At 45.9% G+C, this 115343-nt stretch carries 116 protein-coding genes and 1 pseudogene (2 of these 117 cut by a window edge); 46 read left to right on the top strand and 71 right to left on the bottom strand.

Annotated elements, in window-relative coordinates; translation table 11 throughout:
• Positions 1-822, bottom strand: the 5' portion of a protein-coding gene (locus tag ACFQZT_RS28020) for an aminotransferase-like domain-containing protein (protein ID WP_379305427.1). It extends 522 nt beyond the left edge of the window; 822 of the gene's 1344 nt are visible here — the first part of the coding sequence; it begins with the start codon at positions 820-822; the stop codon falls past the left edge of the window.
• Between the two features lie 162 nt (positions 823-984).
• Here ACFQZT_RS28020 and ACFQZT_RS28015 point away from each other — a divergent pair, with 162 nt between their 5' ends.
• On the top strand, positions 985-1932 hold the full coding sequence (locus ACFQZT_RS28015) for a DMT family transporter (RefSeq protein WP_379305425.1): 948 nt from the start codon (positions 985-987) through the stop codon (positions 1930-1932).
• Between the two features lie 88 nt (positions 1933-2020).
• On the opposite strand, the gene ACFQZT_RS28010 is transcribed toward ACFQZT_RS28015, so the two are convergent.
• A complete protein-coding gene (locus ACFQZT_RS28010; RefSeq protein WP_379305423.1) occupies positions 2021-2440 on the bottom strand; it encodes a hypothetical protein in 420 nt (139 codons plus the stop codon).
• 270 nt (positions 2441-2710) lie between these two features.
• Here ACFQZT_RS28010 and ACFQZT_RS28005 point away from each other — a divergent pair, with 270 nt between their 5' ends.
• The 10 genes and pseudogenes from ACFQZT_RS28005 (at position 2711) to ACFQZT_RS27960 (ending at position 16178) form a co-directional block, all read left to right on the top strand.
• Entirely contained in the window at positions 2711-3217 is a 507-nt protein-coding gene (locus tag ACFQZT_RS28005; protein ID WP_379305421.1) for a DUF4912 domain-containing protein, read from the top strand.
• A 9-nt stretch (positions 3218-3226) separates the two neighbouring features.
• The gene (locus tag ACFQZT_RS28000) at positions 3227-5875 is read left to right on the top strand and encodes a 1,4-alpha-glucan branching protein domain-containing protein (protein ID WP_379305419.1); all 2649 of its coding nucleotides are present in this window, start codon (positions 3227-3229) and stop codon (positions 5873-5875) included.
• Between the two features lie 391 nt (positions 5876-6266).
• Complete coding sequence (locus tag ACFQZT_RS27995; protein WP_379305417.1) at positions 6267-6485, top strand: hypothetical protein; 219 nt, start codon at positions 6267-6269, stop codon at positions 6483-6485.
• A gap of 12 nt (positions 6486-6497) precedes the next feature.
• A complete protein-coding gene (locus ACFQZT_RS27990; protein WP_379305415.1) occupies positions 6498-8900 on the top strand; it encodes a sugar phosphate nucleotidyltransferase in 2403 nt (800 codons plus the stop codon).
• 97 nt (positions 8901-8997) lie between these two features.
• On the top strand, positions 8998-9210 hold the full coding sequence (locus ACFQZT_RS27985; protein ID WP_379305495.1) for a hypothetical protein: 213 nt from the start codon (positions 8998-9000) through the stop codon (positions 9208-9210).
• A 119-nt stretch (positions 9211-9329) separates the two neighbouring features.
• Positions 9330-9857 carry a DUF4912 domain-containing protein gene (locus ACFQZT_RS27980; protein ID WP_379305413.1) on the top strand — a complete coding sequence of 176 codons (528 nt, stop codon included), beginning with the start codon at positions 9330-9332 and terminating at the stop codon, positions 9855-9857.
• A pseudogene (locus ACFQZT_RS27975) lies at positions 9854-10558 on the top strand (1,4-alpha-glucan branching protein domain-containing protein); the annotation flags it as partial. The gene ACFQZT_RS27980 and the pseudogene ACFQZT_RS27975, both read left to right, overlap by 4 nt.
• 201 nt (positions 10559-10759) lie before the next feature.
• A complete protein-coding gene (locus tag ACFQZT_RS27970; protein WP_379305493.1) occupies positions 10760-12868 on the top strand; it encodes a 1,4-alpha-glucan branching protein domain-containing protein in 2109 nt (702 codons plus the stop codon).
• 238 nt (positions 12869-13106) lie between these two features.
• Complete coding sequence (locus ACFQZT_RS27965) at positions 13107-15071, top strand: glycoside hydrolase family 15 protein (RefSeq protein WP_379305411.1); 1965 nt, start codon at positions 13107-13109, stop codon at positions 15069-15071.
• Between the two features lie 624 nt (positions 15072-15695).
• The gene (locus ACFQZT_RS27960) at positions 15696-16178 is read left to right on the top strand and encodes a DinB family protein (RefSeq protein WP_379305409.1); all 483 of its coding nucleotides are present in this window, start codon (positions 15696-15698) and stop codon (positions 16176-16178) included.
• Positions 16179-16223: 45 nt separating this feature from the next.
• Here ACFQZT_RS27960 and ACFQZT_RS27955 read toward each other — a convergent pair whose 3' ends face one another.
• Positions 16224-16610: a glycine cleavage system protein H gene (locus ACFQZT_RS27955; protein WP_379305407.1), complete on the bottom strand. Its 387-nt coding sequence runs from the start codon at positions 16608-16610 to the stop codon at positions 16224-16226.
• 84 nt (positions 16611-16694) lie between these two features.
• The gene (locus ACFQZT_RS27950) at positions 16695-17243 is read right to left on the bottom strand and encodes a peroxiredoxin (RefSeq protein ID WP_379305405.1); all 549 of its coding nucleotides are present in this window, start codon (positions 17241-17243) and stop codon (positions 16695-16697) included.
• A gap of 123 nt (positions 17244-17366) precedes the next feature.
• On the opposite strand from ACFQZT_RS27950, the gene ACFQZT_RS27945 reads away from it, so the two are divergent.
• Both ACFQZT_RS27945 and ACFQZT_RS27940 read left to right on the top strand, forming a co-directional pair.
• On the top strand, positions 17367-17966 hold the full coding sequence (locus ACFQZT_RS27945) for a Crp/Fnr family transcriptional regulator (protein ID WP_379305403.1): 600 nt from the start codon (positions 17367-17369) through the stop codon (positions 17964-17966).
• A gap of 67 nt (positions 17967-18033) precedes the next feature.
• Complete coding sequence (locus tag ACFQZT_RS27940; protein WP_379305401.1) at positions 18034-18774, top strand: SDR family oxidoreductase; 741 nt, start codon at positions 18034-18036, stop codon at positions 18772-18774.
• 68 nt (positions 18775-18842) lie between these two features.
• Here ACFQZT_RS27940 and leuB read toward each other — a convergent pair whose 3' ends face one another.
• The 12 genes from leuB to ilvB form a co-directional block, all read right to left on the bottom strand.
• On the bottom strand, positions 18843-19922 hold the full coding sequence (gene leuB / locus ACFQZT_RS27935; RefSeq protein ID WP_379305399.1) for a 3-isopropylmalate dehydrogenase: 1080 nt from the start codon (positions 19920-19922) through the stop codon (positions 18843-18845).
• Between the two features lie 181 nt (positions 19923-20103).
• Positions 20104-21219, bottom strand: a complete 1116-nt coding sequence (locus ACFQZT_RS27930; protein ID WP_379305397.1) for a Ger(x)C family spore germination protein — start codon at positions 21217-21219, stop codon at positions 20104-20106.
• Positions 21216-22316 carry a GerAB/ArcD/ProY family transporter gene (locus ACFQZT_RS27925; RefSeq protein ID WP_379305395.1) on the bottom strand — a complete coding sequence of 367 codons (1101 nt, stop codon included), beginning with the start codon at positions 22314-22316 and terminating at the stop codon, positions 21216-21218. The genes ACFQZT_RS27930 and ACFQZT_RS27925 overlap by 4 nt, the downstream gene beginning before the upstream one ends.
• 29 nt (positions 22317-22345) lie before the next feature.
• Positions 22346-23464 (bottom strand): Ger(x)C family spore germination protein, encoded by a 1119-nt coding sequence (locus tag ACFQZT_RS27920; RefSeq protein ID WP_379305393.1) that lies wholly within the window; start codon positions 23462-23464, stop codon positions 22346-22348.
• Positions 23461-24561 (bottom strand): GerAB/ArcD/ProY family transporter, encoded by a 1101-nt coding sequence (locus ACFQZT_RS27915; protein ID WP_379305391.1) that lies wholly within the window; start codon positions 24559-24561, stop codon positions 23461-23463. Before ACFQZT_RS27915 ends, ACFQZT_RS27920 begins: the two co-directional genes overlap by 4 nt.
• Positions 24558-26093, bottom strand: a complete 1536-nt coding sequence (locus ACFQZT_RS27910) for a spore germination protein (protein ID WP_379305491.1) — start codon at positions 26091-26093, stop codon at positions 24558-24560. Before ACFQZT_RS27910 ends, ACFQZT_RS27915 begins: the two co-directional genes overlap by 4 nt.
• A 175-nt stretch (positions 26094-26268) precedes the next feature.
• Positions 26269-26535 carry a hypothetical protein gene (locus ACFQZT_RS27905; protein ID WP_379305389.1) on the bottom strand — a complete coding sequence of 89 codons (267 nt, stop codon included), beginning with the start codon at positions 26533-26535 and terminating at the stop codon, positions 26269-26271.
• A gap of 123 nt (positions 26536-26658) precedes the next feature.
• Positions 26659-27855, bottom strand: coding sequence for an aminotransferase-like domain-containing protein (locus tag ACFQZT_RS27900; RefSeq protein ID WP_379305387.1), 1197 nt, complete (start codon positions 27853-27855; stop codon positions 26659-26661).
• A 220-nt stretch (positions 27856-28075) separates the two neighbouring features.
• The gene (locus tag ACFQZT_RS27895) at positions 28076-29623 is read right to left on the bottom strand and encodes a 2-isopropylmalate synthase (protein ID WP_379305489.1); all 1548 of its coding nucleotides are present in this window, start codon (positions 29621-29623) and stop codon (positions 28076-28078) included.
• Positions 29624-29937: 314 nt separating this feature from the next.
• On the bottom strand, positions 29938-30930 hold the full coding sequence (gene ilvC, locus ACFQZT_RS27890; RefSeq protein WP_379305385.1) for a ketol-acid reductoisomerase: 993 nt from the start codon (positions 30928-30930) through the stop codon (positions 29938-29940).
• A 158-nt stretch (positions 30931-31088) separates the two neighbouring features.
• Positions 31089-31577 carry an acetolactate synthase small subunit gene (gene ilvN / locus ACFQZT_RS27885; RefSeq protein ID WP_379305487.1) on the bottom strand — a complete coding sequence of 163 codons (489 nt, stop codon included), beginning with the start codon at positions 31575-31577 and terminating at the stop codon, positions 31089-31091.
• Positions 31577-33322 (bottom strand): biosynthetic-type acetolactate synthase large subunit, encoded by a 1746-nt coding sequence (gene ilvB / locus ACFQZT_RS27880; RefSeq protein ID WP_379305383.1) that lies wholly within the window; start codon positions 33320-33322, stop codon positions 31577-31579. Before ilvB ends, ilvN begins: the two co-directional genes overlap by 1 nt.
• Before the next feature lie 515 nt (positions 33323-33837).
• Between ilvB and ACFQZT_RS27875 the strand changes: the two genes are divergently transcribed.
• The 3 genes from ACFQZT_RS27875 to ACFQZT_RS27865 are packed head-to-tail and all read left to right on the top strand — an operon-like array spanning position 33838 to position 37758.
• Complete coding sequence (locus ACFQZT_RS27875; RefSeq protein WP_379305381.1) at positions 33838-35370, top strand: spore germination protein; 1533 nt, start codon at positions 33838-33840, stop codon at positions 35368-35370.
• Between the two features lie 20 nt (positions 35371-35390).
• Positions 35391-36620: a Ger(x)C family spore germination protein gene (locus ACFQZT_RS27870; protein WP_379305379.1), complete on the top strand. Its 1230-nt coding sequence runs from the start codon at positions 35391-35393 to the stop codon at positions 36618-36620.
• A 16-nt stretch (positions 36621-36636) separates the two neighbouring features.
• Positions 36637-37758: a GerAB/ArcD/ProY family transporter gene (locus tag ACFQZT_RS27865; RefSeq protein ID WP_379305377.1), complete on the top strand. Its 1122-nt coding sequence runs from the start codon at positions 36637-36639 to the stop codon at positions 37756-37758.
• A gap of 57 nt (positions 37759-37815) precedes the next feature.
• Here ACFQZT_RS27865 and rplT read toward each other — a convergent pair whose 3' ends face one another.
• The 5 genes from rplT to ACFQZT_RS27840 form a co-directional block, all read right to left on the bottom strand.
• Positions 37816-38175, bottom strand: a complete 360-nt coding sequence (gene rplT, locus ACFQZT_RS27860) for a 50S ribosomal protein L20 (RefSeq protein WP_270877498.1) — start codon at positions 38173-38175, stop codon at positions 37816-37818.
• Positions 38176-38220: 45 nt separating this feature from the next.
• Positions 38221-38421, bottom strand: coding sequence for a 50S ribosomal protein L35 (gene rpmI / locus ACFQZT_RS27855; protein WP_379305374.1), 201 nt, complete (start codon positions 38419-38421; stop codon positions 38221-38223).
• 32 nt (positions 38422-38453) lie between these two features.
• A complete protein-coding gene (infC, locus tag ACFQZT_RS27850; protein WP_379305372.1) occupies positions 38454-38954 on the bottom strand; it encodes a translation initiation factor IF-3 in 501 nt (166 codons plus the stop codon).
• 293 nt (positions 38955-39247) lie between these two features.
• The gene (locus tag ACFQZT_RS27845; protein ID WP_379305371.1) at positions 39248-40480 is read right to left on the bottom strand and encodes a glycosyltransferase family 2 protein; all 1233 of its coding nucleotides are present in this window, start codon (positions 40478-40480) and stop codon (positions 39248-39250) included.
• A gap of 339 nt (positions 40481-40819) precedes the next feature.
• The gene (locus ACFQZT_RS27840) at positions 40820-41995 is read right to left on the bottom strand and encodes a glycosyltransferase family 4 protein (RefSeq protein ID WP_379305369.1); all 1176 of its coding nucleotides are present in this window, start codon (positions 41993-41995) and stop codon (positions 40820-40822) included.
• A 200-nt stretch (positions 41996-42195) separates the two neighbouring features.
• Between ACFQZT_RS27840 and ACFQZT_RS27835 the strand changes: the two genes are divergently transcribed.
• The 3 genes from ACFQZT_RS27835 (at position 42196) to ACFQZT_RS27825 (ending at position 44509) form a co-directional block, all read left to right on the top strand.
• Positions 42196-42723, top strand: a complete 528-nt coding sequence (locus ACFQZT_RS27835) for a phosphatase PAP2 family protein (protein WP_379305367.1) — start codon at positions 42196-42198, stop codon at positions 42721-42723.
• A gap of 7 nt (positions 42724-42730) precedes the next feature.
• Entirely contained in the window at positions 42731-43858 is a 1128-nt protein-coding gene (locus tag ACFQZT_RS27830; protein ID WP_379305365.1) for an MGDG synthase family glycosyltransferase, read from the top strand.
• A 123-nt stretch (positions 43859-43981) separates the two neighbouring features.
• Positions 43982-44509: a hypothetical protein gene (locus ACFQZT_RS27825; RefSeq protein ID WP_379305363.1), complete on the top strand. Its 528-nt coding sequence runs from the start codon at positions 43982-43984 to the stop codon at positions 44507-44509.
• A 61-nt stretch (positions 44510-44570) separates the two neighbouring features.
• Here ACFQZT_RS27825 and trmB read toward each other — a convergent pair whose 3' ends face one another.
• Positions 44571-45311, bottom strand: a complete 741-nt coding sequence (gene trmB / locus ACFQZT_RS27820; protein WP_379305361.1) for a tRNA (guanosine(46)-N7)-methyltransferase TrmB — start codon at positions 45309-45311, stop codon at positions 44571-44573.
• 165 nt (positions 45312-45476) lie between these two features.
• Positions 45477-46112, bottom strand: a complete 636-nt coding sequence (locus tag ACFQZT_RS27815; RefSeq protein WP_379305359.1) for a WGxxGxxG-CTERM domain-containing protein — start codon at positions 46110-46112, stop codon at positions 45477-45479.
• A 150-nt stretch (positions 46113-46262) separates the two neighbouring features.
• Here ACFQZT_RS27815 and mnmL point away from each other — a divergent pair, with 150 nt between their 5' ends.
• The 4 genes from mnmL to ACFQZT_RS27795 all read left to right on the top strand — a co-directional run bounded on the left by mnmL (position 46263) and on the right by ACFQZT_RS27795 (position 49711).
• A complete protein-coding gene (mnmL, locus tag ACFQZT_RS27810) occupies positions 46263-47213 on the top strand; it encodes a tRNA modification radical SAM protein MnmL/YtqA (protein WP_379305357.1) in 951 nt (316 codons plus the stop codon).
• 210 nt (positions 47214-47423) lie between these two features.
• A complete protein-coding gene (locus ACFQZT_RS27805; protein ID WP_379305355.1) occupies positions 47424-48056 on the top strand; it encodes a c-type cytochrome in 633 nt (210 codons plus the stop codon).
• Positions 48057-48077: 21 nt separating this feature from the next.
• Complete coding sequence (gene mnmM / locus ACFQZT_RS27800; protein WP_379305353.1) at positions 48078-48656, top strand: tRNA 5-(aminomethyl)-2-thiouridylate-methyltransferase MnmM; 579 nt, start codon at positions 48078-48080, stop codon at positions 48654-48656.
• Between the two features lie 89 nt (positions 48657-48745).
• On the top strand, positions 48746-49711 hold the full coding sequence (locus ACFQZT_RS27795; RefSeq protein WP_379305351.1) for a type I phosphomannose isomerase catalytic subunit: 966 nt from the start codon (positions 48746-48748) through the stop codon (positions 49709-49711).
• A 435-nt stretch (positions 49712-50146) separates the two neighbouring features.
• Here the strand turns inward: ACFQZT_RS27795 and ACFQZT_RS27790 are convergent, their stop codons facing one another.
• The 3 genes from ACFQZT_RS27790 to ACFQZT_RS27780 form a co-directional block, all read right to left on the bottom strand.
• Positions 50147-51646, bottom strand: a complete 1500-nt coding sequence (locus ACFQZT_RS27790; RefSeq protein WP_379305349.1) for an IMP dehydrogenase — start codon at positions 51644-51646, stop codon at positions 50147-50149.
• Between the two features lie 231 nt (positions 51647-51877).
• Positions 51878-52252, bottom strand: coding sequence for a zinc ribbon domain-containing protein (locus ACFQZT_RS27785; protein WP_379305347.1), 375 nt, complete (start codon positions 52250-52252; stop codon positions 51878-51880).
• Positions 52253-52280: 28 nt separating this feature from the next.
• A complete protein-coding gene (locus tag ACFQZT_RS27780; RefSeq protein ID WP_379305346.1) occupies positions 52281-54368 on the bottom strand; it encodes a stalk domain-containing protein in 2088 nt (695 codons plus the stop codon).
• Between the two features lie 421 nt (positions 54369-54789).
• On the opposite strand from ACFQZT_RS27780, the gene ACFQZT_RS27775 reads away from it, so the two are divergent.
• From ACFQZT_RS27775 to ACFQZT_RS27765, 3 genes are all read left to right on the top strand, one after another.
• Positions 54790-55608, top strand: a complete 819-nt coding sequence (locus tag ACFQZT_RS27775) for an AraC family transcriptional regulator (RefSeq protein WP_379305344.1) — start codon at positions 54790-54792, stop codon at positions 55606-55608.
• Positions 55609-55723: 115 nt separating this feature from the next.
• Positions 55724-56959, top strand: a complete 1236-nt coding sequence (locus ACFQZT_RS27770) for a multidrug efflux MFS transporter (protein ID WP_379305342.1) — start codon at positions 55724-55726, stop codon at positions 56957-56959.
• Positions 56956-57546 (top strand): hydrolase, encoded by a 591-nt coding sequence (locus ACFQZT_RS27765; protein WP_379305341.1) that lies wholly within the window; start codon positions 56956-56958, stop codon positions 57544-57546. The genes ACFQZT_RS27770 and ACFQZT_RS27765 overlap by 4 nt, the downstream gene beginning before the upstream one ends.
• Before the next feature lie 230 nt (positions 57547-57776).
• Here ACFQZT_RS27765 and ACFQZT_RS27760 read toward each other — a convergent pair whose 3' ends face one another.
• Both ACFQZT_RS27760 and ACFQZT_RS27755 read right to left on the bottom strand, forming a co-directional pair.
• Entirely contained in the window at positions 57777-59543 is a 1767-nt protein-coding gene (locus ACFQZT_RS27760; protein WP_379305339.1) for a B12-binding domain-containing radical SAM protein, read from the bottom strand.
• Positions 59544-59634: 91 nt separating this feature from the next.
• On the bottom strand, positions 59635-59889 hold the full coding sequence (locus tag ACFQZT_RS27755; RefSeq protein WP_379305337.1) for a hypothetical protein: 255 nt from the start codon (positions 59887-59889) through the stop codon (positions 59635-59637).
• A gap of 658 nt (positions 59890-60547) precedes the next feature.
• Here ACFQZT_RS27755 and ACFQZT_RS27750 point away from each other — a divergent pair.
• Positions 60548-61486 (top strand): RluA family pseudouridine synthase, encoded by a 939-nt coding sequence (locus ACFQZT_RS27750; protein WP_379305485.1) that lies wholly within the window; start codon positions 60548-60550, stop codon positions 61484-61486.
• 532 nt (positions 61487-62018) lie between these two features.
• On the opposite strand, the gene ACFQZT_RS27745 is transcribed toward ACFQZT_RS27750, so the two are convergent.
• A complete protein-coding gene (locus ACFQZT_RS27745) occupies positions 62019-62414 on the bottom strand; it encodes a carboxymuconolactone decarboxylase family protein (protein WP_379305335.1) in 396 nt (131 codons plus the stop codon).
• Between the two features lie 235 nt (positions 62415-62649).
• Here ACFQZT_RS27745 and ACFQZT_RS27740 point away from each other — a divergent pair, with 235 nt between their 5' ends.
• Positions 62650-63057: a MerR family transcriptional regulator gene (locus ACFQZT_RS27740; RefSeq protein WP_379305333.1), complete on the top strand. Its 408-nt coding sequence runs from the start codon at positions 62650-62652 to the stop codon at positions 63055-63057.
• Positions 63058-63068: 11 nt separating this feature from the next.
• On the opposite strand, the gene ACFQZT_RS27735 is transcribed toward ACFQZT_RS27740, so the two are convergent.
• Both ACFQZT_RS27735 and ACFQZT_RS27730 read right to left on the bottom strand, forming a co-directional pair.
• A complete protein-coding gene (locus ACFQZT_RS27735; RefSeq protein ID WP_379305331.1) occupies positions 63069-63914 on the bottom strand; it encodes a 1,4-dihydroxy-6-naphtoate synthase in 846 nt (281 codons plus the stop codon).
• A 1-nt stretch (position 63915) separates the two neighbouring features.
• A complete protein-coding gene (locus tag ACFQZT_RS27730; RefSeq protein WP_379305329.1) occupies positions 63916-64557 on the bottom strand; it encodes a futalosine hydrolase in 642 nt (213 codons plus the stop codon).
• Between the two features lie 136 nt (positions 64558-64693).
• On the opposite strand from ACFQZT_RS27730, the gene ACFQZT_RS27725 reads away from it, so the two are divergent.
• The 11 genes from ACFQZT_RS27725 to ACFQZT_RS27675 all read left to right on the top strand — a co-directional run bounded on the left by ACFQZT_RS27725 (position 64694) and on the right by ACFQZT_RS27675 (position 71113).
• Entirely contained in the window at positions 64694-65296 is a 603-nt protein-coding gene (locus tag ACFQZT_RS27725; protein WP_379305327.1) for a DUF2087 domain-containing protein, read from the top strand.
• A 132-nt stretch (positions 65297-65428) separates the two neighbouring features.
• A complete protein-coding gene (locus ACFQZT_RS27720; RefSeq protein ID WP_379305325.1) occupies positions 65429-65734 on the top strand; it encodes an ArsR/SmtB family transcription factor in 306 nt (101 codons plus the stop codon).
• Between the two features lie 164 nt (positions 65735-65898).
• Complete coding sequence (locus ACFQZT_RS27715) at positions 65899-66000, top strand: YjcZ family sporulation protein (protein WP_379305323.1); 102 nt, start codon at positions 65899-65901, stop codon at positions 65998-66000.
• Positions 66001-66158: 158 nt separating this feature from the next.
• Positions 66159-67160: a glycosyltransferase family 2 protein gene (locus ACFQZT_RS27710; protein ID WP_379305321.1), complete on the top strand. Its 1002-nt coding sequence runs from the start codon at positions 66159-66161 to the stop codon at positions 67158-67160.
• A complete protein-coding gene (locus ACFQZT_RS27705) occupies positions 67148-67606 on the top strand; it encodes a GtrA family protein (RefSeq protein ID WP_379305319.1) in 459 nt (152 codons plus the stop codon). Before ACFQZT_RS27710 ends, ACFQZT_RS27705 begins: the two co-directional genes overlap by 13 nt.
• 2 nt (positions 67607-67608) lie before the next feature.
• Positions 67609-69036 (top strand): glycan biosynthesis hexose transferase WsfD, encoded by a 1428-nt coding sequence (wsfD, locus tag ACFQZT_RS27700; RefSeq protein WP_379305316.1) that lies wholly within the window; start codon positions 67609-67611, stop codon positions 69034-69036.
• Between the two features lie 30 nt (positions 69037-69066).
• Positions 69067-69360, top strand: coding sequence for an alpha/beta-type small acid-soluble spore protein (locus ACFQZT_RS27695; RefSeq protein WP_379305314.1), 294 nt, complete (start codon positions 69067-69069; stop codon positions 69358-69360).
• Between the two features lie 103 nt (positions 69361-69463).
• Entirely contained in the window at positions 69464-69907 is a 444-nt protein-coding gene (locus tag ACFQZT_RS27690; RefSeq protein ID WP_379305312.1) for an Hsp20/alpha crystallin family protein, read from the top strand.
• Between the two features lie 127 nt (positions 69908-70034).
• Positions 70035-70253 (top strand): hypothetical protein, encoded by a 219-nt coding sequence (locus tag ACFQZT_RS27685; protein ID WP_379305310.1) that lies wholly within the window; start codon positions 70035-70037, stop codon positions 70251-70253.
• A gap of 6 nt (positions 70254-70259) precedes the next feature.
• The gene (locus tag ACFQZT_RS27680) at positions 70260-70736 is read left to right on the top strand and encodes a hypothetical protein (protein ID WP_379305309.1); all 477 of its coding nucleotides are present in this window, start codon (positions 70260-70262) and stop codon (positions 70734-70736) included.
• A gap of 2 nt (positions 70737-70738) precedes the next feature.
• Positions 70739-71113: a hypothetical protein gene (locus tag ACFQZT_RS27675; RefSeq protein ID WP_379305307.1), complete on the top strand. Its 375-nt coding sequence runs from the start codon at positions 70739-70741 to the stop codon at positions 71111-71113.
• Here the strand turns inward: ACFQZT_RS27675 and ACFQZT_RS27670 are convergent.
• The 8 genes from ACFQZT_RS27670 to ACFQZT_RS27635 all read right to left on the bottom strand — a co-directional run bounded on the left by ACFQZT_RS27670 (position 71097) and on the right by ACFQZT_RS27635 (position 76126).
• The gene (locus ACFQZT_RS27670; RefSeq protein WP_379305305.1) at positions 71097-71378 is read right to left on the bottom strand and encodes a hypothetical protein; all 282 of its coding nucleotides are present in this window, start codon (positions 71376-71378) and stop codon (positions 71097-71099) included. The two genes, ACFQZT_RS27675 and ACFQZT_RS27670, sit on opposite strands and share 17 nt — an antisense overlap.
• A gap of 6 nt (positions 71379-71384) precedes the next feature.
• Positions 71385-71627: a spore germination protein gene (locus ACFQZT_RS27665; RefSeq protein ID WP_379305303.1), complete on the bottom strand. Its 243-nt coding sequence runs from the start codon at positions 71625-71627 to the stop codon at positions 71385-71387.
• Positions 71628-71747: 120 nt separating this feature from the next.
• A complete protein-coding gene (locus tag ACFQZT_RS27660; protein ID WP_379305301.1) occupies positions 71748-72227 on the bottom strand; it encodes a S24/S26 family peptidase in 480 nt (159 codons plus the stop codon).
• A gap of 163 nt (positions 72228-72390) precedes the next feature.
• A complete protein-coding gene (locus ACFQZT_RS27655; protein ID WP_379305299.1) occupies positions 72391-72717 on the bottom strand; it encodes a hypothetical protein in 327 nt (108 codons plus the stop codon).
• A 108-nt stretch (positions 72718-72825) separates the two neighbouring features.
• On the bottom strand, positions 72826-73050 hold the full coding sequence (locus ACFQZT_RS27650; protein WP_379305297.1) for a DUF1128 domain-containing protein: 225 nt from the start codon (positions 73048-73050) through the stop codon (positions 72826-72828).
• A 233-nt stretch (positions 73051-73283) separates the two neighbouring features.
• Complete coding sequence (locus tag ACFQZT_RS27645; RefSeq protein ID WP_379305295.1) at positions 73284-73925, bottom strand: TetR/AcrR family transcriptional regulator; 642 nt, start codon at positions 73923-73925, stop codon at positions 73284-73286.
• A 59-nt stretch (positions 73926-73984) separates the two neighbouring features.
• On the bottom strand, positions 73985-74623 hold the full coding sequence (locus tag ACFQZT_RS27640) for a YigZ family protein (RefSeq protein ID WP_379305293.1): 639 nt from the start codon (positions 74621-74623) through the stop codon (positions 73985-73987).
• A gap of 147 nt (positions 74624-74770) precedes the next feature.
• The gene (locus ACFQZT_RS27635; protein WP_379305291.1) at positions 74771-76126 is read right to left on the bottom strand and encodes a glucose-6-phosphate isomerase; all 1356 of its coding nucleotides are present in this window, start codon (positions 76124-76126) and stop codon (positions 74771-74773) included.
• Between the two features lie 126 nt (positions 76127-76252).
• On the opposite strand from ACFQZT_RS27635, the gene ACFQZT_RS27630 reads away from it, so the two are divergent.
• Together ACFQZT_RS27630 and ACFQZT_RS27625 are read left to right on the top strand one after the other, a co-directional pair.
• Positions 76253-77545, top strand: a complete 1293-nt coding sequence (locus tag ACFQZT_RS27630; protein ID WP_379305289.1) for an NAD(P)-binding domain-containing protein — start codon at positions 76253-76255, stop codon at positions 77543-77545.
• Positions 77546-77735: 190 nt separating this feature from the next.
• Complete coding sequence (locus tag ACFQZT_RS27625) at positions 77736-78401, top strand: DNA-binding response regulator (protein ID WP_379305287.1); 666 nt, start codon at positions 77736-77738, stop codon at positions 78399-78401.
• A 623-nt stretch (positions 78402-79024) separates the two neighbouring features.
• Here ACFQZT_RS27625 and ACFQZT_RS27620 read toward each other — a convergent pair.
• From ACFQZT_RS27620 to tkt, 3 genes are all read right to left on the bottom strand, one after another.
• A complete protein-coding gene (locus tag ACFQZT_RS27620; protein WP_379305285.1) occupies positions 79025-80116 on the bottom strand; it encodes an RCC1 domain-containing protein in 1092 nt (363 codons plus the stop codon).
• A 160-nt stretch (positions 80117-80276) separates the two neighbouring features.
• The gene (gene ppnP, locus ACFQZT_RS27615; protein WP_379305283.1) at positions 80277-80594 is read right to left on the bottom strand and encodes a pyrimidine/purine nucleoside phosphorylase; all 318 of its coding nucleotides are present in this window, start codon (positions 80592-80594) and stop codon (positions 80277-80279) included.
• Between the two features lie 98 nt (positions 80595-80692).
• Positions 80693-82714: a transketolase gene (gene tkt / locus ACFQZT_RS27610; RefSeq protein ID WP_379305281.1), complete on the bottom strand. Its 2022-nt coding sequence runs from the start codon at positions 82712-82714 to the stop codon at positions 80693-80695.
• Between the two features lie 249 nt (positions 82715-82963).
• Between tkt and ACFQZT_RS27605 the strand changes: the two genes are divergently transcribed.
• On the top strand, positions 82964-84271 hold the full coding sequence (locus tag ACFQZT_RS27605; protein WP_379305279.1) for a DUF1800 domain-containing protein: 1308 nt from the start codon (positions 82964-82966) through the stop codon (positions 84269-84271).
• A 17-nt stretch (positions 84272-84288) separates the two neighbouring features.
• Positions 84289-85539, top strand: a complete 1251-nt coding sequence (locus ACFQZT_RS27600) for a DUF1501 domain-containing protein (RefSeq protein WP_379305277.1) — start codon at positions 84289-84291, stop codon at positions 85537-85539.
• A gap of 80 nt (positions 85540-85619) precedes the next feature.
• Here the strand turns inward: ACFQZT_RS27600 and purU are convergent, their stop codons facing one another.
• Positions 85620-86489: a formyltetrahydrofolate deformylase gene (gene purU / locus ACFQZT_RS27595; protein ID WP_379305275.1), complete on the bottom strand. Its 870-nt coding sequence runs from the start codon at positions 86487-86489 to the stop codon at positions 85620-85622.
• A gap of 35 nt (positions 86490-86524) precedes the next feature.
• A complete protein-coding gene (locus tag ACFQZT_RS27590) occupies positions 86525-87652 on the bottom strand; it encodes a deoxyribonuclease IV (protein WP_379305273.1) in 1128 nt (375 codons plus the stop codon).
• Between the two features lie 123 nt (positions 87653-87775).
• Between ACFQZT_RS27590 and ACFQZT_RS27585 the strand changes: the two genes are divergently transcribed.
• Positions 87776-88204 carry a DUF2621 domain-containing protein gene (locus ACFQZT_RS27585; RefSeq protein WP_379305271.1) on the top strand — a complete coding sequence of 143 codons (429 nt, stop codon included), beginning with the start codon at positions 87776-87778 and terminating at the stop codon, positions 88202-88204.
• A 285-nt stretch (positions 88205-88489) separates the two neighbouring features.
• On the opposite strand, the gene ACFQZT_RS27580 is transcribed toward ACFQZT_RS27585, so the two are convergent.
• The 22 genes from ACFQZT_RS27580 to ACFQZT_RS27475 all read right to left on the bottom strand — a co-directional run bounded on the left by ACFQZT_RS27580 (position 88490) and on the right by ACFQZT_RS27475 (position 109103).
• Positions 88490-88711, bottom strand: coding sequence for a hypothetical protein (locus ACFQZT_RS27580; protein ID WP_379305269.1), 222 nt, complete (start codon positions 88709-88711; stop codon positions 88490-88492).
• An 89-nt stretch (positions 88712-88800) separates the two neighbouring features.
• Complete coding sequence (locus ACFQZT_RS27575) at positions 88801-89325, bottom strand: VanZ family protein (RefSeq protein ID WP_379305267.1); 525 nt, start codon at positions 89323-89325, stop codon at positions 88801-88803.
• Positions 89326-89431: 106 nt separating this feature from the next.
• Positions 89432-90799, bottom strand: coding sequence for a sugar phosphate nucleotidyltransferase (locus ACFQZT_RS27570; RefSeq protein ID WP_379305265.1), 1368 nt, complete (start codon positions 90797-90799; stop codon positions 89432-89434).
• 31 nt (positions 90800-90830) lie between these two features.
• A complete protein-coding gene (locus ACFQZT_RS27565) occupies positions 90831-92444 on the bottom strand; it encodes an FAD-dependent oxidoreductase (RefSeq protein WP_379305483.1) in 1614 nt (537 codons plus the stop codon).
• A 54-nt stretch (positions 92445-92498) separates the two neighbouring features.
• The gene (locus tag ACFQZT_RS27560) at positions 92499-94046 is read right to left on the bottom strand and encodes an oligosaccharide flippase family protein (RefSeq protein WP_379305263.1); all 1548 of its coding nucleotides are present in this window, start codon (positions 94044-94046) and stop codon (positions 92499-92501) included.
• Entirely contained in the window at positions 94036-95184 is a 1149-nt protein-coding gene (locus tag ACFQZT_RS27555; protein ID WP_379305261.1) for a polysaccharide pyruvyl transferase family protein, read from the bottom strand. The genes ACFQZT_RS27560 and ACFQZT_RS27555 overlap by 11 nt, the downstream gene beginning before the upstream one ends.
• Positions 95185-95279: 95 nt before the next feature.
• On the bottom strand, positions 95280-96230 hold the full coding sequence (locus ACFQZT_RS27550) for an NAD-dependent epimerase/dehydratase family protein (protein WP_379305259.1): 951 nt from the start codon (positions 96228-96230) through the stop codon (positions 95280-95282).
• Positions 96231-96366: 136 nt separating this feature from the next.
• A complete protein-coding gene (locus ACFQZT_RS27545; protein WP_379305257.1) occupies positions 96367-97383 on the bottom strand; it encodes a glycosyltransferase family 2 protein in 1017 nt (338 codons plus the stop codon).
• A 62-nt stretch (positions 97384-97445) separates the two neighbouring features.
• Positions 97446-98285, bottom strand: a complete 840-nt coding sequence (locus tag ACFQZT_RS27540) for a glycosyltransferase family 2 protein (RefSeq protein ID WP_379305255.1) — start codon at positions 98283-98285, stop codon at positions 97446-97448.
• Entirely contained in the window at positions 98251-99621 is a 1371-nt protein-coding gene (locus ACFQZT_RS27535) for an O-antigen ligase family protein (RefSeq protein ID WP_379305253.1), read from the bottom strand. Before ACFQZT_RS27535 ends, ACFQZT_RS27540 begins: the two co-directional genes overlap by 35 nt.
• 23 nt (positions 99622-99644) lie before the next feature.
• Positions 99645-100778 carry a glycosyltransferase family 4 protein gene (locus tag ACFQZT_RS27530; RefSeq protein WP_379305251.1) on the bottom strand — a complete coding sequence of 378 codons (1134 nt, stop codon included), beginning with the start codon at positions 100776-100778 and terminating at the stop codon, positions 99645-99647.
• A 12-nt stretch (positions 100779-100790) separates the two neighbouring features.
• On the bottom strand, positions 100791-101336 hold the full coding sequence (locus tag ACFQZT_RS27525) for a D-glycero-alpha-D-manno-heptose-1,7-bisphosphate 7-phosphatase (RefSeq protein ID WP_379305249.1): 546 nt from the start codon (positions 101334-101336) through the stop codon (positions 100791-100793).
• Between the two features lie 7 nt (positions 101337-101343).
• The gene (locus tag ACFQZT_RS27520) at positions 101344-102024 is read right to left on the bottom strand and encodes a nucleotidyltransferase family protein (protein ID WP_379305247.1); all 681 of its coding nucleotides are present in this window, start codon (positions 102022-102024) and stop codon (positions 101344-101346) included.
• Complete coding sequence (gene gmhA2 / locus ACFQZT_RS27515) at positions 102024-102644, bottom strand: D-sedoheptulose 7-phosphate isomerase (RefSeq protein WP_379305245.1); 621 nt, start codon at positions 102642-102644, stop codon at positions 102024-102026. Before gmhA2 ends, ACFQZT_RS27520 begins: the two co-directional genes overlap by 1 nt.
• Before the next feature lie 2 nt (positions 102645-102646).
• On the bottom strand, positions 102647-103723 hold the full coding sequence (locus ACFQZT_RS27510; protein ID WP_379305243.1) for a GHMP family kinase ATP-binding protein: 1077 nt from the start codon (positions 103721-103723) through the stop codon (positions 102647-102649).
• A 26-nt stretch (positions 103724-103749) separates the two neighbouring features.
• Positions 103750-104484, bottom strand: coding sequence for a WecB/TagA/CpsF family glycosyltransferase (locus tag ACFQZT_RS27505; RefSeq protein ID WP_379305241.1), 735 nt, complete (start codon positions 104482-104484; stop codon positions 103750-103752).
• A gap of 20 nt (positions 104485-104504) precedes the next feature.
• The gene (locus tag ACFQZT_RS27500; protein WP_379305481.1) at positions 104505-105170 is read right to left on the bottom strand and encodes a sugar transferase; all 666 of its coding nucleotides are present in this window, start codon (positions 105168-105170) and stop codon (positions 104505-104507) included.
• A 40-nt stretch (positions 105171-105210) separates the two neighbouring features.
• Positions 105211-106098, bottom strand: coding sequence for a UTP--glucose-1-phosphate uridylyltransferase GalU (galU, locus tag ACFQZT_RS27495; protein WP_379305239.1), 888 nt, complete (start codon positions 106096-106098; stop codon positions 105211-105213).
• Positions 106099-106343: 245 nt separating this feature from the next.
• Complete coding sequence (locus ACFQZT_RS27490; protein ID WP_379305237.1) at positions 106344-107027, bottom strand: CpsD/CapB family tyrosine-protein kinase; 684 nt, start codon at positions 107025-107027, stop codon at positions 106344-106346.
• Positions 107008-107763: a YveK family protein gene (locus ACFQZT_RS27485; RefSeq protein ID WP_379305235.1), complete on the bottom strand. Its 756-nt coding sequence runs from the start codon at positions 107761-107763 to the stop codon at positions 107008-107010. Before ACFQZT_RS27485 ends, ACFQZT_RS27490 begins: the two co-directional genes overlap by 20 nt.
• A 102-nt stretch (positions 107764-107865) precedes the next feature.
• Positions 107866-108675 (bottom strand): tyrosine-protein phosphatase, encoded by an 810-nt coding sequence (locus ACFQZT_RS27480; protein WP_379305233.1) that lies wholly within the window; start codon positions 108673-108675, stop codon positions 107866-107868.
• Positions 108669-109103, bottom strand: a complete 435-nt coding sequence (locus tag ACFQZT_RS27475) for a hypothetical protein (protein ID WP_379305231.1) — start codon at positions 109101-109103, stop codon at positions 108669-108671. The genes ACFQZT_RS27480 and ACFQZT_RS27475 overlap by 7 nt, the downstream gene beginning before the upstream one ends.
• A gap of 174 nt (positions 109104-109277) precedes the next feature.
• On the opposite strand from ACFQZT_RS27475, the gene ACFQZT_RS27470 reads away from it, so the two are divergent.
• Positions 109278-109649, top strand: a complete 372-nt coding sequence (locus ACFQZT_RS27470) for a helix-turn-helix domain-containing protein (RefSeq protein ID WP_379305229.1) — start codon at positions 109278-109280, stop codon at positions 109647-109649.
• Positions 109650-109894: 245 nt separating this feature from the next.
• Here ACFQZT_RS27470 and ACFQZT_RS27465 read toward each other — a convergent pair whose 3' ends face one another.
• Genes ACFQZT_RS27465 through ACFQZT_RS27455 form a run of 3 tightly spaced genes read right to left on the bottom strand, consistent with a single transcriptional unit; the run spans position 109895 to position 112676 of the window.
• Positions 109895-110428 (bottom strand): site-specific integrase, encoded by a 534-nt coding sequence (locus ACFQZT_RS27465; RefSeq protein ID WP_379305227.1) that lies wholly within the window; start codon positions 110426-110428, stop codon positions 109895-109897.
• Positions 110429-110449: 21 nt separating this feature from the next.
• Positions 110450-111445, bottom strand: a complete 996-nt coding sequence (locus ACFQZT_RS27460; RefSeq protein WP_379305225.1) for an LCP family protein — start codon at positions 111443-111445, stop codon at positions 110450-110452.
• Positions 111446-111488: 43 nt separating this feature from the next.
• A complete protein-coding gene (locus ACFQZT_RS27455) occupies positions 111489-112676 on the bottom strand; it encodes a nucleotidyltransferase domain-containing protein (RefSeq protein ID WP_379305223.1) in 1188 nt (395 codons plus the stop codon).
• Positions 112677-112838: 162 nt separating this feature from the next.
• Here ACFQZT_RS27455 and cysC point away from each other — a divergent pair, with 162 nt between their 5' ends.
• Positions 112839-113450, top strand: coding sequence for an adenylyl-sulfate kinase (gene cysC, locus ACFQZT_RS27450; protein WP_379305221.1), 612 nt, complete (start codon positions 112839-112841; stop codon positions 113448-113450).
• Between the two features lie 24 nt (positions 113451-113474).
• Here cysC and ACFQZT_RS27445 read toward each other — a convergent pair whose 3' ends face one another.
• Both ACFQZT_RS27445 and ACFQZT_RS27440 read right to left on the bottom strand, forming a co-directional pair.
• Positions 113475-115274: an ABC transporter ATP-binding protein gene (locus ACFQZT_RS27445; protein WP_379305219.1), complete on the bottom strand. Its 1800-nt coding sequence runs from the start codon at positions 115272-115274 to the stop codon at positions 113475-113477.
• A gap of 13 nt (positions 115275-115287) precedes the next feature.
• A protein-coding gene (locus ACFQZT_RS27440; protein ID WP_379305479.1) for a lasso peptide biosynthesis B2 protein crosses the window boundary here: on the bottom strand, positions 115288-115343 show its final stretch. 361 nt of this gene lie beyond the right edge of the window; 56 of the gene's 417 nt are visible here — the last part of the coding sequence; its start codon lies beyond the right edge, outside the window; the stop codon is at positions 115288-115290.

The raw sequence follows: 115343 nt of genomic DNA, 5'->3' as shown, positions 1-115343 counted from the left end.
GTCATAAGCGTAAATCGGATCGAAGCGCCGCTCTATGCCCAAGTCGGCCATGTAATCGTCTTCCACGACGTATACATGGTATTTGCCTGCCAGCCTGGCAATTGACTTTCTCTCCTCTGCGCTATACGAGGTGCCGAGCGGATTGTGATATCTGGACATCGTGTAAAAAAATTTGATGCCTCCGCTTTTAAATTTCTCCTCCAACTCACGCAAATCGATGCCAGTCGCACGACGAGCGATCGCGCATACCGGCACGCCTTCCGCCTCCAAGTAACGAATATAGAAATCGTAACTCGGCTGTTCGACCAAAACCGCGTCGTTCCCGTTTGGAAACGGCATTTTAGCCAAAATTTCCAGCGCCTGCTGAGCGCCTGAAGTGACAATGATCCGCTCCGCACTCGCGAACACCTGATCACCCGCCAAATGAGAAACGAGCGTTCGGCGCAGCGTTTCCAGCCCTTGCGGTTCGCCGTATGTAAACAGGTTGTATTTATAAGTATCGATCGCTTTATTTAAACAATGTTGAAAGTCCAAATACGGAAATACATTTAAATCCGGAGACGCCGAAGCAAAATCAATGGTATCGCCTTTCGTACCGGTACCCCAATTACCCGGCTTGTCGACCACATAAAAACCGCTTTGCGGAATCGAATAAATCGTATGGCGCTTTTCGAGTTCTGCGTATGCCCGTGTAATCGTACTGATACTGCATCCATACAGCTCAGCGGCATCACGCACGGATGGCAGCTTTTGGCCTGGACGGTACCCGCCCTCACTAATTTTTTGCTCCATATCGGATAGAATCGAAAAATATTTTTTCATACCGTTCCTCCCTCCCTCTCCTATCTCATCATTATACAGGAAGCTGACCAACTGTATCGATACAGTTCGGGTAAAATGGCATTGTTAGGAAGAGCGTTCTGTCATACCCTTAATGTAGTCGCAATTACGATCAAGATTAAGGCAATGAAAAGGGGAGGAACCATGAACCAAAATGGGCTAAAACTTGCATATTTATTGGCCGTGCTTAACGCGGTCATTATCGGATTTTCGTTTTTATTTACCAAAATGGCGCTGGTGAATGCCCAGCCGCTCGACACGCTCACCTTCCGTTTTGCCGCTTCGTTTGCGGTGATGTCCATCCCGGTTGCTTTCGGTTGGGTTAAGCTTAATTACCGCGGCAAGCCGCTCTTGAAAGCGCTGCTGCTTGCAACCATGTACCCGCTTGGGTTCTTTACGCTTCAAGCGTTCGGGCTGCAGCACGCCACCTCTGCCGAAGGCGGCATTTTATACGCATTCACCCCAGTCGTGACCATGGTACTCGCCTCCATCTTTTTGAAAGAAGCGACAACCGTCTTACAGAAGCTGTCGATCTTCCTATCGGTGTTCGGCGTTGTGTTCATCTTTTTGATGAAAGGAAGCCGCATCGATTTCTCGAACTTAACGGGGATATTCCTGTTGTTCTTGACGTGCGTGGCTTTTGCCGGATACAGCGTGCTGGCCCGTTCGCTTTCGAAGCATTTTAGACCGGCGGAAATCAGTTATTACATGCTCGGCATCGGCTTCGTCACTTTTCTTGTCGTATCGCTCACCGACCATGCGACCACAGGGACGCTTGACCGCTTTTTCGCGCCGCTTGCCAGCGGTACCTTTATCGTGTCAATCCTCTATCTGGGTGTGGTATCCTCGCTCGTTACAGCTCTTGCTATCAACTACATCTTATCCAAACTTGAAGCGTCGAAAATGAGCGTTTTCTCTAACTTATCCACCGTCGTCTCCATCGTCGCAGGGGCGATGTTTCTGGGCGAGGAAGTTACCGTCTATCATCTGATCGGCTCGGTGCTGATTATTGCAGGGGTCATCGGAACGAATCGCTTGGGGCGAAAGAACGCGGTCGCTCATACGAGGCGCACAGAACGTGTAAAAGTCTGAATGACAAAAAGACCTCCAATCCGCATATCCTGTGCGATTAGAGGTCTTTTCGTTTATTAAACAAGACTGGCCTATATGAACTATCCTCCTACATTTTGGAGGTTTTTTTGTTTTTGAGCTTATCTCGGCGCGAACTGAGCATTTTTAAACGCTTTTTCAGCTGCTCTTCCCATTCCGCATCGCCGATCGTTCGAGCTACGCTCATGAGATCCAGTGCCATGTCGATTTGACTGCGCACAATATCCATCGGCTCTTCGCCTTCATGGTTTACGCAATTCTCGTGCAGCAAATGATCTTTGCCATCTACGTACTCTACAAAGTCAACCTCTGAAGCTCCGTCCCCATGGGCATACTCCGCAAGTATCTCATATTCGTTCTCTACAAGATAGTGAACTTCAATACGGTGACATACCGGGCAAAAGAGGATAGGCACATTATGAATTTGCGTACGAATGTGCTTCAAAGTTCCCTTAGTTCCGATCATACTGGCTCCACAACAAAAACTCATGGATATCCCTCCTTAGCGTTTTGCGTTAGCAAAACTTGCTTCGTAAGCGTGTACTGAGTTTTGCATCAGCAAAACTTACATCGAAAGCATAAACCCTTTGTTTCCCGGATTACCCCAATATATTCGTCACAACGTGGGGTAATTCCTTTTTTCCCGGACGTGTAGATTTTAGCAGTTTGCGCATAATTTTCATGCCAAAGGCAAAACCTGAGACAGCGGGATAAACCTGAATGAAGTCATTCAAAGATGAGCAGTGTGAGGAGGAATCCAATGCAAATCTTACCTCTCGCGGGATTGGAGTTACCCGATCGATACCATAAGGACTTACTTCATCTTATGATCGTAGATGCTCATACGCTATATGTTTATTGGGAAATCAGCAATAGACGGAGATGGCTCGTCTCCCAGCATTTTGAATGCGATTATGGGGCAATGCCTAAGGTGCTGCGTGTGTATGATGTCACCTGTTTGTATTTTAACGGCAGCAACGCTCATTCATATCGGGATGTGACGACCACGCCGGAAGCGAGCAATTGGTTTCTTCGTGATCTGGGCGCCGATCGGACCTATGTGGTCGATATCGGCATTTATTCATGGGAACGCGAGTTCATTCCCCTGCTACGCTCCAACTGCGCGGCAACGCCCAAAAGTGCTGAGGCGATCTGGGGAGAGCCCTTACGAAGCGTTGTTCCCGAAGCGCTCGCCGATCCTATAGCTAACCGGATACAACCGCACTTTTTTGAAAATATACAAGTTTATTCCCCCTATATGAGGTGAAGCTGCCGCATGAAGAACCGGATCGAAAAAATGCCTGAACTCAAGGGCTATTTGGCGCTTGTGCTGCATGCGCACCTGCCCTACATTCGCCATCATGACCAAGACGATGATAGGGAAGAACGATGGTATTTCAAAGCGATGACAGAGACATATCTGCCGCTTATCGAGGTTATGGACCGGCTTGTGGGTGACCGGATTGATTTCCGCCTCACGTTGTCGATAACGCCGACGCTGTTGTCCCTTTTCTCAGACTCCTTCCTGCAAGAAAAGTATCGGACCTATCTGAGCAAGATGGCTGATCGAGCTGGCCAAGAACAAATAAGATTGCGAGAGCTGCAGACACTTTACGAAAGCTGTAAAGGGAATGTTATCGCAAAGTTCAAGCAATTCCAAGACGATGGCCTTATCGAAATCGTCACCTCTGCGGCAACGCACGGCATTTTGCCTTTAATGAAAACGGAAGAAGCTATTAAAGCGCAAATTGCTACGGCCGTCCGCGAATATGTACGGCATTTCGATCGTAAGCCGCGCGGTTTTTGGCTTCCGGAATGCGGCTTTACATCAGGGATCGACCGTGTACTCAAGCAATACGGCATCGATTACTTTTTCTCTGATTCAACCGCGGTTGCTTACGCTTCCCCTCAGCCCAATCGAGAATTGTACGCTCCGCTGATGACACCCTACGGCGTTAGCGCTTTTCCGTGTGATCCCGAATCAGCACGCCAGATATGGAAAACGCAGGAAACAGCTTCCGAACATGCCGGCAGCTTTATGCTCCATCGACAAAAGCAGGCGGAGCATTGGCACCGTTGGCTCGATCGCAGGCCAATCATCGTGACTCCAATCGATGCGGAGCTGTTCGGACAAGGCATGAACGTAAAACCCATTTGGATCGAGATGCTGTGCCGCAACTTATTTAACGATCCGCACATCATGAGAATGATCACGCCCGGCGAATACCTCAGGGTGTATCCGCTTGCCGATGTCGGCAAATTGAATGAATCCAGCTTGGGACGAAACCACTCAGCCGAAGAGTGGCTTCAGCACAAGAACGAATGGATCTATCGCCACCTGCATCAAGCCGAGGAACGGATGATTCGTCTGGCGACGGAGCATGAACATTTGGCCAGCCAGGGTGAGCTGCGGGCCGGATTGCTAAAGCGCTCGCTAAATCAAGCGGCCAGGGAGCTCATGCTGGCTCAGAGCAGCGATTGGGCGTTCATGAGGAATTCGGGCAAGGATGTGGATTCTGCCATTCGCCGGACGAAGGAACACTTGTCCTATTTCAACCGGCTGTGCGATCAGATTGATCGGAGACAGGTCGATGAGCATTCTTTAGACGTTCTTGAGCAAATGAACAACTGTCTCCCAGCGGTCGATTATAAGGACTACGTTAGGATTGCTCGCCTTTCTCCCATCCCCATTATTCCTAGCTTGAACGAATGGATGACGCTATTGGATGAAACCAAACACCGCCCCAATGTGTTCATGCTCACATGGGAATACCCGCCCAAGCAAGTGGGCGGCTTGTCGCGTGCCGTCCATGAGTTATCCGAAGCGCTTGCCGCCGAGGGAGAAATCGTTCATGTCATTACAACGTCTCATTACGGCGCACCTTATTTTGAAAAGCTCAACGGGGTTTATGTGCATCGGCTTCCTGTTGATGTATCCGGCGATACGCATTTTTATCATTGGACGTTCGAGATGAACCTTGCCATGATTGATCATCTCGTTCGTTGGAAAGAACATGGCGGCCGGATCGACTTGCTGCATGCGCACGATTGGATGGTGATGCATACCGCCAGAGAAATGAAATGGAGTTATGGGGTTCCGCTAGTGGCCACGATTCATGCTACCGAATGGGGCAGAAATCAAGGGGTACTATACTCCGATCTTCAGCACAAGATTCATCAGACGGAGTGGAAGCTTACTTACGAAGCCAATCGGGTTTATGTTTGCAGCGCTTATATGAAAGATGAAGTCGGGCGCATATTCGAACTGCCGCAAGAGAAAGTGGCCGTGTATCCGAACGGGATTCGAATCCCGGCTTCGCCTGTCGAATTGGTTGACCGTCCGGACTTTTTGAATGAGAAGGACAAGGTCATTTTCTACATTGGCCGACTAGTATATGAAAAAGGGATACAAGTGCTGATCGACGCAATGCCGATCATTCTCTCGCAGGTACTGGATGCCAGATTGGTTATCGCCGGGACGGGACCGATGGAAGACGAGCTTCGCGGCCGTGCCGCTCATTTAGGCGATCGGGTTTGGTTCACAGGTTTTGTAAACGATGCTTATCGCGAGCAGCTCTACCGAGCTGCTGATGTTTGCGTCATCCCAAGCTTATATGAACCCTTCGGTATCGTCGCTTTGGAAGCTATGGCCCACCGCAAGCCGCTCGTCCTATCCGATACGGGTGGTCTCGCGGAAATCATCCGCCATGGCATCGACGGCTACAAGGCGCTTCCGGGGCATGTCGAATCACTCTCCTGGCATATTACCGAGACGCTGCTTCAGCCGGATCAAGCCGCCAAGATGGCCGAAGCCGCTTATCAGAGACTGCAGCAGCAATACCAGTGGAGCCGCATCGCCAAGGACATCCAGCAAGAGTACCATAAGCTCACCTGTTACCAGCCGGCGTGGGTCGAGAGTAGATAATCATTGGATTACGAACACTGGATTTTGTACAGTGCTTTATAACGATTTTGGGGAAACATAGGTAAAACATTGGATTCTTTCCAATGTTTTACTGGATATGAGCATCGGCACGACTCACTGGAGCCATTTGATTGGATGATTTCCAATCCCAGCTTCCTATTAACTGCATCTAACTCATTGCATTGGACGAAATCCAATGCAGCAGGAGCTAACTATGTTCAAATCCAAAGAATATCTCTTTCGATTGTTCGAAAACTAGGCGATAGCAGCTGAAGCTCGTTGCTTTAGCGCGGAAAAACCGGCTTAAAGTCATTGACGGGCCGTGTCTTACCGGGTTAAGGCGGAAAAACCGTCGTATGACCGATCGTTCAGGCGATTTCGGCGGCAACTTGTGACTTTAACGCGGAAAAACCGTCTTAAAGTCGCTGATGAGCCTCAGCTTATTGGGTTAAGACGGAAAAACCGCCTTATGACCGACCATCCAGCCGATTTCGGCGGCAGCTTGCGACTTAAATACGGAAAAACCGCCTTAAAGCCGCTGACGGGCCGCTTGTTGCTAAGCTTTGAAGGCAATACTTGCAAAGTCAGTTTTTCTGGCGAAAAACTCTAAGGAGGCGTCACAATGAAGGCTGTGATTATGGCCGGAGGCAAAGGGACCAGACTTCGTCCCTTGACTTGTCATCTCCCCAAGCCCATGGTGCCCCTTATCGGCAAACCCTGCATGGCTTATACCATTGATTTGTTGAAGAAACATGGGATCTACGACATTGCCATTACCATGCAGTATAAGCCTGAAATGATACGCGATTATTTCGGAGATGGCCGGACGTTCGACGTTCATATGCACTATTTTCAAGAAACGACACCGCTTGGTACAGCCGGCAGTGTGAAAAATGCCCAGCCGTTTTTGGACGATACCTTTATCGTGATCAGCGGCGATGCGCTGACGGACGTTGATTTGCAGCAAGCATTGAACTTCCATAAGCAGAAGGGAGCAAAGGCTACCCTCGTGCTTACGCGAGTCAATCACCCTTTGGAATATGGTGTGGTCATGACCGATGATGAGGGGAGAATTGTAAAATTTCTGGAAAAGCCCAGTTGGGGTGAAGTGTTTAGCGATACCGTAAATACAGGTATTTACATCTTAGAACCCGAGCTCCTGGAACGCGTGCCGCACGGCCAGGCATTTGACTTTAGCCAGCAGCTCTTTCCGGCTTTGCTGGAGGACGGCGACGCACTTTTCGGCTATATCAGCTCCGGCTATTGGTCCGATATCGGAAATTTGCAGCAGTACCGGCAAACGCAGTTCGACATGCTTGACGGTAAGGTTCGTGTAGATCTGCCGGGGAAACAAATTCGACCTGGCGTTTATGTCGAAGAAGGAGTTGTTATCGGGCTCGGCGCTCGCTTGATTGGTCCCGCCTTCATAGGAGAGGGAAGCAAGCTGGAGGACGAGGTGGAAATTGGCGAGTACTGCATTATAGGCAGGAATAATCACCTTGCCAAAGGAAGTGCGCTGGCCCGGAGCATTATCTGGGACCATAACCACATTGCTGAGCACAACGAATTGTCCGGATCTACCTTAACCAGCCGGATCGTCAGTCATCAAGCCGCCTCATTAAGCGATGGCTCCGTCATTGGCAATCATGTCGTCATCGGAGCAGGAAGCCGGATTGGTCCGAATGTTAAAATTTGGCCTTATAAACAAATTCGCGAGCATTCGCAGCTCCATACTTCATTCATTTGGGGAGAGACATCCTCCACATCGCTATTCAAAGCCCAAGGGATTAGCGGAATGCCCAATCTGGACATTACACCTGAATTCGCCGCCAAATTCGCGACAGCTTATGGCGCGACTCTAGCCTGGGACAAGACGTTAACGATTAGCTGCGCCCCTCATGCATTCACACGCCTTTTAAAACGAACAATTACAGCTAGTTTACAGTCGGTTCGCACAAACGTCATAGACTTAGGAGATTCAATATTCCCTGCAACCAGCTTTGCCATTCGTCAGTTAGGGGCTGCCGGAGGGATTCATGTGGATTGGTCCGGAGTAAAAGGCGAGATGTGCAGCATAACCTGTCTGGACGCGGAAGGACTGCCTATCCCCAGATCCCAAGAACGCAGTGTCGAAAACAGCTATCGGCAGGAAGACTATGGACGAGCCTCCGCCCAGGATATCGGGGATTACAGACAAGAGCCCCATTGGATGCAAACTTATGTCGAAGCACTGGCCAAGGAAATTGCTTATGAACGAGAAGCGGTTAAACCTCTTCGCGTCGTGATTGAAGCAAGCCCTTGGCTGCAGACGTATCTCGTGCCGTTCTTTGAAATTCTGGGCATGGAAGCTATTCACGTAACGACGAGCAAGCTGCAGAATTCCTTGCCTGACTTTGTCGCTTTGTCCAAGGCGGATCTCGGAATCTCCTTGAAAGATGACGGACACTACTTGAAGCTTATTACTGAGCAAGGTGCAATGGTTGATAACGAGCTGCAATCGGTATTTCTCTATCTGTGCTATCTGCATAGCCGTCCAGGCGCTACCATTGGCGCACCGGTCAGCGCTCCGCATCTTCTGGAGAGCATGGCAGATGGGCTTGGCGCCACGATTGTGAGGACGAAGGAAGGGGCTCGTGCCATCCTGGAGGCAACGGCTGAAGCCCGCATGCATCCGCTTTTCGATTCCTTGTTTGCCGTCGGGCTGATTGTGCTGCATTTGGACAGAACCGGGCAGCCTTTGGGCAAGCTCCTCTCCCTGCTCCCGAACTTTCATCTTCACCGGGAAAAGATCGATTGCCCTTGGGATCATAAAGGACAAGTAATGCGAAGCATGATGGAACGCGGGAAAGACAGCCACGTTGAGTTGGTGGATGGCATTAAGTTTTATCATGATGAGGGGTGGGTGCTTCTGCTGCCGGATGCAGACGAGCCCGTTTTTCAGGTCGTCGCCCAGTCCACTGATCAGAGCGCCACGCAATCTCTGATAAAATCCTACCGTGAGCACATTCTAAATGTGCTGCAGTAGGCATATATTAGTACAGGAAAAATCCGCTCTATCCAGGTCAGTCCTGTAGATTGGATTTTTTCAAAGTCTCAAGATGAAGGAGAGAGCGGCGTTGAACATGATTCCCAGTGTTTCCAGGCAGATCGCTTATGTACAGTATGACGATCAATCCTCCAGTATGATCGTTCAATATCATACTGGTTTCCAAGCATCTTATAGCAATGTGAAGCAGGATGATTACCAGATGATCGTATCCGCCACGAATCGTTACGATTCGTTAATGCGGCTTACGGAAACCAGGTACATAGATGGGCAGCCGCCGTCCAAATGAATCTATCATCCAATCTCCCCTTTTCCACAAGGTGGAGATTTTTCGTTTCCATCGCGCATATGCTACAATGTTGCTCAAAGTGAGCAGCAACCATCAACGACTACCCTTCTAAAGAAAAGGTGAGACCGATTCCTACCCCAGCCCTACCAATTGATCACTCGGATCGGGATACGCTTCATTTGCTCGTTCAATCCCCCACTGTGCTGTTTATGTACTGGCAGCTATCGGCACGAAAAAGCGCAATGATTCAAGAGCATTTCGGTGCTCATTGGCAAACGCTTCAGCCATCTTTGCGCATCTACGATATCACTGGTCTGTCGTTTGACGGAAGTTCGGCGTGCGAGGTCTCAGAGCTTCCATTGCCGCAGGGAGAATCCTGTTTTCTTAGCGGATTTCGCCCCGGTACACGGTACATTGCGGATTTGGGGATTGTTAGCGGGCATGGGCAGTTCGTGCCGCTCTTACGCTCCAACACCATCGAGACGCCCCCAATATCTCACGCGACCTATTCGGAACCGCAGACAACGCCTTCAACTTACCCGGTCTCTTTTACGGTGATCAAGCCCTTACAATATGAACAATTCTCAGCCTATTCGGTATATCCACTGAAAACGGCAGATTCGGAACCAGGAGGCGATACGGATTGAGCGCGTCCGTTCACGGTTATGTTGCTTTGCTTTTGCACGCCCATATCCCCTACGTCAGACAGGAGGAGGATCGCGTTACTCTGGAAGAACGATGGTTCTTTGAAGCTGTCGTCGACAGCTATCTCCCCTTGATCGATATGTTCAATCGGCTTCTTGAGGATGGCGTTCAATACCGTCTGACGCTCTCCCTCTCCCCTCCTCTGCTCGCGATGATGGAAGATCCGGTGCTGCAGCGGAGGCTGCGGCAGCACCTGGCCTCTTTAAGCGAGCTGGCTCAGCGCGAAGTGTTTCGACTATGGGGCGACCCGGATAACGCCCCTACGGCTATTCTCTATGCCGACCGCTATCGCCGGTTGGCTGAACTCTACGATCGCCTCGGCGGCGATCTGATCGGGAAGTTCCGCTGCCTGCGGGATTCCGGCTGCGTGGAATTGATCACGTGCGCCGCGACGCATGCGTTCTTGCCGCTGGTCAAGAACGACGCCGCGCTGCGCGCGCAGCTTGAAGCCGCCGTAATCGAGTTCCGGCGGCATTTTGGGTCGGACCCGGCAGGCATCTGGCTGCCGGAGTGCGGCTATACGCCTGCGGTGGAACCCCACCTGCAGGCGCTCGGCCTTCGCTACTTCGTCGTCGACGCCCATGCGCACGCGCAGGCGGTGCCGACGACGAAGGCGAAGGCCCAGGCGGGCACGCCCCTGCGTACGCGGGGCGGCGCCTGCGCCTTCGCTCGGGACCCCGAAGCCGGCGCCCAGGTATGGAGCGCCGCATCGGGGTACCCGAGCGATGCCGACTATCGCGAATACTATCGCGATATCGGCTTCGACCTCGGCCATGAGGATCCGGCCGAGTGGGACTACATCAAGCCCTATGTACTGCCCGACGGGCAGCGGATACATACGGGCTTGAAGTACCACCGCGTCACCGGCCCTGCGGCGGGTGACGCCAAAGCGCCCTACCATCCGGCGCGCGCGGCGCACAAAGCTCAGCAGCATGCTGAGCATTTCATCGCCGCCCGGGTGGCGCAGCTGCGCCGCCTCGCTCGCGAGGGCGAGGCGCAAGATACGGCCGCGGGCATGGCGCCACGGCCGGCGGAACCGCCGGTCATCGTATGCCCCTACGATGCCGAGCTGTTCGGCCACTGGTGGTACGAAGGCCCCCAGTGGCTGGAAGCCGTGCTGCGCGGACTCGATGCCGCGCGCAGCTGTGCTTCGGACGTAGTCGTGTCGACGACTACGTTAGGCGCCTACGCCGCCGCCCATGCGCCGACCACGGAAGCGGAGCTTCCTGTGTCCAGCTGGGGCCGCGGCGGCTATGCCGAAGTCTGGCTGCAGCCGCGCAGCCAGTGGGTTCATCCGCAGCTGCACGCTGCGGAGGACCGGATGCTTCGGCTTGCTCGGAAGCATCCTGACGATTCCATCTTAGCTTCACTCATCCATAGAGCCTTGAATCAAGCCGCACGCGAGCTGATGCTCGCACAAAGCAGCGATTGGACGTTCATCCTCGATGCGGGCACGGTAACCGAATACGCAACCGGTCGAATCAACAAACATTTAGCGCAATTCCACCTATTATTGGACGAGATCGAGGGCATACGGAACATCTCAAAGGAGGAACTGTTCCCTGACTTGCTTAAACGCCTAGAGCGGCAGACCCCGTTCCTCCCTGAGCTGAGCTACCGGTTATACAATAATTTCGATGAAAGCGCACAGCATGCTGTGACACGCGCCGACCGATATTCATATCCTGTTTCAATGACTGCAATCGGGCATACCTCCGCGCAGACCACTAATGGCATTCCATTACGTATCCTGATGCTGGCCTGGGAATATCCCCCGCGGGTTATCGGCGGTCTCGCCAGGGCTGTTTGCGAGTTGTCCAAGCAACTTGCCGCAGCCGGACATATGGTTCATGTCATTACCTGTCATGCGCCGGATTGTCCTGTCTACGAGCTGTCTGAAGGCGTGCATGTGCATCGCGTAAAGGTACTTCAATCCATTCAGCCAGCTGCCTTTCTGGACTGGGTTTTCCAAATGAACATGGCCTTCTCGGATGAGATCCATCGCTTGATTCAGCAATTCGCAACCTTTGATGTCATCCATGCTCATGATTGGCTTGTCTATTACGCTGCGAAAGAGAGCAAACAGACGCTGGGTCTCCCGCTCGTTGCAACCATTCATGCCACTGAATTTGGCCGCAACCAAGGGAACCCGGAAACGGATATGGGGCAGAACATTCATCAACTCGAAGCCAAGCTGACGATCGAAGCCGATCATGTTATCGCTTGCAGTCAATTCATGATAGAAGAAGTCATTCAACTCTTTGCATTGCCGGCAGACAAAGTGAGTCGCATTCCGAATGGCGTACAGCCTTATCGCAAGCCGGAGCCTCCCTTACAGGCCGTTAACCCGCTTCTTTCAGCGGCAATCCAGGGTGCAGGCGCCGAAGATCGCATCATTGGCTTCCTCGGCCGTCTTGTCCAGGAAAAGGGCGTTCATCTGCTCATCTCCGCCATGCGGCTCGTACTCAAACGCTTCCCCCGTGCAAAGCTCGTCATAGCCGGAACAGGACCTGCGCAAGAATCCCTTCAAGCGTTGGCAGCAAATCTCGGAGACCGCGTCTGTTTTACCGGCTTTCTGGATGACAACGACAAGCTGTTACTGCTTGAAGCTGCGGAACTCTGTGTATTTCCTAGTCTTTACGAGCCTTTCGGTCTTGTTGCATTAGAAGCGATGGCTAACCGTACTCCTTTGATCGTTTCCGATGTCGGGGGCTTTGCCGAAATTGTCGAACATGGAATCGATGGCAGACGAGTGCCGGCTAATGATGTAAGCGCCCTCGCCTCGGAGATCGCCGCCTATTTGGCGCAACCTGATCTAGCCCTGCAACTGGCAGATACGGCAGCCGCCAAGGTTCATGTTGCTTATGACTGGCGTGAGATCAGCACAATCACAGCGGAAGTTTACTATCAATTAACTAATAGACTTGCTGCTAGTTCATGTATAATCCTCTAGCAGGGGGAAATACTGGGGTGATAGAGGCAACTCTATCAATCTGGGAGCACAGTCCGATTAAATTTTCAGAATTTTTTCAAAGAATCATTGATTCCTTTGTCATAATTCGGTAACCTAAGTGCAAGCCCTGTGCTGACCTTGTCTTTCATATGCCATACTAGAGACGCGATATCCACTATGGATGCCCAATGAACGGGTTCTGAATCGCGAACAAACAAACGAGTGGGGAAGTGATTTTTTGCCTAGACATCTGGTCATCGGAAACGGAAAATTTCTTATTAACCTCGATCAGCATTCCTACATGCGCGATTTGTATTATCCTTTCGTAGGCCAGCTCAACCATATCGGCGGCTATCAGTGCCGAGTCGGTATCTGGGTGGATGGTGCCTTCGCATGGCTCAACGACGCCGCATGGCATTTCAAACTAGCCTATGTCGAAGACTCTCTTGTCACCGAAGTGACAGCTACGCATCCAGGTCTTGGCATCACCCTCCTGATTAATGATGGCGTGCATCAGCGTGAGGACATTTACTTGAAACGCATTCAAGTTACGAATCACAACAACACCGTACGCGAAGTGCGCATGTTCTTTAATCAAGACCTGCTTATCAACGAGACTGAGGTTGGCGATACGGCCGCTTATTATCCGACAACGAATACGGTTTTTCATTATAAAAAAGACAGATACTTCATGTTCAACGGCAGTACGGGAACTGAAGGAATTTATCAATACTCTACTGGGGTCAAAAGGTTCTACAATGCCGAGGGGACCTGGCGGGATGCCGAGGACGGACATCTGATGGGCAATGCCATTGCCCAAGGTTCTGTCGACAGCACCATCTCCTTCCGTCTCTTCGTTCCTCCTGAAGCTAGCCAGACATTGTACTACTGGATGACGGCGGGGAAAACGCTCGAGGAAGTCAAAAAGCTGGATACGTACGTGAAAGACAGCCACCCCGGCAAGCTGCTTGATCGGGTCACGATCTACTGGCAGCGATGGGCGAATAAATCCGAACGGGACTATGGGGATCTGCCGATAGAGGTACAGCGGCTTTTCAAACAAAGCCTGCTGATCGTAAGGACACAAACGGACGTGAACGGCGCGATTATCGCCGCTAACGATTCGGATATTATGCAAAGCAACCGCGACCATTACAGCTACATGTGGCCCAGAGACGGCGCGCTAATCGCCTACTCCATGTCTATGGCCGGTTATCAGGGCATGATCATTCCCTTCTTTAATTTTTGTGCCAATGTGCTTTCACCCGAAGGGTACCTGCATCATAAATATAATCCGGACGGCACCGTCGGCTCCAGTTGGCATCCTTATATTCATTCCGGGCGCGTTCAGCTCCCGATTCAAGAGGACGAAACCGCGCTCGTGCTGTTCGCGCTCTGGCAAGATTTTCAAAAGAATGGGAGCCTGGAATTCGCACAGTCCCTTTACCGCAACTTGATACGCAGAGCGGCCAGGTTCATGTCCACTTACATCGATCAGGAGCTTAACTTGCCAAAGCCAAGCTACGATTTATGGGAAGAACGTTACGGCATCTACACCTTTACGGCTTCTGCCGTTTACGGCGGTCTCATTGCGGCTTCCAACTTTAGCAATTTATTCGGCGATGAGGAACGAGCCAATCGGTATAAGCATACAGCCGAAAAAATCAAATCCGGCATCCTTAGGCACCTATGGGACGAAAATGAAGGCCGCTTCGTCCGCGGGTTGTATATGGAAGACGGCGAATGGATTAAAGATTATACGCTGGAAAGCTCAGTTTACGGCATTTTTGAATTTGGTGTTTTACCGGCTGACGACGACCGTGTTGTGCGTACGATGAGAGCCAATAAAGCCGGGCTCATGATCAAAACCGATGTCGGAGGCTCCGCCCGCTATCATCACGACTATTACTTTCAGCGCTCTACCGATATTGAGAACGTTCCGGGTAACCCCTGGATCATCTGTACACTGTGGATTGCCGAGTGGGAAATTGAATACGCCAAAACGCTCGCCGACCTCGAATCCCCGCGCCAAACACTGGAATGGGTCGTCAAGCACGCGATGGAAAGCGGCGTACTGCCTGAGCAATTAGATCCTTTTACGGGAGATCCCGTATCCGTCGCTCCACTCACATGGTCGCATGCCACTTATGTGCTTACGGTCGTAAAGTATTTGAACAAATTCAAACAGCTTTCGAAGGTGTGATTTATTGAAGAGCCGCTCCTCTTATTAAAGGGGAGCGGCTCTGTTTTTAGCTAATAAGTCAAAGTATCTGACGACATAGAAAAACTGTCCGTGTCTTCCCTCTTCCCTGACGGTCCCTTTGCGTGTAAATCCATACGTTTGCGAATTAGGAGGAAATTGATTTGGCATCTGCCCTCTTCATATCTGTAACGATGGAAAACATCGTTGTGGGCTTCATTCCATTTTCTCTTACGTCTGTAACGATGAAAAACACCACTATTGCTTCGATCTGGCTCACCATACTGCCTTTTTCTACTCTGTAACAATGGAAAACATCACTATTCATTCGTTTCCATTTGCTTTTACATCTGCAACGCTGAATAACATCGTTAACGCATCAATCAACGTCCCAGTTTCAGAGACATATCAAGCTTAGCTTGCCCTTCGCGATTTTCGGCTCTGGGTACATCGCGAGCAGCTTCAGCCCAACGACGGTATTCCTCAGCGTAGCCATACTGTTTTCTTCCTTTTCGTCGTGTATCGATTTCTGCCTTTATGGCGATTGCCTTAACTGCTTTACTTGCAAGCATATGTTCAATATGATGACGGAAGATCTAACTTTCGAAGGAAGGAGCTTTTTATACCATGAAATCTCTACAGGAAGCTCGACATGCATTATGGAAAGGCATCGAAGACTTATCCGATGATCAGCTCCATACCAAAATTGGAGACCGTTGGTCCGTATTAGAAAATCTTGAGCACATTTACCTCATGGAACAAACAGTCGGAGGCCTGCTTCGCAAAGCGTTTCAAGCATCGGCAGGAGAGCCGGCAGCAGAGCAAAATCTAGAATCGATGATCGACCGAACGAACAAATACAATGCCCCTCCTTTCGGGCATCCCAAAGGTTTGTTTCAAAACCTGGATCAAGCCAAACAGTTCCTTGCGGAATCTTTGTCTGAAATGAACGATATCTTTACTTCTGTTGAGCATTCTAAATTAGCGACGTATTCCTTGCCTCACCCTGTCGTCGGGGTGTTGGGTCTTCATCAATGGGAAGCATTCATGGCCCTGCATTCGCTTAGGCACCTGGCGCAAATCGAGGATCTGAAACCCGCTCTCCGTTGAGAAAAAGAACGCAAGACCACATTAGCGGCCTTGCGTTCTTTTTTCCTAATCCTGCAGAAATTCCTCTGTATAAGCTTCAGCATTCCATAGCCGTTCCAGCTCAGTATCACTTTCCCATTGTACAGCGACAAGCCAGCCTTTATCATATGGCGATTCGTGCAGCAGCAGCGTTGCCCTCTCCAGCAGCAAATTTACAGCCGTTACTTTTCCGGATAACGGGGCGTGCAGATCGTGCTCATCGTCGTCAACGGTTTCTACAGAGCCGATATAATCGCCCTGCTTCACAAGCGCATTGCGTTCCGGCAGTTCGATAAAAAGAATCATCCCCAGTTCGGCAATCCCGTACTCCGTCAGGCCAATAATAGCCTGATTCCCTTCCAGCCGAATCCAGTAATGATCTCTTGTATACTTTAATTGTGCGGGTGCCAACACGACCTTTTTCCTCCAACTGAGAAAAAGCTCCTCTGCCCGCATTCGCATGCCAGCAAGAGGAGCTTTCGTCTTTGATATCAAATCTTATTTTACAACCAGGTTTTTGTCGCCTGGTTTCCAGTTCATTGGGCACAATCCGCCGGATTGAAGCGCTTGAAGCACGCGAAGTGTTTCTTCCACACTGCGGCCTACGTCGTTGTGGTTCACAACTTGGTATTTCAGTTCGCCTTCCGGATCGATGATGAACAGACCGCGAAGCGCGATGCCTTCTTCTTCGATCAGAACGCCGTAGTCACGAGCTACGGATTTTGTAATGTCTGCAGCAAGCGGGAATTCCAGTTTGCCAAGACCGTTATCGTTGATTGGTGTATTGATCCATGCTTTGTGCGTGTGGATACTGTCGATGGAAACACCAAGAATCTCCGTATCCAGCTCTTTAAACTGACCAGCAGCATAGCTCAATGCAGTGATTTCTGTCGGACATACGAATGTGAAATCCAATGGGTAGAAGAACAAAACTAACCATTTTCCTTTGTAATCGGACAAAGAAGCTTTGCCAAAACCTGAACCGTCGCCTAAAGCTGTCTCCATCGTGAAATCTGGAGCTTGTTTACCTACTAAACGCTCTGCCATTTGTATGACTCCTCCTCAAATCTATCTTCTTCGTATAAAATGGTATCATCCGCCTACCCGAAAGTCAATAATTAGAGCAGATATTAATTAATAATTATTATTATAAATGGAGGCTTGGTGAACATGACCAAATGGGACTCCCTCGGACATTTCTTGGACGGCCTTCTGCCTTTATCCGAGAATCAAAAAAACCGGTTTTATTCCTTATTCACACCAATCACGATGGACAAAAATGAGCATCTCTTACTTGCCGGCGAACGAACGGAACATTTATATTTTTGTTTGTCCGGCAGCTTTCGCATGTATTACAGCACGTATGATGGCAAGGAACGAATCAAGGCATTTTGTGGGGCTGATGACTTCATTACTTCATACAGCTCGCTTTTAACCGGAAGTCCTTCGTCCCTCTCGATCCAAGCGCTGCAGCCGGCCAAACTGATCCAAGCTTACTATCCAGACTTCTTAGCTCTAACACTTGAAGATCCTGTGTGGGAGCGACTGGCCAGGCTCATCACCGAAGGCATGTACTTGAAGAAGGAACGCAGGGAAATGCAGCTTCTTACACTTTCCGCAGAGGAGCGCTATGCTTGCTTTCAGCAAGAATTCGGTACATGGGAGGCGCGGATTCCACAATACTATATCGCGTCCTATCTGGGTATAACCCCTGTTGCATTAAGCCGTATTCGGTCTAAAAATGCAATAAGGCCATTTTCATTAACCTAGGTTAATGAGTTCAAAGCCGTAAAGCTGTACGCTATATTCAACCCCCTGTGAAAGGATCTGAATATAGATGAAAATGAAATTAACAGGTCATTGCGTGCTTGTTACGGGCGGCTCGACCGGAATCGGGTTTGCTATCGCCAAAAGACTCGCGGAACGCGGCAATAAAGTCATTATCGCTAGCAGCAGCAAAGATAAATTGACTCAAGCCGTCCAGGCTTGCCCGTCACTCATTGCCATTCCGTGCAATTTGGAGAAAAGTGAAGATATCCCCGCTTTTACTGAGAAATTGCTCTTCGAGCACCCTGATCTCAATATGATTATTAACAATGCGGGCATTCAGCTGAATTATGATTTATTGAAAGAGCCGGATATTCAAAATAAGATCAACCGGGAAATCCAAGTCAACCTCACCTCAACTATTCAACTGTGCAGCAGCCTTCTTCCACACTTCGTAAAGCAACCTCAAGCGGCTATCGTGAATGTCTCCTCAGGGCTTGGGCTTGTTCCCAAAAAGTCGGCTCCTGTCTACTGCGCGACAAAGGCGGCTGTTCACTTGTTCACTAAAAGTTTGCGCTATCAACTGGCTTCTACGCCGGTCAAAGTATTTGAAATCATTCCGCCGCTCGTCGATACGGAGATGACCAAGGGCCGCGGGAGCGGCAAAATTACACCGGATCAACTTGTGGATGAATTCGTCATGAGCTTCGAGCGCGACCAGTATGAAATGCTCATCGGCAAAACGAAGCTGCTGAGCCTCATCAACCGCATAGCCCCCTCCCTTGCCGATAAAATCATGCGCGAAGCCTGAGCTGAGAGGTGAAAAAAAGAGCTCGCCGACTGCATGCAATTGCTGCATCAACCGGCAAGCTCTATTCATTATTTGCGCATTGCGTTTACGATCAGTTCGCCCATCGCTATAGTTCCGATAGCTTTGCTCTTATCGACCGCGATATCGCCCGTGCGGTTGCCCGCATCCAGCACTTCTTTCACCGCGCGCTCGATGGAATCCGCCGCATCATGATAGCCGAATGTAAGGCGGAACATAAGCGCAACCGACAGAATCGTTGCGATCGGGTTCGCCACGCCTTGACCTGCGATGTCAGGCGCTGAGCCGTGCACCGGCTCGTACAAGCCGAAGCTGCCTTCACCCAGCGAAGCGGAGGACAGCATGCCGATGGAACCGGTCAGCATTGCGGCTTCGTCACTCAGGATGTCACCGAACATGTTCTCGGTGACGATGACGTCGAAGCTGGACGGACGGCGCAGCAGCTGCATCGCGCAGTTGTCTACGAGCACGTGCTCCAGCTCGACATCCGGGTAGTCCGCAGATACGCGGATTACAGTTTCACGCCAGAGGCGGGATGTTTCCAGAACGTTCGCTTTGTCAACGGAGGCCAGCTTCTTGCGGCGCGTTTGTGCGATTTCGAACGCTTGGCGAGCGATACGCTCAACTTCTGTCACGTTGTAGACGCAAGTATCAACCGCTTCTTGACCGTTAGCGCCTTCGCGGCGAAATTTTTCACCGAAGTAAATACCGCCGGTCAGCTCGCGAACAACGATCAAATCTGTACCTTCCAGAACTTCAGGCTTCAATGTGGAAGCCTCTTTCAAGCAGTCGAAAATAACAGCCGGACGAATGTTCGAGAACAGTCCCAGCGCTTTACGAATACCGAGGAGACCTGTCTCCGGACGCAGCTCCTTCGGATTGTTGTCCCACTTCGGTCCGCCTACTGCGCCAAGAAGAACAGCGTCAGACGATTGGCAAACTTTCAGTGTCTCTTCCGGCAGCGGAGTTCCTTTCTCATCAATGGCAATACCTCCGAATAAGGCATGCTCCGTTTCAAATTGATAACCGAACAATTCCTCGGTACGTTTCAATACTTTTTCCGCTTCTGCAACGACTTCTGGACCAATTCCGTCTCCAGCGATTACAGCAATTTTTTTCACATCTGCCATGTCTATATTCACTCCTAATGTTATTATGGGGCCCCCGCAAAGTAATCGGAATATACTTCAGAGCTTTGCGTCACTTTGTGGGGTATCGGATATAATGATTTACTGACCTTATTGTATCATATTAAAGACTCGTCACTAAGATATAAAAGCTATCACTTCTATAGGCCTCACCTATAAGTAGTTATTCCGATACCCCGATGCTTTTGATCGTAACCTTAGGAGAAACGGTGACGGTTGCTTCAGAAAACGCTTTTCCCCAGTTGTCCTCAACCTTCTTCCAATTTTTATAATCGTCCGCCCGGACATGGACGCCAAAACGAAAAGGGTCAACTTCTTTCTTTTGAGTCATCCGGATGAGAGTTTCACATTGTTTTTTCAAGAGTTTTTGTATAGCTAGTTCCATTTTTTCCTTATTCTTTTCCATGTCAACCGTGAACAGCCGCTCCGTCAAGTCTATTTGGATATTCATCCGGACATCCATGTGGAACCGATTGTCTTGAAATTTGATTACGGGTTTAACCTTTGCATGAATGATGTCAAAACTAACATACGACGTTTGATTATCCGTATCAAACGTTTCTTGGGGCAGATGAAACGTTAACTGAATCCGATTTTTCGTATCCTGCTGCAATAATAACAAAAGAGAACTTTCTTGATTGTTCAAAGAGGCCGCATAAGTGCCGTCTTTATGCAAAAGAGCGGTACCCGTAATGACGAGATCGTTCTTTTCAGCCTTCATTTCGCTTATATAAGGCGTCGTTCCTTTATCCATCATTTGTTGATGGAATTCTTGTAAAGTCGTTTGTACGGTTATCCTTGAATTATAGGTGCTATCTAACATTTGTTTGACAACGGCGCCGATACGACCTTTATCGTTCATGTTCGTATACATCATCTCTTTCACAGAACCATCCACCATAATCAAACCCGCATTAACCTCAATCTGAGCATTGCGAATGGCTGAATCCAGATAAGGAAACACATTTCTTTGCTGCAGCAGTTTTTTTCCTATAATAACATTTTGTATTTTTCCTACCGCCAGATTCCCATTTAACTTAATGTCGATTTTTTTTCTTGATTCACGCAGGGAGTCTGCCGTTGCTGATGTAATTTTATATTTAACCTTTGCTTCTTTGCTGAAAACGGGATTCGTCGTATAGACGACCAGATTATTTTCCTCATCAAGATCCACACCTATCAGGAGGGCGAACCGCTGCGTCTCAATATAAGCTTTTTTACCACACCCGGAAATAGACATCAATACTGCCAAGATTAGTATGCACGCCCATGTCTTCATTGTATCTGTCCCTTCCTGTGGTAATGAAAAAACCACCCGTAAATCCAAAGAAAAATGGGAAATAAATAAGCAAAATATATACCTATCTTCGCTACGTATGTATTCAGCTGGGTGATTTGGAAAGAAGAAGGAATAAAGAAGATCGATATTAGAATCCATAGAGATAAGATCATGATTAAAGGAGCTCGATGATCCTGCTTCCCTAATAGTTGACTAACTCCCAACACAGTCATGTAAAGGTAAGGAATGGTTGTCATAAATGGCATGAATAAATAAAAAGGAAGAAAAATAATTTCCAATCGCTCCATAAAAGGAAATTGGACGACCTTCATTAAATTCAAAGTGGGATAGGTATATTCCAGGATCTCTTCAGGAGCAAATTTGACAAAACTTACGACAGTAACCATTAAAAATATGATCATAGATAAAGAATTTCCAATGACAATTCCCTTGAACGCAGATTTCTTTTCTTTAAGAAACGGATATAAGATGAAACCCATTTCAAATCCAAGGAAAGTAAGGATTGTAGATTTTACCGTGGACAAAATGGGAAACAAGCCCTCTTTAGCAATTGGAAGAAGGTACAGCCACTGGACATCCTTTAACGCGTATATCAACAAAATAGGTATCGCTAACAAGATCATAAAAACGAATTCTGAAAATATCCCAATAATCCTTATACCATGCTTGATGATCATATAGTTTGGAATAATAAACAGGATCGTCAGGATGTAACTCCGAGTATCTGGTAAAATCCATATCTTTAATAGATGAACAGTTGAAAAAAGAGCCACGCCAGCTAAATACAGTGCGTACAGAACCCATAGCACAGATAAACTTCTACCGATCCATTTGCCAAAGTATTTAGTCAAAATATCGAATATGGTATACTCCGGATTTTTTTCCATGATTTTTATAACGATCAAGCTGAGAAGAATGGACAATAACCAACCTAATAAAATAGATATCCATCCATCAGTGCCGGCTGTTTTAGCTAAATCACGGGGAAGAGAAAGAACGCCGATACCCACTTGCGTTTCAAATATGATAAAAATGAATTGCTTTAAGGAAATCTCATTCATCGCATACTTGTTCATGGTTGATCTTCAACCTTCCCCTGCTAGCTTTATTCAGAAACCCCGGCTCCTTTGATGGCAACTTTAGGCGAAATATTTACAGTCGCTTCGGAAAGCGCCTTGCCCCAATTATCTTGTACGCTCTTCCAGGTTTTATAATCGTATGCCCGTACATATAGTCCAATTTGAAAAGGATCGATTTGATGCTTTTGAGCTTTCTTGATTAAAGCCTCGCATTCCTTTTTAAGTTCTTGTTCAATGGCTTGTTCTAACGGTTTGCTCTGTTTCTCCGTTTCTATGGCAAACAGCCGCTCCGTTAGCTCGATCTGAACTTTCATCGATATATCAATGGTTAGATGAGCAGCTTCCGATTTGGGCCTGATATTCACCTTTGCCTTGGTAATGTCGAAACTTACAACTGACATTCGCTCATTGGTATGAAATTGTTCAGGAGGCAGGTGTATCGTGATCGGGATCCGATTTTTCGTATTGCGTTGCAACAAGAGCAGCAAAGAGCTTTCCTGATTGTTCAAAGAAGCAGCATAGGTGCCATCTTTTTGTAAAAGCGCCGTTCCCGAAATGACGAGATCATTTTTCTTGACTTTCATTTCGGTTAAGTACGGCGTTACCGTTGTGTCCTTCAATTGTTGATGGAACTTCTGCAAGCTAGTTTGTACTGTAATTCTGGACCTAAATGTACTATCTACCATTTGTTTAATAATGGCACCCAATCTGCCTTTATCGCTAGGGTTCATGTGAATCACATCTTTCACAGCCCCATCCACCACAATCACATTTGCATTAATTTCATTTTTAGGATCGCGAAAGAAAACATCCAGGAAGGGTAACAGCTGCCTTTGCTGCAAGAGTTTTTTGCTAATCAGTAGATTTTGCAACTTCCCAGGCGCAATCGAACCGTTTAATTTCGCATCAAGTTTTATCCTTGATTCACGTATCGTATCAATGGTTGAGGCTGTTATTTTTTGCTTATCCTTGGCACCAGTACTGAAGACCGGATTCAACGTGTAGATGACGACTTTATTGTCTTCCTCAAGATCTAGACCCTCAGTAAGAATAAACCGCCGATTTTCTATATAGACTTGTTTGCCGCACCCGGCTTCAAACAATAAGGTTGCCATTACAAGAACGATGAACATCCTTATCTTCATTGGTTCCGTACCTTTCTAACGGAATGGAAAATCCAGCCGTAAATCCAAAGGACCAAGGGTAACACATATGCAATATATAAACCTACATTGCCCTGCCAGCTGCTCACTTCAGTTATTTGAGAAGAAGAAGGAATAAAAAAGAATGAAAGTAGGATCCACAGGAAAAAGAGTATACGTAAAACATTGCGATGATCCTGTTTGCCGAATAATTGTGTGGTTCCAAGCGCAGCCGTGTAAACGTAAGGAATGATCGTCATAAATATAATGAATAAATAAAAGGATAAAAAGATGATCTCAAACCGTTCTAAAAAGGGCAAACGGATGACTTTCAACAGGTTGAGCGTGGGATACACGTAATTGGTGATCTCATCCGGAGAATATTTGACAAAGCTGATTACAGAAATCATTACATAAGTCATCATGGATAAAGAATTTGCAATGATGATTCCTTTGGACGCTGATTTCTTGTCTGTTAGAAACGGATAGAGAATGAAAGCCAACTCAAATCCGAGGAAAGAAAAAACAGTTGATTTTACAGTAGAAAGAATTGGATGTATGCCTGTTTTACCGATTGGAAAAAGGTAAGCCCACTCCGCATTCTGCAGCGTAAATAACAACAAGAATGGCATCCATATCGTGAACAGAAAAACAAACTCGGCAAAAAGTCCGATCACCCTTACTCCATGCTTGGTTATCATATAGATGGGAATGCAAAACAGAATCATCAAAATATAGTTTCGTATATCCGGTACAATCCATATCTTAATAATATGGATCGTCGCATACATGACCACACTGGCTGAATATGCCGCGAACAGAATCCATGCTGCCGCTAAGCATTTACCTATCCAATTGCCAAAGTATTTGGTTAAAATCTCGAATATCGTACAACCGGGGTTTTTCCCCATAATTCGAATGATGACTAAGCTTAGCAGCACAGACAATATCCAGCCAATTAAAATGGATACCCATCCATCGGTACCTGCCGTTTTCGCCAAATCCCGGGGAAGGGACAGGACGCCGATCCCCAGCTGAGTTTCAAATATGATTAAAGTGAATTGTTTCAACGAGATTTGATTAAATGAATATGTATTCAAGGTTGATCTTCACCTTTTCTATTTGCCCCTTGTCTTTTAAGCTGCGTTGGTTGGTTTGATACCGGTCGATTTTTCATTTTCCAAATGGGAACCCGCACCATGACGTCTTTCCAGTCTGCCCACCTTATGGGAACAATCGGGCTTCCATAGGAGATTCCAAATGATTCCATAGTAATCAGATGAGCCGCTAAAATCATCAGCCCTATGACAATACCCACCATACCGAATAAAAAGGCCATAATCATCATCGGAAAGCGGACTAGCCGTAATGACGAGGTCATATCGTAATCAGGAATAATAAAAGATGAAATGGCCGTGATAGCAACAATAATGACCATAATATTACTTACAATTCCTGCTTGAACCGCCGCCTGACCGATAACAATCCCGCCAACGACACCGATGGTTTGCCCAACGGGACCTGGAAGGCGCAACCCGGCTTCCCTTAACATCTCTAGAGCTATTTCCATGAGAAATGCCTCAACGATCGGAGGGAAAGGAACCCTCGCCCTTGATTCTCCAATCGATATCAACATATCTAAAGGAAGCACTTCATAGTGAAAAGAGACGATGGATATGTACACGGCTGATAAAGAGATCGTCGTAACTAAAGCCAAATAGCGCAGCAAGCGGAGAAAAGTGGCGACGACCCAACGATTGCTGTAATCATCGACGCTTTGAAAGAATGCTGAAAAGGTTACAGGAGCAATGATGACACTAGGCGAATGGTCGACAACGAGAGCCATCCGTCCTTGCAAAAGATGTGAGGCTGCAGAATCAGGACGCTCCGTCATTACAATTTGAGGAAATAGACTGATGGGGTGGTCTTCAAGAAATTCCGCCAATTCCCCCGTGTTTAACACAGCATCCACTTCAATCTGCAGTAAACGATCCTCCATCTCTTTCACAAGATCAGGTTGAACAATATCTTCGAAAAACATGAGGGCAACCCTTGTCGTTGCTCGGGACCCGATCGAGAATTCCTTAATTTTCAGTTCACGATTCGGAAGATAGCGGCGAATGAGCGCAATGTTCTGCCCCAATGTTTCCACAAATCCTTGATGCGACCCCTTCAATGTCGATTCGATTTGCGGCTCTTGAATAGACCTCTGAGGCCAGCCTTGCGTGCATAAGGCAAGCGAACGTCTCTGCCCGTCAATAAATAAAATGCTATTGCCTTGGAAAATCGCGAACTCAATATCCAACCACAAGGATATAATTTCTGTCTTTCCAATCGTAATCGATGAAGTCCATATATCGTTAATGGAACTTATTTCATAGAGGAGCGGACGAAAGACGTTATCAGTGATCGCCGCTTTATCTATGAGTCCATCCAAATAAACAAGGGCTGCAGAGTTCCCTGTTTTTAATCGAATTTGGCTGACAACCAGATCGGGCGTATCACTAAAGAGTTCCCGTAAAGTATCCAAATTGATCGCGAGACTCTCTGAAATCAGTTGGCCAGCATATTCGGAAGACTTTATGTTGGAGTCATGTTTCTTTCCGCTTAGCCATCTCCTGAGCAAACTCATCTCCGCACCCCAATCGCTAATCATCCAGTCAAAGTTTTCCACATTCAGGCTATTTTATTCGGAAACCAACGATTCCTTATACAAAAGCAAAAAAGCCATCTGGACCAATCGTCCAAGTGGCTTTACATCTAAGTCCCAGTCGAACCGGGAGACAAAAGAGGTTCAAGGGAATTTCTCATAGTTTGGACAGGACAACAGAAACCAGAATCCCCAAGATCGCTATCCAAAAGAAATAGGAGCGTATGATTCGGCCCAGAAGCGAATCCTGTCTTTGCATCAACTTCTTTTGATTATGTTCCATGTTCAAATCAGTAACGGTTCCCGACATGGGGTCTCCTGAAGTCCCGGTAAAGCCTTGCAGCCCCGCACCATTTAGAAAAAAGGAAATCACGAGCAGAATTAACGATCCCATGAACAAATAATCGGATATTTGCCTTAACATCGAGCAACACCCCTTTCTCCCATCCTCCTTTTACTTTAAATTGTAAATTTTACCATGTCAACCCTCAGATTTAAAACTTAAAAGCCCAAAACACATCCCTGCAGGTAGTGTTTTGGGCTTTTCTTAAGCATTTTGTAAATAAGATTCCATGGCTTTAGCCAACTTCTTCATACCGAGAATCGTAGTCTCGCGATCAGTATGCGTATAGTTCAGTCGCATGGTGTTGTACTGCGGATTTTCTGCGTAAAATGTGGAGCCAGGAACGAAGGCAACACCTTCCTGCACCGCGATTTTGAGCAGGTCTTCCGCTTTGATTTGCTCGGGAAGCTCCACCCAGATGAACATACCGCCCTTCGGTTCTTCCCATTTCAAACCCGGCCAGTTCAGTTCGGAGAGCAGGCCTGTCATAAACTTCATTCGATCGCGATAATGCTCGCGGATTAATGAGATATGTGCATCGAGGTCAAAATGCTCGAGCAAGTGATACAACGTTTGTTGATCAATTGTACTGGAATGAAGATCTGCCGATTGCTTGAATCGCGCCATTTGGCGAATGATCTCTTGGTCGGCAATTACCCAGCCGGTGCGGAAAGCGGGAGCGACCGTTTTGGAGAAGGTACTCGTGTAAACGACACCATTCCCAGCTGCGCGGCCAGCAAGCGAGAAGATAGAAGGATAGGTTTCACCCTCAATAAATTGAATCTCGCCATAAGGATCATCTTCCAAGATAAGCACTTCAGCCGATCGGCAAATGTTCAGCAAGCCTTGGCGTCTTTCCAAGCTCCATACACGTCCTGCCGGATTGGAGAACGTTGGAATGACGTAGACCAGTTTCGGGTTGTGCTGCTTGATTTTAGCTTGCAGATCCTCAAGGATCATTCCGTCGTTGTCGCTTTCGACCGAGTAAATTTTAGCGCCTTTGGCTTGAAAAACCTGGAGCGCGGCAAGATAAGTCGGTCTCTCGACAAGGATGATATCGCCTTCATCGATATAAACGCGAGTCAGCAGATCAATCGCTTGCTGAGAACCTGTAGTCAGCAGCATTTCTTCCGGCGTTACATGCATATTCTTCGTTGCCATACGTCGGCATAACGATTCGCGCAGCGGCTTATAGCCTTCGGTCAATCCGTATTGCAGCGCTGATTTGCCGCCTTCAATCACGCGTTTGAAAGCTTCGCTCACAGCATCCAATGGGAAAAATTCTTCAGCGGGCAGTCCGCCGGCAAAAGAAATGATAGAGCTGCCTTGCGTTAGCTTCAAAATTTCTCTGACTGCCGAGGAGGAAAAACCTTCCAGTGATTTGGAAAACCGATACTTCATAACGGACGCATCCTTTCGCATTTGTAGAAAGCACCCCTCCTCTCTTAACGAGGTTGAGGTGCTTATCTTGTTGGTTAAAACCAAGCAATCGAAGACGGAACTGCAAGTTGAACTGCCCATTCAAGGAAAACTTCTCGTTAATATGACCATCCCATCGGCGTTCACCTTTTTACATGGAAACTGCATAAGTCCGAACACGACTGGCTGACTGGCTGTTCAACTAGATCAATGTAACGTTGCTTCGATTGCTTGTAGGTGTTTTTCGTTTGTCAATGAGTCTATTCACAGCGTCCAAATACGCTTTGGCGCTTGCTTCTAAGATGTCCGTAGAAATACCGCGCCCCTGTACAGAGACATCGTTCTGTTTCAGCACAACATGCACTTCGCCTAGTGCGTCTTTCCCGTGGGAAACCGACTTAATGGAGTAGTCATCCAGCTCGACGTCTTCCTTTGTCGCTTTATCGATCGCATTGTAAATGGCATCGACGGAGCCATTGCCTACTGCGCTTTCTGCGATTTCACCGCCATCCTGAAGGCGCACATGCACGGTAGCAGTAGGTGTCATCTGGTTACCGTATGCCACTTGAAGCGCACCAAGCGCGAATACTTCCGGCGTCTCGATCAGCTTCTCTTCGATCAGCGCGCGGATGTCTTCATCTTCGACCTGCTTCTTGCGGTCCGCCAAGTCTTTGAACTTGGCGAATGCGGCATTGACGGCCTCGTCGCTGAGCTCGTAGCCCAGGTCGATCAGCTTCTCCCGGAACGCATGACGTCCGGAGTGTTTGCCCATCACGAGCTTGCTCTCCTTGACCCCGATTGTCTCAGGGGAGATGATCTCGTAGGTCGTTTTCTCCTTGAGCATCCCATCCTGATGGATGCCGGACTCATGGGCGAACGCGTTTGCGCCGACGATCGCCTTATTGCCAGGCACCACCATGCCGGTCAGCTTGCTGACCAAACGGCTGGTGCGGTAGATCTCGCTCAGCACAAGCGATGTCTTCGCTTGGAAAAACTCCTGGCGCGTCTCCAGCGCCAGCGCGACTTCCTCGAGCGAGGTGTTGCCCGCCCGCTCGCCAATGCCGTTGATGGTGCCTTCGATTTGATCGGCACCATTGAGCACCGCTGCCAGCGCGTTCGCTGTCGCCATGCCGAGGTCGTCATGGCAGTGCGCGCTGAGCTGAATTTTCTCAATGTCGGGGACGGTGTCCTTCAGCATTTTGAAAATATTGCCGTAGTCGTACGGCGTCATATACCCGACAGTGTCCGGTATATTAACGACCGTTGCTCCGGCGTGAATGGCCATCGCGGTCACTTCCGCGATGAAATCCAGTTCGGTGCGTCCCGCGTCCTCCAGGGAGAACTCAATTTTGCTGAAATACTTTTTGGCGTATTTGATCGCCGCCTCAGCCGTTTCCAGCACTTGATGTTTCTCCATGCGCAGCTTATGCTGACGATGAATCGGGGACGTCGCCAGGAACAAATGGATGCAAGGATCTTGCGCGCCTTGCAAAGCTTCCCTAACCGCTTCAATATCGTTTTCTCTTGAGCGGGAAAGACCGATTACCGAAGCATTCTTGACCGCTCTGGCAACGGCGTTAACCCCGGCCAAGTCGCCTGGCGATGCCGCCGGGAAGCCGGCTTCCATCCGATCGATGCCCAGCTTCTCGAGTTGGAGCGCGATCTCCACCTTCTCCTGGACGTTCAGGTTCACACCCGGCGATTGTTCTCCGTCTCTCAGCGTCGTATCAAAGATGTAAATTTTACGCACCATGTCACCTCCTAAGAGCTTGTTTGATTCCGTTAAAGCTACGATGAAAAACCAGAAACCACTACCGTTCCGGTCTTCAGCATCCGCCTCCGATCACTGTTGAATTTGCATGCCTTGATTAGACTTGTTTGTAACCATGCAAATTCAAAGGTGAGCGCTTACGCTTCTCCGACAAATACTGAGCCCTCCACTAGGTTTTCCTTCGAAAGCTTTAAAAGTCATCGTATAAAGCTTTACTCGTCTTTATAGTATTCACAGGGAGTGGTCGGGTCAACCATGACCCGATCACTCCCTGTTATTTTACAAATCTATGATTACTTTTTGATCCAGTGCATCATTTCACGCAGTTGAGCGCCAACGACTTCGATTGGATGCTCAGCTTCGTTGCGGCGAGTTGCGTTCATGAACGCATTGTTGGATTGATTTTCCAAGATGAAGTCGCGAGCGAATTTACCTTGTTGGATATCGTTAAGAACTTCTTTCATTGCTTTTTTCGTTTCAGCTGTGATCACGCGAGGTCCAGTTACGTAGTCGCCGTACTCAGCTGTGTTGGAGATGGAGCTGCGCATGGAAGCCATGCCGCCTTCGTACATCATATCAACGATCAGTTTCAGCTCGTGCAAGCACTCGAAGTATGCCATTTCTGGAGCATAACCAGCTTCAACCAATGTTTCGAAACCTGCTTTAACCAGTGCTGTAGCACCGCCGCAAAGTACGGCTTGCTCACCGAACAGATCCGTTTCTGTTTCTTCACGGAAGGAAGTTTCAATAACCCCTGCGCGTGTACAACCGATACCTTTTGCATAAGCAAGTCCGATTGCTTTTGCGTTGCCGGTAGCGTCTTTCTCGATTGCGATCAGACCAGGAACGCCGAAGCCTTCCACATACGTACGGCGAACCATGTGACCTGGGGATTTAGGAGCTACCAGGAATACGTCTGTACCTTCTGGAGCTACGATTTGTCCGAAATGAATGTTGAAACCGTGGGAGAACATCAACGCTGCGCCTTTTTTCATGTTAGGTGCAATGGACTCACGATATACGCGAGCTTGCGTTTCATCCGGCATCAAGATTTGAATCACATCAGCGCGTCTTGCCGCTTCTTCAACAGTTACAACTTCGAAACCGTCGTTTTTAGCTGTGTTCCAGGAACGGCCTTCACGAAGACCGATAATGACATTCAATCCGCTATCACGCAAGTTTTGCGCTTGTGCGTGTCCTTGGGAACCATAACCAACAACTGCGATTGTTTTACCTTTCAATACTGCTAAGTCTGCATCTTTTTCATAATAAGTAGTAACTGCCATTTCGAATAAATCCTCCTTTGATATGATGAATCCGTATAATCTACCCCTTGAGTGGGTGTTTCAACGGTTTACCCTTTTCAAGCGCTAAAGAGTACACTGCTGAAAGCCCCACTCAAGGAGGCTTGCCTGCTTTTTCCTTGCCTTTAAAAAAAGCTCGCTTATCGTACAGAACCGCGAATCATCGCCGTAGCTCCTGTGCGGGAAAGCTCGCGAATGCCGTATGGACGAAGTAATTCTACCATAGCATCTATTTTATCTGAATCTCCTACAACTTGCACGATTAATGAATGAGGCCCGATATCAACAACAGCAGCACGGAATGTTTCCACGATGCCGAGGATCTCCGGACGCGCAGCTGGCTCCGCATTGACTTTAATGAGTGCAAGCTCTCTGGCAACCATTGGATTCGAACTCAAGTCAACGACTTTAATCACGTCGATCAACTTATACAACTGTTTGGAGATTTGCTCCAAGGTATTGTCGTCACCGGTAGTTACAATGACCATCCGGGAAAGTCCGAGTTCTTCGGACTCTCCAACCGTGATGCTTTCGATATTAAAGCCTCTGCGTCCGAACAAACCGGATACGCGCTGCAGGACACCAGGCTGATTGTTTACGAGTACGGATATTGTATGTTTCGTTATCATCATTCCGAATCCCCCATTAACATGTCGCTGATTGTGTCGCCCGCTTTAACCATTGGGAACACGTTCTCGCCTTTCGGTACGACGAAATCGATCACGACCGGTCCTGGCGTATCAAGCGCTTCCTGCCATACTCTTCTTGCTTCTTCCTTCGTTCTCGCTCGCAAGCCTTTCACGCCGTACGCTTCTGCCAGCTTCACGAAGTCCGGGCTGCCAGCCAGGTCGATGTGGCTATAGCGGTTGTCGTAGATGATTTCCTGCCACTGGCGAACCATGCCGAGCACCTGGTTGTTGATGATAACAACCTTCACCGGAATATTGTGAATCGCACAGATCGCAAGCTCTTGCGCACACATTTGAACGCCGCCGTCGCCATTGATGGATACGACGAGTTTATCCGGATTACCCATTTGCGCACCGATCGCGGACGGGAATCCGAAGCCCATCGTGCCCAGACCGCCGGAGGTCACCATAGAACGAGGATTTTTGAAACGGTAGAATTGAGCGGCCCACATTTGATGCTGTCCAACGTCTGTCGTTACAATCGCTTCGCCTTTGGTAGTCTCACTGATCATTTCTATAACGAATTGCGGTTTCAGTTCATTGTCAGAATCGTTATACTTCAACGGGAATTTCACTTTGTTGTCCTGAATTTCCGCAATCCAAGCTTCGCTCTTCGCAGGCTTCGCTTTGGTATTCGCGTACTCCAGAACGGCTTTCACATCGCCCACACAAGGGATATCCGTTTTGACGTTCTTGCCGATTTCAGCAGGATCGACGTCGATGTGCGCAATCTTCTTCACTTTCGGTGCAAAACCGTCAAGATTCATTGTCACGCGATCATCAAACCGAGAACCGATCGAGATCAGCAGATCCGCATTTTGAATCGCGGTGTTCGCCGAGTACGTTCCGTGCATCCCCGGCATTCCCATCCAAAGCTCATGGGCGCTTGGGAAGCCGCTTAGTCCGAGCAATGTTGTCGCAACCGGAATCCGCGTTTTGTTCACAAACTCAATCAATTCCTTGCCGGCATCGGCGTAAACGACACCGCCTCCAGCAATAATGACGGGACGCTCTGCCTCCTCGATCGCTTTGATCAGCTTGTCGACTTGGAGCTTGTTCGGTTGAACGGTTGGATTATAACCGCGAATGCTTACATCCGTGACCGGCTTGAACACCGTCTTCTTAGCGGAGACATCCTTAGGTATATCAATGAGAACCGGACCTTTACGACCGGAGTTCGCAATATGGAATGCCTCATGAATAATGCGCGGCAGATCCTCTACGTCTCGAACCAGATAGCTGTGTTTCGTAATCGGCATCGTGATGCCGGTAATGTCAGCCTCTTGGAAAGCGTCCGTACCGATAAAGGATGTTGCTACGTTTCCTGTAATGACAACCAAAGGAACGGAATCCATATAGGCTGTAGCAATTCCTGTGACGAGGTTTGTGGCCCCCGGTCCGGATGTTGCGATACATACGCCAACATTGCCAGTGGAGCGTGCATATCCGTCAGCAGCGTGAATGGCTCCTTGCTCATGTCTTGTCAGCAGATGGTTAAAATCCGAAAAACCATGCATCGCATCATAGATGTATAAAACAGCTCCGCCCGGATACCCAAAGACGCAGTCCACACCCTCCAGCAGCAAGCTTCTCAGCAAGATCTCAGATCCTGTAATCAGATCCGGCTGCTTCAGCTTTTCCATCAATTCTTCTTTTGACCGTTTTGGCTCAGTTTGAACATTCATTTGTGATCCTCCTCTCAAAAAGTCAGTCTCCTGTGAATTATCAATCTTCTTTAAGCAAATAAAAAACCCCTGTCATCCCTAACACGCACTTGACGTGTTAAACGGGACGAAAGGGGTTAGAGCTTCCGTGGTACCACCCAGATTTGTTACGCGCCTCACGGCACATAACCTTAGCAGGTATGTTCAATACGAACAATACCCTCAGCACGGTAACGTGTGCTATTCCGATTTTCCCTACTGCATTACGGCGCGCCGAATGTTTCAGGAAAACAGCTCCGAGGTGACTTCGTACACAAGGGGTTAAGGCGATGGTTGCAGCAAATCCAACGCTCTCTGAACATAACTGCCCTTATAACTTCTTCCTCTTCATAGCCGATTCGATAGTGTTGATCACCATATAGAATATGATTTAGAGATAATTATATGCATCCCCCGAGCAATAGTCAATAGTCTGACTGAATAAAACAAAAACAACCGAGAGAAGATAATACCAATTCAGGAAATGAGGGCTACTGATGAAACCGTCTCTGAAACCCGCTCTCCCTTTATCGCCGGATTTGAACGAGAACGTGAACATGATTCATTCACGACTCGGCGGCAGCCCCGACATCATCATCCGTTCCCTAGAGTTAAATCTTGCGCACGAACAATGCTCATTAGCTCTTGTTTTTATTGACGGTCTTGTCGACTCGGATGCCATCCAGGTTAACCTCATACAGCCTCTTCTGGCTGTTCAGGAGTCTAACTATGCCGCTGAACAGTTCGTCGGGATGCACGATGTGCTTCAGCAAATTGTCACCATAGGCGAATTAACAACCGTTAATCAAGACATGCTTCTGTTGGCCGCTGTATTGGATGGCAAAACTGCCATACTTATTGACGGTGTCGACGAAGCGCTAGTGGCCGGCACTTGCGGCTGGGAGAAACGTTCCATCGAAGAACCGCAGACACAGACCGTCATTCGAGGTCCAAAGGAAAGCTTCACTGAAGATATCAGGACCAATACCATGCTCCTGCGCAGAAAGATTAAATCCCCTGATCTTCGCTTCGAGACGTTGAAAATCGGCCGATATACCCAAACGGAGGTCATCGTCACTTACCTGGACGGTCTTGCGAACCAGCAGGTTCTCGATGAAGTCAAGCGCCGTCTGCAAAGCATAGATACCGATAGCATCCTGGAAAGCGCCTATATTGAAGAATTCATTGAAGATAAGATATATACACCCTTTCCGACATTAATGAACACAGAGCGACCTGATGCAGCTGCAGCCGGCATTTTGGAAGGGCAAGTGATCATTATTATCGACGGGACGCCTTTTGTATTGCTGGCCCCCGTATCCTTTTTCAAATTTCTGCAATCCAGCGAAGATTACTACCAGCGATACGATATCGCTTCTTTCGTGCGTTTGATCAGGTATGTATCCTTTCTTGTCTCGATGCTGCTGCCTGCCATGTATATTGCCATTACGACGTTTCATCACGAAATGCTTCCGACTACACTGCTCATCGGTCTTGCCGCTCAGCGTGAAGGGGTCCCGTTCCCCGCATTAGTCGAGGCTTTTTTGATGGAGGTAACTTTCGAGGTTTTAAGAGAGGCTGGTGTGCGAATGCCGCGAGTCGTAGGTCCCGCAATTTCAATCGTAGGAGCTCTCGTTCTTGGTCAAGCAGCAGTCCAAGCCGGACTCGTATCGGCCGCCATGGTTATCGTTGTTTCCTTTACAGCCATCTCGAACTTCGTGACTCCGGCAATTAATTTGGCGGTTGCTGCTCGCTTGATCCGCTTTTTGCTTATGCTCCTTGCCGGAACACTTGGCTTGTTCGGTATACTAGTGGGCTGTATGGCGATATTGATTCATATGGCTTCCATCAAATCGTTCGGTATTCCTTATCTGTCTCCGCTAGCTCCTTTTTTGAAACCGAATATTAAAGATATTTTTATCCGACTTCCCTGGTGGAAACTGAATACGCGCCCAATCATTCTTGCCAAAAATGTTCGCAGACAGCCCTCCGCCCCACATTCGGCGTCAGCCAAGAAAACGAAGCCATAGTAGCTGTGAAGGGGGATTCGATGCTTAATAAACATCACATTAAACTCAAGTGTTTATTTATTTTCTTGATCTGCCTTGTCACCACCGGGTGCTGGGATCGCGTCGAGCTCAACAAAATCGGGATTACCTCGGCAACTGCCGTTGACTGGGTGCAGGACCATTGGCGGGTCTCTTATCAGATCATCATTCCGCAATCGATATCCAGCCAAAATGTGGGAGGCGGTGCCAATCAACAGGCCCCTGTTATGGTGTTCTCTACAGATGGGGACACCATACAATCGGCCGTACAAAGAGCAAGCTTGGAGATGCCACGTACGCTCTTTTTTGCCCATAACCGAATTACTGTCATTGGCGAGGAAGCTGCCCGTAAAGGGATTACGCTTGTTATTGAAGATTATTTCAGGAATGCCGGATCACGAGAAACTGTGAGTATTCTTGTCAGCAGAGAGAGTGGAAGGAAAATCCTGGAGCAAATTGTGCCATTAGAAAAAATCCCGGGTGCAGCCGTACAGAATATGCTCCTCAACGAAGATAAGCAAGACTCCAATTTAAATCAGGTCATGGTTTACCAGCTTGCGATGGGCATGACCGGGGACTCCGGCTATACGGTTGTACCTGAAGTATTTATTTCAGGGAAAGGCCAGGAATCCAAATCCATCGAAATGTTAAAAAACACGGTGTTCAACACGAAATTAAAATTGGGACGTTTAGGTGTCTTCAAGAAGGATAAAATGATCGGATGGATGTCTGCACGGGACGGATATGGCATCAGTTGGATTACAAACCGGATTGACCAGTCCGTGTTATTCTTCCCTTGTTCACAGGAAAACAAAAGGTTTCAATCCGCAGTTCGCATCTTACATGCAAAAACCCGATTGGATCCTATTCAGCAGGACGGACGCTGGGTTATAAAAGCCCATGTGCACGCATCCGCACAGCTCATTGAGAACGGCTGCGGAATCGACGGTTCCAAGCCAGAGGGTCTTCGCGCATTAGAAAAACTCATTAATGATGAATTAGCCGCTTTGATGCAAACTTCGCTGCAATCCGCCAAAGAAATGAAAGCTGACGTATTCGGCTTTGCCAGTACCATTCACAAGAAGTATCCGAAGGCATGGAAGCAGATGAAAGAGGATTGGGACGAACAGTTTACGCAAACTTCTTTGGAGACCTTCATACAGGTCAAATTGGAACGTCTAGGCATGAGCACCAAACCCTTTGAAAAACTCATGCAAGGCAAGACTGACTAACCGGGGGTGAGGTCTTATGGAAGGAATCAGCAAATATCAGATTGCGGTAATGATCATCCTTTTCCAGATCGGAAGTACCCCATTATTCGCTTTGGGCAGTAAAGCCAAGCAAGACTCCTGGATCGCGATGTTTGTCGCAGCTGCTGCCGGCTTGCTCCTGGTCCTCATGTTCCTAAGCATTCAACGAAAAGCTCCCGACCATGATCTCATAGGCATTCTGCGAATTTGCTTCGGCAATGTTTGCGGCAACTTGCTTGGCGGATGTTTTGTCATCTATTTTGCTTATGAATCTATGCGAAACGTCCGTGATTTTGGAGAGATCACCACCATCACATTGCTATCCAGAACCCCCCAATTCATCATTATGCTTTTCGTTGTTTTATTAGCCGCTTACGCGATCGCCATGGGAATTGAAACTTTTTGCCGTGTGGTTGAAATCTTGACACCGATTGTCGCCGTAAGCTATATGACATTGATCATTCTGATTATTAGTTCCAAACTCCTCAGCGTTGATCGGCTTTTGCCTGTCTTAGAAAACGGTATCGCCCCGGTACTTAGGGCTGCTTTTCCCGATATTATATCTTTCCCCTATGGACAAATGGTCATATTTTTCATGATGTGGCGGCTGCTGAATGACAAGACCAGAATGCAGCATGTGACCATCGTCGCCTACATCAGCGTGGCGCTGTTTCTCATAGTCATGAACATGTTGAATGTCATGGTTTTGGGTCCTTCCTTACTCGGAAACAGCACCCTTCCCTTCTTGCAAACGGTTCAGTTAATTCAGGTGGGCGAAATCTTCGAACGACTGGATGTTTTCGTTACGCTTCTGCTGTTCCTGGGACTGTTCGTCAAAATGACTGCATTTTATTGGGCTGCAACGTATGCTGTTTCTCAGCTTGCAGGTTCAAAAAGCAAATTCCCCATTTTCTATATAGGCTCCGTCATATTCATTACTTCTTTCATAGAACCCAATTACACCTATCACGTTTGGCTGGGGCTCGAAGTAAGCGTGAAACTTTTCCCCATTTTTCAAATCCTCTTGCCTCTGGCAATGTTCATTGCAATGTTGTTCCGCAAGCCTCCTGCGACCGGAAACGATGAAGAGGCCCCGTCGATTGACCATGCCTCCGGTTAAACTAAAAGAAGCTTGCCCCATGATCGGGACAAGCTTCTAGCAAGGCGAAGCGGCTGCTTACGCGTTTACTTTTGCTTTTGCTGCTGTTGCCAAGTCGTTGAACGCTTTAGCGTCGTTCACAGCCAGGTCAGCCAAGATTTTGCGGTTGATGTCGATACCGGCCAATTTCAAGCCATGCATCAATTTGCTGTAGCTCAGGCCGTTTTGACGAGCGCCAGCGTTGATACGAGTGATCCACAGTCTGCGGAAGTTACGTTTCGTTTGACGACGGTCACGGTATGCATACAGCAAGGATTTCATCACTTGCTCTTTTGCTGTTTTAAATAAACGGTGTTTGGAACCGAAGTAACCCTTTGCCAGTTTCAAAATTTTCTTACGACGATGAGCGCGAACGAATCCGCCCTTGACTCTTGCCATTGTCAACTACCTCCTGAAATGTATGAATGATGTTCGTAATTTGAATTATTTGATGTTAGCCAGTTGTTGTTTCAGACGACGTACATCGCCAGGAGCCATAACCGGGTTTGTGGACAGTACGCGCTTCGTACGAGCGGACTTGTGGGACAACAAATGGTTTTTGCCTGATTTATATCTTTTCACTTTACCAGTGCCGGTAATTTTGAAACGATCTTTCAAGCTGCTGTGAGTTTTCATTTTTGGCATGTTGGTGTTCCTCCTAATTTAGTTAAATCCGCCTAAGTGGTAGCTTTTGGCGTTAAAATCATGATCATGCTTCTTCCCTCAAGCTTTGGAGCGCGCTCCATCGAGGAAATGTCAGCCGTTTCGGAAGCAAGGCGGTCCAGCACCTTCTTGCCGATTTCGGCATGCGCGATTTCGCGGCCGCGGAATCGCACGCTCGCCTTGACTTTATCCCCGTCGCCGAGGAATTTCACTGCGTTGCGAAGCTTCGTTTGGAAGTCATGCTCATCGATCGTCGCGCTGAGGCGAATCTCTTTGATATCCACGATCTTCTGATTTTTACGAGCTTCTTTTTCTTTCTTCTGCAACTCGTAACGGTACTTACCGTAATCCATGATGCGGCATACTGGCGGCTTCGCCGTCGGAGCTACATTCACCAAATCCAAGTTTGCTTCCATTGCAATTTGAAGAGCTTCACGAGTCAGCTTGATGCCGAGTTGTTCTCCGTCCGCCCCAATCAGGCGTACTTCCTTCACGCGAATCTCATCGTTGATCATATGGTCTTTGCTAATAACATTCCACCTCCAGAAAGTATGTAACTAATTTCCCCCAAAAGTGAAGAAAGCCTACGAAGCCTATTCCCATTACTTTTGGGGGAGCCCCCGATTAAAACAATAAAAAAGATGCGGGCGCTTATGGGCCCACATCTTCATCAAAACAGGTTTAAGCCAAACCTATTATACATGCATGATGATTCATTTCAGACCAGCCAACCGGTGTCGGACAGGTGAGAAGCGGGCGCCTCTGCTTTTACTTGAAATACTATATCACTTCGTTTGAGGAAAGTCAACTAGCTTGCTTGCTTTTTCATTTCGTCTAAGCGAATAACACGCGTATGTTCGGTATGACTCCATTGCTTGTTATTTTGCGTGAAGAACGCATAAAACGTGATTGGCCACCAGGATACCATAAAGATCGGATACAGAATCAGATACTTATAAACTTTCCAAGGGGCTTTCTCAACGAACATCGAAATCGGCAGCAAAATATAAATCGCAACGCTGATCGTGTTGAAGAAAACAGGGTTGATATCCGCCAGCATCGGCGCATCCGCCCAGCCCGGCGTAATGGATTTGATCCAAAGCAGCACGCTGATAATCGCGCCGAAAAAGAAGTTGTATACGTTAGCCGAATAAACTGCGGCGTCAATCTTAGTCCAGCTGCCTTCTTTAATCCCTTGCCACAGCAGCGGGAAGAAATAACGTTTGGCGACGTCAAAATGCCCTTGCATCCAGCGCAAACGCTGTTTGGCAGACGCTTTGAATGTCAGTGGTTTCTCATCGTAAACAATAGCCTCGTAATTGTACGTAGGTCGAATACCCATTTTGATGCAGCGCATGGAGAATTCAAGGTCTTCTACCAGGCTCGTTGCACCCCAGCCGATTTGCTTCAGCAAGCCGGCCTCGAAACACATGCCGGTCCCGCCCAAGTAATTGGCCAGTCCCAGGTTCGTGCGGGGCATTTGCCAAAAGCGGTTCGCAAAGTAGTATGAAATCGCATAGGACCCTGTAACCCAAGAGTCGTTCGGGTTCTTGCTGTCCAGATAGGCTTGAATCACTCTGGATCCTGAGCATAAGTCATTATTCATGTGAATCAGATAATCCGGGCTTGCCAGGTTGTCAGCGTCGAACATGACGACTGCGTCATATTGGCGCTCACGCTTCCAGAGCTCCTTAAGCATCCATTCGATCGCATACCCTTTCCCTCTCAGGTTCGGGTTATGCCGTTCCATCGCATAAACGCCATGGCTGCGGGTAATGTCTGCCGTACGGTCGGTGCAATTATCGCAAATAACGAAAATATCATATAGCTCTTTAGGATAGTCGAGTGCTTTCAAGTTTTCGATCAGCGCGCCAACGACTTGCTCTTCGTTGTGAGCGGCCACGAGAACCGCAAATGATTTTTGAGGCGTGAAATGCTTCTTGTTTTTTGGACGGTACCATCCGAAAAAAGTCAAAAACAATTGATACGCTCCAACCAATGCCAATCCGACTTGAAAGGTAAGCATAACGTTGTCCAGCATGAAGCAAAAATCCCCCTTTTTGTTTAATGCGCCCGAGCTCTCTTTTTGTATGCTTCTGCGCAATATGTAACAGGTGAATAACCGTTCTTGATTTTCCTCTCTTTCCCCCGATTTGTCAAAGTCTACAAAATCCGAAAATAAGCCAGTTATTTCAGGTTTACGGGGAATGCAGAAAGATCAGGCAGCATGTGCTCGAAATCAGATCGTTACAGTCCTGTTTTCATCGTTTTTCATTTTATTGTGCACCAAATGTTCACGATTTAGACGAACAAGCGGAGCACGGGGTTTATTATAATCCACATCATCCGTGAAAGACAACTTTTGCGTGAATCGGCTATCTCATCGAATCATTCGTGCAGAATCCGTTCGTAAGGCACTAACATTTCCTCTATCGCTTACCTCTTCATAGCTAGCATATAGGTTATTAAAAATTTGTTCCCACGACTGGCGAAGCGCGTAGCCCCTCCCTGCCCTCGCTATCGATCGACGGGTTTCGTCCTCTCCATACAACCTTTTAACCGCGTCGACAAATGCCGACACATCGCCCGGCGGGCATAACAATCCGGTTACTTCATGCTCAATGGTGTCATTCACGCCACCCGCTGCTGCTCCAATCACGGCTGTGCCTGCAGCCATCGACTCCAGTACGACATTCCCGAACGTCTCCGTCGCAGAAGGAAAAATGAAGACATCGGCTGCCGCGTACAGATCAGCCAGCGCTTTTCCCTGAACAAATCCCGGGAAGGTCATTTCGGCGTGCTCTTTATACAATTCGCGAAAAGAAGCTGCAGAAGGTCCGTCACCGGCAATAATCAGGTGAGCGCTGCTGCGAATCACTTCGGGCAAAGCCTTGAAAGTCTCTATGGCGACTTCGACACTTTTTTCCGGTGCCAGCCTGCCCACGTAGAGCATAACAAACTTGGAAGGGTCTACGCCGTAGGAAGCAAGCACCTCCTGGCGATTCACATCCGGGTGAAAACGTTCGGCATCGACACCGCGGCTCCAAATTTCCAGATTGCGCAACCCTTTGGCTTCCAGATGCTGCATAGTAGACTCAGACGGCACATACACTTTGCTGCAGCTTTGATGAAACCACTGCATGTACTTCCAAAGTGTGGGCTCTACCCAAGGAATTTTATAATGGCTTAAGTACTGGTCAAAATGGGTGTGGTAAGAAGCTACGAAGGGAGTGCCATGCTTGCGTGCATAATACAAACCAAAGAGTCCTAGGTTAAATGGGGTCGCACAATGAATGATAGTGGGCTCGAAAGCGTGAAGCGATTTACGAAGATAGAGGGGATTTGGGATAGCTAAGCGACATTCGGGATACAATAAAAAGGGAATACTGTAAAATCGCTCCACGCGAAACGGATCCGGGTCTTCAGTCATACTTGCAGGAGCAAAGACCTTGCATTCGGCGCCTCGGGATTCTAGGTACCGTGTCCATCTGCCGAGCGTTTTCGCCACACCGTTTACATCCGGAAGAAACGTATCCGTAAATAAGGCAACTCTCATGCTCATCAGCCCCTTTTTCCTTCGATTCCCTTATTCCCTATCATGCTAGCATGAGATTGTTAACGTCATATCATAGTAAAGTTAAATTATAGTTTCGAAAAATTTGTTACAGCGTTAATCTTCTTTTAATAAACACTATCTACAATGGATTTAGAAGCAAAATGAAGAACGTTAAAGCAAAACTCTAAGGAGGCCTACTCATGAGCAGAGTCGTCCATTGGCTTCAACATCATGAAACTCGAATGTTCTGCTTTGTGAATCAGCGTATACAGCACTCATTCCTCGATCATCTTTTTTCAAAAATAACGCATTTAGGCGGAGCGACGGCAACAATCGTCATCTCTCTATGCATGGCTTTATTCAGCCAAGGTCCCTTGCATATAGCGGGCATACAAGCGTTAATAGCTTTAACGATCAGTCATATTCCCGTAGCTATTATTAAAAAGAAGTATCCGCGGCTTCGACCTTATCTCGTCCTTCCACAGACGATTATTTGTAAAAATCCACTGACCGATCACTCATTTCCATCCGGTCATACGACAGCTATCTTTTCCATTATTATTCCTTTTGTGGCGGCGATGCCGATTCTAGGACTCATTCTTATTCCAATAGCTCTTCTTGTGGGATTATCGCGCATTTACTTAGGGTTGCATTATCCTTCCGACTGCCTGGCGGGCTGTCTCATCGGAACGACTGCGGCTCTGGCGACTGTAGCTATATGGGGGTAATAGAAAAATGGACGTCTCGCTCGGCAAAAAACGGGTTCTTATTTTATCTGAAGGCTTTGGAGCCGGTCATACGCAGGCCGCCCATGCCTTGTCGGTTTCTTTAGAGCAGCGCAGCTCTACGATCGAGACACGGGTTCTTGAGCTTGGCGCTTTCCTCCATCCGACACTGGCGCCATGGATTTTCCATGCCTATAAGAAAACGGTAACCTCGCAGCCGAAACTGTACGGAAAGCTGTACCGCTCCCAGTATAAGAAATCATTGAACCGGCTGACGCAGCTGGCGCTCCATCGTATTTTCTATGCGCAGACGGCCGCGATCATCCAGCAATGGGCGCCGCAGGCCATCGTCTGCACCCATCCTTTTCCGAGTGTCGTTGTTTCCCGCCTGAAAAGGGCCGGCCTAAGCACTCCCCTCTGCACCGTTATCACCGATTATGACGCCCACGGCACTTGGGTAAGCGAAGAAGTCAATAAGTATTTGGTCTCTACGGAAGATGTGAAAAATAAGCTCCTCGTTCGGGGCGTTGCCCCGGCTCAAGTCGAAATAACGGGAATCCCGGTGCATCCAAGTTTTCGTGAAGCGTACGATAAATCAATCATTCGACAAGAATTTCAGTTGAAACAGGTACCAACGGTGCTCGTAATGGGCGGCGGCTGGGGATTAATCGGAGGCGATTCGCTAAGCGCGCATTTGATGGAATGGAGAGACAAAGTTCAGTTCTTGTTCTGTTTAGGCAGCAATGAGAAAGCATTAACGAAGCTCTCAACAGATCCCCGATACCAGCATCCGAATGTACGGCTGTTTGGTTTCACCCATGAAATCGGCAAACTGATGGAGGTCTCCGATCTGCTTGTTACGAAACCGGGGGGCATGACCTGCTCAGAAGGGTTGGCCAAATCCATCCCCATGTTGTTCTACGATCCGATTCCCGGCCAAGAGGAAGAGAATCTGCACTATTTTACGCAGCACGGGTTCGGAGAGCCGATTCGCTCATCCGATACGATCAAGACCTGGCTCTCCATGCTGGTTGACCGATATGATGATGTAGAAGCGAGGCGCGCTTCCATCTCACGCAAGATAAGAAATTTGGCTTCGGCGGACTGTTCGAATGTGATTATGCAGCTGCTGGGGTGAATAATTCGTATTTAGTCCCTTTCATAACAATGAAATAGGGGCTTTTTTTCATGCAATCATCCATACCTTTCCTTCTCTCATGCATATGATAGATTAATAGACTAAGGAAAGGATCATGTACAGATGGCAAATAAATATGTAAATTCAAAAGATTTGAAAGAAATTAAGAAATGGATTCAAAAATTAAAGGCAAAAAAACAGGAAGTTGATAAGGGTAATAAAAGAAAAATGGCCCGGTCCAATTTAAACCTGCCTTACAAAGAAATTAGTGCAGGTGCGCATAGAATTGTTTATGACATCAAAGATGGTTTCGTATTAAAAGTAGCTATTTCGAAAAAAGGAATCCAATGTAACGAATTTGAAGCCAAGTTATACAAAAAAGTAAAATCCTCTCTCAAATCGCATCTTGCAGAAGTGAAGGACCATGGATTCGGCTGGATTATTATGGAGAAAATCAAAGATGAAGTTTCTGATAATAAGAAAAATAAGAATAAACTGCTGAAAATTCATAAAAACTTTTCTAAAGCGGGAGTAAAAGCTGGTGACATCATCCGCAAAGATAATAAACAGCCTCAATGGAGTAATATCCGTTACCGAAAGAAAGATAAATCCATTATCGTTATCGATTATGGCAATTTTAAATACCAATAATTGTAAAAATAAAGACCACTGGCGCACCCGTCCAGTGGTCGATTTATGCAGGCGATCATGATTACTCTTTGCTTAGTTGATCCAAATGTGCTGCAAGCGCCTGTTCGCCTATCACAACTTCACAGCGATGAATATTCATGCCTTTGCTTGCGAATTTAGTTTCATATTCGGTCATTACATGATCGGGATGGAACCCTTCTGCATGCAAGTTCAATGAAATATTACGCATTCTCAGGCCCATATCGGCGAATGAATTCAGCGAGAATTCAAACAAGGATTGAGAATCGGTTTTCAAATGGATTTCGCCATTGGTGTTAAGAATTTGTTGATATTTAGCAACAAAACCCGGATGTGTCAATCTTCTGCGGGCGTGCTTTTTTTTCGGCCAAGGATCGCTGAAATTCAAATAAATGCGCTCTAACTCGCCCTCGGCGAAAGCTTCTTCAATTTGTTCGATATTAAAGAGCATGAGCCGTAAGTTCGGAATACCGGTGATTGCTGTTTCTTCATCGTTTTCCTGCTCGGCCGTCTCGGATTCGATGCCATGTGCTAATTTGGCTTTTTCGCTCGCTTTGCGAATCAGTTCATCATACATATCAACGCCAATGAAATTAATATCTGGATATTTACGACTCATCTCACTGATGAAACGTCCTTTTCCCATACCTAGTTCAGCGTGAATAGGCTTATCATTGCCAAATAATTGAGCCCATTTGCCCTTATGGTCCCGGGCATTTAAGACGACGAGCTCCTTCTGGCGCTCGATATCTTCCCGAATCCCTTTTCTTCCCCGTAAACGCATCTATATGGCCTCCTAAGAGTTGTTCTGCAAGATAACCAGCATCACAAGCTATCGATTACAAATCATAGACGATTCCAGGGAAAAAATCAAAGGAAATTATGAGTGGAATATAGTAGCACGAGCAAAACGCCCTCCACATTTGGAAGGCGTTTCAAAGATATCTGCTTATTTGTAATCTTCTCTTGTTCGATTACCCCCGCGCAATCCAGCAAGACCCAACAATCCGACAAGACCAAGCCATCCCCAGTCCATCGTTCTTGTTGTTGCAGGTGTAGTGGCATAGGTCCGGTAGGAGGAAGTATCATAATTGCCTCTTGTCGTTGCGCCTGTCGTACTCATACGGTCCATCATATTGTTGCTGTAGCCTTTAATCTGATCCCTCACGCCCGTAGTTGGCGTTGGCGATGGACTTGCCGTACTTGTGCCTGTGTACGTACTAGTTCCGCTCAACGTGCCCGTTCCAGTAAGAGCTGAGTTATATCCGGTACCGGTCGTTGCATCGTAGTTATTTCCCGTATAAGTCGAAGGTGTCGTAGCCCCTGCTCCCCATGTTGTTCCTGTGGTGCCTGTGGTACCCGTAGTGCCCATAGTGCCTGTACCCGAAGCTGCACTTGTTCCGTAAGTACCTGCAGTGCCCAAACTGCTTGTGGTTCCCGTCCCCGTACTCGTTGTTCCTGTGTAACTGCTCATTCCCGTGGTGCCGGTTGTCGTGCTTGCGGTATTAGCATGTGCACCAACCGCACTCAAACCCAATGCTGCAGTTAAAGCAACTGTTAACGTTACGGTACGAAGCCTTTTCATGGAATGAAATCCCCTCTCACGTTGTAGTGGTGATGCAACGTTATGATGCTCCTTGAAGCCGCGTTTTATCGGGGTACTTGTTGGAAAGGCAGGGGTCGCTTTCATGAATGATTTTCGTTACAATAGGTTAGGAAAGGAGCACGATTCAATATGAATACTTTGATTCAGGAATCTCCTTTGTTATGGGGAGATAAACGTTTCCATACATGGAATTATGAAATGCGCGAGATGTTTGGTGAAAAGGTGTTTAAAGTCATGCTGGATGCTGGCTTTACCTGTCCGAACAGGGACGGCAACATCGCGACTGGAGGCTGCACCTTCTGCAGCGCGCGCGGATCTGGCGACTTCGCGGGAAGCCGTCGCGACGATCTCGTGACACAGTTCAATAAAATCCGCGATTTACAGCACCATAAATGGCCCGAAGCCAAGTATATCGGCTATTTCCAGGCTTATACGAACACCTATGCGCCGGTCGAAGAATTGCGGGAATATTATGAAGTCATTTTACAGCAGCCGGGCGTAGTTGGTTTATCCATTGCAACTAGACCGGATTGTTTGCCGGATGATGTCATCGAATATTTGGCGGAATTGAATCAACGCACCTATTTATGGGTCGAAATGGGACTGCAAACCGTCCATGAATCAACCTCACAGTTGATTAATCGCGCTCATGATACGCAGTGCTATTTGGACGCAGTCGCCAAACTTAGAAAACATAATATTCGTACCTGCGCTCACATTATTTACGGCCTGCCGGGAGAAACGCATGAAATGATGTTGGATACCGGACGCGCAGTGGCCCAAATGGATGTACAGGGCATCAAAATTCATTTGCTTCATTTAATGCGCAAAACGCCTATGGTGAAACAATATGAAGCCGGTCTGCTGCGTTTCCTTGAAAAGGATGAGTACGTGAACCTCGTCGTCGACACCCTTGAGATTTTGCCTCCGGAGATGATCGTGCACCGTCTCACCGGCGATGCGCCGCGCGACTTGCTGATCGGCCCCATGTGGAGCCTCAAAAAGTGGGAAGTTCTCAATGCCTTCGACGCGGAGCTTACGCGCAGAAACTCATGGCAAGGAAAACATTGGAACGGATAGAAAACCAAAATGGATAAAACTTCGTTTCCTTTAAGTAGAACGCTTAAAATGTGTGTTTAAAAAGTCCGCTTTCAGAACCGAGAAGACTGGACGTAATGCGGAGAAGGATGAACGTAGAGATTTGCTACGTGCGTACCGGACTTCCCGTATTCGTTCAAGATTCGATGTCGTAGTGGATTTTTTAAACATCCTCTAAAGGAGATGAACGTGATGAACAAAGGGATGCTTGGATTGGTATGTGGGATTTTGGTGCTGGCCGCGACGGGGTGCAGCGGATCTTCGCCGTCGGCGTTGCAGACGGCGGTTGCCGTTGAGACGCCGTCACCGGCAGCGACGGCGGTTGTGACAGCGACGCCAACTCCGGCGGCGTCGGCTGTGTCAACGGCGACGGCAACCCCGTCGCCGCAAGCAAGCCCGGCAGCGGCCGCGGAGAAGCCTACGGCGACTCCGCAGCCTAAGGCTGCCGCAACCGCTGCGGCGGCAAGCGCAGCGCCGGCGGAAAAGCCCGCGGCGGAGGCGAAGCCGACGCCGGCGCAGGCACCTACACCAGCGCCGGCAAGCGCGGCGCCCTCTTCCACGCCTGCGGCTACGCAGCAGGCTGCAGCCGCTGCAAGCACCGGCGCTCAGGCGGAGGTGCTGTACAAAGACAACTGCTTGGTTTGCCACGGGGAAGGTTTGAAGGGTGATTTTGGCCCGAACCTCACCAAAGTCGGTTCGCGGAAAAACAAGGATCAAATCATCACGCAAATCATGAAGGGCAAAGGCGATATGCCGGGTTTTGGCGACTCGCTGAAACCTGCAGAGGTAGAAGCATTGGCCGCATGGCTTGCTGCCAAGAAATAAACATTTGGAGATAAAATTCATATGGGATTTGTATCGGTATTGAGCTTTGCTCATCAATTAATCAGCGGGCGGGCACAGCCCGGAGACACGGTTATCGACGCTACACTCGGGAACGGCGTCGATGCCTTGTTTTTAGCCAAACTGGTCGGCGGCCGCGGCCATGTATACGGCTTTGACATCCAGCAGCAAGCGCTGGATCAAACAGAGATGCGTCTAAGGAAGGAGCTTCCTGACGCATCTTCTTTTGTGCACATGAGCTTGTGCAGCCATGAGCGCATGGAGTCGATCTTGCCGACGGATCGGCATGGCCGAGTAGCCGCCGTCACGTTCAACCTTGGCTATCTGCCCGGCGCCGATCAGCAAACGATCACCAAGCAGGAATCGACGATTCCTGCTTTGGAGGCCGCTCTTCGCCTGCTGCGCAAAGGCGGTATTGTGACTATCGTGCTGTACAGCGGGCACGAGGGCGGATCACAGGAAGCGGCCGCCGTCGAAGACTGGGCGCGCGGGCTGCCTCTCGCCGCCTTTCAGGTGCTGCGCTACCAAATGGTCAACACCAGCCAGCAAGCGCCGTATCTCCTCGCTGTAGAAAAAAGATAGACGCATGATATAATGCTAGAGAGACTGTCCAGAGAGAGACATGCATAAGCAATGATCTGTAGGAGAACTTAAAGAAAGTAGGGAGAGCTTTGAAATCATACCCGCTTCAATTTCAACCAGAAATGAAAGAACGCGTTTGGGGAGGCAGAGCCCTGGAGAAGTTCGGCTTCCAACTTCCGGAAGGCGCCATCGGCGAAGGCTGGATGATCGGTGACCATCCTAACGGAACAACCAAAGTGATCAACGGCGAATTAGCAGGTTTAGGTCTTGACGAAATCCGTGAAAAATACGGCAGCACGCTGTTCGGCACGAAAGGCTTTTCCGAGAAAAACGGCCGCTTTCCGCTGCTGATTAAGCTGCTCGATTGCGAAGACGATCTCTCGGTGCAAGTGCATCCGAACGATCATTACGAAAACTTGGCTCCCGGAGAGCTCGGCAAAACGGAGATGTGGTACATCCTTGACGCCAAGCCCGGTGCAAAAATTATATACGGCATGAAAGACGGCGTGACCCGTGAGAGCTTGGCGCAAGCCATTGCTGAGGATCGCATTCTGGACTGCCTGCAAGAAGTACCCGTAGAAGCTGGAGATTCCTTTTACATACCGGCAGGAACGGTACACGCCTTAGGTGCGGGCGTTCTTGTTGCTGAAATTCAACAAAACTCGGATACGACTTACCGATTATACGATTACAACCGCCCGGGATTGGATGGCAAGCCGCGGGAGCTCCATATCGAGGACTCTTTGAATGTCATCGCTTATGAAGGCTCCGGCTCCACCAGTATGAAAACGGATTTGAACGAAACAGGCACATGGCTGACTCTAGCCCAATCTCCATTCTTTACGGTAGAAAAAGGGCTCGTAGGTCCGAAATGGGAACTCAGCACGACTCCGGATAGCTTCGTCATCCTGGTTGTTGCGGGCGGAATTGGAACGCTGGAATGGGCGGATGGCAGCATTTCCACCAAGCCTGGCGATTGTTTCCTGCTTCCGGCTAATCTCGGCACCTATTCGCTTGAAGGCAAAATGACTGTCATTCGCAGCTATTTGCCATAACACTATTCCTTCATCATCTGAATCTCTTCGGCATCAATCAATCGTCATAGATTTCATGAGCATAGATTTCATCAGCATAGATCTCATCGGCACAAATCTCATCGGCATGAAAGCTTTTAGCCTATTCTCATCCATTTTAAGAACAAATGTCCTTAATAGAGAATAAATTGACTCTAATTTTTTGAAAAATAGTACCTACGGACTTCGAACGAACAAATGACTCTATTTTAGGAACAACGTTCCTTAATTAGAGTCAATCGTTCGCTAACCCTATCATTTCGGCATCCAACCTCACATATAGCGTCCCAAGAGTTCCTTATTTAGGACCAGCGGGCTTTATCTAAGAGGAACCGCATAAGAGGACACAAAAAAAGGCACTCCTTATAGTCATTATTCAAAATGACAAAAGGGTGCCTCTTATGTGTGTTGCTCTTTCTATTCTTCCGACAAGCTGCTTTCCTTCAATATCACATCATGCGCTCCGCCCTCGACAAGGCTGGTCGCGGAAACGAGGGTAATTCTCGCTTTGCGCTTTAGCTCCTCTATGCTCAACGAGCCGCAATTGCACATCGTGGATTTGATTTTGCCGATCGTTTTGTCCAGATTCTCCTGCAGACTGCCCGCGTACGGTACGTAAGAGTCAACGCCTTCCTCGAACAAAAGCTTGCTCTTCCCTCCTGTATCGTAACGCTGCCAGTTGCGCGCCCGGTTCGAGCCTTCGCCCCAGTACTCTTTCACGAAGTTGTTGCCTACTTTCAGCTTTCGAGTCGGGCTTTCGTCAAAACGAGCAAAATATCTGCCCAGCATGACAAAGTCGGCGCCCATCGATAAAGCCAATGTAATATGGTAGTCATGCACGATACCACCATCAGAACAAATCGGAATATAAGTTCCTGTTTCCTTAAAGTATTGGTCCCGGGCTTCAACGACTTCCATAAGCGCGGATGCTTGTCCGCGGCCGATGCCCTTTTGTTCCCGTGTGATGCAGATGGAACCGCCGCCGATGCCTACCTTCACGAAATCTGCGCCAGATTCGACCAAGTAGAGGAAGCCCTCGCGGTCGACAACGTTACCTGCCCCGATTTTCACATCGAAATTGGCTTTCACATACGCCACGGTTTCGCGCTGCCACTCGCTGTATCCGTCGGAAGAATCGATGACCAGAATATCCACGCCGGCCTCAACTAGCGCAGGTACGCGCTCTTTGTAATCTTTCGTGTTAATTCCCGCACCGACGATATAGCTTTTGTTCGCATCTAGCAACTCTAGCGGATTTTCTTTATGTTCATCATAATCTTTGCGGAAAACGAGATATTCCAATTGCTGCTGCTCGCCTACGATCGGCAGGCAATTGAGTTTATGATCCCAGATTAAGTTGTTCGCTTCCGAAAGTGTGATCCCCGATTTCCCGTAAATAAGCTTCTCAAACGGTGTCATAAATTGATGAATGGGACGATCCAGCGGATCCCGGCTTTTCCGGTAATCGCGGCCTGTAACAATGCCCAGCAGCTTGCCGTTCGCTGTTCCATCGTCGGTAATCGCTACAGTGGAATGGCCTGTCTGTTCCTTCAAGTCTAGAACATCGCTAAGGGTATGATCCGGAGTCAAGTTCGAACGGCTGATGACGAATCCCGCCTTATAACCTTTGACTTTCCGTACCATGCGAGCTTCTTCTTCAATGGATTGGGAGCCATAAATAAAAGAAATCCCCCCGCAACGCGCCAAAGCAATCGCCATACCATCGTCGGATACAGCTTGCATGACAGCAGAGGAAAAAGGGATGTTCAAAGAAATGGGCGGTTCCTCGCCTTTATTAAATTTGACAAGCGGTGTTTTCAAATTGACATTTGCCGGCGTGCAATCCTTCGTCGTTAGATTGGGAATCAACAAAAACTCACTAAACGTCCGGGACGGTTCCAAATAATACGTGGCCACTTTAAGATTTCCTCCTAATTTTCATTTTGGTCCCCCGCAAAGTAATATACTCCAGAGCTTGGCGTCACTTTGCGGGGGATTGCGGGATCTTTGAGCGCAGCTCAAAGTCTCTCCGTTTTATTGTCTGTAGGTAAATTTTTTCAATCTTATCACTGAACCTTAGGCGTGGTCAATGGATTTTTTTAGCAAGCAGCAAAAAGCTGCCATCTCTGGCAGCCAGGGAGTTGTTTATTAGGATTCTTTGCCGCACTGCGGACAGAATTGATAATCAAGCTCCAGCTTTTTTCCGCAGTATGGGCAAAAAGGCTGGCCATGATGGTTACGATGGTTACGAGGGAGCCTTCTTTCATCTTCAGAATCCTCAATATCGAACAATGGCATTCGATTTTTGCCTACCGCATTTTTAAAATGGTATACCGTTTGAAAGATCCCCATCCCGACAAAAATGACTCCAAACAACGGAAAAATAACGCCCACCATTGGAAATGGCGAATCACGCGTCATGCTGAAGGCCATAATCGTCCAAAATATCCCGAAAATTGTTACAAATACACTCCCCGCCGCCCCCATCTTCGAAGGACCGCGTCCTGGCACAATACGCTTCATTCTCTTCCACCTCTCGTCACTTGTAAAACTAGTTACCAGGTGTACGGGTACCATGTGAGAACATGCCTTCGTAAACCAGGTGGCCCTCTTCATCATATAGCTTTCCTCGCCCGTGATATTGCCCGGCTTCGAATTGGCCTTCGTACAACAACTTCCCTTGTGCATTGAATAACATGCCGACACCTGAGGGTATCGTTTGTTTCAACTCGCCTTCATATCTCTGCCCTTTATCATTCGTTATACCGCCTGTAGATGGAATCTCCTGTAAAAATAATACTCGCTTCGAATCGTCCCATTGAACGGCAAAGCCTAGCTTTTGTAGCGTTCCTGCCGGCAAATAAGTCGTATCCCCGATCAGAATCGGAGTATACGTCAAAGCCGTAGCCATTTCATTGAAAACAACGTGTGAATCGTTTAAGACCAATTCGGCAGTTTGACTATCGGTCGACCTCACCATGATTTTCTGAGACTCTGCGACCCAGTCAACGCGCCAATTTACTGCCTCCAACACTTCACGAAGGGGGACATATAGGGTTTGCTCGACATGAAGGGGGTGCTTCAACAACATTTTCCGTTCATTGATATATACAGCGGTCGCGGAAGTATCGGTCGACACTTCTCCTTGCAGCTTATCTTCGCCCTGACCAAAACGTCGTTCTTGCAAGGGAGCGCCTTTCAGAGGGGCACGTGCATTGACATACAACCATTTCCCGTCTTTGCTGCTGCCGATCAACTGGCTATCGTAATATATTCCTTGGTAAATCGCAGTATGTTGCAGCGTATCCGCGTCCAGTAATTGAATGTTATTGGTGTACTGCCTGTTATCCTTATTCGAATAGTTGTACTCGAAAAAAGCCATTTGATGCGTACCGCTCAGCCAAACGCCCGGGGAGGAAATGACGTCTATGCCAGAGGTCCGTCGCTCCCCGCGATATAAGCCAGCGTTATAGTAATAACGGTAAATGCTATCATCGGTAGCAAGGAAGCCTGACCAACCGGACTCATCTACCGGCGGCTTCCATGTTTGGATCCGATCCTCTTTTTTCGAGTACATATAACGCAGCTCCCGATAAGGATCAAGCTCATTCAGAACAAAATATACGCATTCTCCGTCATCCGCAAATTGAACGGGCATACGTCTCCCGAACCCCTGATCGACCGGCAGAGAGCCGTACAGTTTATCAGCCAGTACCTTCAGCTTCTTATCGTCAAGGTTATAGATCATGATAGAGATATTGTTCTCTTGATCTTCTGTGCCGACAGCCATGAACAATTGCTTATGATCTTTGGAAAAACTCGCTCCATGCACATACCCGTTTACATGAATGGCCTGAGCGCTATCACTGCGCGGTACTTTTACGTCGGCGGGAGGTTGTGTGTAGAAGAAGCCTCGACGATCGGCAACAAAATCTCCGCTCCCCCGATAAGTCGTTTGTATTTGAACCGGATAGCGGATTAGCTTCTTATCCTGCACATCCAGAATAGCACTCAACTTCTTTAGGACGGCATCGCACTCGCAATACTCAGCAGGCCTTGTTCCAAGGAAATAGCGATCCTCCTGATCCAGCTTGCTGAACGAATAGAGATCATCTTCTTCCATTAGCAGTTCTCTGCTCTTGCCATCAGCGGAATAACGCCAAAGCTGATACGGACTTTGAATCGTAGCCTGAAAAACCGGTGCCTGCTTGAGCTCCCTGCCATCAAACGTCTTAGCCTTGTTGACATTCAACTGATACTCCCCAGCCCGATACGGGTAGCTGCTCCCAACCGTTGCAGTCACCTGTACTTCCACTTCCTTATCGCCTAACCAGTTAAATTTCCACTTGAGCTCTGGCGCATTATCCGGTTGTGGGGATATACTTTGATTTTGCAAGGTTTTCTCTACGGAATCATGTTCCATCGCCTCAGGGAAAGTTATCCGGAACGTTTGCGGCGATGTCGTCACAACCGTGCGGATCGGCGCTTGAATTCGTGATTCGTTTTCAAGTTGGATCAGAACGGCAGGGTTTGCTTCTTCTATTTCTGTTTGGGCATCCACAGGAGCCGGCGTTCCAACTATGCTCCCATACGCTGCCGATAACAAACTGATCAACAGTAATCTTGTGATTCCTTTCAACCTGCTCATCATCCACCCACTTTTTAATAAAATCGCTTCGCATCTGCTTAATCATTTAGACGCTTCCATTTCCAAAAAGTTACAAATTTTGGTTGGCTGCATACAAAGAAAAACTGTCAGGGGCTTCCCGTCTTCCATGACGTTTTTTTTGCGTGTAAATCCATCCATTTGCAAATGAGGAGAAAACTAGATACGGCATCTGCCCACTTCAAATCAGTAACGATGCAAAACATCGCTAACGCATCGATCAGCGTCCCGTAGTGTCGAACTCGTGTCTTAAGAAAATAAAATACTAGACTACTCAACCTGATAACCACTGGGAATAATTGATCTATAAATTGATCTTTTATTGCACTAATGTCTATAATGATATGCAAGTTTACCATTTTGATCTAGGACATTATATCCATTGGAGACGCTCATGATATTAAAAGATCTCTTCTTCCATATTCATTACTGTAATTCCGTGCAATTAGACAATCATCTTGTTAAATTCAGCAGAACGCTGCAGCATCACGAGTTGTATTATTTCGCCAGAGCCAGAGGCAGGTTTACAATCGCGAAAAAAACCTTTGAGCTGCAGGACGGCATGCTGCTGTATATCCCCTCCGACGTGCCTCAAACGTTCGAAAGGACTGACAATCCCGTCAGCTGCTTTACCGTCCATTTCAGTTATACCGCCGTGAATATAAATGAAGGACATTGGCTGCTTAAAGAGGAGCCGAAGGTGCTCCCGCTCCAGCCTGCGCAAAAGCTGAACAATGCTTATCAAGTTGAGGAAGGATTTAAAAAGCTGACAGAGACCTGGGATGCTAAATTGCCAGGTTATGAGTTCAGGACCAAAACCATGCTTCAGCAATTACTGACGGCTATTTCAGACAACCTGAAAAATGAAAATCACCCTTTCTCCACCGCCCTGAAGGTAGAGAAAATCATCGAATATATGCATCACCATATCCGCGATAAAATCACCCTGGCGCAATTGTCCGACCTTGTGCAATGGTCGCCGACTTATTTGTCCAGAGCCTTTAAAGAAATAACCGGCTATTCCATTATCGAGTTCTTCAATAAGATCAAGATGGATAAAGCCAAAGAGCTGCTGCTCGAAGGAAACAATAAAATTAAGGAGGTTGCCGGTGCCCTTGGCTACGCCGATGAATTTTATTTCAGCCGCGTATTCAAGAAAACGGAAGGGCTCAGTCCCTCGGAATTTTACAGCAAAAATGTCCATGGAGATTAATATCCTGCATGGTATACAAGCGTTCCGGCTGTTAAGATGAGGCTGTTATTGTGAATCAATCGGGTGAGGCACAATACACATCATGGTATCGATGCAGAAGGGAGGCTTGTTTGTCATGCCCGTCTGGAAAAGAAATTTATTCGCTTGCTGGTTCGGGGTATTCGTTACAGGCATCGGGATGAGCCAGATCGCGCCCATCCTGCCGCTTTTTATCAAGCATCTCGGCGTACAAGACTCCGGATCGGCCACCCTGCTTACAGGAATCGCATTCGGAATCACCTTTATTGTATCCGCCATTTTCTCTCCTATATGGGGGAGCGCTGCGGACAAAATTGGACGCAAGCCGATGCTGCTCCGGGCCAGCCTAGGAATGGCCATCGTGATCGGCTGTATGGGCTTTGCCCACAATGCTTATGTTTTGATTGGGCTTCGGCTGCTGCAAGGGGTCATTACGGGCTATACCACGGCTTGTACGACGCTGATTGCAACGCAGACAGATAAAGAGCATTCCGGCTGGGCATTAGGAACTCTTTCCACTGCCAGCACTTCAGGCTCGTTTATCGGGCCGACGCTCGGGGGCTTTATAGCCGAAAAATTCGGCCTGCAGGCTTCCTTTTTTGTCACCGGCGGACTGATGCTGGTTGCTTTTATCACGACAGCCTTGTTCGTCAAGGAAACCTTTCAGCGCCAGGATAAAAAAGTGCTGCGCATAAAAGAAGTCTGGGCCAGTGTACCTGAAAAGGGCTTGACGATAACTCTGTTCATTAGTTTTTTGGTTATGACGGTAGCCATGTATGCCATTGAACCGATCATTACCGTCTATGTCATGCAACTGTCCCGGAATACCAGCCACATTGCGCTGATCTCCGGCCTGGCTTTTTCCGCCTCGGGACTTGCCAGTATCTTTGCCGCCCCGCGGCTCGGGAGACTGTCTGATCGCATAGGGCCCCATAAGGTCATACTGGCCACCATGATTGCGGCGGGTATTTTATATATTCCGCAAGCCTTCGTAAGCAATCCCTGGCAGCTGACAGGCCTGCGCTTCTTGCTGGGGTTTGCCGCGGCTGGGCTAGCCCCCTCCATGAATGCCCTTGTCAAGAAAATCACTCCCGATTCCCTTACCGGACGAGTGTTCGGGCTAAACGTCTCAGCTCAGTATTTAGGCGTGTTTGGTGGCTCGGTGTTTGGCGGACAGATCGCGGCAAGTTTAGGCATCCCCTGGCTATTTTTCATCATGAGCGCCGTGCTGCTGCTGGGCGCCGTGTGGGTGTACTTTAAGGTGTATAAGAAACTTAACATAAATAAGTCTGCCTTATACAAAATTCAATCAGATGGGAAGAGAAACCTATGACAAATGTAAAAACAGCTCTTGAATTGAACGTGAAGAAAACCGCACTAGTTGTCATCGATCTGCAGAAGGGAATCGCCAATCCTGCACTTCCCTTAGCTCCGAACTCCGCTGAGCAAGTCGTCGGACAAGCCACCAAGTTAGTTGAGGCTTTCACGGAAAAAGACGCTTTCGTCGTGCTCGTCAGAGTCTCGAGCCTGGACGGCAAGGATAGGCTGCATCCGCACACCGACGCCAGCCCCAATGCCTTTCAGTGGCCGGAGGGCTGGGACAGCCTGATACCCGAATTGGCAGGCTTCCAGAATGCCCATGTAGTGACGAAACGCCAGTGGGGAGCCTTCTACGGTACTGACCTCGATTTGCAGCTGCGCCGCCGCGGGATCGACACCATCGTGCTGTGCGGAATCTCTACCTCCATCGGTGTAGACACAACCGCCAGAGAAGCTTTTCAGCATGGATACCATCAAGTATTTGTCGAAGAAGCGATGACAGCTATGGCGAAAGAAGAGCACGATTATGTCGTGAGCTCCATCTTCCCTAAGATCGGCAAAATCCGGACAACGGATGAGGTCGTTGCTGCACTCCAATAGTAGGCGTTCGCCAACCCCCGCTCGGGACTTTCAAACTAGAGATGACGCCCATGCTGGGCTTACTATTATGAGGTCAACCAGTTCTTACTGGTTGATCCTTTTTTATTTAGGCGTGCCCAGATAAGCACGCATCTTCTAGCTGGTGAGAGTCCTCACGTCTTCCCTAAAACTTATACTTACTACAAGAACACAAAAAAAGCCCCGCTCCCCTGACAACGGGGAGCGAAGCTTTATAAGGTTGCCGCCACTTGGTGGAGCGGCATCGTATAATAGCTCGCCGGCTGCTGCGCGTCCGGCGGGAAGTGAACGACAAGCAGCTGCGGGCTGCTTGCGTCGATCTCCCCGCTTTGCAGGTACGTCTGCAAAGCGAACGGCAACACCTCAAGCATGACATGCTTGTGGAGATCTTTTTCATTGATCCGGAGACGATGGAAGTCTCCGTCAACAAGCTCTGGCTGCTCGGCCAGCAGCCGCAGGTAGGCGCTCTGCTCGGACTTATCCAACGTGAAGTCCCACCATATTTTGCGCGGCTTATACTTATGACCCAGGAAATAGTCCAGCTTCATGAGCCCTTCAATGACGTGCATGTTTTTCGTTCCGCGGTGTGCTAAGAAATCCCGCAAACGCGTGAATAAATCTTCAAGCTGATGCCCAATCCGCTGCCAGCCTCTTTCTTCCCAATAGTCACCGAACTCCTGAAAGAAATCAAACGCTGACGTGAATTCATGAGCGATCAGATATTTAACCGTATGGTCCATGCGGTGCGCGTTCCAATACTTTTCCAATACGTCTTCCACGCGTTTGATTCGAATGATGTCCGTAAACGGCAGAATATCGTTACCGAGAATTTCGTATGGCGCATGGTCCATGTAGACGTAGCCGTATTTGTGCGCGTCGTTACGCATGCCGGTACCGCGCAGCATTTTCAGAAAGCCGAGCTGCAGCTCTTCCGGTCCTAATTCGAACACATCGTTGAACGTCTTGCGGAACGAGTTGTAATCTTCTTCCGGCAAGCCGGCGATCAAGTCGAGATGCTGGTCGATTTTGAGGCTGTGCTTGACCTTTTGCACCGTGCGGGTCAGCTTGGCGAAGTTCTGTCTGCGCTGAACAAGTTCATTGGTCGTGTCGTTCGTCGATTGTACCCCAATCTCGAACCGGAACGTGCCGGGAGGCGCATTTTCCGCTAAGTAATCAAGCACTTCGGGACGCATGATGTCCGCTGTGATCTCAAACTGGAACACGACGCCTCGGTGATTTTTGATCAGGAAATCGAAAATCTCCATCGCATAATCACGCTTGATGTTGAACGTCCGGTCCACGAACTTGATCAGTTTCGCACCTGAATCAATTAAGTACAGCAAATCTGCCTTCGTCCGCTCCATATCGAAATAACGCACACCGACTTCAATACTGGAGAGGCAGAATTGGCAGGAGAACGGACAGCCGCGACTCGTCTCAAAATAGACGACCCGGTTGGCCAAACTCGGCAAGTCCTCCTTGAACCGATGGGGGGAAGGAATATCATCGAGCTTCAGCTTCGGTCTACCCGGCATCAACACGACTTCCTCGCCTTTCCGATAAGCGATTCCATATACAAAGTGGTACTTGCGCGTCGTTGAAATCTCGGTGAGCAAATGGTGGAAGGTCTCTTCCCCTTCACCCATCACGATGAAATCGACCTCAGGTATACGCTCCATCCAGTAGTCGGTGTCATAGGAAACTTCAGGACCGCCAAGGATGATGATGAGGTCAGGTCTGATTTTTTTAATCATCTTGATAATTTGAATCGTTTCTTCAATGTTCCAAATGTAACAGGAAAAGCCCAGCACGTCCGGAGCCTTCTGATACAGGTCGGAGACGATATTCATCGCTGGGTCTTTGATCGTATATTCGGTAATTTCCACATCAAAATCTTTCTCACAGAACGCTTTTAAATAGCGTAAAGCTAGGGAGGTGTGGATGAATTTCGCGTTAAGGGTAGATACAACTACTTTCATTGGCGCAAACCTCGTTCTATTCTCGTTTCACAGTCCTACTTATTCTACACGGAAAAACGAGGAAATACAAAGGGAAGCCCTGCCAGAACCTTCAAAGAACCATGTCGTCGTCCAGATGCGGAGCTTCGTACGGGAATTGTAAATAGGATGCTTCTTCAATCGCATTTTTCCAGCGTTCGGCTCGTGCATAGAGTTGTTCCTCGACCTCTTGAATTCTCAGTTGCAGGTCTCCCGTATTGTCGGCGCCTCCGGTGAGCAGGGCCCTTTGAAGCGAAGTGCGTTCTTCGAACCATTGCGTTAATTGATAGAGCAGCATATGATGACTTCCACCTTTTTCATAGGGCATTTTTGAGCTAGTATCCCCTTTTTGATGGAGCCGCATACGAGTGGTGCTTAACGGGGCAATGATAACTCCACTAACATCGCATTACGCAAAGAGGCTGTTGCCAGTACACCTGAATCAGCATGGGGTCATAATCATCTTCCAACACTACAGCTTCTTTCGTGGGGAAGTATCTGAAAAACGTGCTGGGAGAAATCTCGGCCGTTTGTCAACGTGGCGAATTTATAGGGCAAGCCCCCCTCGAATGAAAATGCGAGTGTGATCAGAGGGTTCATCATCTAAGTGGAACCTTACTCCGTTATTTCAGAAAAATCGGGCAACAAATGAGGCTGACGGAACGTGGATGCTTTATTTGAGGAAATTGAAGAAGTTTGGAGGTGAAATAGCATGATAACGAATCGTCGTTCCGCCTCCTTACTGATTTGGGTGGTACCTGGTCCAATAACGCACTCAGTTTCCTCTAACGTCATCGAGATGCAAAGAAGGTTTCATTTACATTTGGGAACGTGATATATTGGATGAAACTTTACAAATGATGAGGCGAAATTTACGCATGAATAAAAGAAAACATAATATGAAGCCGCAAGGTAAAAACACTGGCCAGATTCAGGGCAAAAGCCGGAACCCGATCCAGAATCAAGACAAGAGCAAAAGTAAGATGATGAGCACTAGCCAGAGTCGGAACCAAAGCCCGATCAATGGCCAAAATCAGCTCAAACGTTTCGATGTTCAGGAGAGCTCGGAGCTGTTGCCTTTTTTACTGCAGGCTCTTACCGGTATGGGACGGAACTCCGTTAAATCCATCCTTGCACGCGGCCAAGTGTCCGTGAACGACAAACCCGTGACGGCTTACAACTATCAACTTGAGCCCGGTCAAACCGTTACGGTCAGCAAAGAGAGAGTCATCGAAGAAGTCCCATTCGTTGGTGTGAAAATTCTTCATGAAGACGAAGATGTCATCGTCATCCAAAAAGACGCCGGGCTGCTCTCCATCGCCGCTAATGCGCAAGAGAACGAACTGACCGCCTATCGACAACTTATGGCGCACGTTCGCAATCATGATCCGAAAAGCCGGATTTTCGTCGTTCACCGGTTGGACCGGGATACTTCCGGCGTCATGATGTTCGCCAAAAGTGAGAAGGTTCAGCAGCTTTTGCAAAATACATGGCAAGAGAGTGTGAAGGAACGTACCTACGTGGCCCTTGTTGAAGGAGCAGTAAAAAAGCCGGAAGGCAAGATCACCTCCTGGCTCAAAGAAAACAAATCGCTGAAAATGTACTCCAGCCCCTACCCGAACGACGGACTGTACGCGGAAACCCACTACAAAGTGATTCAAACCGATCGAAGCTTCTCCCTACTGGAGGTTCAGCTCGAAACCGGCCGTAAAAACCAGATTCGCGTCCATATGCAGGATATCGGGCATCCGATCGTCGGCGATAAAAAGTACGGGTCAAAAGCAAAACCGATCGGCCGACTAGGGCTGCACGCTCGGGTATTATCATTTGTACATCCCGTAACTGGCGAACTCTTGCGGTTCGAGACGGAAATTCCGAAGATGTTTTTGAAAGTTTTCCGGAATGAGACAGGTCCGGGGAAGTAATGGGATACGGGCGCGGGATGTTGTGCGGTTAAGGCACTAGGCGAAGAGTGGAGCCTCGCTGCCGAGGCACGCGAACGCTCCCATTAACGCTGTTTTACAGCGTTAATGCTAAAGTTCCGGCTCCGCACGGGTGTTTAACGCTGAAAAACAACGTTAAACTCATGGGAACCGCTGCCGGCGCAGGCAACTGCCCCCATTAACGCTGTTTTTCAGCGTTAATGCTAAAGCTCCGGCTCCGCACGGGTGTTTAACGCTGTAAAACAACGTTAAACTCATGGGAACCGCTGCCGGCGTAGGCAACTGCCCCCATTAACGCTGTTTTTCAGCGTTAATGCTACAGTTCCGGCTCCGCCACGGGTGTTTAACGCTGTAAAACAACGTTAAACTCATGGGAACCGCTGCCGGCGAAGGCAACTGCCCCCATTAATGCTGTTTTTCAGCGTTAAAGCTAAAGCTCCGGCTCCCCACGGGTGTTTAACGCTGTAAAACAGCGTTAAACCCGGGGAGCGCTGTTCAGGCAAAGAAACGAGCATTAGTGGTTCGAGCTTATTTTAACGCCCCGTTCTTGAAAAACTCTCTTTGCTGTAAGAGCAGCATTAAGCACTCGCGGAAAGCCAGTATAAGGCGCACAGTGCATGATGGCTTCAACAATCTCGTTTGGAGATAGTCCCACATTGAGCGCTGCGTTAATGTGTACGTTGAGTTGGGGCTCGCATCCACCCAGTGTGGTGAGTGAGGATATCGTCACAAGCTGCCTCTGTTTTAGATCGAGACCATCTCGCGAGTAGATATCGCCAAATGCAAATTCGATCACATACCTGCCCAGGTCAGGGGCAATGTCTTGCAACGATTCAATGACCCGTTGCCCTCCTTCTCCGTCGACTTCCATCAGTTTTTCCCATCCGCGTTTGTAGCGATCTGTCGTCATTTCGTTTCCTCCCAAAGTTCGTCATTTACATGCCATCTAACTCTTAAATCATGTTACACATTAGAGTACGCTCTAATGCAACACTTTTTTTTGGCGTCGGTTGAAAATGGTTCTGGGAAAATAAGAGCAGGACTGTTCGTAACAAATACAAGTGGCAACAAACCGGCTCAAGCCAGCATTTATCGACAACTTATTTTTACCGGACGGAGAGTAGTCGTATGCTATAATAACTTCTATGGAGAAACGATGGACAATTCAAGAAATCGCTGCCGAAACAGGGCTCAGCACACACACGTTGCGTTACTACGAAAAATTTGGACTGCTAATGGGAGTAGACCGAGACGAAAACGGTTATCGTCAGTATGCCGAGACGGACCGTCAATGGATTGAGTTTTTGATTCGCTTGCGTGAAACCGGCATGTCCATGAGAGATATGAAGCAGTTCTCTGACTTGCGAAATCAAGGAGATCCTACCGTTCGAGCCCGGCGGGAACTATTGCAAGCTCATCGCCAAAAGGTGACCGAACAGATTGCAGAGTTGATGGAGAATCTGGCCGTCATTGACGACAAAATCGAATACTATGCGCTTCTGGAGGAAGGGAAAGATGAGGTCAAAAAAGCCACCCAGCGAAAAAATCGCTAGGTGGCTTTTCGTTATTTAAGCAGTGACGTATAGTCCAGCTGCGGTACGAGACCTTCATGAGCAGCCCGTTCGAACAGGGTCCGAACGGCGCCGTAGCCGCTCTCGCCCAGATTCGCGGTGAACTCGTTCACGTATAGGTCGATATGCTGCTGCGCTACTTTGGGATCCATTTCTTGTGCGTGCCACATCACATAATCACGCGATGCTTCCGGATGCGCCCACGCGTACTCTACGGAGGCTCGAGCCCAGCCGGCAATGGCCTCCAAATCGAGGGAGCGGCGGGCGATGATTGCACCGAGCGGAATCGGAGTGCCTGTATCCGATTCCCACCAGCTGCCGAGGTCAGTCAGCAGGGACAAGCCATACGATGGATACGTGAAGCGCGCTTCGTGGATGACCAGCCCGGCGTCGATGTGACCGTCGCGGACGGCAGGCATGATCTCATGGAACGGCATAACCACGATCTCGCCTACGCCGCCGGGGACGTTCTGAGCCGCCCACAAGCGGAACAGCAAGTATGCCGTTGAGCGGTCGCTAGGGACGGCTACCCGGCGGCCTGTCAATAAGGACGGGTCCGCCACTCCTGCTGCTACGTCGCCTTTGGTCAGCACCAACGGACCGCAGCCTCTGCCAAGCGCACCTCCGCATGGGAGCAGCGCATAGTCCTTAAGCACCCAAGGCAGAGCTGCATATGAGATCTTCAGTACTTCCGGCCCGGTTCCTTCAGCGGCCAAACGGTTGGTAATATCAATGTCGGCATATAAAACTTCAAGCTCCGGCGCACCCGGTATCAACCCATGTGCCCAAGCATGGAAAACAAACGTATCATTCGGGCAAGGCGAATAAGCGATTTTCATTTTAAAGCACCTCCGCTAAGACTGAACTTGCTGTTTGTAAAGCTTTCAAAGCGTCACCGATCCGCCAGGCGTCACGGTCGCGCGGACCGACCGCATTCGAGATCGTACGGATCTCGAGAACCGGCACACCGCGCCGCCGTGCCGCCGAAGCGATGCCGAAGCCCTCCATCGCTTCGGCGGCTGCTCTGGGAACGCGTGCAGCGAGCTCCGCGGCCGTAGCCGCCGTTCCCGTCGCAGTCGCGACCGTGAGCACGGGCCCCGCATGCGCCGCAAGCCCCGCGGCTTGCAGTGCCGCCGTCAAGCGAGCTGCCACATCTGCGGCGACTTTGACGCGGGTCGTGCCGAACCCCAGCTCGTCCAGACTGCTAAAGCCGTCCAGCGTCTGCACGCCGAGGTCAGCGGCTATAATCTCGCTGGCCACCACAACCGAGCCTATCTCGGCTTGTCCTGCAAACCCTCCCGCTATACCTGCGCTGACCACTAAGTCGTAATCGGCAGCGGCCAATGCGGTTGCCGCACTGATCGCGGCCTCCACGATGCCGACTCCCGCTAACTCCACAATAAATCGGCTGTCATCGCCAAGTCCGCGAAGGACAGCGTCCCTCTCCACTTCTACAGCCGTCATAATAAGTACACGCATCATGCTTGAATTCCCCTTTTGATGAACAGGTTTGAATACTAATAATTTTACATCATCACGTGAAAGATTGACACTTTCATCTAATTTAATTATTATCTAATTAGATATTCATCTAATTAAAAGGCAGGTGAACCCGCACATGCAGTTAGACAAAATCGTCAGCTACCACAAGGCTCTCGCTGACCCAACCCGGGTTAAAATGCTCATCCTGCTCGCTGACGGCGAGCTTAACGGCCAGATACTTGCTGAGAAGCTCAGCGTCACGCCAGCTACGATTACCCATCATGCCGCCAAGCTGCGTGAGGCCAGCTTAATCAATGAGCGAAGAGAAAAGAACACGATCTTCTTCACCTTGAACGATTATTTCATCCGAAACAACGCCCAGGCGACGCTCGATCTCATTTACAAAAACAAAGGAGACATTGCAAATATGACTACGGACGATAAAGACAAGAATCTAAGCGACTCGGTCATCAAAAACTTTTTCACTGCAGAAGGCTATTTAAAGCATGTCCCATCGCAGCTCAAGAAAAAACTGATTGTCCTGGGCCATTTGGTGTCGAAGTTAGAGAAAGGCCGCAAGTATACGGAAAAAGAGCTGAACGCGTTCATTCAGCAGTACCATCCCGATTTTGCCACGATACGCAGGGAATTCATCATGCATCAATTCATGTTTCGTGAGAACGAAATCTACGAGTTGAATCCCCGGGAAATGTGGGCAAAATGGGAAACTTTGTCTTAACACTCTAGTCATTCTAATGACGCGAGTATATGATTCATCGTCACCCGCTTCTCCACTCGTTTCACCCGATCGCAAAATATGTTATAGTTACCTGTAAGAATTACATTATAAACAGGCAGGTGTATACCTACGATGAGACCTCTCTTCCATCCTGCTAGAAATGATATTGAATTATCGGCTATCTTGCACGCGTTAAGCGACGAAATCCGTCTTAAAGTAGTTAAACGGCTTGCTGAGCAAGGCGAGCTGTACTGCGGCGCGATAGAATTGAATATACCCAAATCCACCCTCTCCCATCACCTCAAGGTGCTTCGGGAATCAGGGTTGGTTCATACACGTATTGAGGGCACACAGCGCTTTACAACCCTGCGCATAGAAGATCTGCAAGCCAGATTTCCAGGATTATTGGATTCAATCCTCCCGTTAGTGAGCTACTAATCACTTCCCGAACACCATGAACAGCATGGCGACGGGAAGTTTTTTTATGGATCCGCATTTTGCCATATCGGACATGTGTACTAATATATTTATGGAAACAGGGCATACATCCATACTTCAACTAGTTGAATAACATATAGTGTTGTGTGAAGGGAGGGATTAACATGAGTTGTGGAACTGCTGGTTATGGCACTAGCACTACTGTTGTCCTCGTTTTATACATCCTCTTGGTTATCGTATTGAGCACTTTCGGATTTGGTTGGTAATGTAAAAAGCGGTCGGGACGATGATTTTCGTTCCGGCCGCTTGCCTCTTAGCTGAATTGGACAAGCTATGTATTAATTTTACAATGAGTTTCGGCTATAATTAGGCTTGCAGGATCATTGCAAGTTATTACCTTTTTAAGGATGGAGACGAGGCAATAGTGGCTACTCCCGTTTTGACCATCGTGGTCCCTTGTTACAACGAGGAAGAAGTTTTGCCGGAAACGGTATTCCAGCTTAGCGAAGTGTTGGATGCCTTCATACAGGACAATCTTATTTCAAGCGCCAGCACGATGCTGCTGGTGGATGATGGCAGCAAGGATGCGACATGGGAGCTCATCGAGCGGTTTCATGCTTCCAATTCCTTTGTAACAGGACTGAAGCTCGCGAAAAATGCCGGACACCAGAGCGCGCTGCTCGCAGGGCTGATGAGAGCCAAATCGTACTCGGACTGCGTCGTATCCATTGATGCCGATTTGCAGGACGACCTTGCAGCTATCCGCGAATTCATCGTGAAATTTCACGAAGGCTACGACGTCGTATATGGGGTCCGACAAGATCGTTCCGCAGACACGTTCTTCAAACGGGCGACGGCCCAAGGCTTTTACAAGCTGATGACTTCCATGGGTGTCAATATTCATTACAATCACGCAGACTTTCGTTTAATGAGCCGCCGCACGTTGGACGAGTTGGAAAAGTTCCAGGAGGTCAATCTGTTTTTACGGGGAATAGTGCCGCTGCTCGGCTTCCCATCGACCAAAGTGTACTATGACCGTAAAGAGCGTTTCGCCGGAGAATCCAAATACCCGCTCAAAAAAATGCTCGCTTTCGCTTTTGACGGGATTACGTCCTTTAGTGTAACGCCAATCCGTTTCGTAACGACGATGGGATTCGTCTTGTTTGCGCTGAGCGTTGTCGCCGGGCTATATGCGATTATCGGCAAAATCCTGGGGGCGAACGTAACCGGTTGGACATCGCTTATCTTGTCGGTATGGTTCATCGGAGGCGTTCAACTGCTCGCATTAGGTTTAATCGGAGAATATATTGGGAAAATATATAAGGAAGTGAAGCGCCGTCCCCTTTACGTGATTGAAAAAGAAGTGACTGCAGACGAACGGGAGCTTGCCTCCGTTCCTTCCGCCAAACCGACATGGGCCAATTAAAAGTCTGGATCACAAGCAGTTTTGCCCGTTTTCTTCTTGTCGGCCTGTTCAACACGCTAGTCGGACTCACTACCAGCTTCGCTCTATTTAACCTGCTGCATCTGAATTACTGGATGTCCACATTTCTAGGTAATACGGTTGGCGCGATCGTCAGCTACACACTGAACCGCACATTTACGTTTCGTTCTCAGGCTAGTGTCCGGAGCAGTTGGTGGAAGTTTGCCCTGGTCATCCTGAGCTGTTACGGGATTTCGTATGGGGTCAGTTGGCTATTGGCCGATATCCTTTTATCCTCAGTTCCTACTCTACACGCCAATTGGCTGCACAATGGGGCGATTTTGGCAGGAAATGGGATCTACACGGTGGGAAATTACCTGGGACATAAATATTTTACGTTCCGTAGGATAGGAATGCGTGGCACGGAGGGGCAGCTGAAGAGGAGCTAGACATGAGTAAGCTAATCAAATGGAATACATTTGCACTGCTTGCCGGTGCAGGAGTTTTGGGTTTTCTGCTGCTGGTGGGACCTATCCTTGGCATGGCGGATAATGGTGATTTTTTACGGATCATGGGTTCGGTTGGACTGAGTTATTTGGATCCGGCAGAACCTTTTCACGAGAAATACTTCGCTTTTACTCATAAGCTGTATGGGATGAGCGCCCCTGGGATAGGAGGATATATTTCCTCGGAAGTCATTGTTGTCTTTCTTGCCACGCTCTTAGGCCGCCTCTATAACTGGCAGCTGTTCGATATCCGATTTCTTGGCGGCTTGTACAGTATTTTGCTGCTTGCCGCTTTTGGGTCCTTGTTGCAATTGAAACTTGTGACCTCATCAAGACATGTCAAATACGGCTTTACCCTTATCTTTCTCGTGATTTTTTTCGACGTCGGTTATACCGCCTATTTCAACTCCTTCTTCGGGGAGCCTATGGCGTTCATTTTTTTGCTATTGACGCTGGCCCTCGCCCTTCGCTTGACCGAAATCAAACAGCCGCGAACCATAGGGTTCGTCTTTTTTATCGTTTGCGCCATTTTTATGGCGGCCTCCAAGATCCAAAACGCCCCCGCCGGTATCGTTCTGGCGCTGCTTTCCCTTCGTTTTCTGCCATTATCGAATCGAAAATCATGGAAGAGAACAGTCTTGACGCTAACCGCCTTATTAGTGTTGGTTTCATCCGGGATCTATGTCACAGCCCCCAGAGAACTCCGGGTAATTAATCAATATCAGTCCGTTTTCTATGGCATCTTGAAGGATTCACCAACCCCTGAGCAAGATCTGCTCACGCTTGGATTAGACCCGAAACTCGCCGTACTTGCGGGCACGAACTATTTCACGCCTCACACCCCGATCCCACAGGATAGCGTCGAGCTCAAGCAATCGTTCTATCCGTATATCAGTCATGGGAAAATAGCACGCTTCTACTTGACCCATCCATCCCGATATTGGGACAAGCTTCAAGTAACCGCACAGCACGCGATGACGATCCACATCGATTATCTGGGCAACCGTGAAAAAGCCGCTGGCTTCGAGCCTGGCGCCCTGTACAATTCGTTTAACTTATGGAGTAAGTTGAAAAGTGAAGCGCTGCCCCATTCGATCTGGTTTTTGCTCGGGTTTTGGTTGTTGTACTATGTGATTTTGCTAGCTCTGTATACAGGTGAGCCTTCCCGTCATCGACGTACAGCCTATGAAGCATTCATGTCCGTGGGTGTAATTGGCGCTATTGCTTTTCTCGTTCCTCTGATCGGAGACGGTGAAGCGGACATGGAAAAGCATCTGTTTCTATTCAATGTCTGCTTTGACGTGATGTTTACCGCATCTTTGGTATGGGTGATTCATCAGGTTGTTAAATTTGTTCGAGAAAGGGCATCCTAACCACATCTTAAACCTAAGAGGTGATGCCTAATGGCAAGAAGAAGAAGCAACCGGGCCATCGTTCCGGGTTCCGAACACGGCTTGGGACAGCTCAAGGCCCAAGTGATGAAGGCTCAGGGCTACAACGTCAACCCCGATCGTCCCGATCTGGTGAAGTACGAAGTAGCCCGCACGCTGGGTGTGCCGCTGCAGCCCGGCTACAACGGGCAACTGCGCTCCGAGGACGCCGGCAAGATCGGCGGCCCGATTGGCGGCGCCATGGTGCGCGAGCTCGTGCGCATGGCGCAGCAGCAGCTTGCGGAGCAGCGGCCTCCGCAAGGGTAGCGATTGAACGGCGGAATGGTGCCATATTCCGCCGCGGGTTCACATATGCTAGTAGCAAGCCGCATACGGCGCTACTTATGATGCAGAAGTCAGGTGATGCCCATTGAACCCAAAAGGCAACCGTACACCCAAGCCCGACTGGAAAGGGCTTCACGCACAAGCCGGGGATGTGCTGGGGCCTGATTTCTGGCAAGATATTGCCAGTATCATCCCGCTTACCGGACCCCGGGTGGATATGTATGAAACCCCGCAGGAACTTGTCATTGTGGCGGAAGTTCCCGGATTATCGTCGCCCGAACACATACAGCTTTCTTTTCGTGACCAGTCCCTGCTCATACGCGGTACGCTAGTTCGACCTTATCAGGTGCTCGATCAACAAATGCTGCTCGCCGAGCGGTTTTTCGGCGCCTTTGAGCGAGCCATACGTCTGCCAGGCAGAGCCGTGACCGAACAAATGCATGCCCATTATCATAACGGGCTGCTTATCATTCGAATTCCGCTTGCTCCGGCAGATGGAGAAAAAGTAATTCCGATTCAATTCACGTGACGTTCAGTTTCTGAAGCTGAACGTTATTTTGTTTGTGAAAAAAGAAATGAATGGCCTGTTGTCCCCATATACATTAAAGGAACTAACAAAAAGGAACGACATTGAGCTCCGCTAGGAGGGGATTTTCATGGTACGCATCTATTTCCAATCGATACAAATCGATGATATTCAAAAGACATCCAGTGTGAATAAAGGCACGAACCGGATCGTCGGGAGACGTCATACACACAAAAGCAATCAAGGGCTTGGTGAGCTTAAAGGGGAGCACAATGTCGCAACTGGCGGTAACCACCTTGTCCTTGACGAAGATACACTTGATTTCGAACAACCCAAACGAAAGAGTTGAATGCTGATGGGATGGTGGTTTCGAAAAGAAAAAACAGTGACTCATCAGCCCGAAACGAAGCAGCCTATTCCTGCTCCTGCTCCTGCTCCCGCTCCCGTTCCTGTACCGAATGCCTCCATGCAGCAGTTGGAACTTCGGATAAAAAAACTGGAAGAGCACTTGGCCAACCTAACGGAAAAGCGTCCGGAAATCCGGATCGATACGCTTCACATTCATCAGCCTGTTTTAGAGAACCTGACCTTCCGGTTAGATCAGCTTGATATTAAAGAGCTCAGCGGTTCTTTAAATCTTGGCAACAACTTCGGAGCCAAGCCTGACGGTAAACATGAAGCTGTGGATGCTGCGATGAAAAAGGCGAGCCAGGTTAAGGAAAATAAGCCTGCAACTGCACAAGAGTCTTCGGACAATTCCGCTTCAGGCACAGAGCGAACTTCAACCGGCTACCGGTATACGCCTCAGCCGAGACAATCAGGAGGTGGATGACCATGTCGTCCTTTATGTCGCCAACATTCATCATCGGTTCGATCCGAATCGGATCGGTCGAAAGCGCATCTTGCATCAATATGGGCAATAACTGGCCGACCGACTTTGTAAGCAACCAGAAGACCGTCCAAGGCTTCGGCTCGGTTGCAGGCGATCACAATCAGCTGGTTGGCACGCGTTCCATGCTCAACGACTCGGACTTCCTTGATATGCTTAACGTAAACGACAACGATACACCGGAATGGATCCAGCAAATGATCATGAACCACGCGCAGTCAGCCGGAATGGCTGATGCCATGGAAGCCGCGCAAGCCATCCCAAAAGAGCATGCTCAGCAGGAGGACACGGCGACGTCCGCAGCTACACACGACCAATAATAAAATCTCCTTTCGTATAAGGAGCGTCGATTACATCGTTATCATAAACCGTATTTATGTTGTTCAAAAGGACATTATTTTCTCCACTTACTTCACCTAAACCGTTATTCGTTTTGCCGCTGGTTGACCAATAGACCTGTAAATTCGTTCCAATAAAAATGCCGGACGCATCCGAGATCGAATTAACATGAATGGAATCGAACTGAATAAGCGGCGGTTCCAGTACCATCCGTTCAGCAAGTTCAGAAGGGTTTTTCCACATCATACGCACCTACACTTGGTTATTAACTGCCGGTTTAAAGTCCTGATCATTAATAGGCGCATCAATAATATCGTTATCATTAATAAAATTCACAACATTCGTTGATATCGTATTTCCGATAAATTGTCCATTCCCATAGTTATTCTTGCTGTGCGAATCCCAGCTGGATTGCGCATTCTCCCCGATCCCGATCGTAGCATTCGTGTTGATGCTGTTAACATTTATCATATTGAAGACTATGGAACTCGGCATGCCGTTCACTCCTGTCTGGGGATTGATTCTTCCCTATACCGCTGAAGCGTGTATGTTAGCCTATTCGAGGCATGCCGGATTGGTGCAGAAAATCACATGGAGCGTAAACGGAGAGCATGATTAATGTTTAGCGGAGGTCAGATGTAGATATTTGCGGAACAATCGGGATAACAGCGGAACATAACGGATGATTAAGCCCCATGTAGAGCAAATCCACCCGTCGGCGTGCAGTACATAGGTTCCGCGTCGTATGACTTGCAGCTTACCGATGAGCTGAGACTCCGCTACGGGAGCATCGGGACGTAGATTCGCATCCCCTTTGCAAATGAAATTACCAGCTGCATCTCTTCCCATAAAACGGTGCCCGACCAATCGGTGATCGGCGCCTGCAAACAGCACAATATCCCCCTTCTTCAACTCGGAGGGGATAATTTGCATGAACGAACACATGTTCGCCTCTTTAATTAAGGGGAACATACTGTCGCCGACTGATGCAATGTCAATCGTATTGCCTGCAGCCAACGTTTTTCGGATCAGCCTGTAAACGTCTATGTTTTTAGCATCAGAGGTTATAGATGGCTTGCGTCTCGAATTACTCATGGATTTCATCCCTAAACAAGCATTTTTTTGAAATGGGTTACTACGCTACTCTAAGTATTCGATCTATACTTTAAGATACACTTTGTATCGTGTCAAGTGAAAAAAAGGGCCACCCCTAGGCAAATTCACGCCTGGGAATAGCCGCTTCTACTACTTAAAATCATTACCAGAAGCCAGGACCGCCGAAGCCGCCTCCGTAGAAGCCTCCCCCAGGATAGCCAAAGCCACCACCATAACCAAAGCCACCGCCATAACCAAAGCCACCAAATGCAAAAGGCGAAGTACCGATAGCGAGCAGGTCAAATAAGACCAATGGAATGATTGCTTTTGTTTGTACTTTTTTACCTTTTTTAGGAGCCACAATCAACGTATTGCCACTGATGCGAACCAATTTGCCTGCTACCTTCGTTCCGTCCTTTTTAACGGCGAAGATTTCTTTTCCGATCAATTTCCGAACATCATCTTTGCGAATTTTGGATACCACGAACATCCACCTCCTTCAGCAACCAGAGATACATTGCTCTACAGTGTACGGATAGGAAGGAGGTATCGCTTGTATAGCTGTCCAATTGCCTCTAAAAATAGGCTGCTGGCTTCCTTAGGCCTTTCGGATTTTACCCAGCTCAGAAGTAATCGCATCGATTTCACTAATGCTGAAATTATCTTTGCTTACGACCAAATCGTACAAGTCTTTCAAGTCCTCATACACTTCTTCTTTGACGTTAGAGGCTTTGATCGACCCGCCTGTAGCCATGCGAAGCTTCTTTTTAATTTCCTCAAACATATATTCCACATTCGCTTCCGACCATGTGTTCAAATCCATCGTTATACGTTCATTCCCTTCTCTTAGCTCGAGTCCAACCTGTCTCCATTGTAATGTAGTCCAGGGCTTTTGTAAAAGTGGATAATTCTCACTGCGTAGTCTATGGTTAAAGTACGATGTTCGTTAGATATGGAATCTTGTTCTCTATTCGGACGGACACCATAGTTTCCATTTTCCAAAAAAATCCCTATCTCGTTGCTAATTTCAGCATCCAAGACAGGGACTTTGTATGTTTATGCAGATTCTGTGTTGAGCAGTGCTACATGCGGACGCTGCTGTTCTACCGCATCAAGATTCAAACTTGCGCATATGAGGCGAACTTGCTCTTCCGCCAGCTTGCGTGCTTCCTCGTAAGAAAGCTTAAATTGAATACAATACGAAATCAAACCGTGTAGAGACATAAACAAATTCCATGGAAGCGTAAATTTTCTGTTATCCGCTTCCTGCTGACCGGCGAGCACCTGTCTGAGGACAATGGCGAACATTTCCAAGCACTGCGCTTGCTCCGTGCGGGAGTATTGCTGCAGCTCAGGCTCATGGATCATGAACATCATCTCATAATGATTCGGATTACTCAGGCCAAAAAAGATAAACTCCAGCATCAGCTTCTGCAGCAGGTTGACGGTGAAACCATGCTCACGGAGCACCATTTCCCGCTGACGCTGCAGCAGCATGGAGAAATCGTCCTTTATTAACGCATAAAACAATTCCGCTTTTTCGTTAAAGTGGTAATATAACGCGCCATGGCTGTACCCCATTGCTTTTGCGATGCTGCGCATCGTTAAAGCGCGATAGCCGAAAGTATTGAATAAATCCCTCGCCTCCGCGAGTATTCTCTCTCTGCTAAGCTCTTGCGTGACTGCTTTTCTCGCCATTCTAATCCCTCCGCATCCTCAGCTCTGTATGAAATTGTGTTTGTGTCAGAACCTGCCTGTCAAGGCAGGTTCTTATGAACGATGTACTCATTCTGTCCTACAACAATGACGCCTTGACCTTGTGTTACGTCCGTTGCCCAACTAACAAATGAATCTGCCTCTTCCGCTAACGGGTAACACGTTACGGTCACTTTATCCGTGAACTGTATGTCCCCTAGCAGCATACCCTGATTTCTAAGCTCATTCTCTAGCTTACCGTACCACGTATAGTCAACCTCGATCAGCACACGCTGATGATTAACCTTGTAGATTGGCTGCGCTGCTTCAATGCCCACCACGGCTCCATCCGTATATGCACGAATGAGTCCGCCCGCGCCAAGCATGATTCCCCCAAAATAGCGGGTAACGACAACAGCTACATTCTTGAGCCCTTGATGCTTAATCACTTCCAGAATCGGCTTCCCCGCCGTTCCGCTCGGTTCCCCGTCATCAGATTGCTTCTGAATCTGATCCCTCTCTCCGATTACGTAGGCGGAACAGTTATGAGTCGCCAGTTTATGTTCCTTCTTGATCGCTTCAATAAATTGGATAGCTTCTTCTTCTGACTCTACCGGTTTGGCATGACCGATGAAACGCGACTTCTTGATGATGATTTCCGACGATCCGTACGAATGGATGGTTTTAAAGTGTGCTAGCATAGCCGACCTTTCTTGGTAGAAGGAAACATCTGTTTCATATCATTCTACACGCATCAGATTACTTCGACAATATAGAAAGAAAATTTACCACACAAATAATGGAAAAAACGACCCCTTCGCAAGGAGGGATCGTTTTCCAGCTGCACTTTATTGTTGCAAGCGTGCTTCCAGCTCGGCTTTTTCTTTCTCATAGCCCGGTTTGCCCAACAAGGCAAACATGTTCTTTTTATAAGCTTCAACACCCGGTTGGTCAAATGGATTCACGCCCAGCAAGTAGCCGCTGATTCCGCATGCTTTTTCAAAGAAATAAACCATGTATCCGAACGTATAAGGCGTCAGATCCGGCAACGTTACGATCAGGTTAGGAACCCCGCCGTCCGTATGCGCAAGCATAGTGCCTTGGAAAGCTTTCTTATTCACGAAGTCCATTGTTTGACCGCTCAGGAAGTTCAGGCCATCCAAATCGTCTGCGTCTGTACCGATTGTGATGTGATCCACCACTTGATCGACTTGAATGACGGTTTCGAACAAGATACGGTTGCCGTCTTGAACGAACTGTCCCATAGAGTGCAGATCTGTTGAGAAATCTACGGAAGCCGGGTAAATCCCTTTGTAATCCTTGCCTTCGCTCTCGCCGAAGAGCTGCTTCCACCACTCGGACACAAAGTGCAGGGACGGCTCATAGTTCACGAGAATTTCGATTGTCTTGCCTTTACGGTACAACGCGTTACGAACAGCTGCGTATTGATAGCTCAGGTTCTCGCTCAGGTTCGGATTGGAGAACTCTTGGCGAGCGTCAGCTGCGCCTTTCATCATGGACTCAATATCAATGCCAGCAGTCGCAATCGGCAGAAGGCCAACTGCTGTCAGTACAGAGTAGCGTCCCCCCACATCGTCCGGAATTACGAATGACTCATATCCTTCCGCAGTGGCAAGCGTCTTTAGTGCACCTCTAGCTTGGTCCGTTGTTGCGTAAATACGTTTGCGCGCCGCTTCCTTGCCGTATTTTTTCTCCAGAAGTTCACGGAAAATACGGAATGCGATCGCAGGCTCCGTCGTTGTACCGGATTTGGAAATGACATTCACGGAGAAGTCTTTGCCTTCCAGAAGCTGAAGCAGGTGTGTTACATATGTAGAGCTGATGTTATTTCCTACGAAATAAATCTCAGGCGTTTTGCGTTTGTCTTTTGGCAAAATGTTATAGAATGAGTGGGACAGCATCTCAAGTGCCGCGCGTGCGCCGAGATAGGAACCGCCAATGCCGATAACAACCAACGCGTCAGAGTCGGATTGGATCTGCTTAGCAGCCGCTTGAATTCTTGCAAACTCCTCGCGATTATAGTTCTCAGGAAGGTCTACCCAACCCAGGTAGTCGGAACCTGCACCAGTTTTGTTATGCAGTTGTTCGTGCGCCAGCTTCACTTGCCCAGACAAATAATCCACTTCATGCTGGGATAAAAAGGATAAGGCCTTGCTGTAATCAAAGTGTAATTTTTTACTCACGATGATCTCCTCCAACTCTATATTTTTCCTTTTCCTAGCATACTTATTTGCCCGTCCAAATGCAAGCGAAGAGGGCATTCACAGGGTCTATTTCGCATGTTAAAATAAAGCTTGAGGTGATTTTACATGAAACGTATCGGCTTTATCGGACTTGGCACCATGGGTAAGCCTATGGCCGCCAATCTGATTCAAAAAGGTTATATCGTAACCGTATATAATCGGACTGCAGACAAAGTGGACGAGCTGGTCCTCATGGGCGCCGAAGCGGTGCATACACCAGCGGACGCGACGCGAAACGCGGATGTGCTCATAACGATGCTAAGCAATGACGCAGCACTGCTGGAGACCTTCCATAGCGAGCAAGGTATTCTGAGCGGTCTTCACCCTGCACTCACCATTATCGACTGCAGCACCGTGGCTCCGCAAACAAGCCAGCGGCTCGCCGAAGAGCTCGCCGGGCACTATGTCGACTTCCTCGATGCGCCCGTTACAGGCAGCAAGCCCGCGGCGGAAGCCGGCACGCTGACGTTCATGGTTGGCGGCAGCAAAGATGTTTTCGACGAGCATCAGGATGTGTTCCAGGCTCTTGGCAGTAAAATCCTGCATATGGGACCTTCCGGCTCTGGTTCCTATGCCAAGCTGGCTCACAACACGATGGTGGGCATCAACCTCGTAGGCTTGTCCGAAGGACTAGCCATCGCGACCAAGGCAGGTCTGAACCCTGCCCAGTTCCTTGAAGTCGTCAGCGCCGGCTCGGCAAACAGCCGACAAGCAGAGCTCAAAGGCAACAAAATCGTCGATCGCGATTTCAGCAACCAGTTCTCCCTGAAGCTGATGCTGAAGGATCTTCTGCTCGCACAGGAGTTGACTGGCCAGTTCCAACTGCCTACCCCGCTTCTGCATGCGGCAACCAGCTTGTTCCAGATGGGCCTCAGCAAAGGCCTCGGCGAACTGGATCTAAGCTCCGTCGTGCAATGCTACGAGGACTGGATGGGCCAGCCGGTCGCCAGACCGAGCGAAGCTTCGGTAGCAGCCGCTGAGTCCGCCAGTCCGGCTTCAGCGCTAGCCGGCCGCGAGCGTCGCCGCAACACCCGCGTGAAGCTGGACATTAAGCTGATGTTGTCCATTTACCAATGGGAGCAGGAGGGCTCCTTCTCCGGGCAAAACATCGAAGGCACACTCTTCGACTTGTCCGAGAGCGGCTTGCAGATCACGTCGGACTTCCCGCTTGCGCCGGACATGTTCATCGTCATCCACTTCCCGCAGGAAGCGGAGCTGCCTCCGATCACAGCCCGGGTGATTCGCATCGAGTCGGGCGGCAAACAATTCCGCTACGGCTGCATGCTGTCCGGCCTGCCGCCGTACGTGCGCATCAAGCTGGAGCAATATATTGAAGCTAATATTGAGCGTGCGCTGTAGGCTCCGCAAGCGCTGGGATCACGCTGTTTGACGTAGACACTACGACCAGAGATTGCTCAATCACTGAGTGAATAGACAAGCAAACTGGAATTGTTTACAATAGAGTTGTAATTTGACGCGTGAAGTACATGCCGTCTTTTCCATAACTGGGAAAGGCGGTTTTTTATTTTTTCGTGGGGGGTTAATGAAGATGGATTTTCAACGAGAGCACGAGGCCTTTATCCAATCTCATCAAGAGAAGCGTACAGGCGAGCGTTTGCGACGGTTACAGGAAGGGCACGGCCATGCTGAGAAACTATTTTTACAAAACATCTGGTGGGGGGCCGTCGGGCATTTTAGAAATCTTTATCCCGAGTATGAAGTGAAGGATTTTCAAGACGGCACGCGTTATGTCGACTTCGCTTATCTACGGCCCCCTTATCGGATCTGCTTCGAAATTGACGGATATGGTCCACACGCTAGAGACGTTGACCGATGGCGTTTCGGAGACAATTTGATGCGGCAAAATCAGTTAATGTTAGACGACTGGAAAGTATTTCGTTTCTCCTTCGACGATATCACTCAAAAGCAACGGCGCTGCCAGCAAATCATCCTGCATATTATGGGAAGATGGTTCGGGGAGCAGGTTCAACCCATTTCACTCACACACAGAGAAAAAGAAATCGCACACATGGCTGCGATCGCAGTGGAGCCGCTTAAACCAAAATTGGTTGCTACCCGTCTCGGCATCCGAGTGGAGCATGCGCGAAGATGGCTTCATCGCCTTCACGAAAAGGGGATACTGCGTCCAGCAAGTGGGGATCAACGGATCCGCTCGTACGTTCTGGACACAGCCGGTAAACAGATCTTTTTTTAAAAGATAATAGCATACCCTAAAGAATCTTATTTCCATAGAAAATTGAAGTAATCGAGAGATAAAAGTCTTTAGCGGCTTCTATCTTCAAATATTTCCGTCGATCTGATGGGATATAAGCGAAATAGAATACCTTTGAGGCTTTTATCTATCGAACTCTGTGATTTTATCTAGAATAAGGGTCCTGTGAGACTTCTAATTCAAAAAAGCCTTTCGATTCAAAGAATCAAGAGGCTTTTTCTTAAGTAATATCTACGGATTTCTAAGGCAGCGCGTTTTATTTCTTCTCTCTTCTCCCCGCCTAAGAATCGAAGAAGGATGAGAGATTCGGTCGCCTGCAACCATATTCAACATATCATAACTTTTGGTCGAGAAAACATCCCAGACCCTTGAAATATAGATATCCAGTGCTATAAACCCAAAGAATATCCCAGCAATCATTAAGCAAAAGATCACCATTAGACGATCATCCTCTCGTGAGAAATGCCTTTTCCGTCATAAACAGTTTAGCATACTTCACAGAACGTGTAATCCACAATTTGGAAAATGTTGAGTCGAACAAAAAGCCTCCCGAAACTCCTACATGGCACTTGTCCATTTCAGAGACCGAGAGGTTTTATTTTTTATCATTGGGCGTATGAAATGGAAGGGATTGTCGTAATGGCAACAGGGGAAATCTTTTTAACCGTAGTGCCATCACCAAGTTGACCAAACTCATTTTTCCCCCATGCATAGACGGTGTGATCTTTTTTTAATGCGAATGAATGGTTGGAATCCGTACAAATCACAAGCGTATCAGTAAACATTTTCTGCGGTTTCAAAATTTCGCTTACTGCTTCTGTACCTATGCCTAGCTGTCCTGTGCCATTATTTCCCCAAGCCCAAACACTGCCATCAGATTTTACTGCAAATGAGCAGTAACCACCTGCTCCAACTGACGAAAAGTATGAGAGTCCAGGGACCTGGATGGCTGAGGTTCTCTTGATTTTGGTTCCATCACCGAGTTGACCAGAGCTGTTATCCCCCCAAGTCCAAACGGTTCCGTCGGCTTTTAAAGCAATTGTATGCCCGATCCCCGCCTTAAAAGAAACGATATTGGAGAGTTTAGCAACTTGTTTAGGTGTTGACTGATTGATTTTGGTTCCGTCCCCTAGTTGTCCAAAAATGTTATTCCCCCAGACCCAAATGGTCCCGTCCGACTTCTGGGCGACCGAATGATAGTTGCCGCAAGTAATCGCTGTCACATTGGAAAGCCCAATAACTTGTACGGGTTTTGTTCTTGAGATTGTGGTTCCATCGCCAATTTCACCAGAACCGTTGTTTCCCCATCCCCATACCGTACCATCGGATTTCAATGCGAGCGAGTGCGCATTACTGGAACTGATTGCGAAGATATTTGAAAGCCCTACAACTTGAACGGGTGTGAGTCTTTTCGTAGTCGTTCCGTCTCCAAGTTGACCAGAGCTATTATCTCCCCATCCCCAGACCGTACCGTCCGCTTGAAGTGCAAGTGAGAAAGTCGTACCAGAGCTAACGGCAATGACATTCGAGATCCCTGAAATTTTTTGGGGCAATGCATGATTCACTCTCGTTCCATCACCGAGCTGACCGAAATTGTTGAGCCCCATAGACCATACGCTGCCATCGGAATATATAAGCAAAGTATGGCTTCCGCCCACGCCTTGATCGCTAAAACTAGGCTTGATAAGCGTATCCAACTCTATCATCTCCTTTTCTATTATGTTATTCACAAGATAAGGGTATGTGATAGTTATTCTGGATTTGGGCTGGCTCTTTTCAAGTATGAAGTAAAAAAAGAACTGTCTCTTAAGCAGCAAAAGCTACTTTAGAAACAGCCCTTTTATTCCAATTTAGCGATTACTCGCTAATGTATGAGCAGATATAATCGCTCACTGTCTTCACTTCGAGCTTGAATTTCGAGTTCGCTGGAACTGTGAATTCCCCTTGCCCATTAATGGAAATCCATTCGTTGCTGCCTGGCAGCAACACGTTCAGTTCACCGGATTGAATTTCCATGATTTCTTTCAAATCCGTTCCGAATTCATACTCGCCCGGCATCAAGATGCCGAGTGTTTTTTTGGTGCCGTCTGCGAATTGAACCGTACGGCTGGTCACTTTACCGTCGAAGTAGACATTAGCTTTTGTTAGCACTGTTACATTTTCAAAGCTGGACATCGTTCGTGTTTCCCCCTCTTCATGACTATTTCCTGTTACACGCGGCGCGTCGTCATTTTTACTACGCACGCCACGTACGATATTTATGAGAATAATGCTTAAGACAACAGAGCTTTCACTCTGGCTACAACGTTCTCAGGCGAGAAGCCGTACTCTTTGAGCACGAGATCTCCAGGCGCGGATGCACCGAATGTGGAGATGCCAAGTACAGATCCTTGGTCGCCAACATAACGTTCCCAGCCAAGTGGGTAAGCCATCTCAACAGCAAGACGCTTCTTCACTTCCGGCAGGATGACGGAATCTTTGTAAGCTTGCGGCTGTTTTTCGAACAGTTCCAAGCTCGGCATGGAGATAACACGCACGTTAATGCCTTCCGCTTGCAGTAATTTTTGCGCCGCGACAGCTAGTTGTACTTCGGAGCCCGTTGCAAGAATTTGTGCATCCGGCTTGCCGTTAGCCGCATCGGATACCACGTATGCACCCTTGCTCAGGTTCGCTTTCGCACCTTCTACCGTACCTTCGAGGATCGGGAGGTTTTGACGAGTCAGCACCAAAGCTACCGGACCATCGCTTTGCGTCAATGCATAGCGCCATGCTTCGGAAGTTTCGTTCGCATCCGCCGGACGCAATACAGTGATACCTGGGATAACACGCAAAGCAGGCAACTGCTCGATCGGCTCGTGCGTCGGTCCATCTTCACCGACAGCGATACTATCGTGCGTCAGAACATAAACAACCGGAAGCTTCATCAAAGCGGCCAATCGGATGGAAGCACGCAAGTAGTCGGAGAATACGAAGAATGTTGCACCGTAAACTTTGACACCGCCATGTAGAGCCATACCGTTCATAGCGGTACCCATACCGAATTCGCGCACACCGAACCACAAGTTGCGACCCGCATAGTTGCTGGCGCTGTAATTGGACTCGCCTTTGATCATCGTATTGTTCGAGCTTGCAAGGTCAGCGGATCCGCCGATTAATTGCGGCAGTTTGCCTGCGATCGCATTGATGGCGTTACCGGAAGCTGCGCGAGTCGCGAGTGGCTTGTCCGAAGTTGTGTATTTAGGAAGCTCCGAATCCCAACCGGCAGGCAGCTCATTGCTTACAGCCATGCTGAACTGTTTGCCAAGCTCTGGGTAGGCTTTGATATAGTCCGCCAGCAGGTTACTCCATGCTTGCTCGGCATCAGCACCAGCCACTTTGATCTCGTTATAATGCGCTCTTACTTCGTCCGGCACGAGGAAGTCCGGCTCCTCCGGCCAGCCATAGGCTTGCTTCGTCAATTTCACTTCTTCGCCGCCTAGCGGTGATCCGTGAGGACCGACGTGTCCGCCTTTGCCGCCTTTATTCGGGCTGCCGAAACCGATTGTCGTTTTCACTTCGATCAAGGTAGGGCGTGTTGTATCGGCTTTCGCTTCTGCGATCGCTTTGGAAATAGCCGCCAAATCATTCTGCTCTTCAACGCGAATTACTTGCCAGCCATAAGCTTCGAAACGTTTTTGCACGTTCTCGGAGAACGCCATATTCAGCTCGCCATCCAGCGAGATATCGTTCGAATCGTAAAACATGATCAGTTTGCCAAGCTTCAAGTGGCCCGCGAGGGAAACCGCTTCGGAAGAAACGCCCTCCATCATATCGCCATCGCCGCAAATTGCAAACGTATAGTGATCGATGACAGGGAAGTTCTCTTTATTGTAAGTCTCTCTGAGGTGCGCTTCAGCCATAGCCATACCAACCGCCATACCGACACCTTGTCCAAGCGGACCTGTTGTTGCGTCAACACCCGGCGTGTGGCCGTATTCCGGATGTCCCGGCGTTTTGCTGCCCCATTGGCGGAAATTTTTGATTTCTTCCATGGGCAGGTCATACCCGCAGAGATGAAGCAAGCTGTATAACAGCATGGAACCATGTCCGGCGGAAAGCACGAAACGGTCGCGGTTGATCCATTTTGGATTCGCGGGATTATGCTTCATATGCTGCTTCCACAGCACATAAGCCATTGGTGCAGCACCCATAACCATACCCGGATGGCCTGAATTTGCTTTCTCTACGGCATCGATACCTAATGTGCGGATCGTATCGACCGCGAGCTGTTCGATTGTTTTACTTGTTGCTGTCATTGTATATTCCCTCCTATTTTTCTATGTATTCGGTTGTCATCATTTGTACATACAAGTTACTTTTCTCGCTTGCATTATTGTACCATTTGCTTTGAGGGTTTGCCACATTAAACCGCTAAAATTCTTATAGGTAGTATGCACTCAATCGTAGTTCTTCAGTCCCTTTTTCAAAAGACCTTGAAACAAATTGTATCATAATACGTCTATTTCTAAAGACAAGTTCTAAATTTTTTATCGGAGGTACTGGGTATGCCAACTGCATGGACGGAAAAACAAGTCATTCACTTGTTGAACCGCGCCGGTTTCGGAGCAACAGAATTAGAAATTGACGCATGCTTATCGTATGGAAAAGAAGAGACCGTTAAAAGGCTAATTGAAGGGAAGCCATTGATCACTCAACAAGCCCCGCTTGCTAACATACAAGAACTCATTGTGGATGGTAAAAACCTGGATGAAGATATTCTCTCCGATCAGCAAGTCTACTGGTTGTATAGAATGATGAACACCGGAACCCCGCTTATTGAAAAAATGGCATTGTTTTGGCACGATTATTTCGCAACGTCAGTCAGCAAAGTCGAAAAAATGGTTCTTATGGCACGACAAATCGACTTGTTCCGCAAATACGGCTTAGGCTCTTTTCGCGACTTATTGTTTGAAGTCGGTATCGATCCAGCCATGATGATTTGGCTCGATGCAGGGCTTAATCTGAAGGGCAAACCCAATGAAAATTATGCACGTGAAGTCATGGAACTATTCACACTGGGAAGAGGTCATTATACGGAGAATGACGTAAGAGAGGCTGCCCGCTCCTTTACAGGTTGGCGGTATGACACAAAGAATGACCAAGTGGTCTTCGATTATAATCAGCATGACTACGAACCGAAGAGAGTTCTGAACAGAGAGGGTAACTTCGACGCTAGGGATATTGCTGATGTGCTTCTCTCTCAAGAAGCCTTCTATTCTTTTATGGCTACCAAACTACTTCAAGCTTTTGTGCATGAGACACCATCTGAATCTTGGGTTAATCGCATTGCTGCCCAGTTAAAAAAATCACTCTCTATCCGGGAAGCGCTGGCTTCCATCTTTCTCTCCGACGAATTTTATAATGAAGATTTGCGTCAATGTATCATTAAATCGCCTGTTGAATATGTGATTTCCATCGCGAGATCACTTAAATTACCGACATCCAAGAATCTGATTTACATAATAAATCCCATGGGGCAAGAATTATATAATCCACCTAATGTTTCAGGATGGGAGGGTAACTCGTCTTGGCTAATGTCCTGCTATCTTCTATACCGTTATCAATTTGCCGAAACGGCTGCCTATCTAGTAAAGAGCGAATGGTTCACGGCAACGGGTACATCGAATACGGATAAAATAACGATCGAAGATCGAATAAAAAAATGGGGCACTCAGCTCAGTATTGTCTCCATCAGTGAAACGACTCTCAAAGGATTGGTTCGTTACGGAGAACAGAAATTAATCCAAACCGAAGCCAATTTGCGCATGGTATTGCATCTTCTTCTGATGAGTCCTGAGAATCAATTGAAATAAAATCATGGAGGAAAACGATGAAACTGACCCGAAGAGGTTTTCTTAAAAAGAGCACTGCAATGATTGCTGCATTAAGTTTTGGCTCTACATTCCTGGGTACAGCAAAAGGACGTGACATTCTTACGGGAAATGCAGAATTTGATCCCTTTCATCGCGTCAAGTCCCCTGTACTAGTCGTTGTTCAGCTCTCAGGAGGGAATGATGGACTTAATACCGTGATTCCTTATGGAAAAGGCGAATATTATGACGCCAGACCAACCCTTGGGTACAAACAGAATGAAGTACTAGTATTAGATGATGAATTGGGTCTTCACCCTAAACTAACGGAATTACATCAACTATATAAGGACAGGAAGCTTGCCATCGTACAGGGAGTCGGCTATCCGAACCCCGATCATTCGCACTTTCGCTCCATGGATATCTGGCAAACGGGAGAGCCTGACAAACTTATTGACTCTGGCTGGCTTGGGCGATATGTGAGCTCATCCCTCTCCAAGCACAACCTTCCGGCTGTTCAAATAGGCGGCACCCGGAATAAAGCTTTTCTTGATCCAAACTTCGATGTTCCTGTTATTCAATCTTTAGAGCTTTATCAAGCTTTCGGTATAAAAACAGCCACCAACATCAAGCAAAGTATGACCCAAGTTCTTTCAGATATTTATAATCAACAAAAGAAGAATAATCAAGAGCTCCTCCGCGTCGTAAGCCAGTATGGTCTGTCAGCATTTCAAAGCGTACAAGATATTCAATCTCTCGTAAGCAGCTACGTGAATACGACTCCCTATCCAGACAATCCATTTGCAAAAAACTTACAACTGATTACTAAACTGATTTGCGGGAAAGCTGGCACTCGAGTTTATTACGCGCAATTAGGCGGTTTCGACGACCATGCGCAGGAAAAACAACAACATGCGAAAACCTTATCACAATTGGATAGCGGTCTGGGGGCATTTTTCCGTGATCTTAAAATTAATGGTATGGAAAAAGACGTTATCGTAATGGTTTTCTCCGAATTTGGGCGCCGTTTGAAAGAGAATGGGAGCGGAGGAACCGATCATGGTACTGCTGCTCCGGTCTTTGTCATAGGAGATCAAGTGAATGGTGGTTTATATGGGGCCTTCCCGAGTCTTACCAATCTTGATAACGGAGACTTAAAATATGAAGTTGATTTCCGTTCTGTTTACTATACGTTGATAGATGAATGGCTGCGTGGTGATGCAAAGTTTGCATTGGGCGGAAAAGCCCATGAAAAACTCAAATTTATTTGACTTGTAAAAGAACAAAAAACCGCTCATTAGGAGCTGTGGCTTGTAATTCAAGCCAAGCTTGCCTATGGGCGGTTTTTCTTTTAGTTAAAAACAACCGTCTTATTGTTATGCACAATAATCCGATCTTCCACATGCCAGGTTACCGCTCTGGCGAGCACAATCCGTTCGATATGACGGCCGATTCGCTTCAAATCTTCCACGTTATCCCGGTGACTGACACGCTGAACGTCCTGCTCAATGATCGGTCCGGCATCTAGCTCTTCCGTCACGTAATGCGCGGTGGCTCCAATGATCTTCACCCCGCGATTGTGGGCTTGCGCATATGGCTTCCCACCAACAAATGCCGGTAGGAACGAATGGTGGATGTTAATAATTCGATTCGCATAATGCTTGATAAAGGATGGAGATACGATCTGCATATAGCGTGCAAGAATAATCGCATCGACTCGGTCACCAACCACTTCAAGCTGGCGACGCTCGGCCTCCGCTTTCGTGTCCGCCGTTACAGGGATATGATGGTAAGGGATACCGAAAGGCTCCACCAATTCCCTCATATCCGGATGATTACTGATCACCATCGCGATATCCGCGTTGAGATCGCCTGCGCGCCAATGCCAAAGCAGCTCAAGCAAAGCGTGATCTTCCTTGGAAACAAAGATAGCCAAACGTTTCTTCTGGCTCGCCAAAGAAAGACTCCAGTCCATTGAGAATTTGTCCGCCACTACGGCAAAATCCTGTTTCAACTGCTTGGCACGATCGGCTAGCTCCGGCAAGTCAAACTCGATCCGGATAAAAAACATGCCGCCTTCCGGGTCCATTGTATACTGATCCGATTGCACGATATTTGCGCCATATTCAAATAAAAACTGCGAGACCGCCGCTACAATACCCGGCTGATCCGGACAAGAAATGAGCATTCTCGCTCTGTTGCTGTTATTTTCCCGCTCCATGTTAATCCCCCTACGATAATCTGTCTCTCTATTTTTTATGCTTGTTTCAGCGCTTCTTTGCCTGCGAGCCACACAGTTAGACGCTGATTGATTTGTTCTTCGCTAAGCTCAGGCAATAATTGCTCTTCGTGCACAAGGTCATAAAGGCGTTCTAACGGCTCGCGTCCGTCTGCCTTTTTCGCTTTAGCATCGTTCTTCAAAAGATCCCACGTGTTCAGGATGAAATCGCGATGATGGATATCTTTTTTCCCAAATAAGTGATCAATTCGCTCTACATGATCCAGGAATTCGCCGCCAAAACGCCCGCTTAAATTACCTGAGAGCAGCGCAATCTCCGCTTCATACATTGGACGCTGCGTTTTATCGTCTTTCCCGATCCAAGGCGTCTCTAGAATCATCGGCAAGTGCTGCAGCTTCTCATGACGAGCAACATTGTTCATCGCTTGAAAGCCGATCCATCCTGACCCCACCGGCGCATGACGGTCTTTACTGGCTCCGCGTGGATTTTTGCTGTCGTTAAGGTGAATAACGCCAAGCTTGTCCAAGCCGACAATACGGTCAAAATGATCAAGTACCCCATCCAAATCGTTGACAATATCATAGCCCGCATCGTGAACGTGGCAAGTATCCAGACAAACCGTTAGCTTGCCGTTATCCTCTACTTTTTCCATAATGGATGCTATTTCCTCAAAGCTTCGTCCGATTTCAGTACCTTTACCAGCCATGGTTTCAAGAGCAATGTTAACATTCGTATCTTTGACGCCTGCAAGCACTTCATTCAAGCCTTCAGCAATTCGCGCTATCCCGTACTCTGCGTCTTTATCCGTATATGCACCGGGATGCAGGACAATATTGCGGACACCGATGTAATCGGTACGGCGAATTTCTTCTTGGAGGAAGCGAACCGCCAACTCGAACGTGTCATCCTTGTAAGAGCCCAGGTTAATGATATACGGCGCGTGTACGACAATTTCATGAATGGCATGCTTGTCCATCAATGCTTTGCCTTCTTCGATAAATTGAGTTTCAATCGGTTTGCGGCGCGTATTTTGCGGTGCTCCTGTGTATATCATAAACGTAGATGAACCGTATGAAATAGCTTCTTCAGCTGCATTTAAAAGACCTTTATCAGAGAACGAAACGTGCGATCCAATTTTGGGCATGATTAATTTACTCCTTTTCGAGTGGTCACTACCTTCCTATTTTACTCGTATTGTCGCAAGAAATCTAGAAATTTGCTATAATTCTAATGATAATACGATGCAAATCAGTGAGGTGTTATATAAATGGCTAATGACTTTTTCATGTGGTTCATCATCTTTTGGGTATGTGTCCTGCTGTTCTTCATGTCAGTGGGCGGCTACTTCATGTTCCGCAAATTCCTTAAGGTCCTGCCTAAAGAAGACGGCAAATCCAAACTCGACTGGCAAAATCATTATGTCGACAGCTCCCGACACCTTTGGACAGATGATTCCAAAGCTTTTCTCGATCAACTTGTAGCGCCTGTTCCAACACCATTTCGTGATATCGCGAAACACTCCATTGCCGCTAGAATTGGCCAAGTTGCTTTAGAAAGCGGAGCAAGGGAAGTAACGCGCGAACATTGTATTGAAGGGTATATCCTCGCAACGCCGCGGCGTGACTACAAGAGTTTGACCAGCTTTTTGGATAAGGAAAAGATTGATTATAGTGCTTACAGGCATTTATTGAATTAAAAAATCACGTCCTCCGATTAATCGGGTGGCGTATTTTTTATTTATTTTCATTGGTAGCGCTTACAAAAATGGACGCTATTTATTAACTTTTTGAACGGTTCTGATGTTCAACCGAATCTCCCTGTTGGATATAACGGATCATGCTGCTGTGGTAATAAACGGCCGAAACCATAACCGCTATTCCCAACAGCAAGCATACACAACTAATGATCCATCGATTCCACAACTTTTTCGATATCTGTTCTTTCGACACCTTTTCATGCCACCCTTATCACAATTTAGGGCCTAAGCCAGTAATGATACAGGCACAGTATAGTCCGAATAGCATTCCTGTGTGCCGCTTACGATCTCAATGTTTAACTCTTTGATTTCCGCGCATGCACATTCCTTGCAATGGCCTAATGGAATGGTCGTTTTAAAATAGCCCGTTTTAAATATCTTTTCAGCATTATTTCTTGTCGAAATCGAGTTGCATTCGACACAATAAACCAAATCTGTGTTATTCACTATTGATTCCCCCTTAACCTATATCTAAATGTCGTAATCTGTTACATTATGTATTACGATATTCATTATATGATACATTATGTAACAAATCAAGGGATTATGATCTTTTTCTTATAAATAGTTTGAAAAATTTGAGAAATGGATAGATAGAGCAATATCCCAAGCGCAGCACCACAAGTATCTAATACGACATCTGTTACTAAAGCAGTGCGACCAGGAACAAAGCTTTGATGAAATTCATCCGTTGCAGCGTAGACCGCGCATATGAGCACGGAACAAAAATAACTTCTGCTTAACCGCCAATGAGTGAGCGATTTAAATAATCGCGCGATTAGCATTCCTAGTACACTGTAAACGAGCAGATGCGCGGATTTTCGGATGAAAAACTCGATAAACCCAAATGCACCGTCTGCCTTAATACTTATTAGGTGTGAGCCATAGGAAAAGCTTGTACCGGCAAAATGGTTAGTAATGGTTTTGTCGGATAACTCCTTTTTAAGGATCGGCTTTATATCTTGTTCTTGATAACTTTGTGATGATAGTGCAAAAATGAGCCCGAACCATAGAATAATCGGCAACACATACAGCAGAAATTGTTTCAAATTTATTTTCACGATGACTTATCCTCCCTTTGCAATACATTATCCATTATTTCCACAAAGCAGGATAAAATAACAAAAAAACTCCCCGTGCACTCTATAAAAGATGCACAGGGAGCCATTATAATCGAACAGCTTGATTCACAATCTCATTCCAATCCATATAGAGACGAATGATATCTTCTTCAATTAGCTCTGAGCCGGACTGCACTTCTATGATTTCTAAATCTGTAATAGCTCTAATACTATGTCTCGCTCTGATCGGAATCTGAATCACATCACCGACTTGAACGTGAAAGATTTTATCATTAAGGATGAATTCTCCTTCTCCGGAAATAATGGTCCACGCTTCACTGCGTTTGGTATGCAGTTGGTAGCTTAGGTTTCTTCCAGCATCAATCCCAATGCGTTTCGTTAGAATTTCACGGTCATCCTTCTTGATGTAATCCAATACGCGGTACCATCCCCACCGTCTCTCTTCGAACATTGGACGCTGCTCTACGTTCTTTATCAGCTCCTTAATCTGAGGGCTGCTCGACTTGTCTGCGACCAAGATTCCATCCGGACTCGTGGCCACAATTAAATTAGGACAACCGAGAACCGTAACAGGGATATCTAATTCGTTAATGAGATGCGTATGAGGCGAATTCTCGCAAACAATCCCTTTGCCAATAATAGGTGCAGCAATTTCTTCGGTAAGCGTGTTCCACGTCCCCAAATCCTTCCACATACCATCGAATTGTGCAACGACGATCTTCTCTGCTCGCTCGACGACTTCATAATCGAAGCTGATTTTGCGAAGCGAATCATAATGTTTCAACATTTCATCATATTGAATAGGCAAACCATTTCGCACCAATAAATCAATCAAATAATCCAATTTAAAAGCAAAAACCCCGCAATTCCAAAGCGCTCCTTCTTCCATAAGGGTTCGCGCTTGGTCTTCGTCGGGTTTTTCTCTAAAGTGACTGACTATATGATATCCTTGTCCTTCCCTATTATCGGTAGGAACAATGTAACCGTATTTTTCTGAGGGATACGTCGGTTTCACACCCATAAGTGCGATGTCTGCACCCGATGAATTTATAATCTCTTCTAATTCCGCAATCTTCGCAAAGAAGAGATCATCTGCATAAGGATCAACAGGAAGAACCGCTATTACTTCATCCAAGTTCACTCCCACTACGGAGTACAAGTACGTTGCCGTTAATGCGATTGCCGGGAATGTATCTCTTCTGCTAGGTTCAACGATGACGTTCACATTATCGCTGAGTTGGCTTTGAATCATTTCCAGCTGACCTTTTCCCGTGACCACGTAAGCGGATTCCTGAAGCCCAGTCACCTTTAGCTGTCTCCATACACGTTGAACCATGGACTCCAATTGTCCTTGAGGGTTGGTTAACACTTTAAGAAATTGCTTTGATCTGGAATCGTTCGATAAAGGCCACAGTCTTTTTCCGGATCCCCCTGAAAGAAGTGCAAATTTCATGAACCGTCCCTCCAAATAAAAAAAGTTATTTCTATGCGTTTGTGGACAGCACCTGTCCATCACTCTTCAGTCTCAATTGAAGTGTGTTGTAATCAAGCTTCTGAACGCTCAGCCCTTGATCGATAGCAAGAACAGCGGCGGTAGCTGCCGATTGTCCTAGTATCATAAATACGGGCTCCATCCGAACGGAGCCGTACGCAATATGAGAAGCTGCAACACAAACAGGAACAATCACATTTGTGCATTCCTTTTCGAATGGTACCATAGCTCGGTAGCTAACGGGATAAGGTTTTGAGACCGGTGCCTCAATGTTCCCCTCATTTCGAACATACCCTTCCGTATCGACATATCGTTCTACATGATGAGAGTCCATCGTATAGGAACCCATGCCCACCGGATCTGAAAATTTATCGTGAAGCATAATATGTTTCTCATTCATGACAAGATCACTGATCATTCTTCTGGCTTCACGAATATATAACTGAGTGGGCCAGTGACCGTTTTCAACAAATTCATCAAGTGGCAAGCCTAGATGCTGGTAAAACTTACGGATGGATTCTGGAACCCGGGGATGATTTTGAAGTGTCCATATGAATCCTTTTTGATAAACTTCATGAGCTTTAATAATTTCAGCTCTTTTTTTATAATCAGCATCGGGATATTCATAGTTTGCACCAATATAATCGAATGAAATTCCGGAAGAATTGTTAGAGTCCGTCTTGTGATTCGGCACTCCCGTTAGTGTGAAGAACTCCTTTTGCCCTGCCTCAATTGCGCGGAAAAGAATTTCATATTCCCGCTCGTTATAGCCTTCCGGTTTTTCTATGAATACGCGATTATTGGGATCAGTTGAAAAACATACCCGGAAGCAGTATGCCTGAATTCCCTTGTCGGCGATTCCATCTTTTGTTCCTGGAACCGGATTAACATGAGGTAACAATCCGCTTTGTGGATCCCCTTTTATGTTAAAAGGATCTATTTTACTTGGAAGTTGATGACCCTTGGCTTTTACAGTCTGAACCCCATTTAAGGTTTCACCATAAGTACTATTAGCTTCTCTTCCAACTGCGTAGCTAACATTAGCTTTCGCCATCAAATCCCCTTCGTATGTAGCGTCTATGAACATGTTGGCATTGAACTTTTTCCCCGATTCCATCGCGATCGATTGGATACGGGATTCAATTTTTACAACCCCATCCGTGAGGTTTAATCTTTCATTATAAAAAACCGGAATGTTGTATTCACTTATAAAATCATTGCATACCTCCAAAGCAACCTTGGGCTCAAAAATCCAAACGGGCTCGTTCTTTCCATACTTCTTGCCAATCCTTGAATAAAACTCTAAGGCGAGGCCTCCAATTACTGATTTATTACCCAAATCTGTATAGCCTAGCCCCCCGCTGCTCATCCCGCCTAAACGTGCAGAAGGCTCAAGTAGTGCAACTTTTTTTCCCATCTTAGCTGCTTGAACGGCGGCAATGATGCCTGCCGCTGTGCCACCATACACAACAATGTCATAGTGCATCTCGTCCTTCTTGTCACTGCTTCCGGCAACTGATGAATAGACGTATCGGCTAATGGAAAATGTGCCACTGGCTGCTAATGCCAGTAACCCTCCTTTAATTAAAAATTCCCTGCGGGACATTTTATTCACAGGAAAACCTCTTTTCAGGTAATATAAGGTTTTTCAAACATTAATCTAAACGCGTTCGGGAACATTCACTCTCTTTGCTTTTTTAAAGCTTGCTAATGGCCTCGTAAGTAGCTGCTTTTCATCATCGTTAAAACCTATAAACCACATTGCTAATATATAAGTAATAATATAAATTGAACCTTTTAACAACAGTGATATCCATGAATTCTCTGTCATTAGTAATCCTACAGAACTGATTAACCAAGCAATCCCTGCAACCGGAAGCAAGGTCAATATACTTCTAAAAAATGCGATAACGTTTATACCGACTTTTTTATGATAATACACATTGATGATGATTATGTTCCCAATAATTAATGAAAGAGCAGTACTTAGAGCCGCGCCTAATCCAACCATTTGGGGGACGAGTACTACGCTTAACCCAAGATTCGCGATTGCGACGCAAAGATAGGTAACGGAACGAAAGGCATGCATATTTTTCGCTTGAAGAACGGATATCCCCACTGTCTGAATGAGTGGCACTGTGAGCGGAATTATTATAATTAAGATAAGCAACCAAGCATCTGCATACTGAGGACCTGCCCAAAGAATGAGAAATTGTTTGCCAAACAAAATAAATCCTCCCAGAATGCAGCCGAGAATAATGAACTGCAGCCTTCCAGTACGCGTGAATAGTTTGGTTATCTCTTGATCACTCGTGTTTTGGGCAACCATTTGAGTAACTCTGGGTAAGAATACTCCTGAAATCGTCGTGGAAAGAGTCATGTAATATGTACAAATTTGCATAGCTATAGCATAAACAGATACCACTATTGTGCTTTTATAAACACCTAATATGATTTGACCTGTCCTCCAGTAAATTTGATCGACAATCACACCAATAAATACAAATATGGAGTACCTCGTCAACTCTTTAACAAAGGCCTTATCAAAATAATAAATTCGTATCTTTACTCTTAACTTAATCAGTACATAAAGTACATTCATAATTCCAACCAGGATATTAAAGATCGTGTTGATGACAACAACAGACACTGCGTTGTATCCTAGCAGCAGCATTGGGACAACAAAACATGGGACTAGAATAATCCGAATTAATGAAAATGAATTACTGACAACAAACTTTTCATAGCCGATCAAAATTGCATTAAATGTATTTAATGGAAAAGAAATCGCTACATTGAAAATCAGGATGGCGAACATTATTTTTGCTTCATCTAATTCACTTATCGTAAGCCCGTTTTTAAATACGACGCCTAGCTGTCCATACAGGATTGCTCCAACAACGATAGCAAGAAGGGAGATGCCGCTGTACATGATCAAGCACATGGCAACTAAATTTGATTCCTTTGTACGATCTTGCTCAACTCGAAACTTTGCGATATACCGCGATATCGTATTACCGAGACCGAAATCCATGACAGCTATATAACCAATGAGTGAGCCGATCAACACGTATAAACCATACTCGGCTTGCCCAAGGTATCTAAGCATGATAGGTGTGTAAACGATATTTATTATATTCTGTAAAAAAATACCCGCATAAGAAAGGACTGCGCCCAATTTTAATTGATAACTACCTTCACGTTTCACAACTAATTCCGCCCTTTAGGTTTTGCGTTTCAACGGATCCTATTTTAAAGTAGTTACTTATTACTCTCATATGCCCCTGCGCTTGTTCAAATACCTTCCAATTGATATTAGAACAAAGATCATCATGATTTAAGAGGCTCTTCACTACTTCTTTTGCATCTAAATTCTTCATTTCCTTAATTGAAATTCTTTTACCCGTATAACCAATATCATCCAAAAGATTATTCATTTTGTTTGAATATGCAATGGGTAAGAATGGAATGCCTAACCTCATCGCCATGATGGCTGAATGGAAACGAACCGATAGCATCGTGCTGCATCGATTTAATGATTCTATAAAGTTGGCGGGTTCTCCCGCATGAGCCACGATTTCTATACGATCTTGTCTTTTTGCAAAATGTTTGATCGTATGTGCCGCGGAGAGGTCATTTTCATGTTCTACATCAAGGGCGTAGAGAATAACTGTCCCACCAGTATTGTCAATGTATTGATCTGCGACCTCTGCCATCTTCTTATAGGATGCATAATTAACCTCATTATCACTTGACCGGTATGCTGAAATTCCTAAACAGTTTCTTTCTCTATTGTTAGAGCTTTGAATTGGGCAAGAAAGTAAAATGTCCGGAAATAAAAAAAGATCAGTCGGAGACTTGACCTGTGAAACGAATTCATATGAAGTTTTGTCTCTTACAGTTACAAGAGTTGCCGCAGCAAATTCTTTTAATGCTAAAGATTCTCCTCGTTTTGTTTGGAAAGGCCCTGTGTTACATCCTAAAATGAAATATGGGATTCCATACTTTTTGAGTTTTTTTATTATCATAAGCTTTTGATAGTGTTTAATTGTATCCCTCAATTTTTTCGGGGTAGTAACTTCACCGGAAATCATAAACATTGATCCGCCAATTTTGATATAGGCATCAAACTCTTTTATTTGTTTTAGACGTTCTTTTGAACTACCTTGCAAATTAAAACGATAAACATTAGGTATATCCTCAAATGGAAGCATTAATACTGAATTGTTATTGTTACTATCTGAATCAAGATAAATTTCGTGTTCTCTTAGTTCATTAGCAAGCATATACACCATCATGTCATCCCCAAAATTTCTATCCAGATATGCAGATACAAGGATTTTCAAAATCATTGCTCCCTATTTTTATTTTATTTAATAGCTCTTCACTTGTATATATTGATTGCAACGTTAAATAAGCGGTTAACAAATGATTTCAATAATCATATAGCACTTTCTTTAGATATTTTCATTGGGTTTTGTTTCAGTGCAGCGAACCAATTATATGTTTTGGTCAAGCCTTCTTTGAGGCTATACATGGGCACCCAATCAAGCTCACGCTTGATCTTTGTATTATCCAAGCTGGAACGATAAATATCACCGATACGCACATCACGATGAACGACACCTTTAATAGGGTGAAGCTCTTTAAATATTTCAAGGAGCTCGTTTACACTTTTCTCTGTATTGGTAGACAAGTTTAGAACGTTCTTATATTCGGCCTTAACACCTCGATATATAGCATCAGCGACATCTTCAACGTAAATAAAATCGCGGGTTTGATGACCATCACCATAAATAATGAGGTCCTGATTATTAAACATACGTTCCAGATAAATTGAAATAACGCCCCCTTCGCCAGTCCTCCCTTGCCGAGGACCATATACGTTTGAAAAGCGGAAACACAGCGTATCCAAACCATATAACTCAAAAAATTTTTTGCAATAATATTCTCCAAGCCATTTGTTCATACCATAAGGTGAGAGAGGATTACAAATCGCCTCTTCTTGAAGAGGTATACTTTCATTCATCCCATAAACAGCGGCTGATGATGCAAATATAAACTTTTTCACCCCATATTTGGCTGATAAACTTAGCATATTATTTAAACCGAGAATATTTGATTTGGCATCAAGATAGGGATTTTCCATAGATGTGGCTACGTTGATCTGTGCAGCAAGATGAATAACGACATCGAATTTATGACTACTAAAGACCTCAACACATTTCGAACTTTCTACATTCAGCGAATACAATTTATGGGGAATATCGAGGTTATCCGAATTTCCAGATGATAGATTATCTATGATGAAAATTTGATGACCTTCTTTGTGGAAACGCTCTGCGACATGGGATCCAATAAAACCTAGTCCACCAGTTATTAAAACCCTCATTGCAAACACCTCTTATTTCTAAATTTATTCGTATGGCCCATGAAAACTAGTTACAATACACAATTTCATGGGGATTTTTTTACGAACTTAACTGAAAAGTTACAAATAGGAACCAATTGTGATAAATAAAGAACAGTTAGTTAATATTCAACATTTTCTTTATTGCGTATTTAACTATATAATTTCCTCTTATTAGCTTATAAATTAAGTATGAATTCTTCTCCCATAGGAACAACTTAATATATAAACTACTGTTACTATTCATTTTTGAAGACTGGAATATTTCATCATATTTCTTATCCTCGATATATTTAATTAAGGTTCGGTAACCAATATCGAGACTTGCGAGTAATTTAATAGTGAAATAATATGCTTCTAATATTATTGACTCATCCATTAATTTAAGTAGTTGCTTCTCATTCGGACATTTCATCAATAAATAGTTATATATTCTTTTCATTGCTTCAACAAAATCAAATTGAGATAAGCTTGCCTGTTTCATCGCAGAGTAAGTATGTTGCCTATAATTGTAAATAGATCTTGACGCAGCAACTACCATTTTTGTATTAACTAGACATTTAACAATAAATTCCTGATCTTCTCCATATTTGCATCCATCGATAAAAGTGATTTGTTTTTTTTCTATGAGGTCTGAAGATACAATAAAAGAACCAAGTCGAATCCATGTCTCTCTTTTTAATAAGGACGAAGTTATGTCGATACCAGATCCTTCTATGTAAGAAAATTTAAAATCACTGATTTCCTTAAGATTAGTATCCACAACCCTGAACCCACCATAGGCAAAATCAGATTTGTTCTCAAGGGCCCTATTACATAATAGTTCTATACCATCTTGGTCTATCGTATCGTCTGCGTCCAGAAAAGTAAGGAAATAACCACTAGCATGATTGATTCCAACATTTCTTGCAGTACTGACTCCTTTATTTGATTGAGTTAACACCTTGCCATTAATCCCACTTTTATGCAATGCGTTCTTTGCAACAAAAAAGCTGTTATCTTCCGAACCATCGTCAATAATAATAATTTCGAGCTGCTTAGCTATTGTTTGATTAGATAGTGATGTAATACATTCTTCAATATATTTCTCACAATTATAAATGGGTACAATTACGGTAACTAATGGCCTATTCATAAAGCCTCCTACTTAGTTCCTTCTTTCAGTACTAGGTTTTCTAACTTGAAATTAATTCAAACTCAAATAGACACCCATCCCTTAATCCTGCCTCTTAACATGTTCCAATTGTATGGTAATTTTTTTACATTTCCTTTCAATATTGCTAAGGCCATTCCTGCAATAGGTCTTGCAAACAAATACATAACATACCATATAGGGTAGTTATGTTTTCGCAAAACTCTACCCATTCCAGAGTTATACTTGTAAGATCTTTGAAATGCGGCTTTGTTATATTCCGTAATTGCAATAGGGTGTAAGACTATTATTTGAGGGTCATAAAATAACTTATATCCAGAATTCAGTGCCCTGATCAAAAAATCAGTTTCTTCCCCTGATCCCCATGGAGTATTAGCTCCTACCCCGAGTGTTTCATCGAAAGCACCTACTTTTTCAATAACTTCTCTTTTAAGAAAAATCGTAATAGATATTGCTCTTTTCCAAACATTTAGTTTATTTAATTGTCCTGGACTCGAGTCAAATTTGCCATGACTAGGAAGAAAATCATCATTAAGGGTTTGCCCAGTAAATCCAGCATATTCGGAATTTTTCCGAGAAAGTTCTAATATTTGTTCCAAGAGAATCGGGGGATACTTGCAATCATCATCTGGAAATGCAACTATATCCCCAGTCATTATTGACAACCCTTTGTTTCTAGCTAAAGAAAGTCCTGTCTCTGAGCGTAAATGTACTATATTAAATTTTTGTTCGTATCGTTTTATAATTGGTTCCAAACGATTATCTTCATTTTGGTCCACCACTATAAGCTCAAATTTACGATAAGTTTGTTGTTCTAATGAATGTAAAAATTCTTCAACCTCGGCCGTCCTATTTTTGGTTGGCATTACTAATGAAAATTTCATGATGGGTCCCCTTCTTTAATTCACTATTTTGTTTATGTGTAGATAAACAAGCTCCAATAATTACAAAGCATGTCATGGTTACTTCTGGATAAATAACAATATTATCTGTTATCATATCCACTAAATACCCAGCAGTTACTGCTATTGTTAAAATCCGCATGTTCTTCTGAATCCTTAAAGTAGCAAATATAATTACAACTACAACCAATATAAATAACAACAGTCCTATAACTCCAACCTCAAAAAACAAACGTAAATATTCATTATGGGGTGCAAATGCATTACTAACATAAACACTTCCAACCACACTATTTGATGATCCTAGTCCATGTCCGAAAAATGGATTTTGTAAAGCTAGGTTGTAAATTACCCCCCAGATCTTAAACCTCCAACCAACAGAATTTGAGGTATCGAACCCACCACTTTCTTGGAAGCTGGTAATCATTCCAATTCTAGAAGCAAGAAGTTCTTGGCCGAAAAACCAAATAGCAGTAAAAACTATACCAAGAAATATGTAATATCTCTTTCGGTAGCTTGACAGAATTAATGCAGAAATAATGAATGAAATCCAAGATATTCTTTCACCAGCTAAAATAAATGGGATAAAATTAATTAGTAAAAGTATTAAATAAAATACTCTCCCTTTCTTAGATTGCATAAACAACCACAATGTAATCAGCATTCCAAATCCCATAAACATAGTTAAATTGGCTGGATGATAAAAAGTTCCTAAAACTACATGGAATTTAAAATATTCAAGTATTCCCAAAATGGACTGCATTGCAGTGGTAAAGGAGATAACAATAAAAAGAGTGTTTTTCTTAGATTCTTCTTTACAAAAATCCCAAGCCAAAAATAGCATACAGAATGGTATTATTAATCTTAATAAATAGGTTATACCGAGGTGTTTATCTACGCTATAAAAAATAGAACATGTGAAATACAGCAACATTATTGAAACAATAGCCAATAGCACGTTAAATATGGTTGAATTCCGGTTTTTTTCGTTTTTATTAATGATCAGACTCTTACATATCCTGAAGATCGTTAATAAGATAACTAATCCATTAAATGCATAACTCAATTGAGAAATTGGTAGACTAATATGTATTGAAGGACTTATAAATACCCCAGGTATTGGAAATAAAACTAAAAGAAATAGAAAACTTAAATACGGTCTTTTAGTAAATACATATATTATTGGAATAATCAGAAATACTAATGAATAAGTAGAATGAATCGCAGTAACGGCTCCGATAGCAAGCCCCAATAAAATACAAATACAAATCAATATACCTACAGTCGTTGTATTACCTCTTAATCTTAATGTTTGCATCTAATGTATTTTCACCTCATTCCTCAATTACTCAATATGCGAATCAACCTATTCGAATGCTCCCGCCATGTAAATTCGCTCGCTCTTCGTCTTCCTTGCTCCGACATTTCTTCTCTTAAGCCTGTATCGCATAATACGTCATTTATAATTCGACTCATGTTGTTGGCATCATAGGGGTCAAAATAATAGCAAGCTTCCCCGCCAATTTCAGGCAATGAGCCTCGATTCGATGAAATGATCGGCACCCCTAGCGACATAGCCTCGATAAGCGGAAGACCAAACCCTTCATAATAGGATGGAAACACAAATGCTTCCGATCCTTGCAGCAATACGGGTAATTCAGAATCGCTAACGAATCCCGTTAAAATGATATCCTGCATCAAAGATGCGGGGATGTGCAGTTCTTGGATCCAGCCTTTTCGGCCAACCAACACTAGCTGCCCCTCAAAACCATACTTTTCTTTTATTAACTTAAAGGCCTGAACCAATCCTTTGAGATTTTTTCTCGGCTCGAGTGTTCCAATGGAAATGAGATATTTTTTTGTTATTCCATACTTATTCAATATGGATTCGTTTGTAAGTTGTTCATTTGCAGCTTGATCAAATACATCTGCAATACCTAAATAATTCACATGAATCTTCTCTTTGGGCACACGCAAATACTCGCTAATTTCGTTCTTCGAGAACTGGGAAACTGTAATGACTTTATCCAACTTTCTATGATGAGATGCGCGTTCTAACAGAGGCTTGTAATAATATTTCATCCCTTTTGACATCGTTTCGGGAATGGCCCAGGCAACTGCGTCGTGGAAGATCATACTGTACTTGTAAAATTGAAGGAAAGGAAGACCTAATGTTGTATAGTACACGTAGTCAGGTTTAATTTTCATAAGAATAGCGGGCATCCAAAACTGATCGGTCAATATTCTGTTTTTAAATGGGCTGCAATATAGCGCCACTTCCTGTTGATTTGTTTCCAGCCCTAAATACGCCTCAACAACGCTTTTCCCAGTTTTGGAACATAACAACGTAAGTCGGTGTTCACTCATGAATTCTCTGTCCGTCACCATATGTTTCATGGATTCAAGAGCAACTCGTTCTATACCCGTTATCTTATTCGCACTGCGTACTATCGTTAAATCGACAACAATTTTCATGGTCCCTCTACTCTATCCTATTAGATTTATGATCTCTTTCATTTGACTTACTTGATCAGTTGCATTGGTACTCCAACTATCCGGATTCATTTCTTGATCAAAAAGGATCGTCCTACGAATGCCGGCTCTCTGTCCCGCTTCAATATCGGACTCTTTATCGCCAATCAAATAACAAGTTGATAAATCGAGAGCATAATCTTCTTGAGCTTTAATAATCATGCCGGGGTTCGGCTTTCTGCAGAAGCTATCCTTCAAATAGGGTCCAATACCATGCTCCGGGTGATAAGGTGAGTGATAGACCTTCATAATATGGATCCCTTGCCCTTGCAGTTCGTTTAACATCCAATCCGTCAATTTGTAAAAATCTTGTTCCGTATAATAACCTCTTCCGATGCCGGCTTGGTTGGTAATAATAAAAAGGAGATAACCGAGGTCTTGAAATTTTCTCAAGACCTCAGTAACTCCTTCTATAAATTCAAAATCCTCGATTTTGTACACATAATTTTTTTCTACATTAATGACACCGTCTCGGTCAAAAAACGCGGCTTTATTGTTCATTGTTGTTCTATAGAACCTCCTGAGCAAGCCTGTAATCTTCAGGGATACCAATATCAATGAAATTAGCATCTGATACATACGCATGCATGCTCAATTCATGTATGTAACGTTCAAGAAAATCTTTCTCGAAAGAGAATCTCTCCGGCAGAATCAAGTTCCTCAAGGTGCTTAACCTCACAAGATATACGCCACCGTTGATGAACCCTGATTCAACATATTTTTTCTCCTCGAAACCAATCACTCTTTGACCAAGCGTTTTTACTGCACCGTAACGATCAAAGTTATTCATTATTTTCAAAGCCATTGTTACATCGGATTGAAACTCAGTGTGAATGGCGTACATGTCTTTCAGATTCGCTTGAAATAAAGTATCTCCATTAATGATAACCACATCATTGGATTTGACATATTGACTGGCTTTCAAGATCCCGCCGCCAGTGCCCAAAGGTTCTTCTTCTACACTATATGTGATTGACATGCCCCTGTACTCAGAACGGTAATACGCTTCAATGACTTCATGCTTATACCCTGTCGAAAGAATGACGCGATGAATCCCCTGTTCACAGAGATAATCCATGACCAGGTTAAGAAAGGGCTTGTCTCCGATAGGAGCCATCGGTTTAGGAATATCCGAAATAATGGGTCTCAGTCTAGTTCCCTGACCACCGGCTAAAATGATAGCTTCCATTAAGCATCTCTACCCGCAGATACCTGCTTGAGCGCTTCAAAACCGGCGCCAAAAATTTCTTCTTCAACGACAGAGCAAATAATATGACCAATCAGAATATGTGCTTCTTGAATTCGAGGTGTTTCTGATGAAGGAACTTTTATACAATAATCACATAATTCAGCCATTTTGCCGCCGCTTTTACCTGTGAAGCCTACGCTTGTAATCCCCATTGTCTTACATAATTCCAGAGCTTTAATAACGTTTGGAGAGTTGCCGGACGTTGATATTCCGATAAAAACATCTCCTTCTTTCCCATGTGCTTGCACTTGTCTGGCGAACAAATTCTCATAACCGTAGTCGTTTCCGATTGCAGTAAGGATGGAAGTGTCTGTGCTAAGAGCAATTGCCGGCAAGCCAGGGCGGTCAAAATAAAATCTGCTGACGAATTCACCGGCTATATGCTGGCTGTCTGCCGCGCTGCCGCCGTTTCCGCCGAGCATAATTTTATTGCCATTTCTGTAGGCTTCAATTGCTTTTGTAGAAATTTCTTCTATTAACTGAAGCAAGGAATGATCCGCCAAAATAGCTCCCTTAAGATCATAGGAGTTTGCCACTTGATCTTGAATAAATTGTTTCATGTTTACACTCTCCATCCTTCTGTTCCGTTTTTAACAAAATGCATGTTCATGAATTGCCCGCCCAGCGTATTCAGCTTGTTCATGACATTCAGCTTTTTCGTGGGGTCGACCATTAACATCATGAAGCCTCCGCCGCCGGCACCGGATACTTTACCCGAGTAAGCCCCGGCTTCAAGTGCGGTTTCATAAATGATATCGATGTTGTCGTTTGAAATCGATGACGCCATCTGTTTCTTCGCTTTCCAGGAATGTCCCAGACAATCGGCAAACCGGCGTATGTCGCCTTTCAACAAGGCTTCCTTCATGACGACCGCATCTTGCTTTAATTGATGCATAGCGTTAATCGAATTTTGGTTTTTTTCTTTCGTATTTTTAGTTTGTTCATCAATAATTTTTGCTGATTCCCGCGAAACACCCGTATAGTAAAGTAAGAGTGAATTCTCCAATTCATTGATGATCCAGTTTTTTACCCTTAGCGGATTTACAATAACTTTGTCATCCCCATAGAATTCCATAAAGTTGAATCCGCCGAATGTTGCAGCGTATTGATCTTGTTTGCCACCGCTCAAGTTAGCATCGACCCGTTCAATTTCATAAGCAAGATGAGCGATATCATATTCTCCCAGAGGCAATCCAAGCGCTTCAACAAAGGCTTTCAGTATAGCCACCACCATCGTAGACGATGATCCGAGTCCAGAACCTGCCGGCGCATCCGAATAAGTGGTCATTTTAAAAGATAATGGAATGTAACCATTGAACTGTTTGACTATGCGATTGTATATAGCTTTGTGCAGCAATAGCTGCCCTTCCAATTCTAGGTGAGAATACGAATCCGATTCAAAATACTCTCCTCGATCGGCAGCGTAGAAAACGATTCGGTCGGAATCATTAAATTCGATTGTGCAATACGCATACATATCAATCGTAGCATTGAGCACATATCCACCAAACTCATCACTGTATGGCGATACATCTGTACCTCCTCCAGCTAGACCGAGACGAAGGGGAGCCTTGGAGCGTATTATTGTTGACTCCTTTGTTAAGGTTTCACTAAGCGGATTTTTCGTTTTAATCAGCATGATTTCGTTCTCCTCTTACATATTGTTTAGTCTCTAGTTTGCAAGATGATTTTGAAAAATTTCATGTCATCAACAAAATACCTTTTCACTAATCTCTTTGGCTCTGATAATAACCTCCAACACCATTCCATTCCGATCTGCTGAATGAACCTAGGAGCTCTCTTCTTTACGCCTGCGCAGAAATCAACTGCTGCTCCACATGGGATAAACACTTTGCAATTGAATCTATGCAAGTTCTGTTCAATGAATTTTTCCTGCTTCGGTGCACCTAGACTAACAAACATAATATCCGGGTCAACTGCATTAACGGTTGCAGCAATCTGATCAAGTTCTTGGTCCGTTAACCCCCTAAAAGGTGGCGAGTAGACACCGACAATCTCGCAATGATACTTCTCTTGGAGCCTTTTGCGCGCCTCTTCCGCCACTCCTTCAGCTGAACCATAGAAAAATATCTTCCACTTATGCTTAGAAGCAACTTTACAAGCCTCAACCAAGAGATCCGCTCCGGTTACCCTTTCCTTAAGCGGGTTCTTGCCTCGTTTTGAGGCCCACACAATTGGCATTCCATCCGCAATGATATAATCCGATTTTTCGATAAACTTTCGGTACCACTCGTCCTCGTGCGCTTTTACCACACAGTCTACATTAACAGGAGTCATTACTGTTTTCCGTCGTTGAATTATCCTTTGGTTAATAAGGACAAGCGTCTCTTGCATGGATAGATTGTCAAATTCTATACCAGCAACTGTTACTTTACTCATGATTTCACACCTTTATCGGCTTAAAATGCATCCTTTGAACCAAACAGAACGATTACCGTTTTCAAAATTATTTTAATATCATACAAAAAGGAGCGGTCTCTAATATATTGCAAATCCAATTCAACCATTTCACTGAAGCCAACGCTGTTTCTACCGCTCACTTGCCACAATCCTGTACAACCAGGAGTTACGAGCAGTCGTTGCATATCATATGGTGTATATTCTTCCACTTCCCATGGTAAGGGAGGCCTTGGACCAACGAGACTCATATCTCCTTTTAATACATTCCATAACTGTGGAAGTTCATCTATACTCGTTTTACGTATCAACTTTCCTATTTTCGTTATTCTTGGGTCGTCCTTCATCTTGAACATGGCTCCGCTTATTTCGTTTTTTACGCGAAGCTCTTCCAACAACTTCTCCGCGTCATGAACCATGGATCGGAATTTATACATTTTAAAAGGCTTTCCATTCTTGCCTATTCGGGTCTGAGAGAAAAATACAGATCCCTTTGGATCTTCAAGCTTGATAAGTATGCTCACAATAGCAAACAACGGAAGTAGAAAGAAGATTCCGATTAAAACCAAAATGATATCCGTCGTTCGTTTAGTAAATCGAAAAACGGCTCTTTCTTTGTGTACTGACAATTGCCCGACAGCATTCGACTTATATGTATTTACCTCCATCACAACATTGGATTCCGGCATCCCCATGACGTTTCTACTCCTATCTTACAAATGTTCTTTTACGGTTCAATATATCATCTAGTGCATCGAGCAGCGGAGCCTGGAGTTCTTTGTTCATTAAAGCAAAATCAAGCGTGGTCAAAATAAATCCGAGTTTTTCCCCTACATCGTAGCGGATTCCTTCGAAATCATAGGCATAAACGTCTTCGATTTCACTTAACCTTTGAATCGCATCGGTCAATTGAATTTCGCCGCCTGCACCCAATTCTTGTTTTTCCAAAAATTTGAATATATTTGGTGTCAGTATATATCTGCCCATAATTGCAAGATTCGACGGAGCTACCAGCTTAGATGGTTTTTCGACTAATCCCTTCACTTGGTACAACCTTCCATAACTCTCGCTGGGGTCGATGATACCGTATCGGCTTACTTCTTCATCGGGTACGCTTTGAATCCCAATAACGGAGCTGTTCGTTTGTTCAAATTGTTCAATTAATTGCTTCAAACAAGGTTTGTCAGCCTTAACGATATCGTCTCCTAGCAGAACGGCAAATGGTTCATTGCCAATAAACTTTCTTGCGCACCATACAGCGTGCCCCAAACCTTTGGGCTCTTTTTGTCGAATATAGTGGATATCGACCATTTTCGCAGACCGTTGTACTTCCTCCAAAAGCTCCATTTTCTTCGTCTCAAATAACTTTTGTTCCAGTTCGAATGCATTATCAAAGTGATCCTCGATGGCCCGTTTCCCTTTTCCAGTAACAATGATGATATCCTCAATACCTGCTTCTACAGCCTCTTCGACGATGTACTGAATAGTTGGTTTATCTACGATGGGCAGCATCTCTTTGGGCATTGCTTTGGTAGCAGGAAGGAATCTCGTTCCTAATCCGGCGGCAGGTATTATCGCCTTTTTCACACGTTCCATCCAATTCCCTCCATGTTTTTTTGTAATTATGTGTAAATCCATAAAAGTGTTAGTGATTCTGTCCTAATCAAATAAGACAGAATAACTAGCACTTTTACCAATAGGGCATTTAACCCCCCCTCACACCACACCATCGACGATTAACGTCTAAGGCGTCTTACGCCCACAGCATGATCGAGTATCTACAATGATAAAGGTATAGTAGATATTACCTAAAATAGGGTATAAATATTTACCAAACTTTTCTAATAGTTATAATAGAAATCTTTATTTTTCTTTTTAGGCTGATTATTAATGACGACCCCAAGCACTTTTGCCTTCACATGTTCTAAATTAAGCAATGCCTTTTTCGCTAATTGACGCTTAACCTTGCCGTGATTAACAACGAAGAGCACGCCGTCGCACATTGTAGATAAAATTTGAGAATCAGCCACTGCCAGCGTCGGAGGCGAGTCTATAAGAATAAGATCAAATTTATCGTGTAATTCCTCTAGAATTGAAGCTAATTTGGCCGACGACAGCAGCTCGGATGGATTAGGGGGAATAGAGCCGGAGGTAATGATTGACAAATTGGGAATGTCCGTTTCCAAAATGACATCCAAAGCTTTATATTGATTTACCAATATATTAGTCAGACCTAACCTGTTCGATCTGACAAAGCGTTGATGAATTGAAGGTCTTCTTAAATCTGCGTCGATGATCAGCACCTTTTTGTTCTCTTGGGCGTATACAACCGCCAAATTCGCAACCGTTGTCGTTTTACCTTCACCCGGAATGGATGATGTAACAAGAATTTTTTTGAGATCTTGATCTATTGATGAGAATGTTATATTTGTCCGTAAGGCTCGATACGCTTCTGAAATAGATGACATCGGATTAGAATTCGTTATCAGATCTTGAAATTTTTCCTTATGAGTTAACGCTGACATTAGCGGATTCACCTACCATTCTTTGTGATTTCTTGTTGGAATTTGTATTTGCAGATGTCGATTTAATTCTTGAGATTGTGACTAATGCCGGGATGCCAAGATAGGTTTCAACATCTTTTTCAGTTTTGATCGTGTCGTCCAGGTATTCGATTAAGAAAACAATCCCCAGCGAAACAACAAGAGCTACAAATGCGCTTATTAATATATTGATTAGAGGACTACGGTTTACAGGTACCGGGTTGTTTATTTCTTTGGCATTATTTAAAATGGCTACATTATCGACACTCATGATCGTCGGTATTTCATCCTTAAAGACCTCGGAAACTGCATTGACAATATTCATTGCTCTGCTGTAAGAGCGATCAACCACTTGCAGTGTGATGACTTGAGAATCATTTACCGATGTTGCTGATATTCTTTTCCCTAATTGATCTGCGCTCAGTTCTATTTCCGGGTGCTTTGCCACTACTTTATCCATAATTGCAGGTGATTTGATAATTTCCTTATATGTATTGATCAACATAATACTTGCATTGATTGTGCCGGCATCAATGAGCTGTACGCCTTGGCGCTCTGTTGATTTATTAACGATCATCTTGGCGCTTGCTGCGTATTGAGGCTGAACAAAAAAGATACTAAAAATTCCTGTCGTAACACTGGAGAGTAAAACAATACATGCAATTAACCACCATCTTTTTGAAATGATCCGAAAATACTCCTTTAGTTCAAGTTCCATGTTAACCTCCATATTATCCGAATTTACGATACAAATCGTATCCTTATATTTGTTATCTTAAGATACATTTCGTATCATGTCAAGCATATATCTGCATTAAACTTATGTTTGCTTAAAACTGTATAGCGACTGAAAAAAATTCTTTTTTCTCTTTCTCAAGGGTATTGCTAAACCAATAAATTCATTTTCGATCAATTTCACCGCATTTGCTTTGTACATTTGAACTCGCTGTTTACCGATTTTTTTTTCTAAACGTTGATAGCCTTGTTTAAGCATACCCGGTCTTGAACTCATATTATGGGCATCCGATGCAATTAAATGAACCCAGTTATTTTTGCACAATTCGATCGCTAACTTTTGAACTTTATAACCAAACAATCCCATTATCGATTGAGATGTAACTTGGCATAATGCTCCTTGATCTATGAATGGAATTAGGCTCGAGGGATTCCTTAGAAATTCATAATTTCTCTCAGGATGGGCAATAACTGGAGTCATCTGGAGAATGGATAGCTCATGAAGTACATGTTGGAAATAGTCTGGCACTCCATAAGAGGGGAGTTCTAATAAAATATACCGGGTGCTATTTAATGTGCGAATCGTTCCTTCATACAGTTCTTCAATTAACCATGGACGAACTCGAACTTCTTGACCCGATAGTATAGTTAAAGGAATATTCCTGCTCATAAGTTCAGCATTCAATGACTGGACTTTTAAATCAACCAAATCAGCTCTGTTTTCTATATTCCTTACTCCATGATGAGGGGTAGCAACAATCGTACTAACACCACTCGCTACGGCTACACGTGCCATCTGTAAAGACTCATCCAGACTCGAAGACCCGTCATCGATATTCGGTATAATGTGACAATGGGTGTCGACCAAACCAATAGAATCGACATTTTTTAACATATTAAATCAACCTTTTTCTTATCCAAGAGCACATCGAAATTTTGATAACTTCTTAAAGCTCTTGTATATTTTGAGCCTTTGAATATCATATTGAAGAGTAATTCCAACCCCCTCCCTTTGCAGTAAGGAGCATTGGTCCACCTGACTTCATATTCATTACTTTGAACTTCTACTTTGGACTCGCAAATGATTCCTTCCATAGTCATAGGAGCTCCGCCCACCTCCATTTGAAAACACCAGATCACATTTTCATTTTTGGGCAGCCTTAGTAAAGACTCAAACCTTAAGCCGTTAATTCCTATGAAAGTTATGATCACTTCTGTCCTCTTAGATTCTTCTCTTCGACCGTTGATTTCAACTATTCTCATGTAACCAATCATGGGGGGATGCATTCTATGCATTTCGCCATTCATTGCTTCCATAATCATGGTTAATGTCCTCCGGTATTCATAAGTATAAATCAGAATAGTTACATATTGTATCATTAGTGATGTAATAATTCTTTATTCCCCGTTTTCTAACGAACAGAAGACTGGTATAATAGTTCTTGCATCTTGGTAATAATAATAGATATTAATCATTAGATTGTGAGGAAATTATTTATGCATAAATATGGGGACAGAATTGCCCGTTTGCGAGAAAAGCATGCACTCACGCAAGAAGAACTAGCAAATAAACTGGGCATTTCGAGAGCCGCTCTATCTCATTATGAAACATCAAGAAGAGAGCCTGATTACGATACCATCGATAAAATCGCTTCCTTCTTTAAGGTATCTACAGATTATTTGCTAGCTAGAACAGAAAATTCAGATCAAGTTCTTGATACTGATGTTAGGGAATTTGTAGATAGCTTAGAACTGTCGGATGATACAATCTTGGAGAAATTCGCTCTAACAGTAGATGGTAATAAGCTGACTCCAGAAGAGGCTAGGAGATTCATTGCTTTTGTGCGGGCTGAACGCTCTCTGAAATAACCGGATTCAACTCATAAGGATTGTTACTGCTCAATGTTATGTATCTTTCTTTATCGATATTCATTTGCTCTAACACTTTCATAATGTCGAGAGTAACTATATCCTTTTTTTGCATTTGAAATCCTCTTTTCCAACTCATATTATGTTCGGAAATGGTAACTTATGTACTAAATTTATGATACATCTTGTATCATGTCAAGTAAATTTTCATGAATTTACATGAAAACGGGTACATTTCTACTCACTTACACTCCTTTTTTCTTTTCGCTCGTATCCGCGGCAACTCCTATATATCTGAGAGTTACAGACGGTGCTGAGTGATTAAAGAGATCTCGAAGTACCGATATATTTTTTGTTTTTTGATAGTAATGATAACCAAATGTTTTCCGTAATGTATGCGTGCCAATATCATTTAGTCCCACTTGCTTAGCTGCTTCATTTAAGATACGGTATACACGAATCCGTTTGATGGGTCTTCCTGTCCTTTGAGAAGGAAATAGGAAGTCTTCATCATCCATATATTTCGTATACTCTTCAACCCATTCATTTAACTGATTGTTGATTGAAAATGTTTTTTCTTTGCCTGTTTTCCCCTCTTTGATATTTACTTTATTCTTACCTCTTATATCTTTTACACGCAATGTGAGAAGATCGCTCAGATGCAGGCCGGAATTGATGCCAATAGTAAACAACAACCAATCCCTCTCTGATTGATTTCTTAAAACTTCTTGAATTTCCATAATCTTTTCTTGTTCTCGAATTGGCTGCACGACTTGCATGAATGAACATCTCCTTTATTTTTATTTGAGATACTGATTACTTAGTGACTTAACTTTATCGGTGTCAGGAAACCAGTAATATAACCGCAAATTAACTAACGGATCCATCGCATACCCGCTTTGCCCTGGGATCTGTACGTACTGAAAATCATCCTCCGACATCCCCTGGAACATCCGAATCAAGCTTAGAAGATCGCTGTCCGTGAAGTTCGTATCCACGATATCTTTTCTGAAATTCGGCAATAATGAGACCGTTTTCACAAAATGATCAGGCGCCAGTAATTCTTTGGCAACACTTTTTAAAATTTTCGATTGCTCCTTCTGACGTCCGAAATCCCCTTCCGGAAAAGCCCATCTTTCTCTAACCAGGCTAAGTGCTATGTTCCCGTCAATATGCTGCATGCCATGAAGCAAATCTTTATCGCTGTGCCTCAAATGAATATCGTTCTCTACCAGAACGTCTACTCCGCCAATCGTATCGATAAAATTTTCGAATCCCACAAAATTGGTTTTCATATAATAATTTATAGGTACGTCAAGAAAATTACTTACCACTTGAAGCGACTCTTCAGTCCCGCCGTGATTTCCGTTTTTTGCTTCCCCGAGAATATGAGCATGGTTGATCTTCGTGTATCCGACTCCGCTAATATTTACTCTTGTGTCTCTTGGCAACGAAATAATATTAGCTTTTTTCTCTGATGGTACTACATGGACAACCATAATAACATCCGTACGAGAATCCTCATCAGCTCTAGCATCAATTCCTAAAATAAGTACATTAAATGATTTCATGTTTTTTCTCTCAGAATCAACTTGTTCTGAGGGGGTAGGCGATGGATCAACCGTAGAAACCGGGAGTGTTGGAATAGGTACTGTATCTGAATTAGGTGTGACTAGGACTGGCGTCACATTCTGCTCAAAATGACGCTTGGGTTCCAGACTCCAGTAGTAATAACCTCCTATAAGGACCATGCCTGCAATGACAGCTCCAGCTGTATATACAATCCAGCGTTTCATTTAATGAGCACATCCTTCAGTGTACTATGATACATACCATTATTTATTTAATTAGTTTGGCCGGCCACTTTAATCGACGCCAACACCATAAAAATGGCCTTAAAGGAAAATAAAGAAAATGTAATATTTTAGGTAAAGGTAGAGCTAACGCATCTGCTGAACTCGGAAATAACTTAAATAGATGTTGTCTCCATTTCTGTTTCTTAGACATTAATGATAAGGTATATATTTTATAACTTTCCGCTAATTTTTTGTCTGAAAATTCCACACATAATTCAACCATATTCTTAATAAATTCCATAGCATTTTGAGCCAGCATAAATGATCGACTACTTGCCATTATTGGCTTTATTTCTTGTTTAATTGGGGTTGCCAAAAGTTGATTAGCCAGTATAAGCGCCTGCCCTGCTAGATAATGACAATCATATCTTTTTAAATGAGAGTGAACCTTCTCCCATTCAAACTCTTTATTCAATAATTGCTTAATATCAGCCAACCAACGCAATCTAAACCAACTATGGCGTGCGCCATGGCTGACGAGATATAGAAATAAGTCCTCAACTCCGAGAAAGTGAATTCCATTCTTAGTAAAAGAGCTCGTATTCCTTCTGCTCCACAATTCATCGAAAGAGGGTTCATTCGTAATATTGGGGCTTTGTTTCCAATGCATTTCAATAAGTATTCGTTTACCTGGATGAAAATAACTTAAGTGATGTATTCTCCATTTCCAATCGTCTAGCACTCTATTAATCTCATCAGTCAAAACATAACCAAGCATACGCAGGATGCCTTCTACTTTTTCAATATCTGCGAAAGGAACAAGTATATCCAAATCTTTCGATGTTCTCAGCGATATATCGCCATATAGCTCTTTGGCAATAACAGGACCTTTCAATTGCAATGATCTAATCCCGTGTTCATCGAAAACTTTACATACCCGTTCCAACTCAGCGCTTAACTGGAGCATCTGAAACGTATTCCGCTTGTATTCAGCACTAAGAGATTCAATGACGTGTTCAGGAATAAGCTCTGAATCCATCTCCCTCAATTTGGTAAATACCAAAGGATACACACGATGGTGCATTACCAATTGCAGAAACAAGCTCCAATCCATATCTACCGGTATATGACTGAGAATTTCTTCTTTATCCCGATTGTTCTGCAAAAGAAGAAGCATCCACTTCAATTCTTTTGAGAAGTCACTCAAGTCAAGCCCAAACTTATCCTGCATAAAACGACCCCCCGACTTTAATAATGATACATATTGTATCTATGATAACACAAATTGCTCTTTTTTGACTTCATTTTTTCATCGATACATATACAATTTGTATCTTATTTTAAAGCAATATGATAAAATAATTTCATGATACATTTTGTAGAGGTGAATACATTGAAAAATTATTCGAATATTACTTGGCATAACTCCAATCTTACAAGGCAAGAAAGAAACCAACATAACAAACACAAGAGCTGTGTTTTATGGTTCACAGGTTTATCCGGATCAGGGAAATCCACATTGGTATTCGCATTGGAAAAAGAGCTGCATGCCAGAAACATTAGATCCTATGTGTTAGATGGCGACAATATTAGGCACGGACTCAACGCTGATTTGGGATTCTCGGAAAAAGACCGGAAAGAGAACGTCCGCAGAGTTGGCGAAGTTTCAAAGTTGTTTGTGGACGCGGGCCTTTTTGTCCTTTCGGCTTTTATATCACCTCACGAGAAAGATCGCTCGATGGTCAGAGAACTTTTTAATCAGGAAGATTTTCTTGAAGTATATGTAAAGTGCTCTTTGGAGGAATGCGAAAGAAGGGATCCTAAAGGATTGTACAAAAAAGCACGTAATGGAGAGATCCCTAACTTTACAGGCATATCCGCACAATATGATGTGCCGACTCATCCTGATCTTATCGTAGATACTGAGATTCTAGGTATTGAAGAGTCCTTGAATTTATTAATCGCTCATCTGGAAGAACGCGACTATTTCCGTGTAGATAAATAACCCTCCCTTCACGAGGGTATTTATTTACACACTAGCTTCCGCTTGATACCCCAGTAGCTTACTAAACATACCCTTAGATTCTTTAGAAAGCTGCTGGTATCCCCCTTGCTGAATAATCTGCCCCCGCTCCATGACGATAACTTGATCCGCATTCCGAATAGTTGATAAGCGGTGCGCAATGACAATGATCGTCATGCTGCCTTTGAGCCGCTCTAAAGCTCCCTGGATTCTCACTTCATGTTCACTGTCCAAAGCACTTGTAGCTTCATCCAATACAAGGATGGATGGCTTACGCAAGATCGCCCTCGCCAGCACGATCCGTTGGCGTTCACCCCCTGATAGCCTTATCCCCCTATCTCCAATAATGGTATCCAGCCCCTGTGGGAGCCTCTTTACAAATTCATCGGAAGCGGAGAATGTCAACGCCTCCCACATTCGTTCCTCACTTGCATCCGGATCAACTAACAACAAATTATCCCGGATGCTCGAGTGAAATAAGAATGGGTCCTGCGATACATAGCTGATCGAACTTCTTAAAGGAAATAGATTCTCTCGAGTTAAAGGCTTCCCATCGATGAGAATCTCCCCTTTTTCCGGTTCAATCAATCCCATGAGAATATCGATTAACGTGCTTTTGCCTGCACCGGATTTTCCAACTATAGCTGTCATACCGTTGGCCGGTATAAACATGTTTATATCTTTAAGAGCATATTCCGTTTCTTCGTCATTATAACGAAAGTTAACATCCCTACATCTAATTCCTTCTTTAACAAGAAGCGGTTCGTTCTCATGATAGGTCTGAGCAGTAAGCTCTTGCGAATCCTTACATTCTTTTTGCAGTTCCATTAAAGCTTTAAACGCAGAAAACATGGATACAATGTATTCCAAATTTGATTGAATGGAAGTAAACCGCGGCCACAAGCGAGTAAATATAAGAATGATTAACATAAGTTGTTCCGCTGAAACGTGGAATACTTCAAATGATAATAAGATAAAAGCTGCGACTAAAACCGCTGAAGACGTCTTATGCAAAAATTGAGTCTTCGAATTTAATTTCACGAAATTTACGGCATTTAACTGTATTTTTTGACATAACGTTAAAAACCAAATGAGGTGCGACTTCTCCAACCTGTTGCTTTTAATATCTTTCATTCCATTAAAATGTTCCGTTATACCGACATAATAGCTTTGAGAGAGTTCAGATGAGCGATCCCCTAACGTTTTTGCGCTTTTCACATTCTTACGTAATATAACTAAGATTATTAATCCGCTTACTAATATAAAAACAGTCAATTTTACTGATAGCAAGAAGGCAAGCCCAATCTGAATAATGGTAAATATGACCGATGCGGTTAACTGCAGCATAAAATTCGTTCCTTGACCGACACGGGCTAACTCCGTCGTCAAAATATGGCTGAAGTCCGACTTTCGTTTCTTCAAATAAAATTTCCAATTCGCTTCCATCAGTGCACGGTAAGTCTCAAACCTCAACGTTTTAATAAACACTTGCTGGATGTTCATACTGCGAATGGCCTGATTTCTTTGCAATAAAGCTTGTGATGCAACGATTAAAATATAAATGGCTAATACACTAGGTAAATTCAGAAAGCCAGATAAACCCTCCGTTACTTTGGAGAGCCAAGGTATAGGTATTGATTTTTGTATATTGATGTTTAGAATACCAATAATGCTCAGCATGGGAAGCAGTAGATAGACGCCAATTCCATCGATCAAACTTACAACGATCATACTTATTAAGTTAAGAAAAAGTTTATATCCCGTAATCGCATATAACTTTTTAATATAAAAGGCCACATCCCCCACTTCTATCTCCCCTTCACATCACTTGCTTGCCAAAAGTCTCCACAACTGTAAAATGCCTCATCGTTTCCG

It is taken from the genome of Paenibacillus sp. GCM10027628, from assembly GCF_042676385.1.
Lineage (GTDB): Bacteria > Bacillota > Bacilli > Paenibacillales > NBRC-103111 > Paenibacillus_E.
The sequence above is the reverse complement of the archived record's forward strand: the minus strand, read 5'-3'. Positions and strand labels throughout refer to the sequence as shown.

What these genes read in the sequence shown, in the direction of transcription:
- ACFQZT_RS28015 (WP_379305425.1), top strand. Translation starts at nt 985, where the DNA reads ATGAACCAAAATGGGCTAAAACTTGCATATTTATTGGCCGTGCTTAAC.
- ACFQZT_RS28010 (WP_379305423.1), bottom strand. Translation starts at nt 2,440, where the DNA reads ATGAGTTTTTGTTGTGGAGCCAGTATGATCGGAACTAAGGGAACTTTG.
- ACFQZT_RS28005 (WP_379305421.1), top strand. Translation starts at nt 2,711, where the DNA reads ATGCAAATCTTACCTCTCGCGGGATTGGAGTTACCCGATCGATACCAT.
- ACFQZT_RS28000 (WP_379305419.1), top strand. Translation starts at nt 3,227, where the DNA reads ATGAAGAACCGGATCGAAAAAATGCCTGAACTCAAGGGCTATTTGGCG.
- ACFQZT_RS27990 (WP_379305415.1), top strand. Translation starts at nt 6,498, where the DNA reads ATGAAGGCTGTGATTATGGCCGGAGGCAAAGGGACCAGACTTCGTCCC.
- ACFQZT_RS27985 (WP_379305495.1), top strand. Translation starts at nt 8,998, where the DNA reads ATGATTCCCAGTGTTTCCAGGCAGATCGCTTATGTACAGTATGACGAT.
- ACFQZT_RS27960 (WP_379305409.1), top strand. Translation starts at nt 15,696, where the DNA reads ATGAAATCTCTACAGGAAGCTCGACATGCATTATGGAAAGGCATCGAA.
- ACFQZT_RS27950 (WP_379305405.1), bottom strand. Translation starts at nt 17,243, where the DNA reads ATGGCAGAGCGTTTAGTAGGTAAACAAGCTCCAGATTTCACGATGGAG.
- ACFQZT_RS27945 (WP_379305403.1), top strand. Translation starts at nt 17,367, where the DNA reads ATGACCAAATGGGACTCCCTCGGACATTTCTTGGACGGCCTTCTGCCT.
- ACFQZT_RS27940 (WP_379305401.1), top strand. Translation starts at nt 18,034, where the DNA reads ATGAAAATGAAATTAACAGGTCATTGCGTGCTTGTTACGGGCGGCTCG.
- leuB (WP_379305399.1), bottom strand. Translation starts at nt 19,922, where the DNA reads ATGGCAGATGTGAAAAAAATTGCTGTAATCGCTGGAGACGGAATTGGT.
- ACFQZT_RS27930 (WP_379305397.1), bottom strand. Translation starts at nt 21,219, where the DNA reads ATGAAGACATGGGCGTGCATACTAATCTTGGCAGTATTGATGTCTATT.
- ACFQZT_RS27925 (WP_379305395.1), bottom strand. Translation starts at nt 22,316, where the DNA reads ATGAACAAGTATGCGATGAATGAGATTTCCTTAAAGCAATTCATTTTT.
- ACFQZT_RS27920 (WP_379305393.1), bottom strand. Translation starts at nt 23,464, where the DNA reads ATGAAGATAAGGATGTTCATCGTTCTTGTAATGGCAACCTTATTGTTT.
- ACFQZT_RS27910 (WP_379305491.1), bottom strand. Translation starts at nt 26,093, where the DNA reads ATGAGTTTGCTCAGGAGATGGCTAAGCGGAAAGAAACATGACTCCAAC.
- ACFQZT_RS27905 (WP_379305389.1), bottom strand. Translation starts at nt 26,535, where the DNA reads ATGTTAAGGCAAATATCCGATTATTTGTTCATGGGATCGTTAATTCTG.
- ACFQZT_RS27900 (WP_379305387.1), bottom strand. Translation starts at nt 27,855, where the DNA reads ATGAAGTATCGGTTTTCCAAATCACTGGAAGGTTTTTCCTCCTCGGCA.
- ilvC (WP_379305385.1), bottom strand. Translation starts at nt 30,930, where the DNA reads ATGGCAGTTACTACTTATTATGAAAAAGATGCAGACTTAGCAGTATTG.
- ilvN (WP_379305487.1), bottom strand. Translation starts at nt 31,577, where the DNA reads ATGATAACGAAACATACAATATCCGTACTCGTAAACAATCAGCCTGGT.
- ilvB (WP_379305383.1), bottom strand. Translation starts at nt 33,322, where the DNA reads ATGAATGTTCAAACTGAGCCAAAACGGTCAAAAGAAGAATTGATGGAA.
- ACFQZT_RS27875 (WP_379305381.1), top strand. Translation starts at nt 33,838, where the DNA reads ATGAAACCGTCTCTGAAACCCGCTCTCCCTTTATCGCCGGATTTGAAC.
- ACFQZT_RS27870 (WP_379305379.1), top strand. Translation starts at nt 35,391, where the DNA reads ATGCTTAATAAACATCACATTAAACTCAAGTGTTTATTTATTTTCTTG.
- ACFQZT_RS27865 (WP_379305377.1), top strand. Translation starts at nt 36,637, where the DNA reads ATGGAAGGAATCAGCAAATATCAGATTGCGGTAATGATCATCCTTTTC.
- rplT (WP_270877498.1), bottom strand. Translation starts at nt 38,175, where the DNA reads ATGGCAAGAGTCAAGGGCGGATTCGTTCGCGCTCATCGTCGTAAGAAA.
- rpmI (WP_379305374.1), bottom strand. Translation starts at nt 38,421, where the DNA reads ATGCCAAAAATGAAAACTCACAGCAGCTTGAAAGATCGTTTCAAAATT.
- infC (WP_379305372.1), bottom strand. Translation starts at nt 38,954, where the DNA reads ATGATCAACGATGAGATTCGCGTGAAGGAAGTACGCCTGATTGGGGCG.
- ACFQZT_RS27845 (WP_379305371.1), bottom strand. Translation starts at nt 40,480, where the DNA reads ATGCTGGACAACGTTATGCTTACCTTTCAAGTCGGATTGGCATTGGTT.
- ACFQZT_RS27840 (WP_379305369.1), bottom strand. Translation starts at nt 41,995, where the DNA reads ATGAGAGTTGCCTTATTTACGGATACGTTTCTTCCGGATGTAAACGGT.
- ACFQZT_RS27835 (WP_379305367.1), top strand. Translation starts at nt 42,196, where the DNA reads ATGAGCAGAGTCGTCCATTGGCTTCAACATCATGAAACTCGAATGTTC.
- ACFQZT_RS27830 (WP_379305365.1), top strand. Translation starts at nt 42,731, where the DNA reads ATGGACGTCTCGCTCGGCAAAAAACGGGTTCTTATTTTATCTGAAGGC.
- ACFQZT_RS27825 (WP_379305363.1), top strand. Translation starts at nt 43,982, where the DNA reads ATGGCAAATAAATATGTAAATTCAAAAGATTTGAAAGAAATTAAGAAA.
- trmB (WP_379305361.1), bottom strand. Translation starts at nt 45,311, where the DNA reads ATGCGTTTACGGGGAAGAAAAGGGATTCGGGAAGATATCGAGCGCCAG.
- ACFQZT_RS27815 (WP_379305359.1), bottom strand. Translation starts at nt 46,112, where the DNA reads ATGAAAAGGCTTCGTACCGTAACGTTAACAGTTGCTTTAACTGCAGCA.
- mnmL (WP_379305357.1), top strand. Translation starts at nt 46,263, where the DNA reads ATGAATACTTTGATTCAGGAATCTCCTTTGTTATGGGGAGATAAACGT.
- ACFQZT_RS27805 (WP_379305355.1), top strand. Translation starts at nt 47,424, where the DNA reads ATGAACAAAGGGATGCTTGGATTGGTATGTGGGATTTTGGTGCTGGCC.
- mnmM (WP_379305353.1), top strand. Translation starts at nt 48,078, where the DNA reads ATGGGATTTGTATCGGTATTGAGCTTTGCTCATCAATTAATCAGCGGG.
- ACFQZT_RS27785 (WP_379305347.1), bottom strand. Translation starts at nt 52,252, where the DNA reads ATGAAGCGTATTGTGCCAGGACGCGGTCCTTCGAAGATGGGGGCGGCG.
- ACFQZT_RS27775 (WP_379305344.1), top strand. Translation starts at nt 54,790, where the DNA reads ATGATATTAAAAGATCTCTTCTTCCATATTCATTACTGTAATTCCGTG.
- ACFQZT_RS27770 (WP_379305342.1), top strand. Translation starts at nt 55,724, where the DNA reads ATGCCCGTCTGGAAAAGAAATTTATTCGCTTGCTGGTTCGGGGTATTC.
- ACFQZT_RS27765 (WP_379305341.1), top strand. Translation starts at nt 56,956, where the DNA reads ATGACAAATGTAAAAACAGCTCTTGAATTGAACGTGAAGAAAACCGCA.
- ACFQZT_RS27760 (WP_379305339.1), bottom strand. Translation starts at nt 59,543, where the DNA reads ATGAAAGTAGTTGTATCTACCCTTAACGCGAAATTCATCCACACCTCC.
- ACFQZT_RS27755 (WP_379305337.1), bottom strand. Translation starts at nt 59,889, where the DNA reads ATGCCCTATGAAAAAGGTGGAAGTCATCATATGCTGCTCTATCAATTA.
- ACFQZT_RS27750 (WP_379305485.1), top strand. Translation starts at nt 60,548, where the DNA reads ATGAGCACTAGCCAGAGTCGGAACCAAAGCCCGATCAATGGCCAAAAT.
- ACFQZT_RS27745 (WP_379305335.1), bottom strand. Translation starts at nt 62,414, where the DNA reads ATGACGACAGATCGCTACAAACGCGGATGGGAAAAACTGATGGAAGTC.
- ACFQZT_RS27740 (WP_379305333.1), top strand. Translation starts at nt 62,650, where the DNA reads ATGGAGAAACGATGGACAATTCAAGAAATCGCTGCCGAAACAGGGCTC.
- ACFQZT_RS27735 (WP_379305331.1), bottom strand. Translation starts at nt 63,914, where the DNA reads ATGAAAATCGCTTATTCGCCTTGCCCGAATGATACGTTTGTTTTCCAT.
- ACFQZT_RS27730 (WP_379305329.1), bottom strand. Translation starts at nt 64,557, where the DNA reads ATGATGCGTGTACTTATTATGACGGCTGTAGAAGTGGAGAGGGACGCT.
- ACFQZT_RS27725 (WP_379305327.1), top strand. Translation starts at nt 64,694, where the DNA reads ATGCAGTTAGACAAAATCGTCAGCTACCACAAGGCTCTCGCTGACCCA.
- ACFQZT_RS27720 (WP_379305325.1), top strand. Translation starts at nt 65,429, where the DNA reads ATGAGACCTCTCTTCCATCCTGCTAGAAATGATATTGAATTATCGGCT.
- ACFQZT_RS27715 (WP_379305323.1), top strand. Translation starts at nt 65,899, where the DNA reads ATGAGTTGTGGAACTGCTGGTTATGGCACTAGCACTACTGTTGTCCTC.
- ACFQZT_RS27705 (WP_379305319.1), top strand. Translation starts at nt 67,148, where the DNA reads ATGGGCCAATTAAAAGTCTGGATCACAAGCAGTTTTGCCCGTTTTCTT.
- wsfD (WP_379305316.1), top strand. Translation starts at nt 67,609, where the DNA reads ATGAGTAAGCTAATCAAATGGAATACATTTGCACTGCTTGCCGGTGCA.
- ACFQZT_RS27695 (WP_379305314.1), top strand. Translation starts at nt 69,067, where the DNA reads ATGGCAAGAAGAAGAAGCAACCGGGCCATCGTTCCGGGTTCCGAACAC.
- ACFQZT_RS27685 (WP_379305310.1), top strand. Translation starts at nt 70,035, where the DNA reads ATGGTACGCATCTATTTCCAATCGATACAAATCGATGATATTCAAAAG.
- ACFQZT_RS27680 (WP_379305309.1), top strand. Translation starts at nt 70,260, where the DNA reads ATGGGATGGTGGTTTCGAAAAGAAAAAACAGTGACTCATCAGCCCGAA.
- ACFQZT_RS27675 (WP_379305307.1), top strand. Translation starts at nt 70,739, where the DNA reads ATGTCGTCCTTTATGTCGCCAACATTCATCATCGGTTCGATCCGAATC.
- ACFQZT_RS27670 (WP_379305305.1), bottom strand. Translation starts at nt 71,378, where the DNA reads ATGATGTGGAAAAACCCTTCTGAACTTGCTGAACGGATGGTACTGGAA.
- ACFQZT_RS27665 (WP_379305303.1), bottom strand. Translation starts at nt 71,627, where the DNA reads ATGCCGAGTTCCATAGTCTTCAATATGATAAATGTTAACAGCATCAAC.
- ACFQZT_RS27660 (WP_379305301.1), bottom strand. Translation starts at nt 72,227, where the DNA reads ATGAGTAATTCGAGACGCAAGCCATCTATAACCTCTGATGCTAAAAAC.
- ACFQZT_RS27655 (WP_379305299.1), bottom strand. Translation starts at nt 72,717, where the DNA reads ATGTTCGTGGTATCCAAAATTCGCAAAGATGATGTTCGGAAATTGATC.
- ACFQZT_RS27650 (WP_379305297.1), bottom strand. Translation starts at nt 73,050, where the DNA reads ATGGATTTGAACACATGGTCGGAAGCGAATGTGGAATATATGTTTGAG.
- ACFQZT_RS27645 (WP_379305295.1), bottom strand. Translation starts at nt 73,925, where the DNA reads ATGGCGAGAAAAGCAGTCACGCAAGAGCTTAGCAGAGAGAGAATACTC.
- ACFQZT_RS27640 (WP_379305293.1), bottom strand. Translation starts at nt 74,623, where the DNA reads ATGCTAGCACACTTTAAAACCATCCATTCGTACGGATCGTCGGAAATC.
- ACFQZT_RS27630 (WP_379305289.1), top strand. Translation starts at nt 76,253, where the DNA reads ATGAAACGTATCGGCTTTATCGGACTTGGCACCATGGGTAAGCCTATG.
- ACFQZT_RS27625 (WP_379305287.1), top strand. Translation starts at nt 77,736, where the DNA reads ATGGATTTTCAACGAGAGCACGAGGCCTTTATCCAATCTCATCAAGAG.
- ppnP (WP_379305283.1), bottom strand. Translation starts at nt 80,594, where the DNA reads ATGTCCAGCTTTGAAAATGTAACAGTGCTAACAAAAGCTAATGTCTAC.
- tkt (WP_379305281.1), bottom strand. Translation starts at nt 82,714, where the DNA reads ATGACAGCAACAAGTAAAACAATCGAACAGCTCGCGGTCGATACGATC.
- ACFQZT_RS27605 (WP_379305279.1), top strand. Translation starts at nt 82,964, where the DNA reads ATGCCAACTGCATGGACGGAAAAACAAGTCATTCACTTGTTGAACCGC.
- ACFQZT_RS27600 (WP_379305277.1), top strand. Translation starts at nt 84,289, where the DNA reads ATGAAACTGACCCGAAGAGGTTTTCTTAAAAAGAGCACTGCAATGATT.
- purU (WP_379305275.1), bottom strand. Translation starts at nt 86,489, where the DNA reads ATGGAGCGGGAAAATAACAGCAACAGAGCGAGAATGCTCATTTCTTGT.
- ACFQZT_RS27590 (WP_379305273.1), bottom strand. Translation starts at nt 87,652, where the DNA reads ATGCCCAAAATTGGATCGCACGTTTCGTTCTCTGATAAAGGTCTTTTA.
- ACFQZT_RS27585 (WP_379305271.1), top strand. Translation starts at nt 87,776, where the DNA reads ATGGCTAATGACTTTTTCATGTGGTTCATCATCTTTTGGGTATGTGTC.
- ACFQZT_RS27570 (WP_379305265.1), bottom strand. Translation starts at nt 90,799, where the DNA reads ATGAAATTTGCACTTCTTTCAGGGGGATCCGGAAAAAGACTGTGGCCT.
- ACFQZT_RS27565 (WP_379305483.1), bottom strand. Translation starts at nt 92,444, where the DNA reads ATGTCCCGCAGGGAATTTTTAATTAAAGGAGGGTTACTGGCATTAGCA.
- ACFQZT_RS27550 (WP_379305259.1), bottom strand. Translation starts at nt 96,230, where the DNA reads ATGAGGGTTTTAATAACTGGTGGACTAGGTTTTATTGGATCCCATGTC.
- ACFQZT_RS27545 (WP_379305257.1), bottom strand. Translation starts at nt 97,383, where the DNA reads ATGAATAGGCCATTAGTTACCGTAATTGTACCCATTTATAATTGTGAG.
- ACFQZT_RS27540 (WP_379305255.1), bottom strand. Translation starts at nt 98,285, where the DNA reads ATGAAATTTTCATTAGTAATGCCAACCAAAAATAGGACGGCCGAGGTT.
- ACFQZT_RS27535 (WP_379305253.1), bottom strand. Translation starts at nt 99,621, where the DNA reads ATGCAAACATTAAGATTAAGAGGTAATACAACGACTGTAGGTATATTG.
- ACFQZT_RS27530 (WP_379305251.1), bottom strand. Translation starts at nt 100,778, where the DNA reads ATGAAAATTGTTGTCGATTTAACGATAGTACGCAGTGCGAATAAGATA.
- ACFQZT_RS27525 (WP_379305249.1), bottom strand. Translation starts at nt 101,336, where the DNA reads ATGAACAATAAAGCCGCGTTTTTTGACCGAGACGGTGTCATTAATGTA.
- ACFQZT_RS27520 (WP_379305247.1), bottom strand. Translation starts at nt 102,024, where the DNA reads ATGGAAGCTATCATTTTAGCCGGTGGTCAGGGAACTAGACTGAGACCC.
- gmhA2 (WP_379305245.1), bottom strand. Translation starts at nt 102,644, where the DNA reads ATGAAACAATTTATTCAAGATCAAGTGGCAAACTCCTATGATCTTAAG.
- ACFQZT_RS27510 (WP_379305243.1), bottom strand. Translation starts at nt 103,723, where the DNA reads ATGCTGATTAAAACGAAAAATCCGCTTAGTGAAACCTTAACAAAGGAG.
- ACFQZT_RS27505 (WP_379305241.1), bottom strand. Translation starts at nt 104,484, where the DNA reads ATGAGTAAAGTAACAGTTGCTGGTATAGAATTTGACAATCTATCCATG.
- ACFQZT_RS27500 (WP_379305481.1), bottom strand. Translation starts at nt 105,170, where the DNA reads ATGGAGGTAAATACATATAAGTCGAATGCTGTCGGGCAATTGTCAGTA.
- galU (WP_379305239.1), bottom strand. Translation starts at nt 106,098, where the DNA reads ATGGAACGTGTGAAAAAGGCGATAATACCTGCCGCCGGATTAGGAACG.
- ACFQZT_RS27490 (WP_379305237.1), bottom strand. Translation starts at nt 107,027, where the DNA reads ATGTCAGCGTTAACTCATAAGGAAAAATTTCAAGATCTGATAACGAAT.
- ACFQZT_RS27485 (WP_379305235.1), bottom strand. Translation starts at nt 107,763, where the DNA reads ATGGAACTTGAACTAAAGGAGTATTTTCGGATCATTTCAAAAAGATGG.
- ACFQZT_RS27480 (WP_379305233.1), bottom strand. Translation starts at nt 108,675, where the DNA reads ATGTTAAAAAATGTCGATTCTATTGGTTTGGTCGACACCCATTGTCAC.
- ACFQZT_RS27475 (WP_379305231.1), bottom strand. Translation starts at nt 109,103, where the DNA reads ATGATTATGGAAGCAATGAATGGCGAAATGCATAGAATGCATCCCCCC.
- ACFQZT_RS27470 (WP_379305229.1), top strand. Translation starts at nt 109,278, where the DNA reads ATGCATAAATATGGGGACAGAATTGCCCGTTTGCGAGAAAAGCATGCA.
- ACFQZT_RS27465 (WP_379305227.1), bottom strand. Translation starts at nt 110,428, where the DNA reads ATGCAAGTCGTGCAGCCAATTCGAGAACAAGAAAAGATTATGGAAATT.
- ACFQZT_RS27460 (WP_379305225.1), bottom strand. Translation starts at nt 111,445, where the DNA reads ATGAAACGCTGGATTGTATATACAGCTGGAGCTGTCATTGCAGGCATG.
- ACFQZT_RS27455 (WP_379305223.1), bottom strand. Translation starts at nt 112,676, where the DNA reads ATGCAGGATAAGTTTGGGCTTGACTTGAGTGACTTCTCAAAAGAATTG.